The 115,343-nt window shown below is 51.7% G+C and carries 90 protein-coding genes and 1 pseudogene (2 of these 91 cut by a window edge); 30 read left to right on the forward strand and 61 right to left on the reverse strand.

Annotated features, from left to right (window positions below):
* The 3 genes from R50912_RS23035 to R50912_RS23045 all read left to right on the forward strand — a co-directional run.
* On the forward strand, positions 1-792 hold the end of the coding sequence (locus R50912_RS23035; RefSeq protein ID WP_042238175.1) for an alpha-galactosidase. The gene continues 1,509 nt to the left of window position 1, outside the view; the window shows 792 of its 2,301 coding nt (coding positions 1,510-2,301); its start codon lies beyond the left edge, outside the window; it ends in the stop codon at positions 790-792.
* A 333-nt stretch (positions 793-1,125) separates the two neighbouring features.
* Positions 1,126-1,743, forward strand: a complete 618-nt coding sequence (locus R50912_RS23040; RefSeq protein ID WP_042238177.1) for a TetR/AcrR family transcriptional regulator — start codon at positions 1,126-1,128, stop codon at positions 1,741-1,743.
* A 33-nt stretch (positions 1,744-1,776) separates the two neighbouring features.
* The gene (locus R50912_RS23045; RefSeq protein ID WP_042238179.1) at positions 1,777-4,143 is read left to right on the forward strand and encodes an MMPL family transporter; all 2,367 of its coding nucleotides are present in this window, start codon (positions 1,777-1,779) and stop codon (positions 4,141-4,143) included.
* A gap of 206 nt (positions 4,144-4,349) precedes the next feature.
* Here R50912_RS23045 and R50912_RS23050 read toward each other — a convergent pair whose 3' ends face one another.
* From R50912_RS23050 to R50912_RS23060, 4 genes are all read right to left on the reverse strand, one after another.
* On the reverse strand, positions 4,350-4,559 hold the full coding sequence (locus R50912_RS23050) for a hypothetical protein (RefSeq protein WP_042238181.1): 210 nt from the start codon (positions 4,557-4,559) through the stop codon (positions 4,350-4,352).
* A gap of 260 nt (positions 4,560-4,819) precedes the next feature.
* Positions 4,820-4,957, reverse strand: coding sequence for a hypothetical protein (locus R50912_RS35230; RefSeq protein WP_156123271.1), 138 nt, complete (start codon positions 4,955-4,957; stop codon positions 4,820-4,822).
* A 48-nt stretch (positions 4,958-5,005) separates the two neighbouring features.
* Positions 5,006-6,448, reverse strand: coding sequence for a cardiolipin synthase (cls, locus tag R50912_RS23055; protein WP_042238183.1), 1,443 nt, complete (start codon positions 6,446-6,448; stop codon positions 5,006-5,008).
* A gap of 35 nt (positions 6,449-6,483) precedes the next feature.
* A complete protein-coding gene (locus R50912_RS23060; RefSeq protein ID WP_042238185.1) occupies positions 6,484-6,882 on the reverse strand; it encodes a winged helix-turn-helix transcriptional regulator in 399 nt (132 codons plus the stop codon).
* Positions 6,883-7,084: 202 nt separating this feature from the next.
* Here R50912_RS23060 and R50912_RS23065 point away from each other — a divergent pair, with 202 nt between their 5' ends.
* On the forward strand, positions 7,085-7,681 hold the full coding sequence (locus tag R50912_RS23065) for an NAD(P)H oxidoreductase (RefSeq protein ID WP_042238187.1): 597 nt from the start codon (positions 7,085-7,087) through the stop codon (positions 7,679-7,681).
* Positions 7,682-7,786: 105 nt separating this feature from the next.
* Here the strand turns inward: R50912_RS23065 and R50912_RS23070 are convergent, their stop codons facing one another.
* The 15 genes from R50912_RS23070 to R50912_RS23140 form a co-directional block, all read right to left on the reverse strand.
* On the reverse strand, positions 7,787-8,182 hold the full coding sequence (locus tag R50912_RS23070; protein ID WP_042238189.1) for a hypothetical protein: 396 nt from the start codon (positions 8,180-8,182) through the stop codon (positions 7,787-7,789).
* A 487-nt stretch (positions 8,183-8,669) separates the two neighbouring features.
* Positions 8,670-10,169 carry a family 20 glycosylhydrolase gene (locus R50912_RS23075; RefSeq protein WP_042238190.1) on the reverse strand — a complete coding sequence of 500 codons (1,500 nt, stop codon included), beginning with the start codon at positions 10,167-10,169 and terminating at the stop codon, positions 8,670-8,672.
* A gap of 55 nt (positions 10,170-10,224) precedes the next feature.
* Complete coding sequence (locus R50912_RS23080) at positions 10,225-12,996, reverse strand: alpha-mannosidase (protein WP_042238193.1); 2,772 nt, start codon at positions 12,994-12,996, stop codon at positions 10,225-10,227.
* Positions 12,997-13,002: 6 nt separating this feature from the next.
* The gene (locus R50912_RS23085; RefSeq protein ID WP_042238195.1) at positions 13,003-14,001 is read right to left on the reverse strand and encodes a glycoside hydrolase family 130 protein; all 999 of its coding nucleotides are present in this window, start codon (positions 13,999-14,001) and stop codon (positions 13,003-13,005) included.
* Between the two features lie 86 nt (positions 14,002-14,087).
* Positions 14,088-15,407, reverse strand: a complete 1,320-nt coding sequence (locus R50912_RS23090) for a glycoside hydrolase family 125 protein (protein WP_042238197.1) — start codon at positions 15,405-15,407, stop codon at positions 14,088-14,090.
* Between the two features lie 234 nt (positions 15,408-15,641).
* A complete protein-coding gene (locus R50912_RS23095; RefSeq protein ID WP_042238199.1) occupies positions 15,642-18,884 on the reverse strand; it encodes an alpha-mannosidase in 3,243 nt (1,080 codons plus the stop codon).
* A 2-nt stretch (positions 18,885-18,886) separates the two neighbouring features.
* Positions 18,887-21,181, reverse strand: a complete 2,295-nt coding sequence (locus tag R50912_RS23100) for a glycoside hydrolase family 3 N-terminal domain-containing protein (RefSeq protein WP_042243041.1) — start codon at positions 21,179-21,181, stop codon at positions 18,887-18,889.
* Between the two features lie 43 nt (positions 21,182-21,224).
* The gene (locus R50912_RS23105) at positions 21,225-22,142 is read right to left on the reverse strand and encodes a carbohydrate ABC transporter permease (RefSeq protein WP_042238202.1); all 918 of its coding nucleotides are present in this window, start codon (positions 22,140-22,142) and stop codon (positions 21,225-21,227) included.
* 29 nt (positions 22,143-22,171) lie between these two features.
* Positions 22,172-23,098 (reverse strand): ABC transporter permease, encoded by a 927-nt coding sequence (locus tag R50912_RS23110; RefSeq protein ID WP_042238204.1) that lies wholly within the window; start codon positions 23,096-23,098, stop codon positions 22,172-22,174.
* Positions 23,099-23,189: 91 nt separating this feature from the next.
* Positions 23,190-24,695: an ABC transporter substrate-binding protein gene (locus tag R50912_RS23115; protein ID WP_042238205.1), complete on the reverse strand. Its 1,506-nt coding sequence runs from the start codon at positions 24,693-24,695 to the stop codon at positions 23,190-23,192.
* Between the two features lie 195 nt (positions 24,696-24,890).
* Positions 24,891-26,408, reverse strand: a complete 1,518-nt coding sequence (locus R50912_RS23120; protein ID WP_042238207.1) for a response regulator transcription factor — start codon at positions 26,406-26,408, stop codon at positions 24,891-24,893.
* Positions 26,401-28,227 carry a sensor histidine kinase gene (locus tag R50912_RS23125; protein ID WP_042238210.1) on the reverse strand — a complete coding sequence of 609 codons (1,827 nt, stop codon included), beginning with the start codon at positions 28,225-28,227 and terminating at the stop codon, positions 26,401-26,403. The genes R50912_RS23120 and R50912_RS23125 overlap by 8 nt, the downstream gene beginning before the upstream one ends.
* Positions 28,228-28,364: 137 nt before the next feature.
* Entirely contained in the window at positions 28,365-33,404 is a 5,040-nt protein-coding gene (locus R50912_RS33885) for an endo-beta-N-acetylglucosaminidase (protein WP_063840079.1), read from the reverse strand.
* Positions 33,405-33,758: 354 nt separating this feature from the next.
* A complete protein-coding gene (locus tag R50912_RS23135; RefSeq protein ID WP_042238211.1) occupies positions 33,759-34,760 on the reverse strand; it encodes a glycoside hydrolase family 43 protein in 1,002 nt (333 codons plus the stop codon).
* Entirely contained in the window at positions 34,757-36,277 is a 1,521-nt protein-coding gene (locus R50912_RS23140; protein WP_042238213.1) for a glycoside hydrolase family 43 protein, read from the reverse strand. The genes R50912_RS23135 and R50912_RS23140 overlap by 4 nt, the downstream gene beginning before the upstream one ends.
* A gap of 332 nt (positions 36,278-36,609) precedes the next feature.
* Here R50912_RS23140 and R50912_RS23145 point away from each other — a divergent pair, with 332 nt between their 5' ends.
* The 4 genes from R50912_RS23145 (at position 36,610) to R50912_RS23160 (ending at position 40,240) form a co-directional block, all read left to right on the forward strand.
* Positions 36,610-37,548 (forward strand): ATP-binding cassette domain-containing protein, encoded by a 939-nt coding sequence (locus tag R50912_RS23145; RefSeq protein ID WP_042238214.1) that lies wholly within the window; start codon positions 36,610-36,612, stop codon positions 37,546-37,548.
* Positions 37,526-38,281 (forward strand): ABC transporter permease, encoded by a 756-nt coding sequence (locus tag R50912_RS23150; RefSeq protein WP_042238215.1) that lies wholly within the window; start codon positions 37,526-37,528, stop codon positions 38,279-38,281. The genes R50912_RS23145 and R50912_RS23150 overlap by 23 nt, the downstream gene beginning before the upstream one ends.
* Before the next feature lie 190 nt (positions 38,282-38,471).
* The gene (locus tag R50912_RS23155; protein WP_042238216.1) at positions 38,472-39,170 is read left to right on the forward strand and encodes a response regulator transcription factor; all 699 of its coding nucleotides are present in this window, start codon (positions 38,472-38,474) and stop codon (positions 39,168-39,170) included.
* A gap of 2 nt (positions 39,171-39,172) precedes the next feature.
* Entirely contained in the window at positions 39,173-40,240 is a 1,068-nt protein-coding gene (locus R50912_RS23160) for a sensor histidine kinase (RefSeq protein ID WP_042238217.1), read from the forward strand.
* A 2-nt stretch (positions 40,241-40,242) separates the two neighbouring features.
* On the opposite strand, the gene treR is transcribed toward R50912_RS23160, so the two are convergent.
* The 5 genes from treR to R50912_RS23190 form a co-directional block, all read right to left on the reverse strand.
* Positions 40,243-40,962, reverse strand: coding sequence for a trehalose operon repressor (gene treR / locus R50912_RS23165; RefSeq protein WP_042238218.1), 720 nt, complete (start codon positions 40,960-40,962; stop codon positions 40,243-40,245).
* 72 nt (positions 40,963-41,034) lie between these two features.
* Positions 41,035-43,023, reverse strand: a complete 1,989-nt coding sequence (treP, locus tag R50912_RS23170; protein WP_042238220.1) for a PTS system trehalose-specific EIIBC component — start codon at positions 43,021-43,023, stop codon at positions 41,035-41,037.
* An 11-nt stretch (positions 43,024-43,034) separates the two neighbouring features.
* Positions 43,035-44,747 (reverse strand): alpha,alpha-phosphotrehalase, encoded by a 1,713-nt coding sequence (treC, locus tag R50912_RS23175; RefSeq protein WP_442950491.1) that lies wholly within the window; start codon positions 44,745-44,747, stop codon positions 43,035-43,037.
* 985 nt (positions 44,748-45,732) lie between these two features.
* Positions 45,733-46,836, reverse strand: a complete 1,104-nt coding sequence (locus tag R50912_RS23185) for a Gfo/Idh/MocA family protein (protein ID WP_197072961.1) — start codon at positions 46,834-46,836, stop codon at positions 45,733-45,735.
* 23 nt (positions 46,837-46,859) lie between these two features.
* Positions 46,860-47,519, reverse strand: coding sequence for a ThuA domain-containing protein (locus tag R50912_RS23190; RefSeq protein WP_042238223.1), 660 nt, complete (start codon positions 47,517-47,519; stop codon positions 46,860-46,862).
* 176 nt (positions 47,520-47,695) lie between these two features.
* Here R50912_RS23190 and R50912_RS23195 point away from each other — a divergent pair, with 176 nt between their 5' ends.
* The 3 genes from R50912_RS23195 (at position 47,696) to R50912_RS23205 (ending at position 50,973) form a co-directional block, all read left to right on the forward strand.
* Positions 47,696-48,529, forward strand: coding sequence for a helix-turn-helix transcriptional regulator (locus tag R50912_RS23195; protein WP_042238224.1), 834 nt, complete (start codon positions 47,696-47,698; stop codon positions 48,527-48,529).
* A gap of 123 nt (positions 48,530-48,652) precedes the next feature.
* A complete protein-coding gene (locus R50912_RS23200) occupies positions 48,653-49,684 on the forward strand; it encodes an ROK family protein (protein ID WP_042238225.1) in 1,032 nt (343 codons plus the stop codon).
* A gap of 89 nt (positions 49,685-49,773) precedes the next feature.
* Entirely contained in the window at positions 49,774-50,973 is a 1,200-nt protein-coding gene (locus tag R50912_RS23205; RefSeq protein WP_042243046.1) for an MFS transporter, read from the forward strand.
* 69 nt (positions 50,974-51,042) lie between these two features.
* Here the strand turns inward: R50912_RS23205 and R50912_RS23210 are convergent, their stop codons facing one another.
* Positions 51,043-51,726 carry a GDSL-type esterase/lipase family protein gene (locus tag R50912_RS23210; RefSeq protein WP_042238227.1) on the reverse strand — a complete coding sequence of 228 codons (684 nt, stop codon included), beginning with the start codon at positions 51,724-51,726 and terminating at the stop codon, positions 51,043-51,045.
* A gap of 265 nt (positions 51,727-51,991) precedes the next feature.
* Here R50912_RS23210 and R50912_RS23215 point away from each other — a divergent pair, with 265 nt between their 5' ends.
* Positions 51,992-52,633, forward strand: coding sequence for a pectate lyase (locus R50912_RS23215; RefSeq protein ID WP_197073130.1), 642 nt, complete (start codon positions 51,992-51,994; stop codon positions 52,631-52,633).
* A 102-nt stretch (positions 52,634-52,735) separates the two neighbouring features.
* Positions 52,736-53,407 carry an SOS response-associated peptidase gene (locus R50912_RS23220; protein ID WP_042238230.1) on the forward strand — a complete coding sequence of 224 codons (672 nt, stop codon included), beginning with the start codon at positions 52,736-52,738 and terminating at the stop codon, positions 53,405-53,407.
* Between the two features lie 235 nt (positions 53,408-53,642).
* On the opposite strand, the gene R50912_RS23225 is transcribed toward R50912_RS23220, so the two are convergent.
* Together R50912_RS23225 and R50912_RS36490 are read right to left on the reverse strand one after the other, a co-directional pair.
* Complete coding sequence (locus tag R50912_RS23225; RefSeq protein ID WP_042238232.1) at positions 53,643-54,419, reverse strand: NAD-dependent epimerase/dehydratase family protein; 777 nt, start codon at positions 54,417-54,419, stop codon at positions 53,643-53,645.
* A 43-nt stretch (positions 54,420-54,462) separates the two neighbouring features.
* Positions 54,463-54,600: a DUF6442 family protein gene (locus tag R50912_RS36490; RefSeq protein WP_442950528.1), complete on the reverse strand. Its 138-nt coding sequence runs from the start codon at positions 54,598-54,600 to the stop codon at positions 54,463-54,465.
* Positions 54,601-54,863: 263 nt separating this feature from the next.
* On the opposite strand from R50912_RS36490, the gene R50912_RS34475 reads away from it, so the two are divergent.
* Positions 54,864-60,407 (forward strand): CBM35 domain-containing protein, encoded by a 5,544-nt coding sequence (locus R50912_RS34475; protein ID WP_156123275.1) that lies wholly within the window; start codon positions 54,864-54,866, stop codon positions 60,405-60,407.
* 310 nt (positions 60,408-60,717) lie between these two features.
* Here the strand turns inward: R50912_RS34475 and R50912_RS23235 are convergent, their stop codons facing one another.
* The 8 genes from R50912_RS23235 to R50912_RS23270 all read right to left on the reverse strand — a co-directional run bounded on the left by R50912_RS23235 (position 60,718) and on the right by R50912_RS23270 (position 69,733).
* Positions 60,718-61,650 (reverse strand): IS3 family transposase, encoded by a 933-nt coding sequence (locus R50912_RS23235; RefSeq protein WP_081956614.1) that lies wholly within the window; start codon positions 61,648-61,650, stop codon positions 60,718-60,720.
* 5 nt (positions 61,651-61,655) lie between these two features.
* Positions 61,656-61,970: a helix-turn-helix domain-containing protein gene (locus R50912_RS23240; protein ID WP_052415919.1), complete on the reverse strand. Its 315-nt coding sequence runs from the start codon at positions 61,968-61,970 to the stop codon at positions 61,656-61,658.
* A gap of 453 nt (positions 61,971-62,423) precedes the next feature.
* Complete coding sequence (locus R50912_RS23245) at positions 62,424-63,635, reverse strand: DUF4432 family protein (RefSeq protein ID WP_081956615.1); 1,212 nt, start codon at positions 63,633-63,635, stop codon at positions 62,424-62,426.
* Positions 63,632-64,336, reverse strand: a complete 705-nt coding sequence (gene pgmB / locus R50912_RS23250; protein ID WP_052416644.1) for a beta-phosphoglucomutase — start codon at positions 64,334-64,336, stop codon at positions 63,632-63,634. The genes R50912_RS23245 and pgmB overlap by 4 nt, the downstream gene beginning before the upstream one ends.
* Complete coding sequence (locus R50912_RS23255) at positions 64,314-66,572, reverse strand: glycoside hydrolase family 65 protein (protein ID WP_197072963.1); 2,259 nt, start codon at positions 66,570-66,572, stop codon at positions 64,314-64,316. The genes pgmB and R50912_RS23255 overlap by 23 nt, the downstream gene beginning before the upstream one ends.
* A gap of 52 nt (positions 66,573-66,624) precedes the next feature.
* Complete coding sequence (locus R50912_RS23260; RefSeq protein WP_039308352.1) at positions 66,625-67,449, reverse strand: carbohydrate ABC transporter permease; 825 nt, start codon at positions 67,447-67,449, stop codon at positions 66,625-66,627.
* Positions 67,450-67,469: 20 nt separating this feature from the next.
* Positions 67,470-68,345: a carbohydrate ABC transporter permease gene (locus R50912_RS23265; protein WP_042238237.1), complete on the reverse strand. Its 876-nt coding sequence runs from the start codon at positions 68,343-68,345 to the stop codon at positions 67,470-67,472.
* Positions 68,346-68,383: 38 nt separating this feature from the next.
* On the reverse strand, positions 68,384-69,733 hold the full coding sequence (locus tag R50912_RS23270) for an ABC transporter substrate-binding protein (RefSeq protein WP_197072964.1): 1,350 nt from the start codon (positions 69,731-69,733) through the stop codon (positions 68,384-68,386).
* A gap of 315 nt (positions 69,734-70,048) precedes the next feature.
* On the opposite strand from R50912_RS23270, the gene R50912_RS23275 reads away from it, so the two are divergent.
* Positions 70,049-71,881 (forward strand): sensor histidine kinase, encoded by a 1,833-nt coding sequence (locus R50912_RS23275; RefSeq protein ID WP_081956616.1) that lies wholly within the window; start codon positions 70,049-70,051, stop codon positions 71,879-71,881.
* Complete coding sequence (locus tag R50912_RS23280) at positions 71,874-73,496, forward strand: response regulator (RefSeq protein ID WP_042238238.1); 1,623 nt, start codon at positions 71,874-71,876, stop codon at positions 73,494-73,496. The genes R50912_RS23275 and R50912_RS23280 overlap by 8 nt, the downstream gene beginning before the upstream one ends.
* A gap of 25 nt (positions 73,497-73,521) precedes the next feature.
* Here R50912_RS23280 and R50912_RS23285 read toward each other — a convergent pair whose 3' ends face one another.
* The gene (locus tag R50912_RS23285; protein ID WP_156123277.1) at positions 73,522-74,010 is read right to left on the reverse strand and encodes a hypothetical protein; all 489 of its coding nucleotides are present in this window, start codon (positions 74,008-74,010) and stop codon (positions 73,522-73,524) included.
* Between the two features lie 394 nt (positions 74,011-74,404).
* Here R50912_RS23285 and R50912_RS23290 point away from each other — a divergent pair, with 394 nt between their 5' ends.
* From R50912_RS23290 to R50912_RS23300, 3 genes are read left to right on the forward strand one after another with little or no spacing between them, the layout of a single operon-like run.
* Positions 74,405-75,139, forward strand: coding sequence for an amino acid ABC transporter substrate-binding protein (locus tag R50912_RS23290; RefSeq protein ID WP_371916279.1), 735 nt, complete (start codon positions 74,405-74,407; stop codon positions 75,137-75,139).
* Between the two features lie 29 nt (positions 75,140-75,168).
* Entirely contained in the window at positions 75,169-75,828 is a 660-nt protein-coding gene (locus R50912_RS23295; protein WP_042238245.1) for an amino acid ABC transporter permease, read from the forward strand.
* Positions 75,829-75,843: 15 nt separating this feature from the next.
* Positions 75,844-76,587, forward strand: a complete 744-nt coding sequence (locus tag R50912_RS23300; protein WP_042238247.1) for an amino acid ABC transporter ATP-binding protein — start codon at positions 75,844-75,846, stop codon at positions 76,585-76,587.
* Between the two features lie 667 nt (positions 76,588-77,254).
* Here the strand turns inward: R50912_RS23300 and R50912_RS23305 are convergent.
* The 3 genes from R50912_RS23305 to R50912_RS23315 all read right to left on the reverse strand — a co-directional run bounded on the left by R50912_RS23305 (position 77,255) and on the right by R50912_RS23315 (position 80,243).
* Positions 77,255-78,187 (reverse strand): IS3 family transposase, encoded by a 933-nt coding sequence (locus R50912_RS23305; RefSeq protein ID WP_081956348.1) that lies wholly within the window; start codon positions 78,185-78,187, stop codon positions 77,255-77,257.
* A 5-nt stretch (positions 78,188-78,192) separates the two neighbouring features.
* A complete protein-coding gene (locus R50912_RS23310) occupies positions 78,193-78,507 on the reverse strand; it encodes a helix-turn-helix domain-containing protein (protein WP_052415919.1) in 315 nt (104 codons plus the stop codon).
* 629 nt (positions 78,508-79,136) lie between these two features.
* Entirely contained in the window at positions 79,137-80,243 is a 1,107-nt protein-coding gene (locus R50912_RS23315) for an AI-2E family transporter (protein WP_042238249.1), read from the reverse strand.
* A 177-nt stretch (positions 80,244-80,420) separates the two neighbouring features.
* Between R50912_RS23315 and R50912_RS23320 the strand changes: the two genes are divergently transcribed.
* The gene (locus R50912_RS23320; protein ID WP_042238251.1) at positions 80,421-81,092 is read left to right on the forward strand and encodes a response regulator transcription factor; all 672 of its coding nucleotides are present in this window, start codon (positions 80,421-80,423) and stop codon (positions 81,090-81,092) included.
* Positions 81,089-82,159, forward strand: a complete 1,071-nt coding sequence (locus R50912_RS23325; RefSeq protein ID WP_197072965.1) for a sensor histidine kinase — start codon at positions 81,089-81,091, stop codon at positions 82,157-82,159. Before R50912_RS23320 ends, R50912_RS23325 begins: the two co-directional genes overlap by 4 nt.
* Positions 82,160-82,232: 73 nt before the next feature.
* On the opposite strand, the gene R50912_RS23330 is transcribed toward R50912_RS23325, so the two are convergent.
* Entirely contained in the window at positions 82,233-83,297 is a 1,065-nt protein-coding gene (locus R50912_RS23330; protein ID WP_042238254.1) for a suppressor of fused domain protein, read from the reverse strand.
* Positions 83,298-83,785: 488 nt separating this feature from the next.
* On the opposite strand from R50912_RS23330, the gene R50912_RS23335 reads away from it, so the two are divergent.
* A complete protein-coding gene (locus tag R50912_RS23335; RefSeq protein WP_042238256.1) occupies positions 83,786-85,543 on the forward strand; it encodes an ABC transporter ATP-binding protein in 1,758 nt (585 codons plus the stop codon).
* A complete protein-coding gene (locus R50912_RS23340; protein WP_197072966.1) occupies positions 85,543-87,309 on the forward strand; it encodes an ABC transporter ATP-binding protein in 1,767 nt (588 codons plus the stop codon). Before R50912_RS23335 ends, R50912_RS23340 begins: the two co-directional genes overlap by 1 nt.
* Positions 87,310-87,451: 142 nt before the next feature.
* Here R50912_RS23340 and R50912_RS23345 read toward each other — a convergent pair whose 3' ends face one another.
* The 4 genes and pseudogenes from R50912_RS23345 to R50912_RS36015 form a co-directional block, all read right to left on the reverse strand.
* The gene (locus R50912_RS23345) at positions 87,452-88,015 is read right to left on the reverse strand and encodes a 5' nucleotidase, NT5C type (protein ID WP_042238258.1); all 564 of its coding nucleotides are present in this window, start codon (positions 88,013-88,015) and stop codon (positions 87,452-87,454) included.
* A 209-nt stretch (positions 88,016-88,224) separates the two neighbouring features.
* The gene (locus R50912_RS35235; RefSeq protein WP_144026097.1) at positions 88,225-88,371 is read right to left on the reverse strand and encodes a lmo0937 family membrane protein; all 147 of its coding nucleotides are present in this window, start codon (positions 88,369-88,371) and stop codon (positions 88,225-88,227) included.
* A gap of 165 nt (positions 88,372-88,536) precedes the next feature.
* Positions 88,537-88,983 (reverse strand): annotated as a pseudogene (locus R50912_RS23350) (carbohydrate ABC transporter permease); the annotation flags it as partial.
* Positions 88,884-89,246, reverse strand: a complete 363-nt coding sequence (locus tag R50912_RS36015) for a carbohydrate ABC transporter permease (protein WP_231637939.1) — start codon at positions 89,244-89,246, stop codon at positions 88,884-88,886. The pseudogene R50912_RS23350 and the gene R50912_RS36015, both read right to left, overlap by 100 nt.
* A gap of 46 nt (positions 89,247-89,292) precedes the next feature.
* Between R50912_RS36015 and R50912_RS23360 the strand changes: the two genes are divergently transcribed.
* The 7 genes from R50912_RS23360 to R50912_RS23385 all read left to right on the forward strand — a co-directional run bounded on the left by R50912_RS23360 (position 89,293) and on the right by R50912_RS23385 (position 95,578).
* On the forward strand, positions 89,293-89,688 hold the full coding sequence (locus R50912_RS23360; protein ID WP_197072967.1) for a cache domain-containing protein: 396 nt from the start codon (positions 89,293-89,295) through the stop codon (positions 89,686-89,688).
* Positions 89,689-89,720: 32 nt separating this feature from the next.
* Positions 89,721-90,158: a PDC sensor domain-containing protein gene (locus R50912_RS23365; protein ID WP_042238261.1), complete on the forward strand. Its 438-nt coding sequence runs from the start codon at positions 89,721-89,723 to the stop codon at positions 90,156-90,158.
* Positions 90,155-90,325: a hypothetical protein gene (locus tag R50912_RS35240; protein ID WP_156123281.1), complete on the forward strand. Its 171-nt coding sequence runs from the start codon at positions 90,155-90,157 to the stop codon at positions 90,323-90,325. The genes R50912_RS23365 and R50912_RS35240 overlap by 4 nt, the downstream gene beginning before the upstream one ends.
* A 1-nt stretch (position 90,326) precedes the next feature.
* Positions 90,327-90,836 (forward strand): response regulator, encoded by a 510-nt coding sequence (locus R50912_RS23370; RefSeq protein WP_042238263.1) that lies wholly within the window; start codon positions 90,327-90,329, stop codon positions 90,834-90,836.
* A gap of 188 nt (positions 90,837-91,024) precedes the next feature.
* Positions 91,025-92,911 (forward strand): PAS domain-containing hybrid sensor histidine kinase/response regulator, encoded by a 1,887-nt coding sequence (locus tag R50912_RS23375; protein WP_042238265.1) that lies wholly within the window; start codon positions 91,025-91,027, stop codon positions 92,909-92,911.
* A gap of 134 nt (positions 92,912-93,045) precedes the next feature.
* Positions 93,046-94,707: a ribonuclease J gene (locus R50912_RS23380; RefSeq protein ID WP_231637698.1), complete on the forward strand. Its 1,662-nt coding sequence runs from the start codon at positions 93,046-93,048 to the stop codon at positions 94,705-94,707.
* A 241-nt stretch (positions 94,708-94,948) separates the two neighbouring features.
* Positions 94,949-95,578 carry a LysE family transporter gene (locus R50912_RS23385; RefSeq protein WP_042243072.1) on the forward strand — a complete coding sequence of 210 codons (630 nt, stop codon included), beginning with the start codon at positions 94,949-94,951 and terminating at the stop codon, positions 95,576-95,578.
* 515 nt (positions 95,579-96,093) lie between these two features.
* Here R50912_RS23385 and R50912_RS23390 read toward each other — a convergent pair.
* The 17 genes from R50912_RS23390 to R50912_RS23470 form a co-directional block, all read right to left on the reverse strand.
* On the reverse strand, positions 96,094-96,843 hold the full coding sequence (locus R50912_RS23390; RefSeq protein ID WP_042238269.1) for a class I SAM-dependent methyltransferase: 750 nt from the start codon (positions 96,841-96,843) through the stop codon (positions 96,094-96,096).
* Between the two features lie 7 nt (positions 96,844-96,850).
* The gene (locus tag R50912_RS23395) at positions 96,851-97,603 is read right to left on the reverse strand and encodes a class I SAM-dependent methyltransferase (RefSeq protein WP_042238272.1); all 753 of its coding nucleotides are present in this window, start codon (positions 97,601-97,603) and stop codon (positions 96,851-96,853) included.
* Entirely contained in the window at positions 97,603-99,273 is a 1,671-nt protein-coding gene (locus R50912_RS23400) for a nickel ABC transporter substrate-binding protein (RefSeq protein WP_042238274.1), read from the reverse strand. Before R50912_RS23400 ends, R50912_RS23395 begins: the two co-directional genes overlap by 1 nt.
* Positions 99,274-99,291: 18 nt before the next feature.
* Positions 99,292-100,122, reverse strand: a complete 831-nt coding sequence (locus R50912_RS23405; RefSeq protein ID WP_231637914.1) for an ATP-binding cassette domain-containing protein — start codon at positions 100,120-100,122, stop codon at positions 99,292-99,294.
* A gap of 57 nt (positions 100,123-100,179) precedes the next feature.
* Entirely contained in the window at positions 100,180-100,965 is a 786-nt protein-coding gene (locus R50912_RS23410) for an ABC transporter ATP-binding protein (RefSeq protein WP_052416645.1), read from the reverse strand.
* Positions 100,962-101,813, reverse strand: coding sequence for a nickel transporter permease (nikC, locus tag R50912_RS23415; RefSeq protein ID WP_042238278.1), 852 nt, complete (start codon positions 101,811-101,813; stop codon positions 100,962-100,964). The genes R50912_RS23410 and nikC overlap by 4 nt, the downstream gene beginning before the upstream one ends.
* Positions 101,814-101,830: 17 nt before the next feature.
* Positions 101,831-102,769 carry a nickel ABC transporter permease gene (nikB, locus tag R50912_RS23420; protein WP_231637699.1) on the reverse strand — a complete coding sequence of 313 codons (939 nt, stop codon included), beginning with the start codon at positions 102,767-102,769 and terminating at the stop codon, positions 101,831-101,833.
* Between the two features lie 240 nt (positions 102,770-103,009).
* Positions 103,010-105,541 carry a hypothetical protein gene (locus R50912_RS23425; protein ID WP_042238279.1) on the reverse strand — a complete coding sequence of 844 codons (2,532 nt, stop codon included), beginning with the start codon at positions 105,539-105,541 and terminating at the stop codon, positions 103,010-103,012.
* Between the two features lie 24 nt (positions 105,542-105,565).
* Positions 105,566-106,654, reverse strand: a complete 1,089-nt coding sequence (locus R50912_RS23430; RefSeq protein WP_042238280.1) for a sensor histidine kinase — start codon at positions 106,652-106,654, stop codon at positions 105,566-105,568.
* Positions 106,647-107,345 (reverse strand): response regulator transcription factor, encoded by a 699-nt coding sequence (locus R50912_RS23435; protein ID WP_042238281.1) that lies wholly within the window; start codon positions 107,343-107,345, stop codon positions 106,647-106,649. Before R50912_RS23435 ends, R50912_RS23430 begins: the two co-directional genes overlap by 8 nt.
* A 24-nt stretch (positions 107,346-107,369) precedes the next feature.
* Positions 107,370-108,689 (reverse strand): ABC transporter substrate-binding protein, encoded by a 1,320-nt coding sequence (locus R50912_RS23440; protein ID WP_156123283.1) that lies wholly within the window; start codon positions 108,687-108,689, stop codon positions 107,370-107,372.
* A 50-nt stretch (positions 108,690-108,739) separates the two neighbouring features.
* Entirely contained in the window at positions 108,740-109,900 is a 1,161-nt protein-coding gene (locus tag R50912_RS23445) for an efflux RND transporter periplasmic adaptor subunit (protein WP_042238283.1), read from the reverse strand.
* Between the two features lie 47 nt (positions 109,901-109,947).
* A complete protein-coding gene (locus R50912_RS23450; RefSeq protein WP_042243084.1) occupies positions 109,948-110,781 on the reverse strand; it encodes a carbohydrate ABC transporter permease in 834 nt (277 codons plus the stop codon).
* 55 nt (positions 110,782-110,836) lie between these two features.
* Positions 110,837-111,703: a carbohydrate ABC transporter permease gene (locus R50912_RS23455; RefSeq protein WP_042238285.1), complete on the reverse strand. Its 867-nt coding sequence runs from the start codon at positions 111,701-111,703 to the stop codon at positions 110,837-110,839.
* A 241-nt stretch (positions 111,704-111,944) separates the two neighbouring features.
* Positions 111,945-113,615: a sensor histidine kinase gene (locus R50912_RS23460; RefSeq protein WP_052416646.1), complete on the reverse strand. Its 1,671-nt coding sequence runs from the start codon at positions 113,613-113,615 to the stop codon at positions 111,945-111,947.
* 149 nt (positions 113,616-113,764) lie between these two features.
* Positions 113,765-114,646, reverse strand: coding sequence for a carbohydrate ABC transporter permease (locus R50912_RS23465; protein ID WP_042238289.1), 882 nt, complete (start codon positions 114,644-114,646; stop codon positions 113,765-113,767).
* A gap of 15 nt (positions 114,647-114,661) precedes the next feature.
* On the reverse strand, positions 114,662-115,343 hold the 3' portion of the coding sequence (locus R50912_RS23470) for an ABC transporter permease (RefSeq protein ID WP_042238291.1). The gene runs 209 nt beyond the window's last position; 682 of the gene's 891 nt are visible here — the last part of the coding sequence; its start codon lies off the right edge, out of view; the stop codon is at positions 114,662-114,664.

Here is a 115,343-nt window from a genome sequence, read left to right on the forward strand (position 1 = left end):
CGCTATATGCTCGGTCTGTATCATTTGCTGGAGCGCCTGACCTCCCGCTTCCCTCACATTCTGTTCGAGAGCTGCTCCGGCGGCGGCGGCCGGTTCGATCCGGGAATCCTGTTCTATATGCCGCAAACCTGGACCAGTGACAACACCGATGCGATTGAACGCCTGGCTATTCAATATGGTACAAGTATGGTCTATCCGGCCAGCAGCATGGGAGCTCACGTGTCAGCGGTACCGAACCATCAGGTGGACCGCATCACTTCCCTTGCCACCCGCGGGGATGTAGCGATGAGCGGCAACTTCGGCTATGAGATGGATCTTACCAAGTTCACGGAAGCCGAGAAGGATCTGGCTGCCCGGCAGATTGCCCAGTACAAGGAGATCCGCACGCTAGTGCAGCAGGGTGATATGTACCGTCTGCTGAGTCCGTTTGAGGGCAGCGGTGATACCGCCTGGATGTTCGTCAGTGAAGATAAGACAGAAGCTTTCGTAGCCTATTTCCGGGTGCTTGCCATACCTAACGCACCGATCTCCCGCCTTACGCTCAAAGGACTCCATCCGGAGCTGGATTATGTCATTGAGACGGGTGCAAAAGGCAGTATCGCGCATGTCCACGGCGGCGCAGAAGCCTCTGCACCTGCAGAAGGCGACAGCTCCGCTCCATTCCAGACCGCCTTCGACGGCACACCGCTCGGCGGCGACCGTCTGATGCAAATAGGTCTTGTGGTCTCCGACCTGCGCGGGGATTACGCCAGCTGCACCTATCGATTAAGAGCGGTACAGCGCCAATCCTAAACTTTGAAAAGGCTTCAGTCTCCCCGGGGACTGAAGCCTTTTGGTTATATGGGTCGGCGAGGCTCCCGCAATATCTCATCCATCAACTGAAATTGTTGTACGAAATGCAGCATTTCTGCTCCCTCAGTAGTAACTAACCAGGTGAGGGAAAGCGATTTTTTTGTAAAATTTTAAATATTCACTATTCAGACACTAATTGCTCATTGTGCAATCTTTCTCTTTGGGCAATAATATAGACTATAGATGATATCAATAGCCAAGTGGAAATGGCATGGCTGCCTTCCATAGGGGCAGCACCGTTTCAGCGGGAAAGATAAGGAGGAAGCATAGAACTTGAATCCCAAACTGACACTGCGGGACAAAAAAAAAGAAGCCACCGCCTACGCTTTAGCTATTGCCGCCTTCGAGCTTGCGGTTGAGCAAGGCATGGACGGCTTCATCGTTGATGACATTGTCCATAAAGCTGGTTATTCCCGGCGGACCTTTGCGAATTACTTCTCCTGTAAAGAGGAGGCAGTGGCGGCCTATTTCATCAGCAGCGCTGCCCATGAGCATGACAACCAGCTGTTCGACATTCTGCCTCAGGATGCTACACCTCTGGAAGCCATGTACAATCTGCTCAAGCTGCAGTTCACCTCCGAGTTTCTGCATAAGCTGCGGCAGTTCGTATCCCTGGCGAATCAGTACCCTTCACTGGAGCCTTACATCCTGAGCGTATTCCGCCGCCTGCAGATCGCAGCCGAGGAAGTGCTGGAGCTGTTCTCCCGGGGCCGTTACGATGACGGATATACCCACCTTCTCGCCGGTGCTGTCTACGGGGCATTCGTCCCTATTCTGGACGGACGCCTCAACGTCATGCTGCCGGGCGAAACACAGGATGAGCCCTCCAGTGCCATGCCGTTTGATCAATATTTGAATTCCATGTTTGCTTACTTACGCAACGGCTTCTAATTAAATTCACAGATAAAGAGGAGAAACCATTACATGTCAACATTTCTGTACCGCCTAGGAAAGTCGGCCTATTCCAAGCCCTGGTATTTCATCGCGGCGTGGATCGTCGTGCTCGGTGTTATAGGAGCCCTGCTTGGTGTCAATGGCATCCAGTCCAGCTCCGAAATGAAAATTGAAGGCACCGAATCGCAAAAAGTGCTGGATAAGCTCACCCAGGAGCTCCCTGCTGCTGCCGGCGGCCAGGCGAGCGTCGCCTTCACCGCACCAGACGGAGAACGTTTGGATACGCCGGAGCGTGCAGCTCTGCTCCAGAAAGCTATCAATGACGTCTACAATATGGAATACGTCATCAATCCTATGGAACTGGCAGCACAGGCTGCCGCCGCCGCTCAAGCCGCTGCTGCTGATCCTTCCGCTGCTGCCGGCCAAGCCGCCGCTGCTGATCCTTCCGCCGCTGCCGATCCTTCTGCTGCCGCCGCCGCGGGCCAAGCTGCCGCTGCACAGTCCGCTCCTTACGGCCCGCTGATGGCAGACGGCGCTCCTGTTCCCGGCGTGATGCTGTCTGCGGACGGGAATATTGCGCTGTTCCAGTTCCAGTTCACCGTGCAGCAGACCTCTCTGCCGTCGGATGTACCGGATAACATCATCGATACCGTGACTGAAGTCGAACAGTCTGGCTCCGGCATCACTGCGATTCCGAGCGATTCGCTGAAGAGTATGCCGGCCATCGGCTCCACTGAAGCTGTCGGTGTTGTCGTTGCGGCCGTTGTACTGTTCATGACGCTGGGCTCGGTCGTTGCCGCCGGCTTGCCGCTGATTACCGCCCTCCTCGGTGTCGGAATCAGTGTCGGAGGCGCGTTTGCCCTCGGCAGCCTGATCCAGATGAATGACATTACACCGGTTCTTGCCGTGATGATCGGCCTGGCCGTAGGTATCGACTACTCGCTGTTTATTGTCAACCGTCAGCGTCGCCTGATTCTCGATGAGAAATTAAGCGCCGGTGAATCCGCCAGCCGGGCACTGGGTACTGCCGGCAGCGCCGTATTCTTCGCCGGTCTGACCGTCATTATTGCCCTATGCGGCATGCTCGTTATCGGCATCGGCTTCTTGTCGACCATGGCCCTTGTCGCCGCAGCCAGCGTGCTGATCAACGTTCTGCTGGCGCTGACTCTGCTGCCTGCGCTGCTGGGACTGGTCGGCGAGCGGATTGTCACCGCCAAAGCCCGCACGAAGAATACCACAGCAGGCAAAAAAGCAAAGCACAGCTTCTCTCACCGCTGGGCCAATGCTACCGTGAAATACCGCTGGGCCATCATTATTCTTGTGATACTGGTGCTTGGAACAGCAGCGATTCCGGTAACCAAGATGGAGCTGGGCATTCCGTCCGGCGCCTCGGCGAACCTGGACACTCCGGCACGCCAGAGCTATGATGTGATCTCCAAAGGGTTCGGCGAAGGCTTCAATGGACCGCTGCTGCTGGTAGCGGAGCCGAAGAACCCGTCTGACAAAATCTCAATGGAACTGCTGGGCAAGCTGACCCAGGAGCTGCAAATGCATGATAACGTAACACAGGTGTCTCCGTTGGGGGTAAATGCCACCGGTGAACTCGCCATTATCAGCCTGATCCCGAAGACAGGTCCGACCGATACAGCAACAAGAGATCTCGTGCAGGAGCTGCGCGATCCGTCTTCCAGCCTGACCTCGGGCAACAATATTAACCTGGGCGTGACCGGCTTCACCGCCATCAATATTGATATGTCCTCCAAGCTGTCTGATGCCTTCCCTGTCTACATCGGCATCATTGTTATTCTCTCGCTGATCATCCTGCTGCTGGTCTTCCGGTCGATTATTGTACCGATTAAGGCAACCATCGGTTTTGTTCTCAGTATCCTTGCCACCTTCGGTGTGACCACTGCTGTCTATCAATGGGGATGGCTGCATTCCCTGTTCGGCTTCGATACAGGAGGACCACTGCTCAGCTTCATGCCGATTCTGGTCACCGGCATTCTGTACGGTCTGGCCATGGATTATCAGGTGTTCCTGGTCAGCTCCATGCGTGAAGCTTATGTCCACGGCCGCCGCGGCAATGACAGCGTCGTTCACGGCTACGATCTCGCCAGCCGCGTTGTACTTGCCGCAGGCGTAATCATGGTTTCCGTCTTCTTCGGCTTCATCTTCGCCCCTGATGCGATGATTAAGCAGATCGGCTTCGCACTTGCCTTCGGCATCCTGATCGATGCCTTCATCATCCGCATGACGCTCGTTCCTGCTGTCATGGCCGTCTTCGGCGACAAGGCCTGGTGGCTGCCGAAATGGCTGGACCGCCTGCTGCCGAATCTCGATGTTGAAGGCGATAAGCTGATCGCCAGGCTGAATGCCGAGAGCGGACAGAACAAGTAGAAACGGCTTGACCGTCCTTTCCAGGACGGTACCGTTTCAGCGGGAAGGGCGGCATCCCCGCCGTCCGCCCCGAAATACACAGAGCCTGCGGGATTGTCCGCAGGCTCTGTTTCACTTGCTAAACGTAAGCTGACCGCGTTCTCCGCTTCAAGCCTGTGCTTGTGACGCTCAGACAGACTTACCGGCTCAGACACGATATACATACATTATTCCCTCCGGTTTCGTGCAAAATTTGGACACTGCCAGCCTTGTTCTGCCGCTTCCGTCAGCCATGCCTGCATCCCGAGCACCTGCTGCAGATAACCGTCAGCTATACGCTCTTCCCGGAGCTGTTCAACTTCCTCACGGGTCCAGGGCTCACAGAAGATTCGCTCGGCCCGGATGACATTCTGCCAACCTTCTTCACCGTACCCCATACCAAATATTCGTGAAGCACACTGACCCAGCCCCCGCTGCTCTGGCTTACGTACATAACCGCCTTACGCTCCGGCGCCTCCAGATCAGGATAACCCAATACTTCGCCATACTTGCTGGCCAGCTCTCTTAAGGGTTATGAGATCTTCGGGGAAATTAAAGATTGTCCGCAGGAAGGCCACACGAAATATTGTCTCCAGAAAAGCCTGAAGACCGGGTCCTCTCCTTCCTGAGACGGCCCGGCGCTTCACGCGATCGGATTTCAGACTATACTGAAGATGACATGCTTCCCGGCGGCCAGCGCCTTCCTGTAGAAGTCCAGTAGCCTGGCTCCATCCATCTCCATCATACGCTCCAGGGTGTCCTCATCTACCATGACATATTGGCCCAGCATCCCCATTAGCTATTCCTTCTTCTACGAAGTGCAGTTGCTTACTCTTCACTCTCTTTACAGAATCGGCGACAGCAGCCGGGAGATTCCCTCCTTCAGCTTAATCATCAGCGACCGCTCCCTGTAGCGCTCAAGCGTAAGCTCAGAGCTTAGCTTGCTGTCGCTCAGGAACATATCCTGGAGCTGTGCAGCAATCTTCCGGTCATACACAATGGCATTGACCTCGAAGTTCAATCTGAAGCTGCGCGAATCGATATTCATCGTCCCTACGGAAGCCACCTCCCCGTCTGCCACAATGGTCTTGGCATGCAGGAAGCCGTTCTCATAGAGCAGGATCGTGGCTCCATAATTAAGCAAATCCCCGGCATACGCCCAGGTCGCCCAATACACGAACGGGTGGTCAGGCTTGTCAGGAATCATGATCCGCAGATCCACACCGGAGAGCAGGGCGATTTTGCAGGCATCCATGAAGCTCGTGTCCGGAATGAAGTAGGGGGTCTGGATAAATATGCTTTGTTTGGCCGACAGAATGAGCTTGATGTACATGTTCTTCAGATGCTCAGTTTCTGAATTGGGGCCGCTTGTAATGATCTGGACCGGGCTTGTCCCGGAATGCTGCTCAGTGTAAAAGGCGAATTCCTCGTAATCCCCTCGCGTATGCTTCCCGGCCTGATGCCAGTCCAGAACAAATCTGCCTTGAATATGATTGACTGCATTCCCGGTGATCCTGAGGTGGGTGTCCCGCCAATAGCCGAATTTCTTGTCCAGCCCAAGGTATTCATCCCCTACATTGAACCCCCCGATATACGCAATTCTTCCGTCGATAATGCACAGCTTACGGTGATTTCTGTTGTTGATCCGGAAATTCAGCGGCTTCAGCACAGACGGGAAGAACACCTCAACCTCTCCTCCGGCTGCACGCAATTCCTGAAAAAAACGCCTGGAGATCCGCTTGGATCCAACCTCATCGTAGAGCAGACGTACCTTCACGCCTTCCAGTGCTTTTGCCGTTAATTCATCCCTAAGCCTCGTCCCCAGCGCATCCGGCTGAATGATGTAATACTGAATATTGATCTCTGTCCTGGCCGAGCGGATATCCTCGAATAAAGCGGCGAATTTCTGATGGCCGTCACTGTAGATGACCAGCTCATTATCACTGGACAAAAGGCCATGCGACGATCTGATGTTCATGGTGATCAGCTCTGCATATTTCTGCAGCAGCGGCGGCGCATCGTCAGCCTCCTGGTTCAGGACCGCCAGCTGCTTGTCCGCTTCCGCCTGGACATATTCCTGCTCTTCGATAAACAGATTATAGAAATTCTTCTTCTTCAGATTACGCCCGAAAAAGATATACAGGATAAATCCCAAAATAGGAATGAAGAATAGAACCATCAGCCAGGCCCAGGTATATCCCGCCTCCCTGCGTTCAATGAACAGAAAGCCCAATGCCAGAATGATATTGATCAATGTAACCACTGTCGTTATATTTGCAAATTCCATGACTTGTCCCCTTTCGTACGTCCGTGAAGTCCGGCCTAGAACTCCTCCAGCACTCTGGATTTGTCGCCATACACCTTGTCCAGATGCTCCTCACCCCAATAGCAGAGCAGATCCAGGGCAGGCTTCAGTCCCCAGCCGTAGGCCGTCAGCTCATATTCCACCCGGGGCGGGATTTCCTGATACATCTTCCGCGAGATAATCTCATCCTTCTCCAGGCCTCTTAGCTGGGTGGTGAGCATTTTTTGCGTAATACCGGGGATCAGCCGCATCAGCTCGGAGGTGCGTTTGTGTCCGGTCATAAGATGGTAGATAATCAGCGGCTTCCATTTGCCGCCCATCACTTCCAATGCCGCCTCAACGCCCACCTTATATTTCTTCGGCGCATTAGTTATCTTTTCCCCGCTCAGTTCACGATTTCCACTCTGTTCAGTCATTTCCGATTCCTCCGTTACTGCGGTTATTAATGCCGGGACAAGATTAGCCTATGTAGGGAACTTCAATGTTCCTGGGGCACTTCGAGCTTCCTATAGCACATGAAAGTGCGTACTTCCGGATTATTAGATTCCTGTCTATAATAGCATCAGCCACTGAACATGGCTACAAACCTGCAGCTTAAGAAAGGTAGTGAAGATAGAGATGAACGTATTAATTGTTGTTTCGCACCCGAGGCAGGATTCCCTGACCTTCCAGGTTGCCCGCCGCTTTGCACAAGGTCTGACCGCAGCCGGACACGGCTATGAGATATTGGATTTGCACGAAATCGGGTTTGACCCTATTTTAAGAGAAAGAGACGAACCTGACTTGTCCCTTGCGGAGCAATCCTTCTCACCTGAGGTAGAACGGGAAATGCAGCGGATGAAGGAGCATGATGCCCTGGCGTTTGTGTTTCCGGTGTGGTGGTGGCATCTGCCTGCAATGCTGAAGGGATATGTGGACCGTGTGCTCAATAACGGATTCGCTTACGGCACAAGCCAGCTTCCCCATCAGCATGCCCTGTGGCTGGCTCTGGCAGGCGTAACGCAGGAGCAGATGAAGAAGCGTAATTATGATGAAGCCATCATGCAGCTGCTTAACGTGGGCATTGCCGATTATTGCGGAATCACAGACTCCAGGGTGGAGTTCCTCTACGAGACTACGAGTTCCGACCCGTCGCATTATGGGGTGCTGCTGGAGCAGGCTTATCAGGCGGGGTTGAATTACGGTAAGGGAGAGCACAGTCAGAAGTTCTTGTGAAAAATTGTCACATAGAAAAACAACCCAATCAAGCGAATTAAGGTATCCTCAAGATTCACTCTAAAAGGATGATTCGTTGTATGGGTTATAATTAACTGCCTAAAATTAGCTGACTTTATTATGTCTCCGACGAATATATTGGACATATGCTTTAAAACAACTAAACAAAATAGTAGTTACGTTTGCTATTAGCATCCCAATATATACATCTGATGCTCTAGTTCGAAACACCCATTTTTTAACTCCTTGTCCGGTTACTCCTAATTTCATTAGATATGGTTCTAGTTCTTTTGTTGTAAGTTTATCAACGTATACTAACGGAATGTCAGTAATGTCATTTGTACCAATTTCAGGAGTGAATTCAACCCATAATTGTTTGGTCCATCTATCATATTTATAGGTGAATATCTCATCTGATTCGCGGTATTCCCACCTGAAATTCCCCATAACAATTAATATACAAAATGTAAGTATGCTAATTAACAAAATTTTATAGTTCATAGGATCACCACCTTAAAGATCAAAAAGTATATCCATGTAACACTGGATATACTTTTTGTTAATTATAATTAATCCGTTAATTCCTTTTTTATATTATCAATAAAAGCTTCCGCATCCAAACTCTTAAATTCTTGAAGAGCCTGAGCTTCTGAACCAGAATGAACACTTCCATTTATACGGTTCCATTTGGGCAAAAACAGTAGTACTTACATAAAGACAGCTAAACAAACCAATGAAAGGCTAATTATAAACCTTTTATTCTTTTTCATTTATAAACCTCGTAATTAATAAAACAAATCACCTCAATTACATTTGCCGATCATTTTTCCAAATTATAACATTCCATCGCTTTTTACAACCATTTTTTTACTATTGTTGAAAATCCAAGATGGGAATACTCTGTTTTCACCATCTCTGCCTCCCTCCATTAAAAAAGCTGCCCCGACAAGCCTTGGTGGCTTGTGGGACAGCACTTAGCTTCAAACTATTAACTTCGTTCGCTAACCTCCGCGTCACCGTGCGGCTTCTGCTTCCCCAGCCACGCTAACTCCGCCATCGCGCCAAGCGGCCCGCGGATGCCTTGCGCCACTTCGGCTTCGCTCTGCGTTTCCGGCTTATCGCTCCAGATAGAGAACGTGCAGCCGATGAATTCACGCGGATAATCTCCGGTGTATTCCTGCTTGGCTTCCCCGGTACGGGCCGAGAATAATCCCGGATGCCAGGAAGCGCGGATTTTCTCTGCCGTCGGGTACGTGTAGCCCGCATGCTCGCCCAGCACGTAATACAAATAACCGTCGTTGAAGTTAATCACCTGATGGCCTTTGGCCACAATCGCGTCCAGCGGGGCCATCATAGGGTGCCACTTCGTCCAATACGTAATTTGAATGGAGGGTTTGGGTGCCACTCTCTGGGTCTGGTCGCCGCGGTACAACCCGTCATTCCAGGCGCGGACAATCCACCCCATGGACTCCAGATGCTCAGCAACTCCGTTGAGGTAGTCAATGTAGGCATCCACGCCTGTTCCGCCGCTGATGTTCAGTACATTCCGCGCATATTCGGCGAGCTGCGGATACTTGTCGAACTCCGCAAAGTCGATGAATTCATCCCCGCCGATATGAAAATAGCGGCTGCCCGCAAACAATTCCGCATATTCGTCCATCAGGTCCAGAACGAACCTGCGGGCTGCCGGGCTCGTAATATCCAGCGCCCCCCGAGCAGCATTACCTGCCGAGTCTTTGAGCAGCCAGTCCGGATGTGTAAGCAGCGCTTGGGCCAGATGCCCCGGTGAATCCAGTGAAGGAATGATATCCACATGATATCGCTGGGCCGCAAGGATAATGGCCTTCATCTCTGTCTTGGTTAAAGCTTGATCCGACATCACCTCAGGATGGCTCTCACTCATCAGCCGGAAGCCTTCGTTCTCGGAGAAATGCAGCTGCAGCGTATTCAGCCGGAGCCGGGACATCTCCCTGACCCGGTCCATGATCCATTCTTCGGTATAGAACTTCCGCCCGATGTCAATATGCAGCGACCGCTCCGCCACCGCAGGATAATCGGTAATGGTTCCGCAGGGCACGAAACCTTCAGCCTCCAGTATCTGTAGCAACGTCCGCAGTCCATACATCACTGCACGTTCACTTGGCGCGGTAATCCTCGCATAGCTCCCGATGTCAATGACATAACCTTCCAGGCTGTCCATACCTCTGCTCTGTCCGCTGCTGTTCAGGTCAATGACAATGTCTCCTGAATCCGGTGTCTCACCTTCTCCATATACTACAGGCATGAGCCGCTCAGATTGCGTCAGACTGCCCGCATATTCCGAGAGAACAATAAAAATTGTGTCATACAGAACCTTGTTTCCATCCGAACTGGCATTGTCTGCGATCCTGACCCGGGATTGTCCCGACAGTCTCCATTGCCCCTGAGAGGCCCTGATATACTGCTGCACACCCGGGAACGGGCTTGGATCACCGGTTAGCTTCTCCATCTGCGGTTCACCTCTCCACTACAGCTTTATCTTCTGCATCTTCGTTATCCATGGATCAGCCAAGCCGGATGCCGACCGTTGTAATCTCATGTCCGCCAAGCTGAAGCTTGAGCGCGGCAGCGTCCCGGTCAGTCTCCAGCAATTCACCCTCGGCTTCCAGCACATTGGATGTATAGAAGGCGGCAACCGGCAGCGGGGTATCCAGTTCCAGTATACTGGACTCGCCGGTCATATTGAACCAGCGGAGCAGCAGGTCTCCGCTGTCTTCGTTCAGCTTCAGTGAGGAGAACGCTGCGTTGTTACCGCTCCAGCGGGCCAGCGAATACACGGCGGGAATGGTTCCGGCGTGAAGCTCCGCCTGCGAGCAGGTCCATGGAATCTGGAACTGGTAGGCCATAGCCGCCGCACCAGAGGCCACAACATCTCCATGATGCGGAATAAGCAGCATCTCGGCAGTCTGTTCACCCAGGCACTGGGCTTCCGGCGTAGGGAACCAGCCCCAGTCGCCCATCTCGCCGACACTGCGGAGCAGAGTCACGGCGATGGTATTGCGGCCGTCGCGCAGGATCTCGTATTCATGAAGTCCGAGATTGGCGGCCGTAAGTCCCGCCTGCTCCCCGGACACATCTACGAAGCACTGCTGATGCTGCGCATTGCTCGGGTTCAGCCACTCCGGCGCCGGTTCATTCGGACGCTCGGCCAGCTCGAACATCGAGTCCACACGGTGGGATGCCGCTTCAAGGTCGGTAGGGAACAGCATCCGCAGACGGTGGTCCTTCGCTGTATTGTCGATGTAGCTCTTCACTTCCAGGCCTTGGCCGCTGCGCTCCAGCCTTAATACCGTCCGCAGCTTAAGCAGCACTGTTTCCGAGGAGCGCTGCGCCTGCCGCTCCGGATAATAGACCAGCGCACGCTGCTCTTCTTCCAGCATGGCGTCAGCGGAAGCGGGAATCTCCCATTCATGGACTATCTCTACGGAGGCCCGGTATGGTGTATCTTCAATGACGCTGACCGCAGCCGTCAGCCCCCGGGTAGTCAGCGGAACTTCACCCGCAGGCTGTCTGTACATATACTCATTGCCGATGTCACCTGTGTTCTCATAGACGCCGAGATCGCGGTAGACTCTGCCGCTTGGCTTATGCTCCAGTGTGAAGGAACCGTCTGCCATCACCTCAACCCGCAGCGTGGCATTCTCCAGAATACGCCCGCCGTGGACAAGCGTCGCTGAGGCTCCGGCCACTGCCGGGTCTTGGCCGGACCGCCCGGCAGCAGCCTCCGCCAGCGGGTGAACCCAGGCATAGGTGCGGAGGCCCAGCGCAGGCACTGCCGCCGCTTCGAAGGTCAGCTGCACCTTGCGGCAGCTGTAAGGCTGCCGGAACCGGTCATCCGGCAGATCATAGCCGAACGACAGGCCCAGATCCTGAACCGTACAAGGAATCTCATTGCCTTGTTCATCGATTAGAATCCGTCCGCCCAGGTCAACCGCCTTCATCCGGCGGGCGGTCTCTTCAAGCGTGTGGCCGTCGCGCAGATACAGCCGGGCCGCGTCCAGCTCCACGCTGACTGTACCCGTGCGGCTCCAGCCGCTTGTATTGGTCACAACGAGCGGAATTGCAGCTTCACCATAGGCGGCGAAGCCCGAGGTGTCCACCGCTGCGGTGATGGCCTGCATGCTGTCCGCCACAATGCCCTCGGCGGTGTGGTAGCTCTTGTCGAACCGGGTAACCATCTCCCGGTGCACCTCATCCACACTGCAGCCGCAGATGGAATCATGCGGATGGTTCTGCATCAGCGTCTTCCACGCATAGGTAAACAGATGATGCGGATACTCCCCGCCGTGCAGCTTGGCGATAACAGCCAGAGGCTCAGCCACCTTCTCCAGCAGCGCCTGGCCCCGCTGGTTCAGCTGCTTCAGGTACACCCGGGCGGAGGCGGTATTGACCAGTGTGCCCCAGCCGTCAGTGCGCTGGCTTCTCAGCTCGCCCTTAACGGTGGAGAGGCTACGGCCGGCAAGAGAGTTCTGCACAGCCTTAATATAATCGGCAAAGTTCGAATGAACGAAGGATATCTCCGGGTGCAGCTGCTCCGCAGTCCGGATCGCTTCCGGCAGATCGGTCTGCAGCGGCTGATGATCGCAGCCGTTCATGAACAGCAGCTGATCCGTGGCCGCATACTGCTTCGCATCTGCCAGCTTGCGCTCCCAGAAGCTCTTCGCCTCCTCTAAGCCTGCCGGAATCTCATTCCCGTTAGAATACCAATTGGCGAACAGGATACCCAGCACCTGCGACCCGTCCGGTCCTTCCCAGACCAGCTCCGAGAAGGAGGATTCATAGCCGTCGCTGGAGACCGTATTGTTGAAGCCTGTCGGCTTCACCCCGCGCCCGAAGAAGGCATTGGTAATTCCCGCCTGCACCATGAGCTGCGGAATCTGTCCGGTCAGGCCGAAGGTGTCAGGGAAATAACCGATCTTGGAGACTTCCCCGTACACACCGGCATCCTTATGGCCGATCTGCAGATTGCGCACATTGGCTTCCGGACTGGTCAGGAACGCATCCTGCAGGATGTACCATGGCCCGATATAGATCCGGCCTTCACGGATATGGCGCTCCAGCCGTTCCCGGTTCTCCGGGCGGACCTGGAGGTAATCCTCGATGATAATGGTCTGTCCGTCGAAGAAGAAGCTCCGGAAATCCGGGTTCTGCTCCAGTGTGTCCAGCAGGCTGTCCACCAGCCGGATAAGCCGGAGGTGATGGCGTTCATACGGGAGGTACCATTCCCGGTCCCAGTGCGTATGCGAGATAATATGCGCTGTCTGTTGTTTTGTCATAGCTGTTTACCCCTCAATCTCCAGCGGATATTCCTCCATATAGCTAATCAGCTCATCCACAGTGGTGAAGGCCAGACCTGTAACTGTATCTGCACAGCCATAATAGATGGCAATACGTCCAGTAGCCGCATCTGTCAATGCCGCGCAAGGGAAAGTTACGTTCGGCACATCGCCTACACATTCGTACAACGTCTCCGGGCCGAGAATATAGTTGCGCGAGCGGGCCTTCACCTTCCAAGGCTGATCCAGATCCAGCAGCGCACAGCCCATGCGGTAGACGAACCCGTTACAGGTGTTAATTACGCCATGGTAGATGAGCAGCCAGCCTTTGTCGGTTTCAATCGGAATCGGACCGGGGCCAATCTTCTTGGACTGCCAGGCGGAGGCATCGCCGTTCACTGTGCCCATTACATAACGATGTTTACCCCAGAAGGTAAGGTCAGGACTTTCGCTGTAAAAGATATCGCCAAACGGCGTATGTCCAGTATCGCTTGGACGGCTGAGCATGGCATAATTCCCGCCAATCTTGCGGGGTAACAGTACGCCGTTACGGTTATACGGCAGGAAGGCATTCTCCAGCTGATGAAACGTCTTGAAATCAAACGTATATGCAAGTCCAATTGTAGGCCCGTGATAGCCGTTGCACCAGGAGATATAATAACGGTCGTCAATCTTGCATACGCGCGGATCATAGCGGTATTCCCGCTTGATGATCTCTTCATCGCCCTCGAATACGATAGGCTCATGGTTGATCTTCCAGTTCACACCGTCTTCGCTGAAGCCGGCAAAGATATCCATGCTGACCGACCTGGAATCACAGCGGAACACACCTGCGAAGCCGCCTTCAAAAGGGATAACCGCCGAATTGAACACACTGTTCGAGTTCGGGATGGCATCGCGGTTAATGATCGGGTTAGCAGAATATCTCCATACAGGCGAATGGCTGCCCGCCGGTTTTTCCTGCCAAGGGATGTTTGCTAAGGGTTCTCCAATAATTGTATTCATGATCAGGTCTCCTTTGTATATGAAAAGTGCTTTTACACAATAATTAGCATCCTGTATTCTCTATGCTTTCTGTATGCAGGCCGGACCTAGAGAATCCCTTCCTGCAGCGCCCGCCAGACCAGCTGGGAGAACAGGCTGTTCGACCAGGCGAACCACTTGCGGGTGAAGACCGACGGATCGTCGGCGAGGAAGCCTTCGTGCATATATCCGGTATCGGCGTCGGTTGCTTCAAGCATAGCGATAAGTGCAAGCCGTTCTTCCTTGTTGTCCGCCGTGATTCCCTGCATGGACAACGCCATATGCCAGATATAGCCCGGAGGGGTATGCGGGCTGCCAATTCCCTTGGCGGCTTTGCCCTCGAAGTAGAACGGATTCTCGCTGCTCAGCGCAAAACGTCTTGTATTCTGGTAGACCGGATCGTCATTCGTCACGTAGCCCAGATACGGAATGGACATGAGGCCCGGTGTTCCGGCATCATCCATCAGGCTGTAGTTGCCATAGCCGTCTGTCTCGTATGCGTAGATCGGCCCGAATTCCGGGTGGCGGTAGGTGCCGTACAGCTTGATGCCGTGGTCCACCTCCTGCTCCAGTTCCTTCAGCTCGGCCAGGAAATCCAGGTCCCGGAATACCCACTCGGCGAAATCCTGCATCTGGCGCAGTGCCACCACAGCGAACATATTCCCTGGAATGTTGTAGTGGAAATCGCAGGCATCGTCGCTGGAGCGGAAGCCGGACCAGATCATTCCGGTGTAATTCACCGGCATCCCAAGGCCGCCATTTCGGATTGAATCCTCCATAATCCCGTTGTTCCGCGTGAAGCGGTAAGGGGACTGCTCGGCGTGATGCTGCTCCCGCTTGAACAGATCGGTGATGACACGCAGCATTTTTTTGAAATCCGCGGTGAAGAAGTCGGTCTGCTTCGTCTCTTCCCAGTACGCATGGGCCAGCCGGATCACGAAGCACAGCGAGTCAATCTCGAACTTGCGCTCCCACACCCAGGGCGACATCTCCGTCACATCCCCGGCATTCCAGTGCCAGTCATTAGCCGTCTCATTGAACGCGTTGGCGTAAGGATCAATCAGCACATACTGCGTATGACGTTTGATCAGCCCGCCAATAATACGCTGCAACTCCGGGTCCTCTGCGGCAAAAGGCACATAATGAATGACCTGCTCCACGGAATCGCGCAGCCAGCAGGCCGGAATATCGCCCGTAATGACAAAGGTGGTTCCATCGTCAAGCAGCTTGGTGGTAGTCTCCAGCGTATTCGGGAAGCAGTTGCGGAACAGGCGTTGCAGCTTGGGCCGGTGGGCCAGCTTCTGTTCGGCTTCGGCCAATACGGCCTGAATGGATGACGGAAGCGGCAGCTCCGGCATCTGAATGCGGGGAAGTCTGAATTGTTCCAAGATGATAGTCTCCTTCGGCTTAATCTATAGTGTAGCTGAACTGAAGCTATTAACTTAAAGCTCGCTCGTCACTGCGGTGAATATTTGGACTTTCGGCCGCTGTTGTCCCCAGATTTCTTGATTTAACCTGCTTTTCGCAGTTGAAATCCGGCGACAAAGGCGGTCGCTATCGCTCCTACAGTTCCAAAATCCCCCTCCGTTCCTTCTAGCTTTTGTTATCTTCAATTATTCAGCTTATTTAGAATGAATAACTTTCAGGGTCTTGATTTCAAAAGGTTGGAAGTCTAGCGTCAGCTCTCCAGCCTCACCCGGCAGCAGCTCTGTCTCTTCTTCCAGTGCGTTGGACAGATAGATCGCCGAATGCGGCAGCGGCCAGCCGAGCTTGACGGTCTCGCGTCCGCCAGCGGATTCATACAGCCGCAGAATACTGCCGCTTCCGTCTTCCGCAAGCTTGACCGTATCCAGCACAACCTGCTTCCCTTCATAGGGAAGGAAGGTGCCGACCGGCGGGCGCTGGCCCGTACTTGAATCACAGGCGACCGCATAGGAATTGTGATTCAACTCAGCGGCTTTGCGGAGGGTATGCGCCCCGCGCCAGTCACCGGTATGCGGATACAGTGAATACGTGAATTCATGTGTGCCCTGATCCGCCGAATGATCCGGCCAGCGCGGCGCGCGCAGCAGCGACAGACGGATCGTGCTGCCCTGCGTGTCATAGCCGTATTTGCAGTCGTTCAGCAGACTTACGCCGTAATCATACTCCGACACATCGGCATAGCGGTGCCCGCAGACTTCATATTGCGCCTGCTCCCAGCTTGTGTTGCGGTGCGTTGACCGTTCCAGCGCGCCGAACGGAATCTCATAGGTCGCCTTGCTGGTCACTACATCTACCGGGAAGCCGACCTTGAGCAGCTTATGGGCTTCATGCCACTCCACCTTCGTCTTGAAGTCGATCCGCCGGTCACTGTGATACAGGATCAGCTCCTGCACTATTTCGGATTGACCGATGCTCCAGCGGAAGTACAGCACATCGCTGACGGAGCCTGAGGACAACAGCTTCTTCTCCAGCAGTACTGCTTCTCCGGCAGGCTGCTCTTCATAACGGCTGTCTATATCCCAGGCATCCCATAGGATAGGGCGGTCATGGAAGAAATGCAGCCGGTTCAGGCGCTCTCCGGACTTGACAATCTCACGCCCGGCTTCCTTGTCGTACAGGCTGATGATCTCGCCCAGAGCATTGAACCGGAGACGGTAATAACCGGTCTCCCATTCCAGATCGAACGATGCTGCGGCTGCCGATATTGGCTCATCTCCGCTGTTTCCGCTGTTTCCGCTGTTTCCGCTGTTTCCGCTGTTTCCACCGTTACCGTGAACTCCGCTGTTTTCACTGTTACCGCGAACTCCACCGTTCCCCGCCGGTTCCGTCTGCTCCTCTGGTCTCAGCCACACCGTAACATACCCGAAGGCCGGAACCGCCGGCACCCGGACACGGAGAACGGCTTGCTCTCCAGCAGTAACCTGCTCTGATTCCAGCCGTATTCCGCTCTTGTCATATACGGCTGAAGCGGTATGCTCCACACCGGTCTGCTCCAGCTCTACCACCATATCCCGGGTCCAGCCCAGACCATTCAGAATGACATAAGGCTGTCCCTCTCCACGGGTATCAATATCCGTTACGGCAGCCTCCATGACCGACTTCAGGCTGCCCCCTCCAAGGGCGAAGATGCTCTGGTACTCCTTATCCGAGGTCTGATAGACCTCGGGGATCGACGAGCCGGGAATAATATCATGGAACTGGTTGAGCAGAATCAGCTTCCAGCCTTCATGCAAGGCATGAAAGATCTCTTCCCGCCGCTGCGGCTGCAGATGATGTCCGGCCAGCGTCTGCCATAATTCCGCCTCCCTATACAGAATCTCGGCCTTGCGGTTATTGCGCTTGTTCCGGGCATGTGTGGTATAGGTTCCCCGGTGCAGCTCCAGATAGAGGTCGCCCTGCCAGACCGGCAGCTCAGGCTTCGCTTGCTCAATGCCTGCGAAGAAATCAGCCGCCGTGCTGTAGCCGGAGGCTGGCTGGCCCACCATCAGCTCGGAGCGTGAGAGATATTCGAGCATCTCCCGGGTCACTCCGCCGCCTCCGTCGCCGTGTCCATAGAGCAGCATTTGTTCGCTGTGCACGGCTTTTTCACGGTAAGATTGCCAGTGCTCATGAATATCCTTCGGCAGCGTACTCTCATTCACTCCGTGGTTCATATAAGACAGAAGTTCGGTTCCGTCGATGCCTACCCAGTGGAACAAATCATAAGGGAACAGATTCGTATCATTCCAGCCCAGCTTGGTCGTCATGAAATAACGGACCTTGCCGTGCTTCAGGATCTGCGGCAGGGAAGCGCAATACCCGAAGGTATCCGGCAGCCATTCAATCTCGGACTGCCGTCCGAACTCCTCCTGGTAGAACCGCTGCCCGTACAGCATCTGCCGCATCAGGGATTCGCCGCTTGGAATATTCAGATCCGGCTCCACCCACATACCGCCAACCAGCTCCCAGCGCCCTTCAAGAATCCGCGCCTTCACCTTCCCGTACAATTCAGGATCATTGTCTTTCAGATAAGCGAATAGCTGCGGCTGGCTCTGGGCATAACGGTAATCGGGATATTCCTCCATCAAGGCATGAACCGTCGAGAAGGTCCGACTGGTCTTCCGCACCGTTTCCCTCGTGGGCCATAACCAGGCAATATCAATATGTGACTGCCCGATCATATGAATGAAGCCCTCGCTGTTACCGCCGATGGCCCGCACACTTGCGGTCAGCGCCTGCTCAATGTCTCTGATCCTGCCGCTGCTGCCCCCATCTTCAGGTCGTCCCAAAGACACATACGCATCCATCGCCTGGTGTAGCGCTTCAAGGATACGGACACGCCGGAAGTCCTGCTCCGGCAGCAGCAGCGCCGAATCCCGGATGACGGTCACTGTATACATCAGCGACTGTACCGGCTGGTTAACCCTGACGAGCGCAGCAGTGATGGACCGGATTGGCGCCTGAATAACCGCCTGCTTGTTCAGCGGATCATCCGGCTCGGGAACCGGATCGTAGAGCTCGATCTCAAGCTCCGGGCTTCTTCCGTCGGAGGCAGGGTCAAGTGAAACGAAGGTATGATTGCGGTCAAGCCCCTGGCGGGAAGCTCCGCCTACACGCAGCAGCCCTTCTCCGCCGGAGTGGAAGATGATCCCTGTATCCGCACCGGTCCAGTCCGCCGGAATATCAAGCGTGGTGCGGAAGAAATAAGTCGTTCCTTGCACACTGGGAAACAATCCGAAGGATTCGCTGCCCGCATAAGGCTGTAATTCGTCATAATGCCCCGGCTGGCGGTAGGTTGTGGAGAAGACCTTCCAGTCTTCAATCGCCCGGTATTCCAGCCATTGCGCTTGCGAACATTCGCGGATAAATCTATCTATTCGTTCCGTATTCAATCGTTCCATATCTAACCCTCCATCACCGCAAGATCTGTACCCAGCGTATCGGTCACATTCCGGCCGACTCCGATCCGGAAGATCCCCGGCTCAACCACCAGCTTGTACTCCGGTCCGATATAGCTCAGGTGCTCTGCACTCAGCTTGAACGTAACGGTCTGCTTCTCACCCGGCTCCAGAACAATCTTGCGGAAGCCCTTGAGTTCCTTGGCCGGCCGGGTGACCTTGCTGACCCGGTCAGATATATAGAGCTGCACGACCTCTGCACCGCTGCGGGTGCCTGTGTTCTCTACTTCAACCGTAACCTCAGCCGTCCCGTCCGCCTGGATTTCAGCAGGCTCTACCTTCAGTCCGCTATAGCTGAATTCGGTATAGCTGAGTCCGAAGCCGAAGGGATACAGCGGCTGCGAATCTCTTTCAAGATAACGTGCGCCGCGTGAACGTTTGCCCAGATAATATACGGGTAGTTGTCCTACATCCGCAGGAAGGGAGAGCGTTAATCTGCCGGACGGATTCACATCGCCGAACAGGATGTCCGCAATGGCATGACCGCCCTCCTGCCCGGGATACCAGGCTTCCAGAATGGCATCCGCCTGTTCGTCAATCCAAGGTTCAGCAATAGGACGGCCGTTGATATACACGACAACTACCGGCTTGCCGAGCGTCTTCAGCTCCTTCAGCAGCTCCAGCTGAACGCCGGACAGATGTAGCGACATCCGGTCAATGCCTTCACCGCAGTCCATATCGCTAAGGCCATTCTCCGTTACCTTCGAGGCTCCGGTCCGCAGATCAATGCTGCCCTCGCCGAAGTCTCTGGCGCTCGACCCGCCCAGCGCCAGCACAATCGTATCCGCTTCGGCTGCCGCCTGGCGCGCCAGCTCGAAGCCCTCGGTGGAGCTGTCTTTGATCCGGCAGCCCGGCGCATAACGTACCCGTTCCGGTTCAGCGGCGAGCTTGGCCCGTATTCCGGCCAGTACCGTTGCTACCCGGTCACGCGGCTGCGGCGAGGTGTAATCCCCAAGCTGATTGTAGCCGATATCTGCGTTGGGGCCGATCACGGCAACCGTGCCTTTGTTTTTCGATAATGGAAGGATACCGTTATTCTTCAGCAGTACAATTCCTTCTGCCGCAATGCTCCGTGCCAGCTCCGCATGTTCCGGATTGCCGATCACCTGCTCTGCCCGGCCCGGATCGGCAAACGGCTGTTCAAACAGGCCCAGCCGGAACTTCAGCTCCAGCACACGTGCAGCCGCTTGATCCACCAGCTTCTCATCCAGCCGCCCGGAACGGAGCGCCTCCAGCAGATATCCTCCGAACATGACGCCGGACATCTCCATATCAATCCCGGCGGTGAGCGCCTGCACTGCCGCATCTTCTCCGCCGTCCGCTGTATCATGGCCCGAGGCCAGCATATCAATAGCGCCGCAATCGGTAATGACCATGCCCTTGAAGCCCCATTCGCCGCGCAGGATATCCTCTAGCAGCTCCTGATTGGTTGTGCAAGGCACTCCGTCAATCTCGTTATAAGCCGGCATGATGGATACCGCACCGGCTTCCACCGCTTTGCGGAACGGGTACATATCGACCTCCAGCAGCTCCCGTTTGCCGATATGCGCCGGACCGGCATTCCTGCCGCCTTCCGAGCTGCCGTAAGCGACAAAATGCTTCAGTGTCGCCCCCACACTGGACCCGCTGTCAAGCCGGTCGCCCTGCAGTCCTTCCACAGAAGCTACAGCGAATTCACCGATGAGATACGGATCTTCGCCGAAGCACTCCTCGGTTCGGCCCCAGCGCGGATCACGCACCACATCAAGCACAGGGGAATACGTTACCGCTCCCCCCTGTGCCCGGGTCTCCAGCGCTACCGCGCGGGACATCTCCCGGTAGAGGTCTACATTCCATGTGCTGCCGATCAGCAGGGGAACCGGAAATACTGTCGCCCCGATCGCCATATGCCCATGCGAGCATTCCTCGCCGATCAGCAGGGGGATACCCAGCCTGGAATGCTCCAGCACATAACGCTGGATGGTATTCACCGCTTCGGCTCCGGCCCGCGCTCCAAGTCCGCTCTCCAGGGTGACCCCTGTCCAGGGATCTGCCCGCAATGTGCCGTATAATGCACCGATGCCGCCTTCGCGGATCTGGCGTTTGAAGTCTTCTGTAAGTTCTATCGTTCCTTCTGTATGATCATAGGTCTGCCACCCGAACAGCTGAACGAGCTGGCCTACCTTCTCTTCCGGCGTCATCAGCCCAAGCAGATGTTCAGTCCGTTCCTTGACGGGCTTCGCAGAGTCTTTATATAACATTACGGCTCCCACACCCTTTCTCCTGTTGTACTCCTCTAGACCCCTACTCTTTAACCGCACCCACGGTAAGACCCTGGATGAAGTAACGCTGGAAGAACGGATACGCAAAAATAATCGGCCCGGTAGCCAGTACCACCATCGCCATACGCGAGGTATCCTGCGGCATATTGCGGAGTGCCTCCAGGCTGAGCGAGCTGTTCTGCGAGTTCTGCATAATGAACTGCATACTGGTCTCAATCCGCATCAGCATCGACTGCAGCGGCACCAGATTCGGATTATCAATATAGAGCAGGGCATTGAACCAGTCATTCCAGTACCCCAGGGTGCTGAACAGCCCGATTGTAGCGAGGCCCGGCAAGGACAGCGGCAGCACGATTCCCAGGAAGGTGCGGAACTCTCCGGCGCCGTCGATTTTGGCCGACTCAATCAGGGCATCCGGCACGCTGGTGATGTAGAAGGTACGCAGGATCATAATGTAAAAAGCATTGACGGCCAGCGGCAGCACCAGTGCCCAGATGGTGTCCTTCAAACCGAGCATCTGTGTCACTACAATATAGGTAGGAACCAGCCCTCCGTTAAACAGCATGGTGAAAAACGCGAAAAACGCGAAGAAATTGCGGTATTTGAAGCTTTTACGTGAAATGGCATAGGCATAAAGTGAAATAATGATCAGGCTGACAAGCGTGCCAATGACGGTTACGGCAATGGTCACCCCATAGGAACGGAGCAGCGTGTCCCCAGAGCCGAATACATATTTGTAGGCTTCCAGACTCCATTTGGCCGGGATTAATTGATAGCCGTCCCGCGCAAGCGCCCCTTCGTCCGTGAACGAGATGAGTACGACGAACAGGAACGGGAAGATACACAGGATGGCAAAGCCCCCGGCGATACAATTGAAGATAATATTCCACACCGGCGACAGCTTGTGGAAATCGCGCGATTTCACTGGATTAGCAGACATTTGGATGACCTCACTTTCCTTCTTTTTCCCTAGAATAATGCACTGTCCTTATCGAATTTACGCACGATGTAATTAGAGGTAATGACCAGCACGAACCCTACAACGGATTGATATAAGCCCGCAGCCGTACTCATTCCGATCTCGCCGGTAGTCTTGAGTCCACGGTACACATACGTATCAATTACGTTGGTCACGCTGTAGAGCGTCCCCGAATCTCTCGGCACCTGATAGAACAGTCCGAAGTCGGCATAAAATATCTTCCCTATAGCAAGCAAGGTCATAATGGTGATGATCGGCTTCAGCATCGGCAGCGTAATCCCGCGGATCTGCTGGAATTTGCTGGCCCCGTCGATCATGGCCGCTTCGTAGAGGGACTTGTCTATACCCATAATTGCGGCGAGATAGACCACGCTGTTATAGCCGACGGCTTTCCATAGAAACACGAATATAATAATGAACGGCCAGTATTTCGATTCAGAGTACCAGGAGATATTGCTGCCGAACATGGCGTTGAGCAGCCCCCGCTCCGAGCTAAGGAAGCTGAATGCGAAGTATCCCACAACGACCCAGGACAGAAAGTATGGCAGGAACATGCCTGTTTGATAGAACTTGGCAAGCTTCTTGTTGGCAATCTCGGACAGCACCACCGCCATCACCACCGACAGGATCAGGCCAAGGATGATGAAGGCTAAATTATACAAAAGAGTATTACGTGTGATCAGATAGGCATCATTGGTGCTGAACAGAAACTTGAAATTATCCCAGCCGACCCATTTGCTATTGATGATGCTGGCCCAGAAGCCATCCCGGCTGAAGCGGTACTCCTTAAAGGCAATGACCGTACCCACCATCGGCAGGTAGGAGAAGAATAAAAACCACAGCGTGCCCGGCAGAACCATAAACAGCAGCACTTTATTTCTCAACACATCTTTGGCGGACTTTCCTATTTTCCCCATACTCCTAGTTCCTCCTATACCGGAAAATTCTTCCGTTGATACAAAAAGACCGGGCAAAGTCTAATCACCCGCCCGATCCTTGAATAGAATGCTACTTATTGTTCGCTGCTTTCCAGGCGTCGATCTGTGATTGGGCTTCGGCAATGATTTTATCCAGACCGGCGGCTTTTAGTTTCTCATTGGCCTTGGTCAGGTATTCTTCCGAATCTACAGATCCGGTCATCAGCGGTGCCCAGAATTCTTCCTTCACGTTCTGAACGGCGGCGATTTCATTCGTCACCTTGGAAGTATCGAAGTTGAAGCCGAGCAGCGGTGCATTGATACCGGCATCATTGAACTTCTTGAATTCTTCCCATTTGTTCTCAGGGTCGCCTTCATTCAGATAGTTGATCATAATGTTACCCAGGGAGAACGTCGGCATATCGTAGTTCTTCGCATCCGGGAGGTTCTTGATCATGTTGTCGCTGATTTTCTCGTAATGTACGCCTTCGATGCCTGAGTCAATCATGTTGCGCAGCTTAGGGTCTGTATTCAGCAGGTTCAGGAATTCCATGGCTTTCTCAGGATACTCGGAGTTGGCGGAGATCGCCTGCATGGAGCCCATGACGGACCAGTTGTAGATATAAGGCTGACTGGCTGGTGTTGACACAACCGGATACCCGTAGCTTACTGACCACAGATTGTCGGCCATCGGCTGGGTAGATGCGCGGTCAGTGAACCATTTGCCGGCTTTGTACAAGTCATCCACCGATGATGTAGTGGCTACTTCAGGAGAGATGTAACCCGCCTGATAGAATTTGCGGACCGTCTTAAGCGCTTCCTTGATCTCAGGAGTTTCAAGGATGTTGACCACTTTGTAGTCCTTGGTGTCCATATATACTGCCATCGGCATCTTCTCGATCACATAGTCAAATGGCATAATCGGCATGAAGTCTTTGACCATAGCGTACGGGGTCACTCCAGGCTCGTTTTCCTTGATGGTTTTGAGCAGCGGCTCCAGATCGGCCATCGTTTTCACGCTGGTCAGATCAAGCTTGTATTTGTCCAGCAGCTCTTTATTGAAGCGGAAGACTTCTTGAGCCGGAAGCTCTTTATTGGCCGGAATGGCATAGTTATGGCCGTCAACCTTGGAGCCTTCCATGAATGCCGGATCAATCGTATCTACAATGCCCTTGCCCTGGTTCTTCAGCAGATCATCGAGCTGCAGGAAGGCGCCCTTACGTGCATTCTGCACATAATCGAAGGCCCAGGAAGAGGTGAACAGGATATCCATAGGCTCGCCCGAAGCAGCCATGACCTGCATTTTTTGCGTATAGTCCCCGAAGTCGAGCATTTTGATATCGAGTGTTGCGTTGATTTTTTCAAGCGTGTATTTATTGACTTCTGCAAGCACCTTATCCATATCCTTCTGCGGCGGCCCGATAGTGTACCAGATCAGCTCTACAGGCTTCTCCGTAGACTCCGTAGCTTTGTTGCCTCCTGAAGCCGTTTCCCCGCCTGCATTGTTCTTAGTGTTCCCCCCACATGCGCTAAGCGCAAGTGAAACGGTTAAAAGCGTTGTCAACAACAAGGAGAAGTGTTTCTTTTTCTTACTCATTTGCCGTACCCCCTTTTAATTAGCCGTCCGGAAATTCAGGCCTGCCGGGCATTCCCGGCTGCAGGTTTCCATGAGCTATACCTTTACTTTATAAGATGAAAGCATTTTCAAATAGAAGAGAAACTATATATATTCAGGTATGAAATAAAGAAATTAAACCCCAAACATAACATATATCTATCAATAAGGAGCTGCTTAGAGCAGCCCCTTGAATTCTGTCGGTGAGATGCCAACGTATTTCTTAAATTGTTTATAAAAATAGCCCATTTCCCAGTAGCCGACACTTCGTGCGATCTCATGTACCTTGTTGTTTGTCGAGCGGAGCTGCTCCTTTGCTTTCTCAATCCGGTAACGGTTCATATATTCCGCAAACGATTCACCGGTCATTTTGTGAAATAGCTGGCCCAGGTACACCGGGTGAATATTGAACATGAAGCCCAGCTTCTTCAGTGACAGATCCTCACTGTAGGATTTCTCTATGTAATTCAGCACCTGGTTCACAACTGGACTCTTCAGCTCACGGTCCAGCAGCTCGATGATGCTTCCGGCCGTCTGCATGACTGCGGCGGACAGCCCGGGCAGCGAATTCGTCCTGTGGATCGCGGTCAGCCCCTGTGCAATAAGCTCCCGTTCCATTTCACTGCGGATTTCCTTAATCAGCATGCGGAAATACAGAATCCATTCCAGGGAAATCTCCCGGAGCAGCTCGGGTGTTAGGGACTCCATAGCTTTCCCGGAGAAATACAATTCAATTCTCTCTGTCAATGCTGGAAGATTCTTGCCCATAATCAGCTTGGAATATTCGCTCCAGTCCTCCGGCAAAACCGCCCCCAGATCCTCCTTCCGGTCCTTCAGCTGCTCATAATAAATGAGGCTCCGTGCCGGATGGATCTCCATGAATTCCTGGGTCTGCTTCGCCTGCTCATAGCTGAAGGGTGCAGCATCCACTCCCTCCACAGCCGAGCCTACGGCCGCCCGCACACCTTGGCCTGTAGCGCATAGGCCGGTGATCTCCTGGAGCATGACTGCCATCTGCTCCGCTCCCTTGGAGGCTTCTTCATAATTATGTATGAGCACCAGATCATTGTCGGAATCCCAGAACATGAAGAATGAGGTCTGTGCGCCGACCAGCTCCTCCACGTTCTTCCTGAAGGCTTCCGTAGCCGGTTCTGCCTGCACCAGGGCAACTTGAACATAACGCCCGCCGAGCGGCAGGCCGATCAGATTCAGCCGTTCGGACCGCTCTTCAGGATCAATCTGCCCCCGCATCCAGCGCAGCAGCACATTATCCTTCAGCACAGAGTTCGTATATTCCCACCACTGCGTACCCAGCCTGGAGACATCAAGCTTCTCCACAATCGTTTCCAGCGTGCTCCGGAATTCCTCCAGATTGATCGGCTTGAGCAGATAATTCTCAATCCCCAGTGACAGGCCTTCTTTGACATATATGAATTCATCATATCCGCTCAGCACAACCACCTTCAGCTCCGGACGGAATTCCCGGACCGCACGGATCAGCTCTAGGCCGGTCATCACGGGCATTGAAATGTCGGTAATGAGAATATCGGCAGGCACCTCCCGCAGCTGCTCCAGCGCCTCCTGCCCGTTCTCGGCTTGTCCCACAATCGCAAGGCCCAGCTGCTCCCAGTCCAATATATCCTGCAGGCCGCTAAGAATGAACGGCTCATCATCAACAATAAACACCTTATACATGATCTGTCTCCTCCTTGACGGGATATGGAAAAGTTATAGTGACCTCGGTTCCGGCTCCTGCTTCACTGGCCAGCTCAACCCCGTACGGCTTGCCGTACATCAGCCTTAACCGCTCATGAATGCTCCGCAGCCCGAATGACTCTGATCCGGACAATTCACGGTTATCCTCCAGGCCCAGCCGGAGCTGGTTCAGCTTCTCCCCGGCAATCCCCAGGCCGTTGTCCGAGACAACAACCCTTATATTGTTGTGATCATCCGGATGGACCCTGATGCTGATCACATTACCGGTTTGTCCGGTGCGCATGCCGTGCAGAATATAGTTTTCAATCACGGGCTGAAGGGACATTTTGAGTACAGGAATAGGCTCCAGCTCTTTACTGCATTCAATGGTATAGGAGAACCGGTCCTTGTAACGGATCCGGAACAACTCCAGATACATACGGCAGGCTTCGAGTTCATCCTTGAACGTATATTTCGCCTTCGGACGAACATACGATTTGAACAGCACAGACAGGCTGTAGATCATCTCGCCCACATCCTTCGCCCCGCTTGAAATCGCCCGCATCCGTATAACCTCCAGCGTATTGTAGAGAAAATGCGGATTCACCCTTGCCTCCAACGTAGCGATTTCCGTATGCTTCTGCTTGATTTCAGCTTTGTACACCTGATCAATGTACTGGTTCAGTTCATCCAGCATGCTGTTGAAGCTCTTGGCAATCTGGCCCAGTTCATCCTCACGGTTGTCTATAATCCGGGTGTTCAAATCCCCGTTTTTCACTTTCCGGGTGAAGCGGATAATACGGTGCGTCCGTTTGGCAAAATTCGAAATAAACATCGCCGGCAGCAGCACGGCGAACAGGATACAGACGAGGGCAATCGTAACAATAGTATTGCGTGCGCTGCTATAGGTTTCGGCAAGCTCCTTCTTGGAGATCAGACTGACCACCGTGTAGCCGGCCTGGCTCTGGGTCAGGCTGGTGACCACCATTCCGTCCATAGAGATTTCCTCCCCGGAGTTCGCCCCCTGCAGCTTCATATATTTCCGGCCGTACCCTTGACCCGAAGTGTCAAAGATGACTTCATTCTGGGCGGAGAGCACAAGAATCTCGCCTTTGAAATCCTGCTTATAGTTATGCATGGACTGCCAGATGGATTCGGAGTCGAAGTAGACCAGCATCTGGCCGATATTGAGCAGCGACGACTTATTGTTAATGGGAATCTTCACCGAGAACATAGGGGCTCTCGGCATGCCGATGCTCTTCAGCACCCATATATTCGGCACGGAAACCAGGCTCTCTTCATCCAGAACCATCGAATCCGGGACAAAGGAATGGGCCGCATTGGTGGATACCCGGTCAAATTGCCTGCGGTTGTCGTAATAGTACATCACCTGCTGATTGGCGCTGTACAGCATCAGGCTGCGGATATCCGGATCATCGTCGATCTTGTTCTGGAAATACTGTACGGCGTTAGAGGTCGTCTGATCCCCGAGCAGGTAGCGGTCCAGCCTGTGCTCGACATATTCGCCGAAGGGGTGCTCCAGCAGAAAGGTGGTATTGCTCGCCAGGCTGCCGTCCCGGTACACATCACGGATCATATCCTGGACGGACTGGTATTTGTTCTCCACATAGTTGCTGATACTCTCCATCGTCTTGCGCTGGATATCCATCTGCCGCTGCACCGCAGAATCCGAGATCAGCATCAGCACCAGATACGAGAAGGCAATAATCGTTGCAATGAAGATACAGGAGACAATAAGAGTGAAGCGCATAAACATATTATCTTTAAAATACTTGCGGTACAGGGAATTACTCCGCATAGTCCACCTCCTTAAAGTATGTCAGCTTACGCTTATCATTATGATACACAAGAAGCGCTCCCCCCTAAATGCTGTTCAGGGGGTGAGCGCCTTGTTTATGGCTTGAGCCGGCGGTATTTCCTTACCGCCCGCCAGGCTTAATTCAAATAATTCAGCAGCATCTGCGCAGCTTCTGCCCGGGTGGCGGGAGCTTTGGGTGCAAAAGTTCCATCAGCCCGCCCTTTCACGAGGCCAAGCGCAGCGGCTTCAGCCACCTGATCCGCTGCCCAGCCGGAGATGTCTCCAGCATCCTTAATAGACAGGCTGCCCGCTGCGGCCGGGATTGAACCCTGCTGCAGCCGGTAAGCGCGCATCAGAATGACGGTCATCTCTTCCCGGCTGATTGCTGCAGCCGGCTGGAAGGACTCCGGCGTACGGCCGGTAATCAGACCGGCCTGGACCATGCCAGAGAGTGCCTGCTGATACCAGGCGCCTGCCGGAACATCAGCGAAGGAAGTGGTGCCGTTACCGCTTAGCTGCAGCGTACCGGCCATCAGCTGCACGAATTCAGCCCGGGTAATATTCCGGCCCGGCTGATAAGCCTGCTCCGATATCCCCTTGATCAGATGCTTCGCAGACAGCTCACGCAGGGCTTCAAAGGCCCAGTGCGTAACCGGAACATCGTTGAACTGCTTCGTATACTCCAGCAGTGCGTACCTGCCGCTGCCGTCAAGAAGTCCCGTAAATCCACCGTCTTCAGCCGCTCCGCCCAGATAGGCGAGTGCGCCGTCACCTCCTACACGGTACAGGCCAAGCAGCTTCGGATGAAGTCCTTCACCGGCTGGCCAGCTTATCCTAACAGGAGAAGCGTAACTGCCGGGACGCTTAACGGTTCCATCTGCAAGGGACAGGCTCAGATCATAGTCCAGGAGTTGTCCCTTAAGCGATACACCGGCTTCCGTCTTCAGCGAAGCTTGTGCAAGTGCCTTGAATTCTGCTTGCAGCACGATCTTTGCACCGTTGCCCTGGGCAGCAGGCACGGCTTCGGCCAGCTGCTTCAGCAGGTCTGGTGTCAGCATCAGCCCGATTCTGTCTCCTTGCACACGCAGGGAATTCGTTCCCAGCAGCTCACCGGCGTTAACCGGAAGCTCAACTCTAACCGCTTGCTGTATCTGCACGGTAACTACACCGTTCACGGCCGGACTGCCCAACTGTGCGGCTGATATCACTGCAGCTGCAGTCGCAGGCGCCGGTGTTACAGCCGGTACAGGTGTTGCTGTTGGCAGAGCAGCCACCGGAGGATAGGTTGCCGTCAACGGGGGATTCGTCGGCGTCACCGGCTGACGGTTTACAGTCAGAGTAATAACCTCTGTATCCGCCGCGTCCACATAAGGGCGGCCGCCAACGATGCGGGTATTCTCTACACGCGCCTTATAAACGCCCGTATCAGAAAGTTGTGCCTTGGCAAGGGTCAGGCTGCTGCCAAGAGCACCCTCTATAACCAGATCATCTTTGAACCAGCTGTAGCCCATTTCACCATAAACGGAATCGGCAACAACTGTAAAGGTCACATCGTTACCTTCCATTACCGACTGGCTTGTCGCCGTAAATGAAGCAATCGCTGGAGCTTCATGCTGCGGATAGACCTTCAGTGCCAGCGGTGAGCCAACGATACGCGCCGGGTCTGTGGCCTCTTTGCCGGTCAGCACAACACGATAATTCGTTCCATCCTCTTCAAATAATGGATTGAACCGGTATACCGCACCGGTAACGCCCGGAACCGTCTGCCATTCCTCATCGGCAGCACGCTTTCTTTCCCACTCAATCGAGGCAATATCTCCTGATGTATCGACGGCAAGCGCGATCGGCTCCCCGCCAACAGTCTCAAGTACCGATGGCAAGTCCATCACAAAGGCCGGGGTCATCCATTGGATTTCCGCCGGAAGCACCTGCAGGTTATATTCCTTCTCTGCGGTCAAGCCTCCTTCGCCGGTCACAATGACCTTATAGCGGTAACCGCTCATATCTTCTGTCAGATCTGTAAGTGTCAGCGTGTCGCCAGCGGCAATAACTTCACCGTATCCTTCTCCCTGATCGACATACCAGGCATAGACTAATGTGCCGGAACCTTTACCAACAGCGCGAAGCACCCCATCCTGTCCTGCCCGGAACGAGCCTTCACTGACCACCTGTACATCCGGCGGCAGCGCGGTCCATTTCGCCTGAAGCGTAAGCGGACCATTCACCGTGTCAGAGGCAAAGTGCCATCTCACATTACCGTTATACCAGCCTTCCAGCACATAACCTTCTCTCGCCACATTCGGTGCAGTCACAAGCGCACCGTTCATAACCTGAACAACCTTCGCATTCGGCTGGCCGCCGTTACTGTTAAGGGTTACATTGTACCGCTTATCCAGCTGCAGCGGCTGGGATTTGTTTCCGCTGTAATCCTCCATCACCACTGTTACTGCTTTGGTCGACGTAAAGCTAAGACTCGCCTTCGTGGTGCGGCCGCGGATAATCATCGGCTTTTGCGCTGCTGCCCCTGAGAAATAGGTTACCGCAAAAGATTTAGGAACTCCGTCTTCATAGACGTACATGTACCTCCAGTCCCGTGTGTTCGGCATTGGCAGGCTCAGTGTATTTCCATTCCAGGACCATGCTTCGGCATAAGGCTCCGACAGCTTGTCAATGAACGTACCATTATAGGTTACAATGTCGGAGTTGCCTGCCTGGATGGTTACAGTGTACTCGTCCCCATTAATTGGCATATCGCTGAACAATGCCGAGGTTGTCCCTTGCGGCAGGATCAATTGTCTGGAGACAGGTTCTGCGGTTGTAATCCAGTTTACCGATTTCACCGTCACCTTAACGTTCCCGGCAGCGTCTGAACCGGACCACTTGACCAGGAGATCGCCGTTCTCGCTTGATTCGGCTTCAATACCCGATACCGCCGAGTCCAAATTAAAGGACACTGTAGCCGCTTCCCCTTCTACTCCGTCCGCTCCTACAGGAATGACTTTAATTATACCGGATTTGGCTGGCAGCTGTTTGATGTAGAACGTTTCGTCATATTTGCCGCCCATAAAGATGTCGTTCACATATACATTGTATTGCTTCACCTTGGAATAATCGCTGTTTAGATCCCACTTCAAAATCATTTCATTCGTATTCGGCAAGGCCTGCGCAACCACCAGATGGGTTGGCGCGGCCGGCTTCACGGCTGAACCGTCCGAGATGCGGATTTGACCGATGTTTACCTGATAATCGGCGATTGTGCTTGCCCCCGGTGTAAACACCAGGCCAAAGGCCGCAATTTCTTTACCTGCGTAAGCCCCCAGATCTACCTCTGCCGTTACCCAGCCCATGGTTTGTTTACCGCTGATCTCCACAGGAACCTTGACTACCTTGGACGGATTGTCCTTGAAGATCAGGCCTGCACTCAAGACAGAAGCATCGTCGGCTGAAGTCTTATTATAAGCAATCGACAGTTGGGACGTTGCCTGTACAGACAGGTTGCTCTTGTACAAACGGAGAAAATTCTCCTTGTCCAGCGCCCCGTTCACAACCAGTGAACTGCCTCCGTTGAAGCCGCCGATCTGCTTATAGCTCATACGTGAATTGTCTGTCATTGTATATTCCGGACCGTAGTCATAATCAACCGTCAAGCGGTTGCCCAGGGTATCCTGCCACCACTGCCACGTTACAGGAATATCCTGAAGGCTCATGTTGGACCATTCTTCCTGATTTGACTTCTCCCCGTTAACATAATAGGAGATACCATGTCCGGTATTGAAATTCGTATAGAAGTTGGAATTCTGTACCACTGAGCGTTCCGCAATGACCGAAGAAATTCCCGGCCAGTAGCGGTTATCCGCATAGACATCCGCCACCGTATTCGCGGGCGAAACAGTTGTATTGCCGGGATTCACATTCGGACCTGACCACCAGAGCTGCTCCCGCAGATTGGCCATCCACTGGTAATCATTGTCTGTACGCCTCGAGACAGGCCACGCTTGTCCCATATCCTCGTCAAGACCGGCATGGACGAAATCGGCTCCGAGCGTAGCGATGCTTAAACGCGGAGCTCCGCCTGCTGTCAACTTGTCTTTCAGAGCTGTTCCCTGTACGCTCTTGAAACGGTCACGGCCTGCTTCAAGTCCTGCAAAGCCAATATCATACAGATTGTAATTTGTCCCTTCATCCTCATTCATTCCAGTCAAATAGCCTATCGCTGTATTAATATGGGTACTATTCACTCCGTAATCGAAGAAAAAGGAGTTTGAAACCGGCTCTTTTGCCGTTTTATCATACAGCATCGAAATATTGTTATTACTAAAGGTCCTTGTAAAGGTATTGGAACCGTTGTTCGTAGTTAAAGAATCGTACCACTGGACGTATAACCCGCCTTTTTGCAGCACCTTCATGAAAGCAATGTAATCGGGAATATCGGCTGGAGCAACGTTCGGATTCAGCTCTTCCTGATTAAGGAAATAGCCGTCGAAGCCGAAGTAATTGGCCATTTCAATCATTTTCCTGGCCACCGGGAAGTCACCGTTCTCATCCTTCACAATCATTTGTTTGTACGTTTGCTGTCCGCGGTCATTGTTGGAGAAAAACACACCGGCCAGCGACATGACCCCATTCTTGTGCGCGGCATCCGTATAGGTTGGATTGGGAATATTCAGCATGCCGAACTCAAACCACTTCTGCTGCCAGTCGGACTGGGCCAGATCATCGTAATATTCCGGCGGTGTATATGCCGTTGCCGTACCATGCCAATACGAATAATAATCAACATACTGCCAGAAATTGAAGTGATATTGGGCAAACTTGTTGGTATAAGGAGCATTTTCAATGAAAGCATTTCCATAATCGCCTGCGACATTCATCATTTTGACATCCGGACTCAGCTTTGGATTAGCCTGTGTAGCCGTGAAAGATGCAATCCGCTTCTGTAAAGGCACGCGGGAACGAAGCAGTTCCGCATCCGGATCGGTCTCAGGACTCCAACCCGCAATTTGATTGCTGGTGTAGCCATGTACACTCGGCTGGTTAGCTCCATGCGCGCTGCCCCCTTTGAACGGCCAGGTATCTCCGGCCAGGACAGTCTGCGGCAGCAAGCCTGCAAGTAGCGCCGCACTTATTACGGTTGAAGTCAGCCTGCGAAGTTTTCGTGTTTGGGTATGAGATATCATGGTCCACTCTCCTCATGTAATGGGGATGTTCTTGGATTCTGCTTGCTCAAACGGCGCAATATTGGAAACGCATTCATAAAAACCCTGCTGTACCCCCCTTCTATTCTCTGTCCAAATTTAATATATAGCAGGAACTACCAGTCCAAGTAGAAGCGAAATTAAAGATACACTGGTCAAATTAAAGGAAAGTCTGCAACGGCCCATAACCAAATAGAGCACATCTCCAATAGTCCTGAGGCATGCTCTGATAAATTGTTCACTCTACATACAGCAAAAAAGCAGCCTCCGCGGGGAAGCTGCCGTTTGTTCTGCTGTCATACAGGCTGCTGTACTGCATGCTGCTGGGCTTGCGGATTACTCCGCTGATTCAGTAGAGGCCGGGTATGGATCAATCTTCTGAATTGTTCCGTCTTCATTATACTTAAGCTCGGTATATTTCACGCTGCGCTTATGGTTCACACCGCCCGATAACGAGCTGTCGTGATAGAACAGATACCACTTGTCCTCGAATTGAACGATGGAGTGATGAGTGGTCCAGCCAATGACCGGGGAGAGAATTTCTCCCTTAAAGGTAAATGGACCCTGTGGATTCCGGCTGACGGCATATACCAGCGTGTGCTGAGTTCCAGTCGAGTAAGAGAGATAGTAATAATCATTGTATTTGTGAACCCACGGTCCTTCGAAATATCTCCGCTGCTCGTCACCGGCAAGAATCGGGTTCCCCTCTTCATCTACAATTGAGATCTCAGAAGGCTGCTCCTGAAAAGACAGCATATCCTCACTCAGCAGCGCCACACGCGGCCCAATCGCCGGCGCATCCAGCGCAGGCCCTTCCGCATCCGCCACGAATGTGCCTGTCTGCCATTTCTCCAGCTGCCCTCCCCAAAGACCGCCGAAATAGATATAAGCCCGGTTATCGTCATCCACCAATACAGCCGGATCAATACTATAGCTGCCGGCGATGTAATCGGGCTGCGGCTCAAACGGGCCTGCCGGTGAAGCAGAGGTTGCCACACCCAACCGGAATATTCCGTCGTGATCACGAGCCGGGAAGAACAGATAATAGGTATTATTCTTATAGGCTGCGTCCGGAGCCCAGAGCTGCTTCGAGGCCCAGGGGATCTGATCCAGATGGAGCGCCTGGCCGTGATCCACTACCGGTGACTCAAAATTATCCAGTGACAGAATATGATAGTCTTCCATCGCATACTGGTCCCCGTTATCATTATCCGGTCCATCGTGATCCAGGTCATGGGAAGGATAAATATAGATTTTTCCTTCATAGACATGGGCGGACGGGTCCGCAGTATAGATGTGGGTAACGAGCGCTTCATTAGGTTTCGGCAAATGTGTCATAAGACATCTCCTTTTGTATTTGTGTAATAGAATTCGGCAAAATAACCTGGAGCCGCAGCATCCGCACCCTCTCCCGAGGCGTGAAGTCCCAGGCAGACACCGGTGAATCCGCCGTTCACCTCAGGTGACAGGACAGATACATGTACCTTCTGCTCTGCGTCATGCCAGGAGAGGCCATCCTCAGAATACGAGCAGGTATAGACCTCACCGTCCGAACGGAGGCGGAGCCGAATCTCTCCCGAGCTCCCAACCGGGTAATGATATATCTGCTTCTGATCCCCGTCCTTGACGGTAAGCTCCATAACCCGTCTGCCACTCCGGCCCGAGAGTCCCCAGAAGAGATAGCCCCGGTTGTTCAGGCGGGCGGCCAGTCCGGCATATTCCCCATCCTTCGCCGGATCAAATTCCAGACTTACGCCCATCTCCATCCGGTGATGCTTCTGGCGGATACAGGCCAACACTGCCGGCGCCTCGTCATCCAGCGTATAGGCATTCCCCAGGATAGCGAGTTTACCTTCATGCTCCGTCCAGGAATACCGTTCCTCCTCATAGCTGCGCAGAAAAGCCCATTCCGGGCCGAAGCTGCCGCTCAGCTCCAAACGCTGAACAATGTCATCCGGACTGGAATTTTCAGCGGAGACAACGGTTCCTTCATTGTTGTCAATCACCGGCCAGCCTTCTTCGGTCCAGGTCACCGGAGCCAGGAAGGTCTCTCTGCCCAGCGGAGAGTATTTGCCGTCCACCGGACGCATGCCCAGAAAGACGGCCCACCACTTCCCGGACGTATCCTCTACCAGATCCGCATGGCCCAGGCATTGAACCGGATGCTCCTTCAGCCCGCGGTGGGTCAGTATAGGTTCAGGCTTATCCTCAAACGGCCCGTAAGGGTTGCTGCTGCGGGCAATGATCTCCCGGTGATCCCGGGCGGTGCCGCCCGATGCCGTCATCAGGTAGTAGACGCCCTTGATTTTATACAGATGCGGCCCTTCTACCCATGGACCCTCATCCCCACGCCAGATCTCCACAGGCTCAGACAGCACTTCACCGGACTCCGGATGAATCTCGTACTGGATAATATGGGATTCATAGCCGGCTCCATTCTGCACAGTCACGTAAGCGCGCCCATCCTCATCGAAGAACAGGGACGGATCGATCCCCCCATAATGCAGCAGGACCGGCTCCGACCAGGGACCTTCCGGTTTGTCCGCGGTCACGAAGAAATTACCGATCCCCCTCACATCCGTAGTAATCATATAATAACGGCCCGCATGATGGCGTATCGTAGCGGCATATATACCGCTAGAGCTACGGCATGTCCGCAGGTTCACCTGGGAATTCCGGGTCAATACATGTCCTATGGGCGTCCAGTGGATCAGATCCTTGCTATGGAAGATAGGGACGCCGGGAAAATACTCAAAAGAGCTGTTAATCAGATAGAAATCATCATTTACACGGACTACACTCGGATCTGGATAGTAGCCGGAGATCACGGGGTTCCTGACATTTGTTGAGTACATAATAGCCTCCCTGAAATGGTGCGCAAGCGTTTACAAATCCTCAGTACCATTCTACAAGCCGAAATTATTTTATCCCATACGCAGAATAAAGGACTTCCCCCGAAAATTATGAGAATTGCCATCCTATTGAAATTGTAATTCAAACTGGGGACCACTGCTCGCCATTTTATTTGAAGGATTGGTCATTTTTTGCTGAATGTTTATCAAATGTTAATGAAATCTTTATGGACTGTTCAGATTAGCTGCGGTGAACGTTTATAACGCGCCGCTAGAATGAGAGAAAGCCGGCAGATAATTTAAGTACGTAGAAATCAAATGAGGTGGGAGAACGCATGAGCGAATATGTGCTTCAGGCACGCCAATTATCCAAGCATTACAAGCATCACCCTGCACTGGACCGTGTCGACCTGTCGATACGCCGGGGCAGCATCTATGGATTCATAGGCCAGAACGGTGCCGGGAAATCAACCCTTATGCGGATAGCGGCGGGACTTTCCAGGCCAACCTCAGGTCAAATCGAATTATTCGGATATAAGGAAGGCGCACAGCTTGTACAGGCGAGAAAAAGGATGGGCACGACTATTGAGACACCCGCCCTTTTCCCTCATCTATCAGCCGCAGAGAACCTGGAGGTATTCCGGCTGCAAAAGGGAATCCGCGACAAGGCGCAGATCCGCCAAACCTTATCACTGGTAGGACTGGAGCAGGCCGGCAGCAAAATCGCTGCCAACTTCTCCTTGGGTATGAAGCAGCGGCTGGGACTAGCGGTTTCACTGCTCGGCCACCCTGAGCTGCTTATTCTTGACGAGCCTACCAATGGACTCGATCCTGTGGGAGTTGTTGAATTAAGGGAACTATTGCTTCATTTAAACAGGGACAAGGGCATTAGTATTCTGATATCCAGCCATATTCTGAGCGAGCTTCATTTGCTGGCAACGGATTACGGGATTATTCATAACGGGCGAATGCTGGAGCAGTTGTCTGTAAGCGAGCTTCAGGCCAAGTGCAGGCAATACCTGCACATTAAGGTAGACTCACCAGAGAAGGCCATAGGAATTATACAAGAAGAATGGCAGACAACGGAATATGAAGTAGATGCTGACGGTATCATCCGCTTGTATGAACCGTTCGGCCCTCCCGGCGCACTCTCGGCTAAGCTGTTTGCAGCAGGTCTGGAAGTCCAGCAGCTCATGCCGAAGGGCGAAATGCTGGAACGGTATTATACCAAGCTGATTGGAGGGGCGGCAAATGGCAAATCTGTTACGGTCTGAGCTGTACAAATTATACAAAGAGCCCTCGTTCCGGATTCTCTGTTTCACTTTTATCTTCGTGGCGGTCATCTTATCCGGAGTTATCCATTATATGGGCTCAGATCAGAAGGTTTTCAGCGGGATATCCGGGCTAGGCCAAGGTGTACAAGTGAATGTGATTGTGCTTAAAATCTCATTAGCCGTAGTAGGAGGCTTCTTTCTCTCAGGTGAGCATGGCCTTGGGATTATGAAAATCTCGGTTGCTTCAGGGTACAGCCGCAGACAGATTTATACTGCCAAGCTGACGGCCTACTCTATCGGAATCATCATTTTATCTTTAATCGTCCCTGTCATATGTGTGATAGCCGGCAGTTTGCTGAATGGCTTCGGCAGCCTCCCGGAAATTCCTGCCGCCCTATATTTATTTCGTACACTTGCCTTCACGATACTGTATGCAGCTGCCTTTGCCTCCATGGTTGCCGTGTTCGCTGTCACAACAACAATAAGCGGCATAACGATTGGCGCGGTGCTGCTGGTAATGCTTTTCTTCGACACCCTCTCAGAGTGGCTGAGCGGCAAATGGGCTGTGTACAGAGAATTTTATGAGCATTCCGTATTTAAGCTTAGTATGGATATCGCCACCCCAACGCCGACAACGTATGAGCTTACTCTCTTAATCCTGATTCCCGTTGCGACTATTCTCGTATTTGCCTGGCTTGGGATCATGAGCTTCCGGAACATGGAAATCAAATAATCAATACATTAAATCCTAGGAGACCTGACTATGAAAAAACGCATTCTCTATCTGTTGATCATTGTTGCTGGCGCAGTTTTAATCTTATTATCCATGATCGGTTTTGAAACGTCCTGATTTACGGAAATATCCAAATCATATATGATGGTCACTAGAACAACAATCCTATGAAAACGGGTGTGTCCTTACTATGGCAAGTGAACGGATTATGATTGTCGAAGATGAGCTGGAGATCGCCGAGCTGATCAAGGATTATTTGGAGATCGAGCGGTATGAGGTGATCATCTGTCCTGACGGTGAAGAAGCGCTCCGGGCTTTCGGACAGTTTCATCCGCAGCTGGTAGTCCTTGATATTATGCTGCCGCTGCTTGATGGAATGGAGGTATGCCGCAGAATACGTACGGAGTCCGATGTTCCCATCATTATGCTCAGCGCAAAAAAACGGGATTCCGATAAAATTCTGGGCCTAGGTCTGGGAGCGGATGATTATGTGGTGAAGCCTTTCAGTCCAGGTGAGATTGTAGCCAGAGTTAAAGCTCAGCTGAGGCGTTTCAACGGGTTAACCCTACCTTCAAAGCAACAAAGCACAGTCGTATATCCCGGCCTGGAGCTTGATCTCAAAGCCTATGAGGTCCGGGTACGCAAGGAGACCGTTCATTTCTCAGCGCGGGAATTCGAGGTGCTCCGCTTTCTTGCGATCCATCCCAATCAGGTGTTTACCCGTGAACAGATCTTCGGAAGTGCCTGGGGAATACACGAATACGGAGATCTGAATACGGTAACAGTGCATGTCAAAAAGATACGGGAAAAAATCGAAATAGATCCGGCCAATCCCCGGTACATTCTTACTGTTCGAGGTATAGGCTATAAATTTTACGGGGGGACATAAATATGAAGAAACCGGGCCTCCGCTTTCAAATGGTTACTTCGATGTTTATCATTATCCTGCTTCCGCTGCTTCTCTTTTCTATATTTATCGGTACCAGTTACAGTAATAACGCACCTGCAGATAAAGCTTACACTGGAATGATCCCTGTGGTCATCCTGGTGTCTCTCCCGCTGATCTGCTGTACAATTTGGATGACCCGAACGATAACCCGCAAAATTCTACTGCCTCTCCGGGAGCTTACGCTCGCGGCTGAACAGATTGTGCAGGGCAACATGGATTGCCCGATCACTTACCGGGCCAACGACGAAATGGGCCAGTTCAGCACTGTGTTCGAGCTAATGAGAACCCGTCTGCTGGAATCCAAGGTGAACCAGGACGCTTATGAACAAGCACGCAATGAACTCATAGCGAGCATCTCCCATGATCTCCGAACCCCTCTTTCCTCCATCAGGGGATATGTGGAAGGTCTGCAGGATGGCGTCGCACAGGATAGAGTCAAATTCGAGCGTTATTTATCGATCATCCGGGACAAGACAGACAAGCTAAACGATCTGATTGAGGATTTGTTCCGCTTCTCGGAGCTGGAGTCGGGGCAGCTGCAAATGAACTACGAAGAGATCGAATGCGATCTTCTGCTGGAGTCCATCGTGCGGCCGCTGGAATATGAATTTGCTGAGGGCAGGGCCAGATTAAGTGTGGTCCGTCCCTTTCCGTCTGGAAGGGTGCGGGCAGACGCGGTCCGCCTCACACAGGTATTTAACAACTTAGTCGGCAATGCCACCAAATATGCAGGTGAAGAGGCACATATAACCATAGCCGCTTCCCGTACCGGGAAGCGGCTGAATGTGAGTGTGAGTGATAACGGTACAGAAATCGCACCCGAGCACTTGCCCCATCTCTTTGAGCGGTTCTACCGCGGGGATAAATCACGCTCCAGCCAATGGGGGGGAGCCGGCCTGGGGCTTGCCATCTGCAAATACATTATTGAAGCACATGGCGGGGACATCGGAGTTCACACCCTGCCGGGTGCCGGCAATGTTTTTTTCTTTTCGTTGCCGCTTACCTCATAGTATTACCGCCGCACCCGTCTGGCAAAATCCACGAACTGAAACTTATCCAGCCGGTGTCTGGATTCGGTATATTGGAACAGCACCGTATTCTCCAGATACACATAGTTCCGCACTACGACAATATGCGTATATTTCTTCAGATCAAGCAGGCGGTGATCCTCCTCCGTCGCAGGCTCAACGGATATCAGCTTCTTCGCATAACTGATTTTCAGCCCCAGCTCCACTTCCAGATATTCATAGATCGAGCCTGCCGCGATCTCTGCGCTTAAGAACGGCACAATATCTGCCCGGAAATAATCCTTGTCCAGAATGATCCGTTCTTCTTCTATCTCTCTGGCGCGGATCACCTTCCATACCGGAGTATCCTCCGGAACCTGCAGCTGTCTGGCAAGCGCAGAGCCGGCCTGCTCCATCACCGTTTCCTCTACCAGTGTCCGTGAGGGAGCACCGAGTGTACCTGCCATTTCCTTGAACGAGATCAGACCGGTAACGGGAAAATCCATCCGGGTCATATCCAGCACAAACGAGCCCCTGCCCTTGATTTTGTGAATATAGCCCTCACGGAACAGCAGATTCAGCGCTTTGCGCACCGTTTCCCGCGAAGTGCAGTACGCCTCGGCCAGCTCACTTTCAGAAGGCAGCTTGGTCCCCGGCAGCAGCTGGCCGGAATGGATCTGGTTACTGTATTCATTGTAGATTTGCAAATATATATTTTCTCTCATTATAGATCACCGCCCTATATTGTATCACGCCATGGCTCTGGACGCATGGATTCAATTCGGGGGCGGGTCCGGTCAACCCTTAAGATGAATAGTCAGAATACTGGTCTGCTTCGCCGCCGCTGGTCCTATCTTCTCCTCAATCTTCTCCACCATCTCCTGCCCCGCAGGAATGATGATAGGGGTAATCACCGGGTAACCGGCTGCACGGATAGCATCCATATCGAATTCCAGCAGAAGCTCGCCGGCCTTCACCTTATCGCCAATATTCTTAAGCTGGGTGAACCCGCTGCCCTTGAGCGACACCGTATTAATCCCTACGTGGATAAGTACCTGCACGCCGCTGGCATGCTCCAGTATAAGCGCATGTTTGCTCTTGATTACATGGGCGACTGTCGCATCAAACGGTGCATATACTTTCCCTTCGGAGGGTTCAATCGCAACCCCCTGACCCATCTGCCCCTCGGCAAAAGCAGGATCGGGTACCTGCGCAAGCGGTACTGCCGTCCCGTTGAGCGGTGCAGCCAGCTCTAATATGTTCACCGGCTCCTGTGAGCCTTGAACGGACCGGCGGCGGCTGAGTTCATCTTTTCCAGCCGGGGGGCTGAGCGTTGTTGGTGCGGTTGCAGCTGCTGCTGCCCCTGAACTCTTCTCGGCACGGCCGACGACGGAACGGCCATATAGCACAGTAGCCACAAACGGTACGATCAGCACAATCGCCATACCCACGAAGAATACACCCCACTGGTTCGGGAAGATGGACAGGAAGCCGGGAACCCCGCCAACGCCAATGGAAGAGGCGCGGACCTGGTTAATCGTGAGCAGAACCCCACCCAGTGCAGAGCCGATCATCCCGAAGATGAACGGATAGCGGTAGCGGATATTGACCCCGAAGATCGCAGGTTCCGTAACTCCGAGGAAGGCAGAGATCGATGACGTCACCGCAAGTCCCTTGGTCTTCTGTTCTTTGATGACGAACATCATCGCCAGTGCCGCAGCCCCCTGTGCAATGTTGGAGAGAGCGAGCATCGGCCAGAGGAATGTGCCGCCTTCACTGCCGATAAGCTGAACGTCAACGGCCAGGAAGGTATGATGCATCCCCGTGATGACCAGCAGCGCATAGAATCCGCCATAGATTAAGCCGCCTAGAATCGCGAAATGATCGAACACGTAGACCAGTCCGGAAGTGATCGCATTGGCTATGCCGAAGGTAACCGGTCCAATGATTGTGAACGCCAGAAAACCTGTAATCAGCAGAGTCACTGGCGCAACAACCAGCAGCTTCATCGAGTCATGTACCCTCTTGTTCAGGAACTTCTCAATGCCGGCCAGAATATAGGCCGAGACCAGCACCGGCAATACCTGACCCTGATAACCGATTTTCTCCAGATGCCAGCCGAACAAATTCCAGGTCGGAACTGTTCCTTCCGTGGAAGCACTGGCATAACCGTAGGCACTTAATAAATCCGGATGAACGAGAATGAGTCCGAGCACAATCCCGAGCAGCGGACTGCCGCCGAACCGGGTCACTGCCGCCCAGCCGATCAGGGCCGGCAAGAACGTGAAGGCCGTACTGGCAATCGTATTGATTATCGCCGCAATATCTTTCCACTGCGGATAGACATCTACCAGCGACTGGCTGAAGAAGATACCCGGGCCGGTCAGTATATTATTGATCCCGAGCAGCAAACCTGCGGTCACGATGGCCGGAAGGATCGGAATAAAAATATCGGCGAGCGTCTTGATCGCCCGCTGCAGAGGATTCTGCTTACGGGCCGCTGCCGATTTCACCTCATCCTTAGAAGAACGGGCACCGCCGGTCAGCTGAATCATTTCGTCATACACTTTATCAACGGTTCCCGGACCGATGACGATCTGGAACTGGCCTTGGCTGGAAAATTGTCCTTTGACAAGGTCATTGGCGTCCAGTGCTGCTGAATCGACCTTGCTCTCGTCATAGAGCGAGAATCTTAGCCTGGTTACGCAATGCGTCGCGACCTCAATATTCTCCTTGCCCCCAACCGCCCGTACAATATCCTCTACATTCTTGCGGTCAATAGCCATATCATCACTCCTTAAGTATTAGATGTTGTTAACCACATATAGGAAGCATATGGACTGAGCTGAAGCTCTTGTGTTAATGCAGGGGCATCGGCTGTATTACCGATTAGAGGCTTGTCCGTGCCAGCTTGGCTTAAGTCTGCCCAATACTTGTCCTCGAACCGGAAGCTAATTTCCTTACTGCTGAAGTTCGAGACCACCACAAGTGTCTCCCCGGTCCCTGTCCGGGCATAAGCGAACACCTCGGGATGACCTTCATCCAATCTGCGGAATACGCCTCGGGTGAATACAGCATGCTCTTTGCGCAGCGCAATCAGCTTGCGGTAATGATGGAGGATCGAATCCGGCCGCTCCAGCTCCTTCTGTACATTAATGTCCCGGTACCGCTCGTCGACCTTCAGCCATGGTGTACCGCTGGTGAATCCGGCATTTGGGCTGTCATCCCACTGCATCGGCGTACGTGAATTGTCGCGCGAACGTTCCTGCAGGATGCTGAGGGCCACTTCCGGGCTCTTGCCCTGTTCCTGCAGAATGCGGTACATGTTCAGGGACTCAATATCGCGGAATTCTTCGATGCCCTTCCACTTCGGATTCGGCATGCCGATCTCCTCGCCCTGATAGACATAAGGCGTTCCTTGAAGACCATGCAGCGTTGTAGCCAGGAGTTTCGCGCTAGCTTCACGGTAAACATCATCATCTGTGAATCTGGAGAGAGCCCGCGGCTGATCATGATTGTTGAAGAATAGAGCATTCCAGCCACCGCCCTGCTGCATCCCGGTCTGCCACTCACTGAACAGTCGTTTCAATGCCTCGAAATCATAGGGCATCAGCTCCCACTTCCGGCCGTCCGGATAATCCACCTTCAGATGGTGGAAATTGAAGGTCATGGAGAACTCCCGCTCTGCAGGGTTCGAGTAGCGTATACAATGCGCAAGGGTAGTGGAGGACATCTCCCCGACCGTCACCAGCTCAAACGGGCCGAACACCTCATCATACATGTCTTTGATATATTCATGAACGCGCGGTCCGTCTGTATAGAACTTCCGTCCATCCCCCGGCGGCACACTTCCGTCATCATTAGGGAACTGCTGGTCCTTGGAGATTAGATTAATAACGTCCATCCGGAAGCCGTCCACACCCTTGCGTGCCCAGAACAGCAGCATATCGTTAACCGCTCTGCGGACCTCTGCATTCTCCCAATTCAGATCGGCCTGAGTCTTGTCGAACAAGGTAAGATAATATTGTCCTGAAGCTTCATCGAACTGCCAGGCAGGCCCCCCGAACTTCGATTGCCAGTTATTCGGCAGGCCGCCGCCTGGTGCCGGGTCTTTCCAGATATAATAATTACGATACGGGTTGTCCTTGCCTGAAATCGAATGTTTGAACCATTCATGCTCCGTCGAGGTATGATTGACCACGATATCGGTCATCAGCTTCATGCCGCGCCGGTGCAGCTCCTCTATCAGCTCATCGAAATCCTCCATCGTGCCATAATCAGGGTTAATATTCTCATAATCCGCAACATCGTAACCGTTATCATATTGGGGCGAGACATAGACCGGCTGCAGCCAGACGATATCAATCCCAAGCTCCTGCAAATAATCCAATTTCTCAGTAAGGCCTCTTATATCGCCTGTTCCATTGCCTGTCGTGTCCTTGAAGCTCTTCGGATACACCTGATACACTGTGGACCGGCGCCACCATTCTGAATACCGGGACTGGGTCAAATTAAGCACCTCCAAAAGAATTGCTGTCTTTCAATCATTAAACTTGTATATACAAGCTCAAACACTCCACACAGTTTAAACCTGTATATACAGGTTGTCAATAGGGGTAATCCTCCAATAGCTTGTGTAGGACAAATGTTTGCGTAGCACGGGTAAGCGAAGTACGGATGTAAGCGAAGTACAGCTGTTTGTGCAGTATTGGTGTTTGCGCAGTACAGATAAATGATATTAAGACAGGCGATAATGTGTATCGGGGGGGGGGTGCAGCAGCAACGCCATGATTGCGGTAACTGCGTTAACAGAAGCGTAGCGGTAACTGCGTTAACAGAAGCGTAGCGGTAACTGCGGTAACTGCATTAATAGCGGTGTTAGTTACTGTAATAGTAGCTTTAGCCACTGATTGACCGCATTGCGCTGGAAAGTCCCTCGTTATGCATAAATAACAGTAATATTTGGTTAAATCAAGGGTGCGTGAGCAATCTGCAGCGGGGAATTGGACATTTATCGCAGTAATGGCCCGTTTTGATAGGTTTGTCTCTAGCCCAGTATTAATTAAGTGGAAAATGTACAATTAAATTTCAATAACCAAACTGATTATTAACAATAAGTGGATAAAGGGCATCTAATTCACTCCATTCTCTGCGGAAGGTATATTCGGCAGAATTAGTTGTTGTTTTTCCACTTATTATCCTCTTTTTAGTATTGGATGAGATATTAAATGTTCTTTTTCCACTTATTTCGATTGGCCAGCATCGGGTCGGCGCGCGGGATCGCTCGGGATGAGCTGCGGGGCGGATTAGTCAGATTGCTGGCGCGGAGAGGTACGGAGCAGATTAATCGGATTGCTGGAGCGACGAGGTACGGGGCGGATTGGCCAGACTGCTGGCGCGGCGGCGGCGAGCGGGGTAGATGAACCACGCACAAAAACAGCGGCCTATCCCTGGTAACCCGGGAACAGACCGCTGCTTTCAAACCCGTATATTAACTACTCCAAATACCCCTTAACCAAACCCAGCGGCAGCAGCTTCGGCTGCTCGCAGCTGGTGGACAGCTCCGCGTAACGCTTAGTGTCCGAGCTGGTATGGAACGCATGCATGATCTCTAGGACATGATTCGCCAGCTCGCCGTTAGCGCGCGGGGTGTCTCCTGTCCCGATGCAGCGGGCCATATCCGCTACGCCAATGCCGCGGCTGTTCCCGGCATAATTGTAGATCAGCGGAATCTCCTGGAATTCCGTGCTGTGCGCCGGACGCAGCAAGACCGGACCGCCGAAGGTGTTCGGATCAGGCACGATCAAGGTGCCTAGTGATCCGTAGATTTCGATCCGTGGCAGCGTACTGTGCCAGACATCGAAGCTCGTAATCATCGTAGCCACGGCACCGCTGGCGAATTCGATGGTTCCGGCCACATGTGTAGGGACTTCAACGTCAACTACCTTGCCGAACTTCTTCTCACTGGTGATCGTCCGCGATGCGAATGAGGTTTTGGTGATCCCGCATACCGTCTTCGCCGGGCCAAGCAAGGATACCAGCGCCGTAAGATAATACGGCCCCATATCAAACATCGGGCCACCGCCCGCCTGATAGTAGAACTCAGGGTCCGGATGCCAGCTCTCGTGACCATGACAGAGCATGAAGGCGGTTGCAGCAACCGGCTCTCCGATATAGCCGTCCGCTATCAGCTTGGCGCAGGTTTGCAGGCCGCCTCCGAGGAAGGTGTCCGGTGCGCAGCCGACGAACAGATTCTTTTCTTTTGCCAGCTTAACAAGCTCGGTTCCATTCTCTAGCGTCAGTGATAGCGGCTTCTCCACGTACACATGCTTTCCGGCCAGCAGAGCCTGCTTACAGACATCGAAGTGGAAATTAGGCGTCGTCAGATTCACGACAATCTCTATCTCTTCCGAAGCCAGCAATTCCTCTGTCGTCCATACATGAGGAACTCCATATTTCTCCGCTGCCTGCGCGGCCCGCTCAGGGTCCAGATCAGCACAGGCGTAGACCTCTGTATTCACAAAGGTTCCGGTCAAATTCTCAAAATAAATGCCGCTGATATTCCCGCAGCCGACGATGCCTACCTTCACTTTACGCACAATGAGTCCCACCTTATCCCGGTTTATTTTGCTGCCCAGATGAAGCCTTTACGCATCAGTTCCTTGGCTTCAGGAATATCGAAGATATCCGCATGATGTCCAAGCGAATTATAGAATACCTTGCCCTGGCCCCAGCGTTTCGTATAAACCACAGGCATAGTGATCACACCGTTCGCCGAATGGTCGCCTTCACTCAGCACAAATGTAGTTGTCGCCAGTACATCAACCGCCGGATCCACATGCAGGTAATACTGCTCGGACTTCACCTTGAAATCAGGGATGCCTTCCACAATCGGGCTGGAGCCGGATCTTACGATATTCACTTCATAATCCACTCCGTCGTTGAAGGGATGAGCCACCCACTGTGACCCGGTCAAAAATTGCCATTCTGTATTGTTACGGAAGGAGTCGCACATCCCGCCGTGACAACCGGCAATGCCTACCCCGGAAGCCACTGCTGCAAGCACCGATGCCACCTGTTCACCCGCAATTTCACCCATTGTCCATACCGGCACAATCAGGCTCAATTCCTTAAGCGCCTCGGCGTTGTTGAAGCTGTCCAGCGTATCCGACACCTCTACCTCGAACCCTTCAGCCTCCAGAATACCGGCAAAAATAGCTGCAACCTCATTCGGTTCATGACCATCCCATCCGCCTTTTACAATCAATGCCTTCTTCGCCATATCAAGTTCTCCTTTTTATCCTGAAATCAAATTTGGTTTTGGAATGAATAGCACGTCTATACCCTGAAGAAATTGTAATCCAAACCGGTGGCGGATGCTCGCCAATTTGCTTGTATGAATGGTCATTTTTTGCTATGTTTAAATCTAAATAGCGGAAGATCAGAACAGGAGATATCATGAGAGCTTTTCACGAGAACAGAACGTATGGAACAGCTTTTCCCTTCACTGCATTTGTGTGTCAAAATATAGATTTCCTGGCCCACTGGCATAATGATCTGGAGATCATCTATGTACTGGAAGGCTCAATCCGGATGGGGATCAACTCGGAGACACGGGTACTGCATGCAGGCGATCTGGCCGTATGCAGCAGCGGAGATATTCACTACTATGACAGCAAGGACAACACATCGAAGCTTATTCTTGTCATCTTTAACCCGGCGCTGATCGGCTTCCCTGCAGGCTGGCCCCTGAATCTGCAGCTCACCTCCCCTTTCCGGGAGAACCGGCCGTCTACACCGGAGGATGAGGTCATTAACCGGCGTCTGTCCGCGATTATGCAGGAGCTGCTGCAGGAGCATCTTCTGAAGCCTCCGCATCACGAGCAGCTGATGACCGGCCTTTTGCACGAGCTGTGCGCATTGATTCTGCGGCATATGCCGCTGGGAGTAGTCAATCCTCATAAGGATAAACGGCGCATTACGAATATGAAGATCATGCAGGAGGTTCTGGAATATCTTGACGTCAATTACATGCATCCCATCACCCTGGCCGACGCAGCCAATCACGCCAACATGAGCCTGTTCTATTTCTCCCGCTTCTTCAAAAGCATCTCGGGCATGAGCTACGTCGCCTATCTCAATAGTATCAGGGTCAACCAGGCCGAGCGGCTGCTGCTGAATACCGGCAAAAGCATACTCGATATCGCGCTGGAATGCGGTTTCTCCAACATCCGCACCTTCAACCGTGTATTTAAACAGGTCAAGCAGCGGACACCGAGTGAACTGCGTTGATCATGAGTGAATGCTGCGGTTCTGCTAATCATCGCTTGCTTATTTACCGGGAAGTCACTACAATACACTTATTACAACTCTTTTAATAATAGAATTATAATCATCCGGGAGGAAGGTTACGATATGGTAAATCCGTCTCATAACACACAGCTGGTCAAGAAAATAAACGTGGAACTGGTTAAAAATATACTCCGCACATCCGGCACAGGCACCAAAGCATCCATCGCCGGGCAGACCCGGCTGAGTGTAGCCACCTGCGGCACCATTCTCAATGAACTGGTTCAGACCGGGGAGATTCTGGAGCTTGGGTGGGAGGAATCCAGCGGAGGCAGACCGGCACGGAAATATCAGTTCAACGCCAATTATTCCCTTATGATCTGTATGATCGTGCGTTCGGAGGGCGGGATTCAATCCATTAGCTATGCGCTGGCGAATCTGAATGGTGAGATCCTGGAGCAAACGGATAAGGTACATGAGCAAATTACCGTAGACACCCTCACGGACTGGCTGGATCAGATTATTGAGGTTCACCCGAATGTTCAGGCGGTCGGCATCGGCATTCCCGGTGTAGTCCAGCAGGACCGGATTGGGATCTGTGATGTTCCGGCGCTCGCAGATCAGCCTCTTGGCATTCTGCTGAAGGAGCGCTATGAAGAGGTTGAGATTATTATCGAGAACGATATGAATCTGACGGTTTACGGCTTGTATCAGCGGCTGTTTCCGGATGAGGAGAGACATTTTGCCGTGCTGACCTTCCCCAAGAACCATTTCCCGGGGGCCGGCTTTATGGTGAATGGACGATTGCTTAACGGGAACAGCTTTTTCAGCGGAGAAGTGTCTTACCTGCCTTATGGCATTCCGAGGGAGCAACAGCTGCAGCTCCTGCAGAAGGGCGGAGATCCCGGCAAGCTGGCTATACATGCACTGGTATCCATTATCAGCATCATTAACCCTGCTGCGATCGTTGTCACCGGTGACAATATATCCCCAGAGATGCTGGAGGATCTGCGCAGCGGGTGCCGGGAGATTATTCCGACCGAGCATATGCCTGAGCTGATCATCCAGAATGACACCCGCCGGGAATACATGGCAGGACTGATTACAACAACCATGGAAAGCCTGACCTACCGGTTCCAGCTGGTGGAACGGAAGTAAGCCAAACATTATTTTATCATCATTCAGGAGGCATCCCTTTGAAGGCTCAAGCACGCAATTCTACAGGCAAGCGCAACACGATCTATATCATGCAGCTCGTAACGATCTTTCTGGGCTTTGTCGTCTTCGGGATCTCGGAGAATATTAAAGGACCTGCAATCCCGCGGATTCAGCTCGCTTTCAATCTGGATGAAGGACAGCTGGGTACACTGCTCTCGCTGAATGCGCTGGGCTACCTGATCGCCTGTTCGTTCACTGCTATTCTCGTCCGCAAATGGGGCATCAAGGCGGTCAGCATTATTTCATTCGGTTCTATGGTTCTCTCCGGAGTACTGATTTTCCTGTCGCATACCTACCCTTTATTCGCTTCCTCCTACTTCCTGATGTACATCGGCAACGGGATGCTGGAGATTGGCCTGGCGATTCTGGGGGCACGTATTTTTGTAAAAAACACGGGGATGATGATGAATTTATCCCACTTCTTCTATGGACTGAGTTCGACTGTAGCGCCGCTACTGGCCACCGGGGTTATGTCACTAAGTGTGTTTGGACATATGCTGGACTGGCGCGGAATGTATCTGGTGATGCTGTCGCTCTGCCTGTTGCCGATTGTGTCGGCGCTGCGCAGTACGTTTCCCGGAGATGATCTGCCGCACGAGGACCGTACCTCCTTCAAGACCTTAATGCGCGATCCTGCGCTCTGGATGATGGTGATGATCCTGTCCTTCGGGGTTGTCTCCGAGCTCGCCGTGGGCGGCTGGCTGGTTAATTTTCTGGAAAAAGCCTACGCCTGGGATACCGTCAAGGCCTCCGGCATGCTGTCCGCCTTCTTCCTGCTATTCTCGCTGGGAAGACTCGTAATCGGACCGCTGACCGACCGGATCGGCTTCGTGCTCTCGCTGATTATCTTCTCAATGTTCTCGGCAGGCTGTACCTTTGTAGCGCTGGCCGGCGGGGAAAGCCTGGCTTTTCTGTTCGCCTTGTCCGGGGCAGGGATCGCGATCATCTACCCTACCGTCATGGCCTTTATTGCCCGCCGCTATCCTAACGGGAGTGACACCGCCATTACTTTTGTAGTGACGCTAATGGGTCTCGGCAGTGTTATCGGGAACTATATTATCGGCTGGGTGATTGAACTCGTTAAGACGGTCTATGGCCGTTCAAGCGAGCTTGGTCTGCTGCGCGGCCTGCAGGCGGGCTATGGCTTCATCGGGTTATGTGCTGCGGTCTGCTCCGTGTCGGGAATTGTGCTGTATGTGTATTTGAAGCGGAGAGGGGAACTGATCTGAGGGCAGTTGTATAACTAAGCAGCGGCTCTCCTGCTCCGGAGGACCGCTGCTCTGCATTGTGTCAGGCGCTTATAGATATTCTTTTAGATTATTAAGTACCACCATGTACCCATTCGCATACATATGAATCCCGTCCATCGTGTACTCTTCCTTCAGATTCCCTTCCTCATCCGTCAACCCTTCATTCACATTAATGAACGTATATCCATGCTGCGCTGCTAATTTCTCCACTTCGGCATTGGCTTCGAGTAACGCGGCATTTGTTCTGGTGCTGAACATTCCTGCCTTCATCTCTTGATCCACTCCGCTGAAATCAGCCTTAGCATTCACCGGATAGTACGCCATGACATACACCTTGCATGCCGGCAGCCTTGCTCCGATCTGCGTCAGAATCTCATTATAGTTCGCAAGCAGATGCCCGACTTGATATTCGCCGTCTGCTGAGCTGATGTCATTGGTGCCAATATTAATGAACAGCTTAGAAGGCTCCAACTCAACAATACATTCCTCCAGGGAATGTAACAGCTCACTGGTTACATACCCTGCAATTCCGCGGTTGTAAATAATCGTCTGCTTCTCCAGCGTCTGCTGTAATTCATTCACCGGAAAGTACTCCATCAGTGAGGAGCCAGCCATTACGGTCTGTCCTTTCTTGGCATATGTATTCAGAATCTTAACCTTTTTGACTTTCTCTTCTTTCTCTTTTCTCATATTATTGTTCATAATCTCGTGGATAAGGTCTTCCTGCGTCAATGTAATCTCCTCCATTCTACTATTGTTATACACTATAACTGAGCTTACAGCTCCCTCCAAATTGTGTCGGAAATATGGTAATTGATCTCAGTAAAACTAATTTGTTCTATGCACACGTGTTCCGAATATCCTATATATCGGGTGCGGGCAGAGGTGCACATCTGGTCAGGACACCTGCAAGATACCGGTTCACCGGATCTATACTCTACAGTTGAAGGGCGGAATATTATTGAAAAAGGTTGTGGGCTTACTCCTGTCGGTTGTTATGTTGTCTTCGTTCTATGTTGCCAGTCCGGCCAAGGTATCCGCTGCAACGCCAATTGTTGTCAGTACAACGATTGTAGTTCCAGCAGGAGAGACCTTTAACGGCAATGGCCAGACTTATATCGCCAATGCCAGTACACTTGGAGATGGCAGCCAGGCAGAGAACCAGAAGCCAATCTTCCGGCTGGAGAAGAATGCTACACTCAAAAATGTAATTATCGGTGCTCCCGGCGCAGACGGGGTGCACTGTTATGGAAACGCTACAATCTCTAATGTGACCTGGCAGGATGTGGGCGAGGATGCATTGACACTGAAAGCCTCCGGTACAGTCAATATTACTGGTGGAGGTGCATATAAAGCTTACGATAAAGTGTTCCAGGCAAACGCTGCGGGCACAATCAACATTAAGAACTTCAGAGCCGACGACATCGGCAAGCTGGCCCGCCAGAACGGTGGAACCTCCTACGCCGTGAACTTCACACTGGACAGCTCTGACATCTCGAATGTCAAGGATTCCATCTTCCGTACAGACAGCAGCAACAGCGCCGCAAAAATCACCAACACCCGCTATCACAATGTACCCACCCTGTTTAAGGGCTTCGCCTCAGGTAAAACCAGCCAGTCGGGCAACACCCAATATTAAGGTGAAGTAAGCTGGCATAAGTACAACCGAATAATCAATCCAACACTTACCTCCTCTATCCATAGAAGCCAAGCGCTATAATTGGATGAGGAGGTTGATTATATGTGTGGACGCTTTACCATTACAGTCACCCTGGAAGAACTAATTACGCATTACTTAATCGATGACAGCAAATTAGCTACGCTGAAACCCAATTATAATGTAGCTCCTATGCATAATGTTCCGGCGGTAATTGCCAGTGACGCGGGAACACGCTTGGGGGAACTGCGTTGGGGGCTGGTACCGTTTTGGGCCAAAGATGAGAAGATCGGCAGTAAGATGATCAATGCACGCGCGGAGACGGTATCCGAAAAACCTGCCTTTAAACGGCTGCTTAAATCTAAGCGCTGTATCATTCCTGCTGATGGATTTTATGAGTGGAAAAAGGACGGGACCAGCAAGCAGCCATATCGGATCCTCATGAGTGATGGCAGCCTCTTCTCCTTCGCCGGATTGTATGACACTTGGGAAGATCCAGAAGGAAAGAAACTAAGCACCTGCACTATCATCACCACTACTCCGAACAGTTTGATGGAGGGTATTCATGACCGAATGCCGGTTATATTGAGACCTGAAGATGAAGCTGATTGGCTGGGGAGAGACAATGACGATGTCGCGTCCTTATTAAAACTGCTGAAGCCTTACGATGCAGCGAAAATGCGGGCTTATAAAGTCCCTTCGGCTGTTGGAAATGTACGGAATAACTCTAAGGATCTGCTTGAGGATATTGGATGAAAAGCAAACCCGTCGGATCATACCTGACGGGTTTGTTTACGTTTTGTAACGAAAAGAAACCATTGAAGATTTAGATCCTTTATTTAAAAGCAAGAACCTTTACTCGGGATGGGTTTCAGCTTTTTATTTATATACATCGGTATTTATATGGCTTGCACAAAAAAAGCACACGAAAGATAATCTTCGCATGCCTTCTTTATATACAGGTAACAGAAATTGCGGGTTGCGCTGCTTCCTACTCCTGCTGCCCGCCCTGATATTCGGTTTCATCCTTGCGTATTTCCCGGCCCTCCGCCTTCGCCTGTTCGAGTAGCTCCGCCGCATCATCCTGAGGCTTGTATCCGATCAGCTCCTCCAGGTAACCGATGGTATAATAGTTGTCACTATTCGCCGAGGTCCCGTACAGATTCAAATATTGCAGTTCCTCATCCGCCTGGATACAGCAGTTGACCAGCTGCAGCAAATCACGCTCCGAGATCCAGATATGCCCTGCCCGCTCCGAATGGGGCCGGTCATCCCCGGGGAAGTTGCCAATCCGGATATTCAGTGAAGAAATCTTGCCTTGATCCGAGTACAGACGGCCGAGCAGCTCGATATAACATTTGCTTAATCCATAGAAGCTGTCCGGCCGGTAAGGGTCTGAAGGTCCCGTTGTCTCATCCGACTTATAATAGCCGGTCGCATGATTGGAGCTGGCGAATATAATGCGCCGTACCCCATTCTGCACAGCTGCCTCAAATAACTTATATGCACCCGCTACATTCCCCTGAAGCACTTTACCGAGGAAATCGTCTTCATCCTTAATCCAGGCAAAGTGGAGCACCGTATCGACATCCTTAGTAAGCTCCGCCAGCCGTGCTTCATCATTAATGTCCAGTTGAACGATTCCTTGCTCTTCATCCGCTTCTATATCCGCTCCGGTAACCTCGTATCTGCTGTCCTCGTTCAGCCCTTTGAAGAGTGCATTGCCGATTCTTCCAGCCGCTCCGGTCAGTAAAAGTTTGCGTTTCATTCATCCCATGCCCCTGGGGAAAAGATTACAAACAGCTTGAATTTTACAGTACTAATGCAGTATTCGTCACTTGATGATTATCGTATAAATTATAAACAGCCAGGATGCTAAAAATAATCAGCATACCCAGGACTCCAAATTTCCTGCCTCTATTAAGAACAAATTTTACAATAAAGACCAGTCAAAATAACATAAGAAAGCCAAAAATATAGCAAGAAAACCGTGTTCCGGTCCCCGCCCCCTCTCCGGCTCAGCCAATCCCTCAAAATATCGCAAAACATGATGCGGAAAAACAGTTCCGCTCTTATTTTATAATGGATGCGAAGCGCTGCAATTAATGGTAAGCGGTTTCAAGAAAAGCGGGGTTCATATCTTTGCGGAGGAGGGCAAGTGAACATATTTATTGTCAAAATGATCAGAAATTGCTTAGAAAAGGAGATTCATATGAGGAAAAAAAGCTTAAAGCTGCTCCCCCTGGTGTTGATACTTTCATTACTGCTGTCAGGCATCTCTTACGCGGATGTAACATCTAATTACGTTAACCCGCTGATGGGCGGTGCTGATCCTACCGTGGCTAGGGCTGCTGACGGTTATTACTATTCTGCATCTTCAGGCGATAATAACATCACCTTGAAGAGGCATGAAACCATTCTCGGCGTATCTACGGCCAAAAGCAAAGTGGTCTGGAAGAAACCCGATAACTTCGGCTATGTGTGGGGTCCTTATATCTACCGGCTGGACGGCAAGTGGTATCTGTATTTCTCTTCCGGCCCGGAGAACAGCTTCGGATATGGGCATCCAAGCTCCTATGTTCTGGAGAACGCATCACCCGATCCTTTTGAAGGAACCTGGGAGCTGAAGGGCGAATCCGCCAATGAAGACAGCAACGGGCAGGTTACGGTCAAGCAGGGGCTGCTGAACACGCAGGGATATGGTTTGGCCTGCGGCGTAGTCTCCATTAAAGGGGAACCCTACTTCACCTATACCAAATACTATTATTTCAAGGACCCGCAGAATCCGGATAATACGAAATTCGATGAGAGTCCGACGATTGTCAAAATGAAGAACCCGTGGACCCTGGAGGGGCCGGAAGGCACGGTGGCCAAACCGGAATATGATTGGGAAAAGAAAAACGATAATATCAACGAAGGCGCTGCGGTAGTCGAAAGAAACGGTAAAATCTATTTTGCCTACTCGGCCAGCAGCTTCATGAATGATAACTATGCGGTAGGCGTATCCGTTGCGGATGCATCCTCGGATGTGATGAATGCGGATTCATGGGTCAAATATCCTGAGCCTGCGATGAAAAGATCGGACGAGAACAGCTCGTATGGCCCCGGCTCTCCCCTGTTCCTGAAGTCCGAAGACGACAGCGAGGATTGGATTCTGTATCACGGGATACCGACCCACGGGCAAGGCGGCGGGAACAGAGGAATCAGAGCGCAGCGGATCCATTGGGATGATAATGATTTCATCAATCTTGGCATTCCTTCCAATCCCGGCACAGTCCTGAACAGACCTTCCGGAGAAGAGAGAAGCGAAATCTATGAAGCCGAGGAGGCAAAGCTGTCGGGAGTAGCAAGAATTTCCGGAGCAACCGCTTATGCTTCGGGCGGCGTATACGAAAAATACAATAACAGCAGCGCTAATGACTATATAGAATTTACAGTTAACACTACCGCTGGCGGGACCTACTCGCTGGATTTCCGATACAACAATAATACGGCGAATCCGGTTACTATGAAATTAGGCGTTAACGGGGGAGCAACCCGCGATCTGTCCTTCCCTTCGAATGCCGGATTTGAGGCGAATTTCGATCTGAAATCCGTTTATAACCTTCCGCTTAACGCCGGAAGCAACACAATCCGCCTGTCCGGCAAGAGTGCTTTGGCTCTGGATGCCATGATTATCAAGCGCAGCACCTTGTATGAAGCAGAAAATGCCATACTGTCCGGAAATGCAAAGGCTGATGCAGATCATCCGGGTTACAGCGGAACGGGATTTGCCGGAGGGCTCTGGACCTCTAGCTCTGCAGTTACCTTCAAGGTAAATGCCGCTGCTGCCGGCAGCTATTCGGTTAAGCTGGGCTACAGCCTGGGATTCAACGATGACCGGACGCTGACTATGTATGTGAACGGGCAAAAGCTTAAGCAGGTCGATTTCTTCAGCCTAAAAAGCTGGGACCGCTGGGCCGACCGCTATGACAATGTTTTCCTTCAAGAAGGGGAAAATACGATCACATATAAATATGACGAAGGCGACACCGGCAACGTCAATCTGGACTTTATAACCGTAACGGAAGCAACTACCTGGCATTATGGAGCTGAAGATGCCAAGCTGGCTGGCGGGAACGATGCTGCAGTTGTTTACGCCAAAGACGGAAATCTGGGAACCGGTTATGTTACCGGGCTGTCCAAAGCGGGTTCGTCCGTAGAGTTCGCGGTAAATGTTGAGAATGCGGCATCCTATGATGTGAAGCTGAGATATGCCAAAGAAGCTGCAGGTTCAACCTATAGCCTGTATTTGAACGGCACGAAGATTAAGAATATTACCCTCCCTTCTACCGGCGGACTTACGGCCTGGAAGGAGCAGCTTGACACGTTAAGCCTGAAGGCGGGTAAAAACACGATTACTTATAAGAATGAAACAGGAAACTCCGGCATGCTAAATATGGACAGTATTCATCTTAACAAGCGTACTCCGTGGAGGTACCAGGCCGAAGATGCCACCCGGCAAGGAAGCCTCAAGGTAGTCAGGGATCATTTATGGTATGAGGGCAACGGGTTCGTAGGCGGATTTGAGCAGACCGGGGACACGCTGAAGTTTGAAGTAAATGTCCCTAATACGGCTGATTATACATCGACTTTGCGGTATTCCGGTGTACAAAGCTCGAATATCACCATGTCGATGGTGGTTAACGGACAGAGAATCAAGCAAGTGTCCTTAACTCCGACAGCGAATTGGGATGTCTGGGCTAACAGTACGGAGTCCTTAAATCTCATAGCCGGTAAGAATACGATTGAATTCATCCGCGAACAAGGAGATACCGGCAGATTCAATGTCGACAGTCTCACGATTGATAAGACGAGCGGCGGATTCATGAGCTCGATTGCGGGGAAGATCATCCCGGAGAAAATGGTCAAAATCCAGCCCAAGCACAGTGGAAAAGCATTAGATGTGGACAGAGTGTCCAGCGATCCATTAGCGGTGATTAACCAGTGGTCGAATGGCGACGGCAACAATCAGCTGTGGAGATTCCTGGATCTCGGTACAGGCTATTATCAGATCCAATCGGTCCAAAGCGGCCACGTGCTCGATATTCTTCCCGGTTCAGCAATCCAGCAGCTGTGTCAGAATACGAAAGCTTCCGGAACGATACCGGATACACAGCAGTGGAAGCTGGAGAAAGACGGAGATTACTACAAGATCGTTAACAAAAGCAATAATAAGGTAATCACTGTAGAAGGAGCGTCAAAGAGTGACGGTGCAGCAGTGAGAGTAGCGGATGATCAGGCAAAGGATAACCAGCGGATGAAAATTGAAGTCCGCAACCTCAGCAATAGTGAAATTAGTGCTCTGACCGAGCTGAACGGGCGCTATGATATTACTTTTGACGCAAATGGCGGAAGTCCGGCACAGACAGTCGTTCAGGCTGCATACGGCGAACAGTTAACTGCTCCGGCCGTAATGAATAAAGGCTATGTGCTGGAGGGCTGGTACAACGATTCAGAAAAATGGAATTTTGCCAATCAGACCGTGCCGGGTGTAATGACGCTGACGGCGAAATGGACCCAAAAGGCGCCGGAGGTACAGATTGTCAGTGAGGGCTTGATGCGGGCGGGGCAGGACGGTATGCTCCGCGCCGCTGGTAAAGGTGAAGGAACACTCTCCTTCACCTGGTACCTCGACAAGGGCGATGGCTATGGTTATGGCGAGCCGGTCGGTTCGGGTGATAGCCTGACGCTGGCGGCGTTGACGGAAGCAATGAGCGGCTACCGCTATAAGGCGGTTGTGGCAGACGATAGCGGCTTAACCGGCGAGCAGGAATATATATTGCAAGTGCTCCCGGCTGCAGTAGAGTGGATTACCCCTGCCTTCGCGGTAGATTTACCTTCTGCGATGGACGCCGTTGAGGGCGAACCCTTGACGCTGCTTGTTGATGCAACAGGTGACGTGGAGTCTATCGGCTGGGAAATGAAGCGGCCAGACAGCGTCGATTGGCTGCCGCTAACGAGTGTTACCGGTGCAGTATACCGTTTCACACCGGGAATGGAAGAGAACGGGACAGCTTACCGAGTTGTGCTGACCGGCAAATCGGAGGTGCATCCGGAACGTATCACCGGAACAGAGCTGGTGCTCAAGGTCTATCCGGCACATGAAATTCCGGTGATCCAGTCGTTCACGGCAAGTGTAAATCCGGTAAAGGAAGGGGATTCCGTTACCTTTAACGTTGTAGCCCATTCTGTGTATGGAGAGCTGAGCTACCGCTGGCTGAAGGACGACCTTGTCCTGAACGGTGCCGCCAGCAGCAGTCTGACACTGGATAAGGCCGCTATATCTGATGCGGGGGCATACAAGGTTGAGGTTATGAACACCCGTATGATCGGGGAGTATGCTTATGTGGATGCGGTCCCTACAGAGACGATTGAGCTGACTGTCAGCCGTCAGCCGGTAACGCCAACAGATCCTCCGGTGACACCAACGGACCCGCCGGTGACAACCAGTCCGCCGTCATCTACGGCGAAGCCTGCGGCAACACCACAGCCTACCGCAACGCCGGGTCCTTCGGCTGCAGTCATTACTGCCGCTCAGTTGAGCAGTCCAGCGGTGAACGGTGTAGTTACTGTCCAGGTAGGGCAAGCGGCGGCGGTTGAGCTTCCGGTGAATGCCGGGACGCTGCTGGGAACCCATTCCCTCCGTGTACAGGGAGACGGAATAGAGCTTGTGCTGGCGCCGGAGCTGCTGAAGCAGCTGGCCAAAGCCGTGCCTGCTGCTGGGAGCAGCGGCGCTAAGATTGTGCTGAAGGTGCAGCCTAAGATATTAGAAGCTGCGAAGCTGAAGACAGAAGCTGGCGTAGCGCTGAAAGGCAAGCTGATGGATTATGACCTGAGTCTGGTAAGCGCAGACGGGACAGCGCTCCATCTGGAGGATTATCCGGTTCCGGTAAGCGTCAGCTGGCCAGCGGATGGGCTTGATTCGAGGCTGCTTGGCCTGTACCGTGTGAGCAGTGACGGTACACTCACTTATCTGGGCGGGGCAGCCGAAGCGGGCGGGCTGAAGGGACTTCTTGACGGCAGCGGTACGTACGCGCTGCTGGAGTATTCCAAGCAATTCAGTGATGTTCCGCTTACACACTGGGCCTTCGAAGCCTTGCATGAGCTGTCTGCGAAACATCTGATCCGGGGAGTGACGGAGCAGGCTTACCAGCCTGGACGGAACATTACCCGGGCTGAATTCGTGCAGTTGATGTCCGGTGCGCTGCAACTGGGCGGCGGCAACAGCGGTGGCGGTGGCAGCGGAAACGTTGGCAGCAACAGCGGGAACGATAGTAGCGGTGCCAGCGGGAACGATAGTAGCGGTGCCAGCGGGAACATCAGCGGGAACGGCGCCAGCAGTGGCAGCATCGCATTCGCTGATGTTCCGCAAGATGCCTGGTACAGGGATGCTCTTTCCGGCATGGTGCAGGCAGGGCTGATTGCCGGACGGAGTCCGGTGTCCTTCCAGCCGAATGCAGAGATCAGCCGTGAAGAGATGACCGTCATTCTGATGCGGGCTTACAAGCTCCAGCATGGTGCAGGTGCAATCCCGGCCGCTGTAGACATCACTTCTATGAAGGATGCAGCGGAGATCTCCGGCTGGGCAGCAGAACAGGTAGCCTCAGCCGCTTCACTGGGCTTCGTGAACGGACGGGCGGACGGGACCTTTGCTCCAAAGGCTGCTGCCACCCGTGCAGAAGCTGCACAGCTTCTGCTGAATTATTTGAAGTAAGGAAATGAGAGGCGGATATTACCGGTTCTGCTGCAAGGCATAAACAAGGCGCTTCCCTGGAACATTGTCCGGGGAAGCGCCTTTTGTTTACCCTGTAATTATTCACCTGTAGCTTATTCGGGCTGTACAGCGACCTTCCATTTGGCCCGTTTACCCTCGTTTAAGCACATTGTGTTCGGTTTTTCGCTTACATTTGGTCTAGTTACCTTCGCTGTAGCACATTGTATTCGGTTTTTCGCTTACATTTCGGTGCGACCCCCTTATCCCGGAGTCCTCCGTATAAAATCGGTACTTGTCGTAGCCTTGCTCTTTATTTCGCTTTTTCTCTCGGCCAGAAGAAGCAGGACTGGTCTTCTAGGGTCAGCACCCACTCCGCAAAGGTAGCTGGCGGCATGTTGCGAAGACTCGTATGCATTCTGCGGTTATTGTAAAAGTCCATGTACCGGTCCACGGCTTCATAGGCCTCTTCGAACGTGTCGAAGGCCTCTTTGCGGAACAAATCCCGATCGATATTGCTGTGGAACGATTCAATAAAAGCATTTAAATCCGGCGTTCGAGGCGGAATGCGTTCATGGGTCATCTCCCAGCTTTCACACATGTCGCCAAACAGATGGCTGATGAACTGGGGGCCGTTGTCGGTGCGGATCACCGGGCGCGCGCTGCCAGGGGCGCAGTGTTGCTCCATGGCGCGTCCCAGCGTCTGGCAGGCGTGCTTGGCCTCACACGACGATCCTCGGTGATACCCGACGATAACCCGGGTAAACACATCGATAATGCTCAGGACGAAGAAATGCCGGTCCCGGCCCGCCACATACCCGTATTTAATGTCCATCTGCCAGAGCTGGCCCGCTCCGGTAATGACTCGGTTCTCCGGCAGCTTCCGGGGATGCTTAAAGCGCTTCTGACGCTGGGGCTGCAGGATCTCCAGCGCCTGACACAGCCGGTAGCTTTTCTTGTGGTTGAGCCTCAGCCCGTGCTGGTTCCACAAGCACTTGGCCAGCAGTTTGTACCCGTACACGTGCTCTTCTCCAGCGACCAGTTCCAGGAGCATTTCCTGGATCTGCTCGTCGCTAATCTTCTCTCCCGACTCGGTCAGGGAGTAGCCGGGTAGGGGTCTTCCACGCCCCTGGGGGACGGCCTGTGCCTCCTGCTTCTTGCGTTTCTTACGGTCGTAGTACGTAGACTCTGCTAGCCCCACGAGACGGAGCACCAAGGCTGCGGTATTCCCCTGCTTAATGAACATATCGGCTACCTCGATTTTTTCGGATAAGCAGGGGTTGGCTTTTTTAGCAGTTCACGCAGAATCTCAATCTCTAACTCCTTTTCACCGAGCATCTTGACGGCCTTCTCATATTTCTGCTCGACGTCCAGCAGGCGCTTCCGTTCCTCCACCTGGTCCTGGGGATACGGATGATCTTGCTCCCCATGGGCTTCCCGGTAATCCCTCACCCACTGATTCACCGTTGATGGAGTCACCCCATACTTTCGGGCAACCACCGCCGCCTTAATGCCAGACAACACCTCTTGCGCTGCCTTCTCTCTTGTTCCTGTTAAGTGTCCCATTCCGTTCATCCTCCTCCTGTATCTAGTCTACATTTTTGTGGGGGAGGACTCCAACTTCTTTAGGGGGCTGTGGAGATTTGGCCCTGATACCTTCGCTGTAGCACATTGTGTTCGGTTTTTCGCATACAGTTGGCCCTGATACCTTCGCTATAACACATTGTGTTCAGTTTTTCACTTACATTTGGTCTAGTTACCTTCGCTGTAGCACATTGTATTCGGTTTTTCGCTTACATTTGGCCCGGTTACCTTCGTGGAAGCACATTGTATTCGGTTTTTCGCATACATTTGGCCTGACATACCTCGCAGCAGCTGGCAAAGCAAGCAACCTTTGATCAGAAGCCCAACCCGGCAGAAACCAAAAGAAAATAACCAGCCGCCGGTAGATTTCCGGCGGCTGGTTATTTGTAGTTTCATTTGAATGTGGATGGTGTCCGCGCTACTGGCATACATCAATTAATTTGCTGCGCTACGGATCATGTGCGTAAGGGTTGTGATTTCCTGCGGATCACGTGTTGCCCCTATGATGATCCAGCCGGTGCTCTGGCCGTGGGGGCCGATATAGACCACTTCACCATCGATCGTTTTTTGCTCCAGTGAATTGGGTCTGGTCTTGCAAGGCTCCAGCGCATACATCCGGTCACTGACCGCCCGCTTGGCGATTAGTGACCGGGGATAACATTGCAGCGAACGAATGACATAGGCTGCCGTATCCTGCCCGGCGTTCACCAGCATCTCGGCTGTCAGCTGCTCACCGCCCCCGTCTGCGCAATAGTCGCGGACCTGCGGCAGATCCGCAAGCCCCTCTACCGGCTCAGGAACGTATTGATAACAGCGGATCGGGTCCAGCCTCGTTTCGGCATCGTAGATGATTAACGGGTCCACCTCAGGCGGGGCAGAGTCGCGGAGCAGCATTTTTGCGGTGGAGACCGGCAGGACATAACTCCCCCCACCCGACATATAAGCTCCTGCCAGCTGAATATGATACCCGTCATCCACTGGCTGGGCGACATCCGTTAAATTCAGCACCGTATCCTCCCGGAACAGCGTAGCTGCCCCGTAACGGATTACGATCCGGACTGTTTTGGCATATACAGGCAGCGGCCCGTATCCTCTCACCGGAACATTACCTTCCAGGCAGATCTGCTGCTCATCCCAGGTCAGCCTCACCGATCCCGGCTGCGCGGAGGAGTAAGACCCCGTCCCGTGGACGGTTCTTACCTCATCCGGAGTGCCGAAGATTTCTGGCCCAATGGCAGCTACCGCTGCATAGAAGCCTGAATCCCAGCCCGAATGCTCATTGTCGGATAGATCTACATGATCCGGATGGAGCAGATACCGTTCGTCACGCTCCCAGCTGATTTTCTCCGCTTCCAGCCAGATTTCCCCAATGTCCATCCCCCGCTCCAGTATCACCGTAAAGACCAGCCGGCCATTGGATATAGTCAACAGGTGTATGTGCGAGCCGAAGGAGTCTGTAACAAGCGTCAGGGTGACAAAGCCTCCTCCAGGCAGCACCTGGCGAGTGCCCGGCTGCAGCTGCTCCAGCGTCAATTCGCTTACTCGCTGATTGCTATTTAGCTCATTGCCGTTCTGCTCATTGCTTACTCGCCCATTACTTATACTCTCATCGCTTTTCCGCTCGTTGTCTACTTGCTCACCGTTCATTCATCCACCTCCCCCCTTCCGCTGTCACCGTTTAAGTCAATGTGGCTAAGCAGAAACACGGGTTCGAGCTGTTCGAAGCTGGCGATGGTTAGATGAGCACGGGCAAGCAGTGCCCCGTCTCCGATGCCAACCACGCGCATGCCCGCCCGGATCGCCCCTTCTACACCGGCGGCCGCATCTTCAAACACAAAACAAGCGGCCGGCGCTACTCCAAGCAGCCTGGCTGCTTGCAGGAACACCTCCGGGTCTGGCTTCGCCCTGCCGATGGTGTTCCCGTCCGCCACTGCGTCAAACAGCGGTCTGATGTTCACCTTCTCCAGAATCAGCGGAGCATTTTTGCTGGCCGAGGCAATCGCTGTTCTGACTCCGTGTGAGCGCAACAGCCCAAGAAAGCTGCTTACACCGGGTAATACATCGTCCGGAGTAAGTGTCTCCAGTAGCTCCTTGTACCACTCATTTTTGCGGGAGGCCAGCTCCTCCTTACGTTCCGCTGTCAGATCTGTTATTCCGCCGGACCGCAGCAGAAGTTCAAGCGATTCCATACGGCTAACGCCCTTCAGCTGCTCATTGGTGCTCTCGCTGAAATCGAAGCCGAGCTCACCGGCAAGACGCTTCCAGGCCTGATAGTGAAATTTCGCGGTATCGACAATGACACCGTCCAGATCAAAGATAGCTGCCTCAAAGGGTTGTGCCCGCAACATAGCCCCTCCCTTCCAGCTTGTGCACTGCATGAGCATCCGGATGAATCGTGATCCGGTAGCGCTCCCCCTGCCAGGCAAGCTGGAAGCTCAGCTTCGTCCAGCCCTTAGGCAGCCGCGGCTCCAGCTTAATGTCCTTGCTCCACATCGCACTCTTCAGTCCGGCTAACCCGTATACGATCAGCTGCCACAAGCCGCCGCAATTCGCGATATGTATTCCCTCGGCAGCACCCTTCTTCTCCAGCGAAAGGTCGATATCCATCACCCGCTGCAGGAAATTTGCCGCCGCTTTCGGCTGATTCAGCCAGGAGGCCACAATGCCGTGAACTGCCACGGACAAGGAGGAATCATGGGTTGTAATCGGCTCATAATAGTCATAGGCCGCTTTCAGCTGCTCCCGGGAGAATTCATGCGGGAACAGCAGCATCAGTTCCAGCACATCCGCCTGCTTAAGCGCCTTGGACCGGTAATTGCGCTCCTGGGAGATGAAATGGCCGAAGGGTCTGGATCTGTCGGTCCAGATGCTATCGAAATCTAAATCCGCGTAAGAAGCAAAATCGTCAGACTGCGGAACAATATCCGTTCTGCTGTCATAGGGCAGCCGCAGCTTCTCCGCCGTGTGCCGGAACAGCTCCCGTTCCTCCGGAAGAATGTTCAGGCGCTCTGCCGCAGCCGCATAGCTGTCCGGTTTGCTGCCTTGCAGGCTGTCCAGGCAGGCAATCGTCTGCTCCAGACTGAACTTGACCATGCGGTTGGTGAAGGCATTGTTGCGGGTAAAGGGCAGATATTCGTCCGGTCCCATCACGCCGAGCAGCTCGCCCACTCCTTCCCGGTTCCAGTCTACCCGGTCACACCAGTACCGTGCCGTCTCCACCAGAATATCAATGCCGTAGTGCTCCAGGAAATCTTCATCGCCTGTTGCCCGCACATAATGGTAGAGAGCATACACTATATCCGCTGTTATATGAATTTCATGGTCGGCGTACTGCCAGTTGGCACATTGTTCATCCCCGCTTAACGAGGACTCCCAGGCATATCTTGCTCCCCGGTAGCCATAATTCTGCGCATTGCGTCTGGCTCCGTCCAGCGTATTGTAGCGGAACAGAAGCAGATTGCGGGCCGCCTGCGGGTTGGTATGCAGGTAGAAGGGCAGCAGGTTGATCTCCGTGTCCCAGAAATACCTGCCGAAATAGGCCTCACCGGCATACCCCTTAGCACAAATCGCCACCCGGGCATCCTCCGGTGCATTGGCACGAAGCAGATGATAGAGTGAAGCCCGGACATTTAATTGCGCCAGATCATCTCCCTTGATGAGGATATCGGCCCCCTGCCACTTGCTCTTCCAGCAAGCTGCATGCCGTTCATATAGCTGGTCCCAGCCTATCTCACGTGCACGGCTAAGCTGCGCAAGCGCTCTGCTGCCTGCTTCGCCTTCCTCCATATCCCGGTCCGTGGTCACCGCCGTCAGCTTGCTGACAGTCAGCCGGTCCCCGGTCTGCACAGCGAATTCACCCCGGAGCGCAGCCGTCACCTGGCTATTCTCCTCCTGCCAGATCACCGCTTCAGAGGCTTCCAGCGCAGAGTGCATAAAGATCCGGTTCCCCTGTTCCGTCAGCGTTTTAAGCGACAGGCTGCCCCCAACTTCCGCCGTGGGAACTACACTATCAAAATGATTCATCCCATTGGTGCGTACATCTCCCCGGAGAGAAGCAGCAGCCTCCAGCCTGCCTTCGCCTGCCAGCACCTCAACCTGTATGCGCTGGATACACAGATGGGTATCCGCCATACTGATGTAGCGCTCGAAGGTGCACTGTAGCTGCATGCCCTCTGCTGTCTCCCAGATCAATGTACGATGAAGGCTTCCATCGCGCAGATCCAGCCAGCGTCTGTAGCCGCTGATCCGGGAGCGGTCCATATCCAGGCTCTCGCCTGCAGAGCGCAATTCAAGCCCCAGCATATAAGGAAGATTAACAATCTCCTCCTTCAGCAGCGGATGCCGGGCGACAATGCCCGGGATGAATGTCCCCTGCTTGGACTTCGGATGCCGCGGCTTCTCCAGCGTGACGTTATCCGGAAAACGCAGATATTCCTCATCCTGAGGGGCATCGCTGCATCCCTCTTCAAAGCTTCCACGGGCATGCATATAGCCGTTCCCCTGGGTGAACAGCCCCTCATAATGCTTATGCAGTCCGGCCTCATACCCGTTTTCTTTCAGGCACCACAGGTGTTCCTCATTCATCTGCAACCCCTCAATTCTCCGGTATCTTTCCATGGCGTTCCCGTCAACTCCGTCATCCCTTGACCGCTCCCGCAGCAAGTCCGGATACTACCTGCTCCTGCAGCAGGATATAGACTACAATACTCGGAATGATGACGACCATCGTAGCGGCAAACATGACGCCGTAATCACTGGCAAACTGGCTTTTGAAATAATAGAGCGCCAGCGGCAGGGTCCGGCTCTGATTGCCTGTCGTCAGAATGATCGCGAATTGAAATTCATTCCAGCAGAGCAGGAACTGCATGACTCCCGCCGTGCCGAAGCCCGGCTTCGAGATCGGCAGTATAATCCGGAAGAAGGTCTGAATGAAGCTGGCACCATCCAGGTAAGCTGATTCCTCCATCTCCTTGGGTATCGTAAGGAAGTAGCTGGATAGAATGTAGAGCGAGACCGGCAACCCAAAGCCGGTATAGACAATAATAAGTCCGATCAGCTTGTCATATAGCCCGAGCGCGTTAACTGTTAAGTACAGCGGCTGCAGCATCGCAGCGCCGGGAATCAGCAGCGAGAGGGAGAAGGCTCCCATCAGCAGCTTTTTACCGCGGAATTGAAAGCGCGCCAGTACATAAGCTGCCATTCCGAGCAGAAGCAGATTGAGCAGTGTTCCAAAAATCCCTACAATTACACTGTTGATGTAGAACCGGGAAATCGGCGCGATCTGGAAGGCCTTCGTGTAATTGGAGAAGCGGAAGCTGCTTGGCCAGCCGAGGGAATTGCTCAGAATCTCGGCATTCGTCTTAAACGATGCCAGCAGCACCCACAGGAACGGACCCAGCGACAACAGGACAATCAGGATTACAAATCCATACTTAAGTACACCCAAACTTTTTTTCAACATTCTCACCCCATCCGCTCCATTCAGTTTTGGGAGCTGCCTATTCTGAACAGATTTCGGCATAGCAGGACAAAGATCAAGCCAAAGCCGATTAGGAAAACGCCCACTGAGTTGGAATAACCGAAGTTATTGTCCATGAGAGCGGTTTTGTAAATGTAAATGGGTAAATTCATCGTTTGATTGCCGGGTCCGCCGCCTGTTGTCATTAGAATAATATCCATCTTCTGCAGCATGCTTGTTCCCGACAGAATCACGCAGGTCCCGATAATGTTGCGCAGCATAGGAATGATGATGTACAGGTTGATCTTGAAATTGCTGGCCCCGTCGATACGTGCCGATTCGAACAGACTTTCCGGAATGGCCGCAATCTCGGCCAGAATAAGAATCGTGACAACTGCCGCATAAGGCAGCCAGGTCATCGTGACGGATAGAAAAGCCGTGGCATAATCCATGAACCAGTTCTGGGAGTAATCCGCATTGCCGAATAAACGGACGATACTGTTCACCGCACCGAATTCAGGATTGAGCATGCACAGGAACAGCATACCTACGGCTGCACCCGAGATAATATTAGGAAACATGTACACCGTGCGGGCAAACTTCCAGTAGAATTCCTTCATACTGAGAATAACCGCGAACAGGGTGCCGATGGCCACGTGGACCGTAGATTGCAGCACGACCCAGATCCCCGTATTCAGAGCGCTTTGGCGAAAATCGGCATCGTCCGTAAACAGCTTGATATAGTTAGCGAGACCGGTAAACACCGGGCTGCGTCCGGCCGACCATTCCGTAAAGGATGTGCCGAACAAAATGACAAGTGAGACGGCATAGACAATAATAAACAATGCTACAGTCGGCAACAGGAAAAGCGTGATATACCCTCTATTTTTCCTAACCATCCATATGGTCCTCCCCAATCCTCAGCTTACATTACTCTTTATTTATTCTTAGCAGCAATCTCAGTCAGTTCCTTGGCAATCTCTTCAGCCGTTGCCCGGCCCGCTGCCAGCTTCGGATACAGGTTCTTCCAGGCATCTGTTACGTTCGGATAGACGATGGAGTCCAGGGTCCGGTAATGCAGCTGTGACTTTTGAGCGACTGTGATCGATTCGACCATGATCGGATATTTCTCTTTCAGTGCATCTGATGGCTGAACTTCACTCGATACCGGCATAACATTGCCGTATTCAAGAGCGAGGGTCTGACCTTCAAGCCCTGTTTTGAACTTGATGAATTTCTCCGCAGCATCGCGGGTTTCCGGCGTTTTGGCTCCGATCATATAGCCAACCTCATAAGTGGAAATCAGGCTGTTATTCGGATACGCGGCGACACCCACTTTTGCATCGAAACCTTCACTGGATTTGGTCGGATCGCTGAAGTCTCCAATCATCCAGGGACCGTTGGCAATCATCGCAGCCTTGCCCTGGCTGAACGCGTTCGCTGCATTGGCATACCCCGCCCCAAGCGCATCCTTCGTCGTATACTTCTCCAGCAGCTCCTTCATCATATTAAGCGCCTGAATCATTTCGGGCGTATTGAAGTCGGTAGGGTGCAGGGTGTTCATGAACGTCTTGCCGTTCTCCCCGTTCGTACCGATCATCGCGGCAAGAATCAGGTTGGATGTCCAGGCATTCTCCCCGGTCATCAGTGCGAGGGGAACGAAGCCTGCAGCCTTCAGCTTCTCGTTGTTGCTCATGAATTCATCCCAAGTCTCCGCCGGCTTAATGCCTGCCTTCTCAAACATTTCTTTATTGTAAAAGTAGCCGATATTCTGCTTCTGATCGCTGATCGACCAGATCTTCCCGTCCCGGGTATTGGAAGCAAGTGCATCTTCTCCGATAGCTGCCTTCCATTCCGCATCCTTGTCTAAATAATCATTGAAAGGGGTTGCAAGATTCCCTTTGATCAGGACATCATTAATTCCGTCCTTGCCCATTACGACATCCGGCACATCCCCGGAGGCTGCCAGAATCTTAATCTTATCCACGTATGCGGCATCACTTGGAATCTCTTCAACCACAACCTCCACTTCATTGCCATATTTGGCATTGAACTGCTTGATCTGCTCTTCCTCCATCTTGGCTGATGCATGCGTGCCGACCCGGAACGTAAGATAAGAAATTTTGACCGGCGCTTTAGCCGCAGGTGCTGCTGCATTTCCTGAGCCTGCCGTTGCGGCCGCTCCATTATTCTCTGCTGAATTCCCTGATCCGCATGCCGTAATGGACATGGTCAGCATCAGCATGCCTGCTAAGGTACAGCCCGCTTTGTACAAAGACTTTTGCACAATAAATCCCCCTTTAGAATGATGGCTTAAGCCAGGGTATCCCCCTGCAGCCAATTACAGTTGTTTACAGCTCTCATTGTAGACCAAAGAAAAAAAGGATAGAATTCGTTTTTCTGCATGATCTTTTATAATATCTTGAGCAAATGTGATTTGGCAGCGAGGTTGGTGTAAGGGTTTTCAGATTTCTTTAACTCTGTATCGTTATCTTTACCATCTGGCCGGAAACGGCACGATTTCACCCGGCTCTGCTATTCGCTGTCAAGAAATGAATATATAATGGCTGTACTACAGACTCATCAGCAAGGAGCAACCAACATGTCCAATCAGCATATCCTGAAGCGGATCAGCCTTCGTCCCCTACTCGGACGTTTCTCCCTAATTCCGGTACGAAATAAAATGGTCATTATTATCTTCCTGCTAATTCTGCTTCCGATGACGTTCGCCGGCTGCTACTTCTATTGGAGCATCTCCCAGATTCTAACGAGGAATGCCAATGATAATCTGTCCCTGCTGATCCGCCAGACCAACGACAATATCGAGAAGTCCTTTCAGATTATTGATAATACCTCCCTGCATTTCCTCTCTACTAAAATGTTAAGAAGCTGGTTAATCGACGATATGTCGCTAAGCGATGACTTCTACAAGAAATTCGTCAATAAAAGTGAAATGGAAGAGGATTTGAAGTACAGCCTTATGTTCAACAATGCTTGGAATATCAGCCTGCTGTCAACGGCCTATGTATTTTTTGATAACGACAACTATGTATCCGTTCTGAAGTCCCCGCCAAACATTGAGCAGATTAACCGGAATAATCTCGCAGTCTATCAGTCGGTTAACGGCAGAATGGTCCGCGGCAAAGAAATATTGACACCAAGTCCCGGCGATCCCACGCTCTATTTCACCCGGGTGATGTCCAATATTAATCTTCCCGAGCAACGCCTGGTGCTGATCTTCGGCACGAATGAAGCTGATTTAGCGGAGAAATATTCCGGACTGCTCGAATACCCGGGCGCCATGGCCTACATCATTGATAACCAGGGAGTCATCTATTCTAGTGCGGGTAAGCAGGAATTAGGTTCAACTGCTCCTCCCGATGTGCTTGCGCTGAGGGATCATACGGAAGTAAGTGAGGTCAAGCTTAATCAAGAGACTTATCTAGCCGCTTCCCGCAGCATCGGTACGACCGGGCTCACCTTCATTGCCGGTATTCCGAGGAAGCAGGTACTCGCCAAATTATCCGGCAGCATGCACAATTATATTTGGTTTATCGCGCTGATCGCGTTCGTCTCGCTTGCAGCAGGTGTGTTGCTATCGCTTCGCTTCACCCGGATTATCCGCGATCTGCTGCGGAGTATCCGTAAGGTCAAGAAAGGGGATTACAACACCAGAATGCCCGCTTTCAAGGATGCAGAGCTCAACCAGCTCAGTTCCACCTTCAACAACATGACTGACGAGATCAACTATCTGATCAAGGAAGTCTATGAGAAGCATCTGCTGGTCAAAGAGTCAGAGTTCAAATTTCTGCAGGCTCAGATGAATCCTCACTTTCTGTTCAATACGCTGATTACCATCGGCTACAAGGCAAAACTGTCCAAAGATGAGACCGTTTACAAGATGGTAACGTCCCTTACCGAGCTGCTGCAGGCAAGCATCTATTCGAGCAGTCTGGCCAAAATCCCGATCCGGCAGGAGCTGGATTTCATCCGATTCTATCTGTATCTGCAGAAGGAAAGGTTCGAGGACAAAATGGAATACACGATCCAGATCGAGGATGAGGCCATACTGGATCTGCTGCTACCCAAGCTGAGTGTCGAACCGCTGGTCGAGAATGCTGTCGTGCACGGGGTGGAGCGGAAGCTCGGCAAAGGAAACATCAACATCCGCATATACCGCGAGAACGATTCGGTCTATTTCGAGATCACCGATAATGGCAACGGGTTTGAGCATATGCCCAAGAATTGGAGTCATTTCGAGAGCGACACGATGCGCAAGCAGGGCCACAACAATATCGGCCTGATCAACACGCATAAACGGGTTAAGTTGCTCTACGGCGAGCCTTATGGAATTGAGGTCGAGAGCGAGCCTGGGGCAGGCGCGAGAGTCACTCTACATATACCGGAAGATCAGGGGGAACTAACACATGTATAAGGTTATGATTGTAGACGATGAGCCTGTGATCAAAAAAGGGCTGCAGTGCTTCATCGATTGGAGTATTCTTGAGTGCGAGGTTGTTTGTGAGGCGTCGAACGGCCTGGAGGCGGTCGAGCTGCTGGGCTATTACGATGTCGATATCGTTGTTACGGATATTCGCATGCCGGGAATGGATGGCCTTGCCTTATCGGATTATCTGCACCAGCACTTTCCGCAGACGAAGGTTATTATTCTTACGGCCTTCGCAGACTTCTCCTATGCCCAAACGGCTATTCAATATGAAGTTGTAGACTTTGTAGTCAAGACCAATCCCACAGAGCAGATTCCCCGGGCGATTGAGAAAGCCACGCTGCTGCTGGAAAAAGAACGGGAGCAGAAGCAGAAGGTCCGGCAGCTGGAGAGTAAAATCAACGATAATCTGTCCGAAATCAGCGAAAAATTCCTACGGGAAGCCGTCTATGGCCTGATTAGCGATGAAGCCGGTCTATTCAGCCGCTCAAGCGAGCTGGGGCTGCAGCTGGAGGACTATTTCGCTATCTATATGGAGGTAAAAGATATACCTGGACCCCATGGCTCTGCCGTGAACCCGGCGAATGACCATTACCGCTTCCTGGCCTCCATCCGCCAATTCCTTGCCCTGGCCTTCGGGGAGCATCCCTCTTATATTATGGCCATGGAGAAAAACACCCTGCTGGCGCTTGTCTCCATGACCGGCGGCAATACCGCGGTCTCCACCCAGGCCCTGCTCACGATCAGCAATGAAATTCTCGCCATGGCGGAGAACTTCAGGCAGTATCATGTCAATATCGGCATCAGCCTGCTGCACCGGGATATATCGACGCTGTCAACGGCCTATTTTGAAGCGAGAGAGGCGCTGCAGGGCAGCTTTTATAATGATAATTATGTGGCTGTATATATCCCTCATGCGAACCAAGCCCTTACGCCTGCAGCCCCTCCCCATCATGCCGCCGAGCAGATTGCCGGACATCTGCAGCAGGGAGACAGCGAGTCGGCCATCCGGCAGTTGGACCAGCTGCTGGAGAACTACAGAAGCATTAAAGAGCCGATTGAGAATGTGAAGGTAGCCTGTCTGCTGATCAGCTCCTATTGCTTCCGCTTGCTGAGCACAAGCCAGCCCTTCGCACCGGAGATGGAGGAGAGCCAATCCGCCGTGTATAAGCAGATTCAGGAGAGCAAAAGCATCCAGCTGCTGGCAGATATCCTGGGGCGCCTGATTCTGAGCTGCTCCAGGGCAGTGGCAATGAGTGACAGACAGCCTAATTACATCGTAATTGAATGCCAGAAATATATCAGAGAGCACTACAATCAGAATCTGAGCCTGCAGATTATTGCCGACCATATCCATATCAACAGCAGCTACCTCAGCCGCCTGTATAAGAAGGTCACCGGTGAGTCCATCATCGATGTGATCAACAAGTACCGGATTGACATGGCCAAGAAGCTGCTCCGGAATCCGGCGAGTAAAGTATTCGAAGTCGCGGAAGCCGTTGGCATTGAGACACCCGCCTATTTCACTCATGTGTTCTCCAAATACACAGGGATGAGCCCCAAGGAATATAAGCTGAATTATTCACAGAGCGAATTGGGATAAACGGAAGAAGTACACCAGACGTTGATCATATCGTCCGCTCCGGAGCCTTGAAGGCCGAACATAATCCTTCGCTCCGGTAGTACGCAATGGCTCCGTTCAATTCTTCCAGATCGCATTCAATCTCTGCCTTAGTCATTTCCCGCACGATTTCTTGTGCCTTCTCCACGGCATTTGCCTTGATGTAACAGTGCAGGCACTCCAGGTACAGCCGGGGCTCTTTCTGTGAAGCCTGCTGCAGATAAGCCCCCCACTCATACCAGCCGTCATCATTAAGATCCGCAAAATTCTCAATTGGAGCATAGGAGGTGAAAGAGGGATAGGTATCCGCCAGCATGAAGCCTACCCGTTCCGCTACGGCCCGCTTTTTCCGCAGCTCCGGCAAATCTATCTTCTCCAGCACATACCCCTCAGGCAGCGATAGTTCGATTGGCGTGAACGTCTCACAGGTTACAATGTACCGGTGTCTTGTATACTCCCGTATGTATTTGTTGGGATGAACCTCTGGTATCTTCAATCTCCACTCTTCATTATCCGGTGTGACCTGATCCCAGAACCCCAGTGATTCTGTGAGCGCCTGGTTAAAGGCATCGTTGCCCGTTATTCAATTCTATCACCTATGACATTCCTCCTTATTTCAGGCCGCCTGTGTACCTGTTACAGGATTTTTATTCGATTACGAATTGAGATAAAATGGAAAAAATAAATAAAATAAGAGTCTGCGGAGCGGCATGCTTTGATTTATTTTCGACACAATTGTGTTCCCCTACTCTATCGACAGTAACTCACATGATATGTTATTATGATAAACTGATAACGTATTAACGAACTAAAGCACAGGCTGCTGCGTGTAATCTACTAGGGGGAATAGAGAGATGAAGAGACAAGGGATATTGGGTTTATTGGTAATTATGGCGATTGCTATAATAGCCGGCTGCTCCAGTTCTGGAGGCAATGACGGTAAGCTGGTGATCGGTATAGATGATAAGTTTGCCCCGATGGGCTTCCGGGATGATAACAATGAAATTGTCGGGTTCGATATTGACTATGCGAAAGCGGCTGCTGAGAAAATGGGCAAAGAGGTTACCTTCCTGCCGATTGACTGGTCTGCCAAGGAATCTGAGCTGAATAGCGGACGCATTGATATGATCTGGAACGGCTACACCATCACGGACGAGCGCAAGGATAAAGTGTTATTCACCAAACCTTATCTGGAGAATAGCCAGGTTGTAGTCGTGCTTGCGGATTCAGCGCTGTCTACGCTTAAGGATCTGGCCGGCAAAGAGGTCGGACTGCAAAGCCTCTCCTCTGCTGCCGATGCCCTGGATGCTAATCCGATTAAGGCGGAGCTTAAAGGTGTCTCCGAATTCACCGATAATGTGCTTGCCCTGACAGACCTGAAGTCGGGACGTCTGGATGGAGTAGTCATTGATGAAGTGGTGGCCAGATACTACATATCCAAGGAGCCGGAGACTTACAAGCTGATGGATGAATCGCTGGCCCCAGAGCAATATGGTATCGGGATTAAGAAGGGCAATGAGGACCTGCTGACGGAGCTGCAGAAGGCATTGGATGCGCTGAGCAGTGACGGAACGGCGGCCGAGATTTCCACGAAATGGTTCGGAGAGAACAAAGTACTTAACTAGATGGTTTCCTTTAGGAGTCGGGTGAAGACATGAATATTGACTATATTATTAAAATTTCCGGACCGATGCTGGAGGGGGCACGGACAACGGTATTGCTGTTCCTGATCGTGATCGTATTGTCCATTCCGCTCGGGATGGTGGTTACCCTGATGGCCAAAAGCTCCGTCAAGCCGCTGGCCTGGATCGCACATACTTATATTTATGTGATGCGCGGCACTCCGCTGCTCTTGCAGCTGTTGTTCTTCTGCTTCGGCCTGCCGCAGATCCCCGTGATTGGGCAATATCTGGTCATGGACCGTTTCGTTGCGGCCAGCACTGGATTTATTCTGAATTATGGTGCCTATTTCGCTGAGATCTTCCGCGGGGGAATGCTCTCGATTGATAAAGGCCAGCATGAGGCGGCCAAGGTACTCGGGCTTAGCAAATGGCAGACCCTGCGCAAGGTGATACTGGCCCAAATGTTCCGGGTGGCGCTGCCTGCGGTAGCCAATGAATCCATTACCCTGGTTAAAGATACTGCCTTGCTGTATGCCGTAGCGGTACCTGAGCTGCTCAATTTCGCCAAAACGGCGGTAAACCGTGATTTCACGGTCACCCCTTTTGTCGTAGCGGGCGTAATTTATTTGCTGATGACACTGGTGCTTACGCTATTCTTCAAGACACTGGAGAAACGTTTCAAATTTGAGTAGAAGGGCTGTTTCGCTATGAGTAGTATGATTGAAGTATCGCAATTGCAGAAATCCTTCGGCAGCCTCGATGTGCTGAAACAGATTACCTTTGACGTTAACCCCGGAGAAGTCGTTGCGGTGATTGGACCTTCCGGTTCCGGCAAAAGCACCATGCTGCGCAGTCTTGTGCATCTGGAAGAGGTTACCGGCGGAAGTATCCTGATCTGCGGCCGGGCGCTCGTGGACAAAGGCAAATATGCCAGCGGTGCGGAGATTAGGGAAATCACCTCAACCATGGGGATGGTATTTCAGCACTTTAATCTGTTTCCGCATCTCACCGTAAGGGGAAACCTGGAGCTTGCCCCAAGAACGCTGAAGCGGGAGAGTATTCAGGATATCACGGCCAAAAGCGAGGCGCTGCTCTCCAAAGTAGGTCTTGCCGATAAAGCAGACGTCTACCCCTCCATGCTGTCAGGCGGGCAGAAGCAGCGGGTTGCCATCGCCCGGGCGATGATGCTCAGTCCGGACATTCTCCTGTTCGACGAGCCGACCTCGGCGCTCGATCCCGAGCTCACCGGCGAGGTGCTGCGGGTCATCCGCCAGCTTGCGGACGAGCACATGACGATGATTATCGTCACGCATGAGATGAATTTTGCCCGCGATGTGGCCGACCGCGTCTTCTTCATGGATAACGGCGAAATCGCCGAATCCGGCACACCGGAGCAGATCTTCGGCAACCCGCAGCTGGAGCGGACCCGGACATTTCTGAACCGGGAGTAACGGGAGTGGATTCAGGAAAGGGACTGCCCACTAGCCATACAATGGCTACTTGGGGCGGTCCCTTTTTTCTTATCGTTTGCCTTCGCAGTGGCATATTGTATTCGGTTTTTCGCATACATCTGGGTCGTTTGCCTTCGCAGTGGCATATTGTATTCGGTTTTTCTGTGAAAATACGTCTGGCACTGCGATAAACGCACGGCCTACGCGGCGCACCCAGTCCAATTGTGTTCGGTTTTTCGATTACATTTGGCCTACGCGGCGCACCCAGTCCAATTGTGTTCGGTTTTTCGATTACATTCGGCTTAAGCGGCGTACCCAGTCCAATTGTGTTCGGTTTTTCGATTACATTCGGCTTAAGCGGCGTACCCAGTCCAATTGTGTTCGGTTTTTCGATTACATTCGGCTTAAGCGGCGTACCCAGTCCAATTGTGTTCGGTTTTTCGATTACATTCGGCTTAAGCGGCGTACCCAGTCCAATTGTGTTCGGTTTTTCGATTACATTTGGCCTACGCGGTGCACCCAGTCCAATTGTGTTCGGTTTTTCGATTACATTTGGCCTACGTGGCACGTCCAGTCCAATTGTGTTCGGTTTTTCGATTACATTCGGTGCGACCCCCTTATCCCGGAGTCCTCCGTATAAAATCGGTACTTGTCGTAGCCTTGCTCTTTATTTCGCTTTTTCTCTCGGCCAGAAGAAGCAGGACTGGTCTTCTAGGGTCAGCACCCACTCCGCAAAGGTAGCTGGCGGCATGTTGCGAAGACTCGTATGCATTCTGCGGTTATTGTAAAAGTCCATGTACCGGTCCACGGCTTCATAGGCCTCTTCGAACGTGTCGAAGGCCTCTTTGCGGAACAAATCCCGATCGATATTGCTGTGGAACGATTCAATAAAAGCATTTAAATCCGGCGTTCGAGGCGGAATGCGTTCATGGGTCATCTCCCAGCTTTCACACATGTCGCCAAACAGATGGCTGATGAACTGGGGGCCGTTGTCGGTGCGGATCACCGGACGTGCGCTGTCAGGGGCGCAGTGTTGCTCCATGGCGCGTCCCAGCGTCTGGCAGGCGTGCTTGGCCTCACACGACGATCCTCGGTGATACCCGACGATAACCCGGGTAAACACATCGATAATGCTCAGGACGAAGAAATGCCGGTCCCGGCCCGCCACATACCCGTATTTAATGTCCATCTGCCAGAGCTGGCCCGCTCCGGTAATGACTCGGTTCTCCGGCAGCTTCCGGGGATGCTTAAAGCGCTTCTGACGCTGGGGCTGCAGGATCTCCAGCGCCTGACACAGCCGGTAGCTTTTCTTGTGGTTGAGCCTCAGCCCGTGCTGGTTCCACAAGCACTTGGCCAGCAGTTTGTACCCGTACACGTGCTCTTCTCCAGCGACCAGTTCCAGGAGCATTTCCTGGATCTGCTCGTCGCTAATCTTCTCTCCCGACTCGGTCAGGGAGTAGCCGGGTAGGGGTCTTCCACGCCCCTGGGGGACGGCCTGTGCCTCCTGCTTCTTGCGTTTCTTACGGTCGTAGTACGTAGACTCTGCTAGCCCCACGAGACGGAGCACCAAGGCTGCGGTATTCCCCTGCTTAATGAACATATCGGCTACCTCGATTTTTTCGGATAAGCAGGGGTTGGCTTTTTTAGCAGTTCACGCAGAATCTCAATCTCTAACTCCTTTTCACCGAGCATCTTGACGGCCTTCTCATATTTCTGCTCGACGTCCAGCAGGCGCTTCCGTTCCTCCACCTGGTCCTGGGGATACGGATGATCTTGCTCCCCATGGGCTTCCCGGTAATCCCTCACCCACTGATTCACCGTTGATGGAGTCACCCCATACTTTCGGGCAACCACCGCCGCCTTAATGCCAGACAACACCTCTTGCGCTGCCTTCTCTCTTGTTCCTGTTAAGTGTCCCATTCCGTTCATCCTCCTCCTGTATCTAGTCTACATTTTTGTGGGGGAGGACTCCAACTTCTTTAGGGGGCTGTGGAGCATTCGGCCTACGCTACCCACCCGGTCTAATTGTGTTCGGTTTTCCGTTAAAATTTGTTAAATAGATGAACAGACGACGTTCTGTTTTTTAGCCACGCTGCTCATTTTCATGCTGGAGTTGTGCCTTGAAAGACATGTTTGTTTTCGCATACATCTGGGTCGTTTCACTCCGCAGTGGCACATTGTATTCGGTTTTCCGCATACATCTGGGTCGTTTCACTCCGCAGTGGCACATTGTATTCGGTTTTTCGCATACATTTTGCTCGTTTACCTCCGCATATTTCCCACTTCCGGCCGATTCAGAGTCAGATTTGGCTTGTATATTTGGACCCGGAGAGACAGCATTTCGCCCCTATTTTTCATTTATTCCCTCGGGACAAATCAGAGGGGTTTACACCTTAAATTGGTGCTATGAGCCACTTTCGATGGATTCAGAGGGAGCCCTCTATTTTCACCATTTGGGCCATTCATTTCCGGCTCGGTTAATAAGCATCATCAAATCCAAAAGGACCGGAAAGCCTAATGACGGCCTCCCGGTCCTTCCCGTATTCCATTTAATCCCCCGCTTCCGCAGGGACTTCCGCTTCCTTATCCCAGCGCTGCCGGACAAACAGCTGATAGAGCTTGACCGTTATAATCTTCAGCATCATGTAGACGGGAATAATCAGCAGAATGCCGATAATTCCGCCGAAATCGCCGCCCGCCAGGACCAGAATGATCGTGGTCAGCGGATGGATATCCATGCTTTTCCCGAAGATATAAGGCGCCACCAGGTTATCCTGAATCTGCTGCGCCACCAGCACAACTACAATCGACCAGATGGCCGTGGACGGCGACTCGATCAGACCGAAGATGAAGATCGGCACCGTGGACAGAATCGCCCCGATAAATGGAATGAAGTTCATCAGCACAGCCACCAGTGTCAGCAGCAGCGCATACGGCAGCCTAATCAGCAGAAAACCGAAATACATCAGCACGCCCAGCGCCAGATTGACCAGCACCCTGCCGACGATGAAGCTGCTCATCACCCCGTCGATTTCAGCAACAACGGACGCACCTTCCTCATGATAACGTTTTGGAAAGAAGCTCACGAGCTTGTCGCCGAACTTCCCGCCTTCCTTGAGCATGTAGAACAGCAGGATCGGAAAGGTAAAGAGTACAATGGCGAAATTGGAGACGAAGGAGAATAGCCCCGACACATAGACCGTCAATAGCGAAAAGCCTTTATTCAAATAATCCATCAGCTGGCTGGCCGGATTCATATCCGCAGGAATCAGCTTCGACAACAAATCGCTGTCCTCCAGCTTCGTCAGCTGCTCTCCCACGGCATTGAATACGCCAGGCATATTATTAGCCAGATTCACCAGCTGATTCTGCAGCGACGGCCAGACGCCTACCGTGAATCCCAGCAGCAGCACCGCGATAACCAGATAGACCAGCAAGATAGCAACTGTCCTGTTCAGCCTGCGGGAGGCCAGGTAATCAATCAAGGGACGCAGCAGATAATAGAAGAAGACGGCCAGCATTAACGGCACAATGACAACACTGAACAGCGAGATAATAGGTGTGAAAATAAAGTCCACCAGTGAGCTTACATAGATAATTCCCAGCACCAGCAGCACTGCAATACAAATGCGGATAAACAAATTCAGTTTGGCCATGAGTGACTCCCGTTTTCATATTTGAACCGGCGGTTCTTTTCCCTATAATATAGTGCGTCATTCTTAATTCAGACTAAATCGAGTCTAAAGAAAAGCTAAAGATTTTGTCTTTAGCCTTTTTTTACATTAGAATGATGGGGAAACGCGGTCAAATCCGACAACCTTTGGAGTGAAACCATGATAAAGATCCTTGTTGTAGAAGACGATAAGCATGTACGCAAGCTGATGAACGCTGTGCTGAAACGGGAAGGTTATGACGTGGTAACGGCTGAGAATGGAAGAGAAGCACTGGAGGTTCTTGAAGTCCAGCATATCGATCTGATTATTCTGGATATTATGATGCCGGAGATGGACGGGTATGAATTTGCCGAAGAGCTCAAGGAAGCGGACAATCGAATTCCCATCCTAATGGCCACAGCCAAACAGCTACCTGAGGATAAGAAAAAAGGCTTCCGGCTCGGAACCGATGATTATATGACCAAGCCTGTGGATACAGAAGAAATGCTGCTGAGAATCCAGGCCCTTCTCCGCCGCTCGCAGATTGCGAGTGCCCGTAAGCTGGTGATCGGCAGGGTTCATCTGGACTATGACACATTAACCGTGACCCGGGACGAGGACAAGCAGACGCTTCCGCAGAAGGAATTCTATCTGCTCTATAAGCTTTTATCCTATCCGGAGCGCATCTTCACCCGCATCCAGCTGATGGACGAGATTTGGGGGATGGACAGCGAAAGCACGGATACTACGGTGAATGTGCATATCAACCGCCTGCGCAAACGTTTTGAAGCCTATCCGGAGTTCGAGCTGGTCTCTGTCCGCGGCCTCGGATATAAGGCGGTGAGAACATGAACATGATCAAGAGGCTGACGGGTAAAATCGGCCTGTCGCTCTACTTCTCGCTTGCTGTATTTATCATCTTCCTCATTACCGTGCTGATTACCGGTGTATTGGTCTATCTGTTGACGGTCTTCGGTGTGCTCAATGAACGTATCATTCAGGATTTCAAAGTCCTTACCTTTATCACATTGATTGCCTGCATCATGATCGGCACCGTCACCTCGGGTCTGGCCAGCCGGAGGATGCTGAAATCCATCCGTACCTTCATCGATGCCACCAACCAGCTGGCAGGAGGAGATTTCACCACCCGGCTGCGGCTCAATAATCCGCCAGAATTCAAGATTCTCTCCGCTAATTTCAACCGGATGGCGGATGAGCTGGGCGGCATTGAGATTCTGCGCACGGATTTCATCAACAATTTCTCGCATGAGTTCCGCACCCCGATTGTGTCGATCAAAGGGTTCGCCGAAATCCTCAAGGATGATGAGCTGAGCAAGGAAGAACGGAATGAATATCTGGATATTGTCATTGAGGAATCCACCCGTCTGGCCGCCCTCGCCTCCAACGTCCTGAGCCTGTCCAAAGTGGAGGCTCAGACGATATTAACGGGCCGCGAGCCCTTCAACGTTGGCGAACAGATCCGCCAATGTGTCTTACTTCTGCATCCCAAAATGGAGAAAAAGCATATATCCATCACAGCCAACGTACAGGACTATGAGGTGCCGGGAAATAAAGAGATGCTGAATCAGGTCTGGCTGAATCTGCTAGACAATGCCATTAAGTTCACTCCGGAGCATGGCGAAATTGAAGTTTCGATGAGGCAGGCCGAAGACATGATTGAAATCAGCTTCCGGGATAACGGTGCCGGGATCAGTGCGGCTGCACTTCCCAGGGTGTTCGACAAGTTCTATCAGCAGGATACTTCCCACTCCACCGCCGGTAATGGGCTGGGGCTTACCATTGTCCGTAAAATCACTGAGCTGCACGGCGGAACCGTCACCTGTGATAGTGTTCCGCTGCAAGGAACCACCTTTACCCTGCTGCTCCCTGCCTCAAAGAAGCTGCCGTCCACCAAATAAAACATCCCCACAAAGTGGGGCCTTATCTTCGATGATTACTCAACAAAGGGCGGTCCACATGACCGCCCCCCTATTAGCCGATGGTATCCACTACCTTGCCCTCCTGGTCTTTGATATACGTCTTTCTCACCCGTATCATCAGTTCTTTGGCAGTGGACAGCTTGAACTCGCTTTCCTTAGGCTTAAGCTTCGATTCCAGCTCCAGAACAGCAGCTTCACTTAGGCTGATGCGGATGTTCCCGCCGTCTTCCTTGCAGCCAGTCTCTTGTGCCGGTTCCAGCACAACCTGCAGCTTAGGGCTGGTGAGCGTCAGCTTCCTGCCCTTCAGCAGACGGCCGCGCAGCAGCCTGGCTACCGTCGCTGCCTGCTGTGCCCCCATAGCCAGGACGGCCGGTGCTTTGCTGAGCAGACGATTTCTGCCAGGCTCGAAGTCCAATTGATCCACATACAGGATGCCTGTCTGGGACCCGTCACGTTCAATCCCCTGCCGCACTGCATCCTCTATTACCGGAAGCCGCAGCAGTGAATCCCGTCCAAGATCGGTGATAAATGCAGGTAGTACTTCTTGGCTGGCCTGCAGGAATGCGTTGGTATTCCAAGACATCATGGCTTCAAGTTCATCGGCGGTAATCCCCACCATTTGCAGAAACTCTACCCGTCCATTCGGGGTATCCATAGCCGGAAGCTCCGGATCACCGGTAAAAGCCAGAGCGGTCAGCCTCGTGTCTGCACCCAGACAGATAGGACCGTTCGCATCCAGGTAATGCCCGGAAGCAAAAATATTACCGCTGCTGAACACATATCTGGCCATATTCTGCAGCAGATTCATCGCCCAGGCCGGAGGCTCCTCTTCTCCGGCAGTACGTGCCAGCCGGAAGGTCAGCTCAAATCCGTAGCCGCTGTATTCCGGGTCCTCTGATTCCTTGTCATATAGCTCAGAGAATCCGAAGGTTACAAAGTGCCAATGGGGATAAGGCAGCTCTGCCTTATAGGCACTGATTCCGTTCAGCGGGTCCTTTCCCCCCAGCATGTAAGGCAACAAGGCAGCATAATGCTTCGGCTCCTGTTGTCCATACAAACCCGACATCTGTTCCTCAATGGCATCCCAACCGGTTGCTTCCACTTCTTCTTCGCTCATTATGTTCCCTCCGGATTCAAATTTATGTATAACTGGCCCATTCAAGCCCTTAATCTCCCGTTCATTACCCGGAATTTCTTGATCATAACCAGCTATGACCAGTACAAGATTTATCTGCCTCCAGGTGATTGCTCTGATTAACCCACCCTCTTATTCATGTTACACTAAATGTACGAGACTTAAGGGGGCTACCAGAAGATGAATGTAGAATCGCTGCAACAATTTCGAATTATGGCCGATTTAAATGAGGGAATTGTTGTATTTTGTACAGGATTTTGATGACTCTTACCAGACCAGAGGCTATCCCAAGCTGAACGGCCACCTCATGGCTGCTTGCGGGTTGGCCTCTTTGTCATAGCAAGTCTCATGGCTGCTCTCGGGACGGTCTCTTTTTCATAGTATTTTCAGCTTGTTTCAGCAAAAGTTAATTTTCAGTTTATCATTCTCCGGTACGATCATAGCAACAAACATGCAAAGGAGTCATTCTTATGTTGAAATTACTGAAGAACCTGGAGCCCAAAGAATGGTTCTTATTCGGCATCAGCCTCATGTTCATTATCGCGCAGGTCTGGCTGGATCTGGAGCTGCCTGACTACATGAGTGATATTACCCGGCTGATCCAGACCCCGGGCAGCCAAATGAGTGAGATCCTGACCGCCGGAGCCTGGATGCTGCTCTGTGCACTCGGCAGTCTGGCCACCTCGATTGTCGTGGCAGGGATTGCCGCCAGAATCGCGGCCGACCTGTCAGCCAGATTACGCGCTAATTTGTTTGATAAGGTGCAGTCTTTCTCAATGGAGGAGATCAGCAACTTCTCCACCGCCAGCCTGATTACCCGGTCCACGAATGATATCACCCAGGTGCAGATGCTGATTGTCATCGGCTTGCAATTGCTGGTCAAAGCACCCATCCTTGCCGTATGGGCGATCCTCAAGATTACGGGAAAAAGCTGGCAGTGGACGCTGGCGACCGGCGCCTCTGTTGGGCTGCTGGTGCTGATTGTCGCCGTCTGCATCACTCTCGTTCTTCCTAAATTCAAGAAACTGCAGCAGTTAACCGACAATCTGAACCGTGTCTCCAGAGAGAATCTGAACGGTCTGCGGGTCATCCGGGCTTACAATGCCGAGAAATACCAGGAAGGGAAATTTGCCTCCGCCAACAACGAGCTAACCCGCACCAATTTGTTTGCCAACAATGTAATGACAACGCTGATGCCGAGTATTTCCCTGATTATGAGCGGACTCAGCCTCTCCATCTATTGGATTGGTGCTGTAATTATTCAAGCGGCTGACGGCACCGCCAAGATGGGCTTGTTCTCAGATATGATTGTCTTCTCATCGTACGCGATACAGGTGGTTATGGCCTTCATGATGCTGATCATGATCTTCATTCTGCTGCCCCGCGCCCAGGTATCGGCCAAACGTATTAATGAGGTGCTGGAAACCGTGCCTAGCCTGAAGAACGGATCAGTTACTCATTTCCCTGTGAAGCGTGTGGATGAGCTTGAATTCAGAGGGGTTAGCTTCAAATATCCGGACGCAGAGGATTATGTGCTGGAGAACATCAGCTTCACGGCGAAGCAGGGGGAGACGGTTGCTTTTATCGGCTCAACAGGCTGCGGCAAGAGTACGCTTGTTAATCTCATTCCCCGTTTCTATGATGCTACCGAAGGCGAAGTGCTCGTGAATGGCATCAATGTCAAAGAATACGACCAGCAGGCGCTGCGGAATAAAATGGGCTATGTCTCCCAGAAGGCGGTACTGTTCGGCGGAACGGTAACTTCGAATATTGCTTTTGGCGAGAATGGTGCCGGTCAGGTGCTCAGCTCCGATATTGTAGATGCGGTTTACACGTCCCAATCCTCTGAATTTGTGGAAAAGCTGGAGGGCAGCTACGATGCCCACATCGCCCAAGGGGGCTCCAATCTGTCCGGCGGACAGAAGCAGCGGCTCTCGATTGCCAGAGCAATTGCCCGGCGCCCGGAAATTCTGATCTTCGATGATTCGTTCTCGGCGCTTGACTATAAGACGGACCGCAAGCTGCGCAGCGAGTTGAAGAAGGTTGCTTCTGCATCCACGATGCTGATCGTTGCCCAGCGCATTGGTACGATTAAAGACGCCGACAAAATCATCGTACTGGAAGCCGGACAAATTGCCGGAATGGGCACGCATGACGAATTAATGCACACCTGCAGCGTCTATCAGGAAATTGCTTACTCACAGCTGACCAAGGAGGAGCTTGCCTAATGAAGATGAAAACCAAGACCAAAGGACAGAATACCTGGAGCAAGCTGCTCCGTTACTGCCGGAAATACGTTCCGGTGATCATCATTGCGCTGATCTGCGCGGCGGCGGGAACCGTGCTCACCCTGCTCGGTCCGGATATGCTCTCCGAGATTACGGACAAAATCACTGCCGGTCTCGCAGGCGGGATCGATATGGACGGCATTGCTGCCATCGGCATCACCCTCGTCGTGATTTACGCCATCAGTGCGGTATTATCGCTCTCCCAGGGCCTGATCATGTCGAATATTACCCAGAAGGTCTCCAAGAAATTAAGAACCGATCTGGCTCATAAGATGAACCGGCTTCCAATCTCCTACTATAATAAGTCAGCCACAGGGGATATCCTCTCCCGGGTAACGAATGATGTGGATACCATCGGCCAGGCGATGAATCAGAGCATAGGTACAGTGGTAACCGCCATAGCCATGTTCATCGGTTCAATCCTCATGATGCTCCGGACCAATGTAATTATGACCCTTACCGCTATCGTGGCAACAATCATCGGCTTCGGCCTGATGGCGGTTATTATGAAGAAATCGCAGAAGTATTTTGCCAGCCAGCAGGAATTCTTGGGCAAAATCAACGGTCATGTTGAGGAAGTCTATACCGGACATAATGTTGTAAAAGCCTATAACGGTGAAGCGCAGATGCGCAGCACCTTCCAGGAACTGAATCAGGGGCTGAAGAACAGCGCCTTCAAAGCGCAATTCCTCTCCGGACTGATGCCGCCGCTAATGGGCTTTATCGGTAATCTTGGTTTCGTTGCCGTCTGTGTCGTTGGTGCTGTACTGGCCTTAGATGGAACTATTTCCTTCGGGGTTATCGTCGCCTTCATTATGTATGTACGTTACTTCACCCAGCCGTTATCCCAGATCGCCCAGGCCGCGCAGAACCTGCAATCGGCATCGGCCGCAGGCGGACGTGTGTTTGAATTCCTCGAAGAAGCAGAATTGGAAGACGAGAGCCGCAAAGAGAACACACTGGCAACTGCGGCAGGTAAAGTAAGCTTTGACCAGGTGAAATTCGCTTATGAGAATTCCGGGAACCTGGTGATCAAGAACTTCTCGGCCGATGTGAAGCCAGGGCAAAAGGTGGCCATTGTCGGACCGACCGGCGCAGGCAAAACCACGCTCGTCAATCTGCTCATCCGCTTCAACGAGCTGACCGGCGGAGAAATCTACATCGATGACACACCGATCAGTAGTCTGACGAGGGAGAACATCCACGATTTGTTCTGCATGGTGCTGCAGGAAACCTGGCTGTTTGAAGGCACAATCAGGGAGAACCTGATCTACAATCAGCAGAATATCACGGACGAGAAGCTCGTAGAAGCCTGCAAGGCTGTTGGGCTGCACCGCTTCATTCAGAGCCTTAGCGACGGATATGATACCGTCCTGAACGATAAGGTCAACCTGTCCGCCGGACAAAAGCAGCAGCTGACCATTGCCCGTGCGATGCTGAAGGATGCGCCGATGCTCATTCTTGACGAAGCTACAAGCTCCGTGGATACCCGGACTGAGCTGCTGATCCAGCAGGCGATGGATCAGCTGATGGAGGGCAGAACTTCCTTCGTCATCGCCCACCGGCTGTCCACAATCAAGAATGCCGATGTGATTCTCGTCCTGAAGGACGGCGATATCCTGGAAAGCGGCAGTCATACAGAATTGCTGGCGAAGAACGGATTCTACGCGGAGCTGTACAACAGCCAGTTTGAGCAGGCTTCCTAATCGTACGAACAAAGGCAGGCCCAGATGAATACCCGAGGTTAGCAGAATTACACTCAAGGTCATCCTAAATTTAAAAAGGGCTATCCCAAGCAGCCATTCTTGGCTTTCTGGGTTAGCCCCTTATAGCAGATGCAGTCAACGGCTATTGCCGTGCCTGCAAAATTTCATCCACCCGCTCCTTCGCCCCCTGCCAGGAGGTCATCAGCGGAAAGGCATATTCCTCCCGGGCCCGCAGGTTCCAGGGATGCGGGATACAGAGCACCTTCCTCCCTGCCTGTACAGCGGGCAGCAAATTATGCGGACCGTCATCAATCAGCAGATCGAAGCCGATCAGATGCTTGCGCTTGCAGGTGAAGAAGTTCTCGGCCGGGATATACGGCATGTGCTTTTGCATCCAGTTCCATTTCTCAAGCACTGTTTTGGGAACAGCGGCTGTAACAATAATGACATCATAAGCGTTGTGAAGCTTCTCCATCTCTTCGACCACATATTCATCGAACAGCTCCAGCTCTTCGTACAGGCCGGGTCTGCCGAAGAAAAGGTCCATCGTGCTGTCCGGATGGCGAAGGTGGTCTGTATTCCAGTCCATCATATCCTCGTAGCGGAGCGGATGCGTAGGAAACTCAATGTTGTTGTGGTATATCGCACGTTTGACGAGATGACAGATGGTATCATCCATATCGACGGCGATGATCGGTTTATTCATTGATTCTCCTCCAGGTTGCATAGTGATTACATTATAGGCATCCGGAGGGAACGTGTCCAGACTTGCCGGAAGCAGGACTAATCCTTAAAGTCTCCCCTGCGGGAGAATTCAAGGATTACGCACGAAAGCACGCGTCCCTATGAGGGTGCCGCGTGCTTGTGTGTTAACTGTTTAATTAAGTATTTGAACCCGCTCTTGTTTATGTCCTGTTAACTCCGGGATCGTCCCCGGAACAGGTTAATCACAAACAGTACCGCAGCGACAAATAGCAGAAGGTGAATCAGATTGCCCATAACATCAAAGATAAAGCCGAACAGCCATACTACGACAACAAGTCCGATTAATCCCCACAGCATAAGCTTACCGCCTTTCTCCTCGAGGGGTGTTTCTCTCTTTTTACCCTTCTGGAAGGAGGTTCAAACGGCTGTTCAGCAGACTGGAGGCCGTGATCCTGTGCCCAACCGGCAGCTGCCGTTCCGGCTGGTACAATGCCCATGGCTTCGGAGCTTACTAGAATAGCGGGCCGGCTGCACAAGCGGCAGGGCGATCCGGCTAAAGATCGTCCAGTGGCCGGCAGCATCAATACGGGCGGATTCAATAATCTCATCATGAATGCCGAGGAAAAACTGTCTCAGCAAAAAGGTTCCCAGCACACCTGAAGCGGCAAGCAGCACATGCCCGATATGACTGTCAAACAGTCCAAGCCAGCGGTACATAATAAATTGCGGAACGAGAATGGCTTGGGTTGGAATCATAAAGGTGGCTAAGACAACCAGGAACAGCATATCCCGTCCCTTAAAAATAACCTTCGAGAATCCATAGGCTGCCATGGCGGAAATAATCAATGACAGCGCTGTCGACATCAACGTTACCTTCGTACTATTCCAGTAATAAAGTGAGAACGGTACGGCTCCAGCCCATACCTGCCTGTAATTCTCCACCATATTCCATTTCGTTGGAAGCCATTGTTGGGATGGTACAGTACTCTCCATAATAGGGCTATAGCAACAAAGCTCGAAATGAAGGGCATGAAATAAATCACTTTGAAAAAGGTTTTGAAATACGTTGCTTTGTTAATTAATGCTGCCAGCACCAACGCCAGAAACATCGCTACTGGGACCACGGCAATCATAATAAGGTTGTTAATCAGCGAACGGTGAAAGGATTCATCCTGCACCAGCCTGGTGTAGTTGTCCAGGCCGACAAAATGAAACCCTTCCAGCCCGGACACAAAATCCCCATCCGAGAAGCTAATCACACCGGATAAGAGAATCGGAATGATCACCAGGGTTATGGTCAGAATTATCCGGGAGCACTCTCTGGAAAAAGCCACGCAATCCTTAACGATTGTGCAGTCACAGATTGATGTGATCTTCGAAGAGATGGTCTCGGTCTCGAATTTTGTCCACTTTGATCCGGAGATCAAGACCCTGCTTGAGGATGCCAAGACCAATCCGGTCGCCGCAAGAACCTTGACCAGCCGGCTGGAGCAGGTGGCTGGCGATACCCTCGACTTACGCATCACGCTTCTGGACAAGGAAGGACATGCCTATTCTGATTATTCCTTCTACGACTATGATCCGCGTCAATTTATTGGACAAGGCTGGTTCCCAACCCTGGAGAAGCTCTCCCCGTATGACACTTTATTCATGGGGCAGAAGCTAATTATCTGAACTCCCTTGAGCCTGAGAAGCCGTTTGTATTCATGAGAGCCCGGGCATTAAGAGAAGGGATTGCCGCTCCGCCCTATGCATACCTTATTGTCAGCCGCAGTGAAGCCTCCATTCGTGAGCGGTTTGCTTCATTAGAGGAAGATGTTTATCTGCTGAATGATAAGGATACGATTCTGTCCAACCGGAACCAGGCCCTGATAGGATCTGATTTCAATACCCTTTTGCCGATCGATGAGCTGGCGTTCCCGGATATCGTAGAATTTAAGAACGAGAACCAGCTTCTCCTCTCGCTGCCGCTTAAATATGCCAAATGGAGGTTAGTCAGCGTAGCCCCCTATGAACAGCTGACGGAAAGATTGAATGGGATCAACCGGACCGGCCTGATCTTTCAAACCGTATTTGCGGTCAGTTTTTTGTTCGCGTTAACGTATTTACTGCGAAGATTTACCAAGCCTGTACTTGTCATGTGAATAAAGACTTGCTGCTGGAGACCGTTCCGCGGTTTATTCTCCAGCCGATTATTGAGAATGCTTATAAGCACGGATTCGTACAAGGCGGGGGCAATATTGAGAGCCTTCACGGACACCGTACAATCGTACAATTAGTACTGCCTGTGAAGCGGATTGGAGTGGATTAACGTGTTATACAAAGTAGTATTAGCCGATGATCACTATCCCGTACTGGAATATCTGAGCGCCAGTATTCCCTGGGATACCTTAGGCCTGGAGCTGTCAGCTTCTTGCTCTGACGGCAAACAAGCCTGGGAAGCCTGCCAGCTGCATCAGCCTGATATTCTGCTCACAGATATCGGCATGCCGGCGATGGACGGACTGGAATTAATCCGGAAGGCCCGGGAAGTAAATCCCCAGCTCCAGGCGATTATCCTGTCCTGCCACGGGGAATTCGAATATGCCCAACAGGCAGTGAAATTGAATGTTGCCGAATATATATTGAAAGAAAGCCTGCAAATTGATCAGGTCATTTCAGTATTGACTGAGGCGGTTTCCCGGCTGGAGATCAGAATGATCTCCCAGAATAATTACCTCCAGATGCAGAAGCTGGTCTCGCAGAACCACTCTGCAATCCGGACGAGATTTATCCGTATGTTCCTCGAGCAGCCAGTCTGGGATGAGGCTGAATGGGTATGACTCCGGTAGAATACCGGAAATTGATCTAAGCCCCTCTTTTTGGCAAAGCCAACCATTGTGATTCAATAAGAAACCAAAGGGGTAAATTTAATCCGAAGTTATATCCATTAAATTTTAAGTATCGAAAAGACCTTCAAAGCGGAAGGTCTATTTTTCACGACAATAAAAACTTACTTAAGGAGGACGCCATGCATCGAGTAAACCTGAATCAGGAACGGTTCAACCAGCAGGTCATAGATAATGCCTCCTTTGGAATCGCACTGGTTGGATCAGAAGGTGTGATATTGACTGTTAACCCCGCCATGGAACGGATCTTTGGCTATTCCAAGGCTGAGTTTGACGGAATGAAGCTGCAAGAACTTTTCAATCCCGATGATGAATTCGGAAATATACATGATCTTAGGGAGCTCTTGGGTGACCGAACGGATATACAGCTTGAAACGCGGTTTCTTTCAAAAAAAAGGGATCAGATGTGGGGAATGCTCACTCTCAAGTTTTTCAGCGAGGCGGATCATCCATCGTATTACATTTGTCAAATCGTTGACATCACTAAGCAAAAGGAATCCGAGCAGCGCCTTCAGGAGTCCGTAGAGCGGTACACATCGCTAAAAAAATACAACCATGACTCCGTCATTTCCTTTGGCCTGGACGGCCGGATTATTAACGCCAACCGTATGGCTGAAAAAATAACCGGCTACTCCATCGAGTCTGATCTGATCGGAATGGAACTGGCCCTTCTGATTGGACAGGAGAGTGTCCAGAACATTCTGGACAGATCTCTATATGATGAATCGGTTGATCAGCATATCAATACGCTTTATACCAAAAATGGAGAAGTCATAGAAGTGCTTACCAGTATTGCACCGATTTACGTGAATAATCAAAATATCGGATTCTACCTTATATGCAAAGACATTTCCGAGCAGAGACAGCTGCTGCTTGCCAAGGAAGCCGCCGAATCCACAAACAGGGCAAAAAGCGAGTTTCTGGCTATGATGAGCCATGAAATCCGCACTCCGATGAACGGGGTTGTAGGCATGACGGATATCCTGCTCGATACCACGGAGCTTACCGGAGAGCAGCAGAGCTATGTGGAAATTATCCGTAAAAGCGGAGAAACCCTGCTCAATATTATCAATGACATCCTTGATTTGTCCAAAATCGAGGCAGGCCGTACTGAACTGCAGGAGCATACATTTGATCTGCGCAAATGCATCAAGGACAGCTTTGCTGTCATTTCCATAAGTGCTGCCCAAAAGAACCTGGAACTCTCCAGCACCATAAATCATGATGTTCCCGACCATATATACGGCGACAGCGAACGGTTAAAGCAGGTACTTCTGAACCTGCTCGGCAATGCTGTTAAATTCACGCAGAGCGGCAGTATATCGGTAAAAGTGAAGCTTGTCCGGGAAACTCCGTTCATGTTGGCCTTCACGGTGACAGATACAGGCATTGGAATTAATCCCTCCCGGCTTAACGAGATCTTTGAGCCCTTCGCGCAGATTGACAGTTTTATGTCACGCCAACATGAAGGCACCGGCCTCGGACTTGCTATCAGCCGCAGAATTATCGGTATGATGGGCGGCGAGATCTATGCAGAGAGTGACGGCAAAAGAGGCTCCTCCTTCACCTTCACGATCAAGCCCAAGAAAGCTGAAGACAGTTACAGCCAAGAGACTCCCTTGAACAAACTTCCTGCCACACGCGAGGTGAGCATCCTCCTTGCGGAAGACAATTATATTAACCAGCTGGTGATGACCAAGACACTTGAAAAAATAGGTCACAGGATTACTACCGTAACAAACGGGATAGATGCAGTCGAAGCAGCATGTAAACAGCCGTTTGATCTCATATTAATGGATCTGCATATGCCGATTATGAACGGCTTCGAGGCGGTAAAGAGGATCAGAGAGGAGCTTAAGGAGAAGAGTCCGCCTATCATCGCGGTTACAGCCAATGCGCTGAAGGGGGACCGGGAAAAGTGCCTGGCTGCAGGGATGGACGAGTATGTCAGTAAGCCTGTAAAGCGTGAAGTCATTCTGAAGCTTATAAACCAGTTTGTGCAAAAATAGGATATGGATGCGCAGACCTTCACAGAATATACCGGAGGTCTGCTAATGCGTCTAGTATATGAATAGATATCTGGATAATATCCTGCACACCCAAACATAATAAAGATGATTTATATATGGAAGGGGTGCTCACAATGTCAAAAGAACGGCTACGGATTGCTGCATTAGGCGGTGTACACGAGATAGGCAAAAATATGTATTTCCTGCAATATGGGGATGATATCGTGGCTATTGATTGCGGGTCCAAATTTCCTGACGAGAGCCTGCTTGGGATCGACTTAATTATTCCGGATGTAGCTTTTTTATTAGAAAATATCGATAAGGTACGGGCCCTGGTTGTAACTCACGGACATGAGGATCATATCGGAGGTATCCCTTACCTGCTGAAGCAATTAAATATTCCTCTCTACGCCTCCCGCCTGACCCTGGGATTAATCGAGAATAAGCTCAAAGAACACGGGCTTCTACGTCAAGCCAGCCTGAATTGCATCAATTCGGACTCCATCCTCACGTTCGGCCAAATCACCACTAGCTTCTTTAATACCAATCACAGTATTCCGGACTGCCTGGGTATTGTCTTTGATACCCCCGAAGGAACTGTTGTCCACACGGGCGATTTCAAATTCGATATGACCCCGGTGAACAAACAATATCCGGATATACATAAAATGGCGGACATTGGAAAAAAAGGTGTCCGGTTTCTGCTCTCGGAGAGCACGAATGCTGAACGTCCCGGATTTACTCCATCCGAGCAGCTGGTGGGCGCCCATTTGGAAGAGGCCTTCAAGAAAGCAGAGCGCAGAATCTTTGTCTCCACCTTCGCCTCCAATGTACACAGGCTGCAGCAAATCGTTGATGCCGCTATCCTCACGGGGCGGAAGCTTGCCTTGCTTGGACGGAGTATGGTGAACGTTGTTGCTGTGTCTAGGGAGCTGGGTTACTTGACCATTCCTGAGGGAATGCTGGTCGAACCTGCGGAGGCTGCCAAGCTGCCGCTGCATGAAATAGCTGTCCTGTGTACGGGAAGTCAAGGCGAGCCTATGGCGGCATTATCCCGCTTGGCGAATTCAAGCAACCGGCAGATGGAAATCGGTGCCGGAGATACCGTGCTCCTTGCAGCCAATCCGATTCCGGGCAATGAACGCAATGTATCCAGGATTGTAGACAATCTGTATCTCCTCGGCGCACGGGTGATTTATGGATCGCGCAGCGAGCTTCACGTGTCCGGCCACGGCAGCCAGGAGGAATTAAAGCTGATGCTGACCTTAATGAAGCCGGAGTACTTCATTCCGATTCATGGGGAATACCGGATGCTGCATCACCACCGCTTATTGGCCGAAGCTGTCGGGGTACAGGGAGATCATATCTTCCTGCTCAAAAATGGCGAGCTGGTGGAGTCGGCAGAAGGAGTTGTCCGCCAATCAGGAAGGGTGACTGCCGGGCAGATTTTTGTGGATGGCCTTGGAATTGGCGACATTGGCAATGTAGTCTTGCGGGACCGGCGCCAATTATCTGCTGACGGGGTACTGATCACGGTTATTACTCTTAGTCAATCGGATGGGCGGCTGTTGAACGAGCCGGATACGATTTCGCGGGGATTCATTTATGTCCGCAATTCAGACAATCTGATGGATGAGATCAATCAGTTGGTCAAGGCAACTCTTCAGAAGATGAGCGAGGCTGACTTAGGTCAGTGGAATATTATTAAGCAGACCCTAAAGGTCACATTAAGCAAATTTCTTTATGAGAAGACGAAACGCCGTCCCATGATTCTCCCTATCATTATTGAAGTGTAAACGGAATTTCAAAGGGGTAATATTTCTGTAATTTTTGCAGATTATCGGGAATGCTAACCCTGTTTCCATTTCAAAGATAAAGGAGCTTACTTATAACTTCTTGTTACCCCTCTCAATGGATTGGATTCTCCAAAACTGATTTTACAAATTTAAGGCCTGCGGATTCCGCAGGCCTTTCATTTTGGTTGTCCTACAAACTACTTTATCAGAATAAACTAACGGTATAACGGGGGTGGACAATATTAACATTTTTGTAGGTTATATCTTTCTGGGTTTATCCCTTTCGGCGCCCATCGGTCCCATTAACGCAGCACAGCTGGACAAGGGTCTCCGCGGAGGATTTCTGCACGCCTGGGCGGTTGGCCTTGGTGCAGTCAGCGCAGATATTATTTACATGCTGCTCGTCTATTTCGGCATGATTCATTTGCTGGATGCTCCGTTTGTCAAGGCTTTTCTGTGGCTGTTCGGATTCTTTGTCCTTGTCTACACAGGGGTGGAGAGCATCAAGAGTTCGGGTGAAGTTTCGGTAGCAGAACTGAGAGGAAGTGAAGCCTCCCTGTTCAAATCCTTTCTATCCGGGTTTCTGATGTCACTGTTCAATCCCCTCTCTATTCTGTTCTGGCTAGGCATTTACGGATCAATATTGGCCGAAGCGGCAAGCCAGTACCCGATGCACCAGCTGCTGCTGTACAGCGGAGCCATCGTGCTGGGGATACTGCTCTGGGATGTCACCATGGCAGCGGCCTCCAGCATTTTCCGCAAATTCCTGACCGTCCGGGTGCTAAAAGCAATCTCTGTATGCTCCGGTCTGTCACTGGTCGGATTTGGTTTCTATTTTGGTGTACAGGCTGTTCAGCTGCTCTTTCTCTAGAGCATTCAGCATCCGCGAAGTGAGCGGACTTCCCGGAATGCGTTTCTGGACTTTTATCACATTTTTCAACAATCAAAATTTGTTCATTTTTTGTTCAGTTAAGACGTTTACACTGTTTCAATACTCTCACACGTATATGCAGATGAGAAAAGATTATCCCAATTAAGTATACGGAGCAAGGAGAGATTATTATTGAAGCCTCTACTGTTGGTGACCGGGTTAAGGTCAGTATTACGGATACAGGAGTAGGAAGGGATGATGAAACCACGGCCCGAATATTCAATCCGAATGAACAGGGGCAACAAACTGTTGAAGGTGGAATAGTCCCTTCATCACAGCAGCAGATGCACTTGATACCAGAAGATGCTTCATCCAATTGAACAATACTACCTCCAGGCTGTTGGAAGAGATCACGCGGGGGGCAGTGGCTGAGTCTAACATTCGAGAAAGGTTTTTTGGGTATTCAAAAAGGCACCCTGAGGTGCCTTTCATATCGGTGTTTGAAGAGTGCTTTGTCATTTCTCAGCACAGATCATGAACATCGGCGTTGACCGGTTCAGGACCTGCTGTTTCTCGTCCAGTACTTTGGCGTTCAGATTCTCTTCAGCATAGATAACGGAGTACCCTTCTTCCTTGAGAGTCAGTATATCCCATTCTGGACGCCACTCTCTGGTCAGGGGCAAAACAAGGCTCAGACGGTCAGTTTCCTCTATATCCTTATGATGCGGAAGCTCACCGAAACCCTTATCCACATAGGCTTGCTGATCCTCTGCGTGCTTCCGCTTCATCTCTTCGTCCCAAAGATGACGATTCCAGTTGGCATCAAAGACCAGCAGCCGTCCTCCCGGCTTAAGGACTCTTCTCCACTCTTTGTAGGCTGACTGCGGATGGGTGAGGCTCCAGGTGACATTGCGGCACACGATCAGATCGAAGCTCTCCGCAGCAAAGTCAAGCCTGTGCGAATCCATCTTGCGGAAAGTAACCGTCACACCCTCCCGGCTGGTGTGGGCCCGCGCTTCTTCCAGCATATTGTCGGTGCAATCAATCGCAGTAACCAGATGCCCGGCACTTGAGAGAATCACCGAGAAGAAGCCGGGGCCACAGCCTATATCAAGAACATGCAATCTTTCCTTCTGTGGTGCATGGGCGAGGATAAGCTTCAGCCAGGCTTCCCGCTGGAATCCGTTAAGCTCCTTTTGAATACCTTCACTATACAGCCCCGCTTCGCCTTCCCAATACATTTCCACCTCTTGTTGTATACTCATCTATCATTCACTCCTTCTTGGCAAGTATCATGAACCGGTTTACATTCTGATAGCCGTATTTCAAATAATTCAGCGGCATCGCACGGGCAGGGATAAAGTTCCGCTGAACATCAATACTGCGGAACTCGGCCAGTCTTAGTGCGGCCTCATCAGCTTCAGGCCGCAGTACATTAACAAAGGGCAGCCCGCTTAACAGCTCCTTATCTTGACTGCTCCGCTGGCGGATTCTTTGTTCTGTAAGCAGGATCAGTGTCCAGGATAAGGCATACCAAAGTCTGCGGAATACAGTCTTGCTCTCTTTATATAAATAGTTGCCGTCAAAAATAATCAAGGTCCCGCCCGGTTTCAGCACCCGGTACCATTCGGCATAAGCCCGCTGCGGATCAGGCAGCGTCCATACCACATCCCTGCAGACCACTGCATCGAAGCTATCTTCTAGCTCCATATCCAAGCCGGCAGCATCACCGACATAAGCCGGAACCTGGTATCCGTAACTTTTGAAATTCCGTGAAGCTCTTTCAATCATTCCCGGAGAAGCATCCAAGGCTGTAGGCAGATGACCCATCTGTGATAAGAGGATGGAGAAAAATCCGGGGCCTGTTCCTACATCCAGCACCTTTTGCCCGGGTTTTGTCCCCAGCCCTTTCATAAGCAGCTGCTTCCAGAGGCTGATGGTTTTTGGGCTGCGGAATTGCGTCTGTATGACTTTGTCATAACTCTCCGAGCTTGAAGTCCAGTATTTCGAGATCTCTTTCAGCATCATTCTTCACCTATGTCCAGCTGGTTCCAGAAGATTGGCGTAAAGGTGGTGTACCCCGGCCGGAATCCGGTTACTCTATTATTTACTGCCAATATATCATCAGGGAAATATATAGCTGCAAACATAGCCTCCTGATACATTTTGGAGAAAATAGAGTCATATGCGCTCTGACGTTCCTGAAGGCCGGTTGCTTCTACTGCGGTGTCAATTTGTGATTCCAATGCAGCATCAGACCATACCACTGCAGGGGCTTCAGCTGTTGCATGGAACAGGGACAACAGGAACGCATGCGGATTATAGGCATCATCATAAGTCCGGTACATGATCAGATCATAGGCTTTGCTTGTCCACAACGCATCGTAGTAGGCATTCGGCTCAAGCACCTGAAGATTGACGGCAATGCCAATCTCCCTTAGCTCAGACTGAATCAGCTCACTGATGGATTTCCATTCCGGATATTCAGCCTGCTGGAGCACGAAGTTAAGCTCTAGCGGTAATCCGTCCTTCTCGGCAATCCCGTCTCCGTCCGTATCCGTGTAGCCGGCAGATGCCAGCAGCTGCTCCGCTTCCTGCGGATCGAAGCCGTACCAGGTATTATTGGACTCCGTTACATAAGGGACCGTCAGCGGGAACAAGCCTTGGGCTTCACTGCCGATGCCGTCCATGAGATCTTCGACTATGCTTTTTTTATTGATTGCCAGATTGATCGCTTTGCGCACATTCAGATCCTGAAGAGCAGGCGTATTATAATTAAAGATCATGAAATGAGAGTTAGTTCCTGGTGCTTTTTGCAGACTTAATGAGGGAGCTGCTTCGATTACCGGCACACTTTCCACCGGGATTTTACCCAATTGGCCTCCAGCAATGTCAACATCCCCGCTTTGCAGTGCCAGTACTCTGGACTGCGGGTCAGGGACGACCTTCAGGATAATTTTGGAGAGCTTCGGCATTTCTCCCCAATAATTCGGATTCCGGACAAGTACGGCTTCCTGATCTGTTGTGTAGCTCTCTGCCATCCAGGCGCCAGTTCCGATCGCTTTGATAAATGTACCCGTAATATCCCCGGCAGGCTCCACAGCAGAAGGGCTGATCATCCGTACCGGTCTGGCAAAGGATAACTCCGTTAAGAACGGATAATAGGCTTTGTTGAATGTCATTGTAATCGTATGTTCGTCCACAACGTCAAGGGACTCCATTGCCGTAGCCACATTTAATGAATTGGCCGGATCCTTGATCCAGCGTTCGAAGGAGAATTTAACCGCAGCGGCATTAAACGCCGTACCGTCAGAGAACTTGACGTCCTTTCGGAGCTGGAACGTATATACTTTTCCGTCTTCAGAAATATCCCAAGACTCCGCAAGCGCTGGCAGAATTTCGCCCCTTTCACCATACTCCACTAATCCGTCATAGATCATCGCGTGCACATTCATCGAACCGTCATAGGCCCCGGCATCCAAGCGGTCTATACCGGGATCAGAGGATATGGCAACAGTGACAACCTTCTCCTGGATAGCAAGATCTTGTGCGGCCTCGTTATTCGCAGGCTGATTGGCATCAGCTGTAGACGGGCTGTTACTGTTGCTACACCCGGATATCACCATAATTATTACAAGAAGCAGGAAGAATAATGATTTGGATAATAGGCTTGTTGTCTTAGGATTCTTTCTCATTCATGGTACACCCTTTCTTTACTTAACATCAAAGTCATGGCTGGTATGCCACTCTGTCCCCGGTCTCTTCTTCCTTAAGCGTGGGTCCTGCACAGGTACCGAAGAGAGCAATACTCTTGTATACGGGTGGTCTGCTTGACGCAACATTTGTGCGCCTGATTGCTTCTCCACAATTGCTCCTTGATGCATCACAGCCACACTGTCACAAAACCGGTTTACAACGGACAAGTCATGCGTAATGAATACATAGGATAATCCCAGCTCGCGCTTCAACGCCAGCAGCAGATCCATCATTTGCTTCCGTAAGGTGACATCAAGACTCGAGAACGGCTCATCACAGATGATCAGCTCCGGCCGCAGCGCGATCGCCCGCGCAATTCCAACCCTCTGCTGCTGCCCGCCGCTGAGTTCATGCGGATAACGGTGAATATGCTGCCGTTCAAGTCCCACCAGCTCAAGGGTGTCTGCTACCGTGACCCTGCGGGCTCCGGCCTTACACTCTCCGTAATTCCGAAGAGGCTCCCCGATAATCTGCTCCACTGTAAACAATGGATTAAATGAAGCCAGACTGTTCTGAAATACCATCTGCATCTTCCTGCGGATCATGCGCATTCCGCTGAAGCTCCAATCCGTATAATCCTCATTCTTGTATAGAACTCTTCCGGAGGACGGTTTCTCCAGTCCCAGCAGGAGTCTGGCCAAAGTGCTCTTACCGCAGCCGCTTTCCCCTACTAGTCCAAGGGTCTCACCGCTCTCTAGACTGATTGACAAGTTGTTGACGGCATGGACATTCCTGGCATTACGTGTGAACCACCCCCTTTCCGTGCCGTATTTTTTATTCAAATTCACCGCCTCCAACAGCCTCAAGTTCACCACATCCAATTCATTAATGTAATATTATCGTTGTTATCTGCAATCCATTAAGTATTTAGTATAGGGATTCACCGGATTTGAGAAAATGTCAAACACATTGCCCGATTCAACAATCTTCCCGGACTTCATCACATACACATAATCCGCAAGCTCTGCAACCACGCCGAGATCATGCGTAATTAATAGAATGCCGACCTCGTTCATACATCTGATTCTGTCCAGTTCTTCAAGAATCTGGGCTTGAATGGTTACATCCAGGGCCGTTGTAGGCTCATCGGCAATAAGCAAGTGTGCACCGGTAACCAGTGCGATGGCGATCATTACCCTTTGACACATCCCCCCGCTAATTTGAAAAGGATACTGATTGAAAAGCTGCTCCGGATCGCCAATACCCGCCTGCTGCATCTGCCTCATGGCAAGCCGCTTCGCCTCTTTTCCCGATACCCGCTTATGCAGTTTAATCGTCTCCATGATCTGCCTGCCGATGGTAAGCACCGGATTCAGTGCATTCATAGGATCTTGAAAGATAGCAGCCATCCCGGTTCCCCGGAGCTTCCTTAGCTGACGGCTGGAGCACTCCCGAAGATTGTTGCCCTTAAGCCAGATTTCCCCGCTCTCAACGATGCCCGGAGGATCTACTAAGCCTAGGATGGACATTGCCGTAACACTTTTACCGCTCCCGCTCTCGCCTACCAGCGCGACAATCTGCCGGGATCTCACCTCGATACTGACATCATCTACCGCCGCAAGGGTATGACTCCCTGTGTGGAAGCAGGTGCGTAGATGACTGACCTTCAGCAGCGCAGTCTCTGCACTCATGTTCTGGACCCCCGCTTCCCTGCAGAATTGATATTATGCTCTGAGCTCTGCAAGCCTTCTCCCAACAGATTAAAGCCCAGAACCGCCAGCATGATCATCACACCCGGGAAGAGCATCAGCCGCGGCTCTGTCTGAATATAGGCACGGCTGTCGTTCAGCATAACTCCCCATTCCGGTGCAGGCGGCTGAGTTCCCAAACCCAGAAAGGACAAACCTGCAATGGAGAGCATAATCGTACCCACTTCCATAGAAGCAAGAACCAGAATAGGCCGGGCAGCGTTCAGCAGAATATGCCTGAGTATAATTTGTGAATGAGAAGTGCCTGACGCTTTGGCGGCGGTAATATATTCACTTTCCTTGATTTGAAGCACCATGCTGCGTATCACTCTGGCATACCCGGTCCACCAGACTGCAGCGAATGCGATTAACAGATTCTTCATACTGGGACCCAGCATGGCAGTAATGGCAAGGGATAGAATTAAGCTGGGAAAGGCAAGCAATATATCTATGATACGCATAATCAAATGATCGATCCGGCCGCCGGCGTAGCCTGCCAGGAGCCCGACAGGGATGCTAATTGCAAAAACAACGATCAACACCATGAACGAATAATACAGGGACGTTCGGGTCCCATAGATTAACCGGGATAACACACAGCGTCCCAGATGATCGGTACCGAGCGGGTATTGCCAGGAAGGCATACCCAATTTATGTTCCATATGTATCTGCAGCGGATCAGAGGGAGACAGCCACGGGGCAAAGAGCCCGGCACATATGAACACAAGTACGATACCCGCTCCTACCTTTGCTCCGTTATTCTTAAATAAGGGAATACGAAATATGATCATCCGCTCCTTCTACAGCGTCACCGCAGCCTGATTCGCGGATCCAGCAGGAGATGTAACAAATCTACTGTCAGGTTAATCAGGACAACGACAACAGCCATCCATAATACGTAACCCTGAATGACAATATAGTCTTTGGCAAAAATCGCCTCGATGGCATACTTGCCCATTCCCGGCCAGGAAAAAATAGTTTCAACAATAACAGAACCGCCCAATAATCCCGCTATATTAACCCCAAGGAGGGTAAGACTCGGAAGAAGCGCATTACGCAGTGCATGCCGAAGGATGATTCTCCATTCCTGGAGTCCCTTAGCCCTGGCTGCTGTGATGTAACGCTTGCCCATAACGTCCAGGAGACTAGAACGGATCAAGCGGATGTAGACGCCTGCCATTCCAAACCCCAATGTAAATGCAGGCAGAATGACACTGGCTGCCCCATCCATTCCCATCACAGGAAACAGCTTAAACTTCACCGCACCATAATAAATCAGGAGCAGACTAAGCCAATATCCCGGCATGGAGACACTGAGCAGTGCACAACCTCTTCCCAGCCGGTCAAACATTCTACCGGGATAAAGTGCAGATCCCACTCCAAGAGGCAGGGCAATAAGAATAGCAGACAATACAGAACAGCTACTTAGCAGTACCGTAGCCGGAAATCTGCTTATCAGCTCTGTGAACACTGGACGGCTGCTGCTGTAAGATATACCTAAATCGAGATGGAGCACCCGGTTCAACCACTGAAAATATTGCATATGTATAGGCCCATCCAGACCCAGAGCATGTCTGGTTGCCTCAATAGCTTCATGTGTAGGCTTAATGCCGTCAGCACGCAGCATGATCTCCGCCGGATCCCCGGGTGTTAAGTGCATCAGCGCAAAGGTAATGGCAGAGATGCCCAGCAGCACGGGAATGAGCTGCAATACGCGTTGTAAGAGATATTGTTTAATGGCGTTCAACTCCAAAGCCTTAATCGTAATATTTACGATTATATCATAAATGTTTTAAATTAATAGTCTTAAAATTATTTAATTCAATTCGCATATGATAAATTGTGTATATCTTCTAATAAAAAACAGCGGCAGACCAAGACTTAATAAATAAAGTCTTAGACTGCCGCTGTTGTCATCTATGCTATTGATTCAGTTCCAGATACTCCATCTTTCTATACCCGACATCCCTTATTTTCGAACGATTCATCAGTTAACGGGGAAAGAGGGTTCCGGAACCACCTCTGTCCTCCGGGGAGCAGTCCGCTCATAAGTAACAGGATAGCTCTGGCTTCCCAGCAGAATCCGCTTCCCTTGGAACTCATCATAGATATTCACCCGCACCGTTCCGCCGGTAAGGGTCTTATACGCTTTGTTGTTCAGCGAGAAGGACAAGCTGCCTAAGGCTCCGGCCGGTTCTTCGCCCAGAGAGAGAAGCTTCTCCGAGGGCTGTCCGAACGGATCGATCAGCTGGACCACAAGCTTATGTTCGTTCGCTGCAGTAACATACTGCTCACTGCGGGTTACGCGGTAGTTCATCTGTGCCTCTATGGACTCCCGGTCTTCGGGCATCGTGGCTGTAGCCTGGGTCACGGACAGGGAGTACGGGAACAGCTCCAGCTTCTGAAGGGACGGCTGCGGTGCGGGATTCGCCGGGTTAAGCTCAAGGCCCACGGTATGAATGTAGGCGGTCGGCGCTCCCCCGGGTGCGGTCAGCTTGCCTCCAGAGATTCCTTCCCCGAGATAGAGGGTTAGCTCCGAAGCATTGATCTCCGGCGGAAGCTTGCTCCAGACAGTCACGAGACTTTTCTCCTTGGCATTCAAGGCCGCGGCGGACTGCGAGATTACCGCTTCGAAATACTGATGATCCGGGGTCCGGTAATAGCCCACCAATTGCGCGGGCTGGGTTCTCCGTAATTCCTCGTTTGTCATCACCAGCTCGGTATAGACCAGCTTGGAATCCGCGCCGGGATATATCCGTGTCTGTCTCTCCAGAACCTCTGCTTTCTTCCCGGTCAGCTCAAACTGGAACGGCTCTCCGGCCGCAACGGTTCTTAAGGTATTACCCAACTGGCTGGTGAAAAGTGTAAGGAAATTCGCCTTGGCCTCTCCCGAAGCATACTGGAGGATAATCTTCAGCTTCGTGAGATTATAGGAATAAGGAAGGTTCCCTGCGATATACAGCACCGCTGTTTCCTGCGGAGCCAACTGGCTCTTTGAACCGTCGATCACCATCTGCGAAGTGCCGCTGATATCCATATCTCCCGCCTTTAGAAGAGCTGTAAGCGCCGGGAGTTGTACACTCGCCACACCTGTGTTCCGGAGGCTGACCTTGGTCACTATCTGATCCTGGTCCGACCACGGCAGGCGTTCTACCGATTCGAGCTTCACTACGAAGCTACCCAGACTATTCTGCACAGGATATTCAGTCGCCAGCAGGTGATCCGGCTGCAAGGAATACGGAATCTGAAAATAGGCCGCCGGGAAGGCGATCCGGTTCGCTTCAGCCGGCTCAGTCATCTGTAGCTGGAGAACGCCCTGATTCAGCTTCAGAGGCAACTCTGCGCTGAGTTCTACCGTCTGCTCTTCCAGTGGCTTAAGCGTCAGACCCGTAAGCGCTTCATTACTCACAGGATAGCTATATCCCTCGGAAGCGATTAGGCTGAACGGGTAATCCGGCAGGGTCACCGCCTGGTTGCCTGTGTTCCGCACACGGAACTTCAGGCTCCATTTTGCCAAATTGTCCTCTGCATACACCGCCGCGCTTGCCAGTCCGGTCTCAATCGTATGGTTACCCACCTTGAGCTTGGCGACTGCGTTAACGGGTACGGTGAAGTTAGGCAATTCCGCTGCGGGCAGCTTATATTGAGCAACTGGAAGTTTCACTTGCAGCGTGCTGTCTTCCTGGACAAATTGCAGGGACATATTATCCAGCTTCGTATAGGAAGGGAGGTCTGCCAGATAGTACAGGGTTCTTTTCTCCTTGGGCTGAATCGGGTAATCAGCATGGTCAGCGTTCAGCTCAAACCTGGAACCGCCCGAGGATACCAGATATCCCTTGAGGCCTGTATCCTTAAGAACCTTGGCACCCAAATTGGACAAGGTCATCCCAACCCTGGCGTACACTTTTCCGTTCGTTTTAACAATCTGCAGGCTTTCCGCCTTGCTGATAACCGGCATCTCTCCCAGGACCAGCTTCTTGCTCTGGCCTCTGGCGATTACCGTGGAGTAGGAGCCCGGAATTGTAAACATCCCGAGCTTCTTCTGGTAATTCGCCTGACTGAAGTCCCAGCCGAATAGGGAGATGCGGACTCCGTTTATTTTGGCAGCCTGACCCGCATTGACGTAATACGTCACCGGCTGGCTGCTATTCGCCGGAATGGACTTGATTGCAGCACTGCTTGTCACCGGTTTGCCCTGAATAACAGCGCCGCCTGAAGTGGTGACCTTGGAGAAATAATCGATTAAGCTTACGTTGCTGCTGCTCCCGTTGTGGTAATTCAAGGTGTACGTAAGAATATTCCCGCTCTCCTGGGGCTGAAGAGATGCGTCCAGCAGCTTCACACTCACGCCACTCTTCAATGAGACCGCCCCCAGTCCCTCCAGCGTGGACACGGCGGCTGAAGCCGCGGTTCCCGCTGAAGGTCCGGCCGCTGCCGTATAGGCTCCGAAGGCGATGGATTGGCTAAGAACCGCCAGGCTTAGCATGGCGACAGCATATTTTCTCGTGGAATGATACATGATTCTCTCCTCCCTTAACTTCGCTTAAGCTTGCGGCAGCCGCATCTCGAACCTTGTCCATATTTCATTACTCTCTACAGACAAACTCCCCTCATGCTGCTCTACGATATTGCGTGCAATGAACAGACCGAGACCGGTGCCGCCCTCCTGATGTGTCCGCGCCCGGTCCCCCGAATAATACATCTCGAAGATATGCGGCTGCTCTTCCGGCGGAATGGGATTTCCATAATTGATCACCTCAACCACTACTACGCCTGAATCGAGACGGCCTTTAATATCCACATACACACCTTCTTGTCCATAACGGGCGGCATTGGTCAGCAGATTCCCTAGTACACGTACCAGCAGATCCCCATCTCCATAGACGCTTAAGCCCGGAGTAACATTCAGCCGGGAGGTCAGGCCATTCCGCTCGAATACCGGGTACAGCTCCTCGTTCAATTGTCTCAGCAGCTCGCTGAGATCCAGGTGTGTCTTCACCATAGGCAGCGTGCCATAGTTCATCCTGGTGATCTCGAACAGCCCGTCAATCAGCTTCTCCAGCCGCTGGGACTTGGTGAAGGCAATGGTAGCGAAATGTCTGATCGTCTCAATAGGCAATTGCTTATCCTTAAGAATCAGATCCAGATACCCGAGCACGGAGGTGAGCGGTGTACGCAGATCATGCGCCAAATTGACGACAAGCTGGTCCTTGCTGCTCTCGGCGAAATCGCCCCTCTTGACCGCCTCCTGCAGTTTAGCCCCTGCCACATTCAGATCCTCGGCGATTGCGCTGAACTCATCCCTGGAGGCGATCTGCACCTGATTCTGAAATTCTCCGTTAGCCAGATGATGAATGCCCTTGGATATCTCGTCAAGATAGCGGATGTACGGCTGGGTGAACTTGAAGAAGAATATCAGCATCAAGGGGATAAACAGCATCAGGAACACATTGAAATCTCCGATCCTGAAGATCATCCGGCGTAATTCTGCCTCCGGGTCCTCCCACCGGACCCCGGCGTAATAGAGCTGGAGCAGCTTAAACAGTCCATAGATCATACTGCCTGACAAGAGCATGCTTACACCCAGTAACTGGACCAATCTGGCTCTGAAGCCCCGGAGTCTCTTAGGCATTGAATGTGTACCCGACACCCCAGATGGTTTTGATGAACCGGTCCTTATTCTGATCCTCTCCCAGCTTCCTGCGCAGGGTGCGGATATGTACCATCACGGTATTGCCGCTTTCATAGTACGCTTCGCCCCATACCCGCTGAAATATGCTCTCTGCACTAAACACCTGCTTGGAGTGGCTCGCCAGCAAATAGAGGATGTCGAATTCCTTGGGTGTGAGGTCAATCTCTTCTCCATACAGCGTAACGGTGTGCCGGTCAGGGGAGATGATGAGCCCGCCCAGCTCCAGAACTGAAGTCAGATGGGCCGCCGGAGGCTGGCTGAACTGCAGGGAACGCCGCAATTGAGAATTGACACGGGCCAACAGCTCCATAGGATTGAAGGGCTTAATCATATAATCGTCAGCTCCCATCACTAGACCGGTAATCTTATCGAAATCAGAGGTCTTGGCACTCAAAAAAATAATCGGCAGATTATGCTTCACCCGCACCTGGCGGGTGACCTCGTACCCGTCCAGCTCCGGCATCATAATATCCAGGATCGCCAGGTCGATGGACTGTGATTGAATTGCCTGCACCGCCGCTTGGCCATCAGATACTTTGATACAGTGATACCCTTCCTTCTGCAAATGCAGGGCCACCAGGTCGGCAATATCTTTCTCGTCCTCTGCGATCAGAATAGTGACTCTCTTCATACCGGAACCCTCCTAGGCCTAGATCTATTCGTTCAGGTATGTGGTCGCCTTATTCTGAATCAGCTTCGCCACTTCCTCCGCTGTTTTCTGTCCGCTGAAGAAGGCGCCCATCTCTTCTCCGAGAATGGAGAGAATCTTGAAATCCAGCATGGCGAAGTTATCCGCAGTATTCATCAGCTCTTGAAACTCCTTGAACTGCCCTTCAGGCACACTTACAGGCATGCCGCTTGGGAGCTTATACGTTCCGCTCTTCACCTGCTGCTGAAGCTCACTGAGCTGCTTGTCATTCACCGATTGGAGCAGGGAGAAGCCTTCTCTGCTCTGGAGGGACTGCGCTTCCTCAGAGAGCAGGAACTCTATGAACTTCCAGGCATGATCTGCAACCGGCGATTTGGCCTGTATCGCAAATGTGGAGGTCGGAATAATCCGCATGGCGCCGGAGCTTCCGCTATGTGGCTTATGCAGCAGCTTTGGATTGGCAAAATAAGTATACGGAACATTGACGAAATCGGCCGGGGTTTGCAGAACGGCGGAATAGAACAATTGATTCCCGGCTTCCGCCGGCTTCGAGGTCATCACTTTATCGTCATACATCTCTTTAATTTGCCTCATCATAAATATGAATGCAGGGGAATCAAACTTGGCTGTCCGCGCAGCAGAATCTACAAACTGGTTATAGCCGTCCACCACCATCTCCTGAAGAAGGACCTCCGGCGGATTCTCCGAGATCGCATAGCGATGACCGGAGCCTGCCTTCTCCTCGGCTTCAATCATTGATTTGACAATCGCATTGAATTCCTGCCAAGTCCAGCTCTTATCGTCTACGTTCGTGTGCTTGAGCGCTTCCCCATCTCCAATGAACGCTCTCAGATTGTACCCCGAAGGAATGATATAGGTGCCGCCATTCAGCTTCAGGGCATTCAATACATTCATTGCAAGATTATCCTGCTTCAGGGTTTGCGACTGCTTCAAGTAATCCTCCATATTAAGAAATAGCTGCTTGTTCACATATTCACTGACAGGCAGGCTGCCGGTTTCATAAATGTCGGCTCCTTTTCCCGAGAGCAGGGCCGTAGCGGTGCTTTTCAAATATTTCTCATAATCCGGCCCTTCCATAGTCTCGCCGATCCCCTTGTAAGCCTGAATCTGCAAATCAATCTCAGGATAGACCTTTTCAAACTTCTGCTCTACAGCACGGTAGAATTCAGTGTCCAGCTCAACGGATAACGTAACGACCGTCTTCCCGCCTGTGCTCGAAGCTTCCCCGCTGCTCCCAGGGCTGCATGCAGTCATTAGGGTGGTAAAAGCAAGGCTCATGCCCAGCCAACTCTTCTTCATCTTCATTTATCAATACCTCCTAAGATTCTTCGTATTGTATGTCGTACAACTGCTGCTTACTGGAGACGTACGCGATTCCCGTCCTGTAAGGGCTCACTGCTCTCCAGAATAATCATTTCATCTTCATACAGGCTATCCGTTTGGATGACGCTGTCTATACCATTGGTGGTACTGGACCGGATCTGAACTTCGCGGGCAACAAACACATTGCCTAATGCCCCCCTCTGCTCCTCGATTTTGTACACATAGCTGCGCTCCCCTGTCTGGTGGATAGCCTTACTCGGGACCACCAGCCCCTCTTGAAGAGACGGCTTGTTCAGCTTGATCTGAACCTGCTCACCCCCCTTAAGCGAATCATCCTCCAGCACCATAAAAACATTCTTTTGAGGGATTTCCTCCGTCTTGCCGTTCTCCTCAGCAGGTGAGCTGCCGATACGCGCCTGAACATCCTTGATCTCCGTAACCTTCCCCTGTTCGGAGCGGACCTGTGGCCCCTCCGAACTCTGAACCTCCACCTCTAGCTTCTCTCCTAAGGAGACCCCGAGACTGGATAACAGCTCCGCATCCGCCGTAAAATCAAATTGATACCCCTTGCTGCTATTGGAGATGACCAGATCCGGCTCCCCCGCAGACAGCATCTCCGGAATGGCATTCACCGTGGTTACAATCCCGTCGAATGGAGCCTTCAGTTGCTGCTCACTGGTTAACTTTTCTCTCAGATCAGCAATTTTACGCGTCTGCATGGCCTGATCAATCTTGCCCGCCTCAATCTCTCGTCTGGCCCTGCGAATCTGAAGCTCATCCCCCTCCAGGTACGTCTGAATGAACTGATCCTGCAGAGTTTGCTGTTCGATCTTCTGCTTGTCCAGGAGCGTGATTTCATCCTGCAGCTCTGATTCAGCAGTCTGGCTGTCATAGAGAATCAGCTTCTGCCCCTTCTTGACCTTGTCCCCCTCCTTCACAAGAATCTGCCGGACCTTCCATCCGCTGGAATTCAGAAGCTGCGCTTCGCTCACAGGCCGCAGCATCCCGCTGCCCTCCAGCGTGAATTCAAGGCTACGGCTCTCCGGTTTGACCGTCGTCACTTTGGGCAAGGTCAAGGACTGCAGCGTATTGCTGAAAAAGGTGAAGAAGAGCAGCACGCCCAAGAGCAGAAGGAAGGCCTTTCTGATTATTTTTTTGCGCCTGCGGTCTGCCGGCACCCCTGTAATCTCCATATCCCGTCTTTCTCCTCCTTCCTTAAAAGTTCCCTCACACGCGGGCATTACCCCTTAATCCCAGACAATTGGACACCTTCAATGAAATACGTCTCCGCATACAGAAAGAGAAGGACCATCGGAGCCATATAGATGGCAGAAGCGGCAAAGGCAAGCCCCTTCTCGCTGCTGACATTGGACAGATAGACCGAGAGGGGCTGCCTTAACGGGTCGTCCAGGAAGATCAGCGGCTGCTCCACCATATTCCAGTAATCGACGAATAACAGAATCGTGAGTGCGGCCAGGCCCGGCTGAACCATTGGAATAATAATGGTATAGAAAATCCGTAAATGTCCGGCGCCATCCATCTTGGCCGCTTCGATATAGGCATACGGAATGTCCAGCATGAACTGCCTGAGCATGAATACACCGAAGGCCGCAAAAATACCGGGCAGGATAATGGCAACTGAGCTATTCAGCAGCCCCAGCCGTTCCGCCATGATGTAATTGGGCACAAGAGTCACCTGAAAGGGCATGAGCATCGTCAGGACATAGATAAGAAACATGAATTCCCGACCCCGGAATCTCAGCTTGGAGAACGCATAGGCAGCAAGCGCAGCTATAAGCGTCTGTCCGGCAATGATGGGCACCACCAGGAATACCGAATTCCAGAACAACGACAGGTACAACGGGCTGTCCATCAACACCTTGCCGTATTGCTCCAGGGATACCTGATCCGGCAGCCATTTCAAATTTGCAAAGAGATCATTTCTCCCCTCCATAACCTTGTTCATTTGTCCGACAGGACCGTAATTGATCCCTATTTCACGGGTACTCATGAATGAATTAATGAGGGTCACCCCAATCGGGAACAACATTACGAGAGCAATCGCCCCCATCATGACGGTTAACGCTAGCTTGTGTATGACTTTACCAACTGGCAAGACCTCTCCACCTCTATTCCATATATCGCCGGTAGCGGCGTTCCATGGCGAACAACCCGAGTACGATGATAAGAATGCCGCCAACCATTAAGGTGGACGCAGCCGTCATCTTCGGGAGGTCGAGCGACAGGAACATATTGTTCATAAAGTGCTGCAGCATATAGATGCTGTCATGCGGATAGGGTCCGGCAATCAGATATGTCTCCCGAAATACCTTGAAGGAATTAATGATCGACATAATGACGACAAAAAACATCGTGGAGGTTAAATAGACCAGCGTAATGCTCCGGAACTGCCTTAGTCGGCCAGCCCCTTCAATCTGGGCGGTTTCGTAGTAATCCTTCGGGATCTGCTGCAGTCCGGCCAAGAACAGGATCACGTTATACCCGATGTTTTTCCATATATACATCGTTATGATTACATTCCGCGCTGCCTCTGTCTTCATCCAATCCACCCGCGCCAGACCGAAGCCGCTCAGCCAGGCATTCAGCGCCCCGTTCCAGTCAAACAGGATCTGCCAGACCAGGATAATGGAGGCGACAGGAACGACAAGAGGGAGTACATAGGCAGTTCTCAGCCATTTTTGACCATACAAGCTTCTATTGAGCAGCAGCGCCAACCCAAGCGACAGTACAATCAGCAGCGGAACACTCACCAGGCTGAAGTAGAAAGTACCCGAGGCTGCCTTGCGAAAGGAATCGCCCGCAATCAGCTCCCGGTAATTCTGCAGTCCCACATACTGCCCGCCCACCGTGCGGTCCATGAAGGAGTAGAACACGCCCATCCCAAACGGAATCAGGTAGAACAGTGCAAACCCTGCCACACTGGGTGCCAGAAATAACCATGCAATCGATGAATCCTTACGGGCCCAATTCTTCAAGCTACTCCCTCCCTGTCCTCAAGAATAGGAAAAACTGTTTAAGAAGAAGTCGGGTAAAGATTAAAACTTTCTTAAATTCTCTGATATTCCCAAAGCAAACTACCGCAGCCCGCCACATAGCAAAAAAGCCGCAAACGGATGCCTCATCCATTCGCAGCTATTTGTGCACAAATTCTTTGGCGGTAGATGCCTTTCCGCAAAACGAATCAGGAATTCTCAAATGACATACTTTGCCTATTCTTTACTTTTCCCTCCTGGGGATTCTCACCTCAACTGTTGTACCCTGGCCGATTTCACTTTTGATCGTAATCCCGTAGGTTTCGCCAAAATAAATACGGATTCTCTCCTGGGCGTTGAACAGTCCGTACGATTTGGATTGCCTGTTTAATACCGTATCCATGGTTTCCCGGGTCATTCCCGGACCGTTGTCTTCAATGCCGAATACAATGGTGTCTTCCTCAAAGCAAGCCCGCAGGCTTATCCTGCCGCGTCCTTCCCGTTTGTTATCTACACCGTGTTCAATCGCATTCTCCACAATAGGCTGCATAATCAGCTTAATCATTTGACAGCCCAGAACTTCCGGATCCACCTCGTACACCACATCAAAGCTGTGGTCATGCATAATCAGCTGCAGATCAATATAAGATTTCGTATTTTCCAGTTCATCATGAACGCTGATTACATCTTGCCCTCTGTTCAGGGTCGTCCGGTAAAATTTGGAGAGGGTCGTGGTGATTTTACTGATGTCATAGGCTTTGATAGCTATAGCTTTCCAGTTGATCAGCGACAGGGAGTTATAGAGAAAATGAGGATTAATCTGGGCCTGCAGCGCTTTCAGCTCCGCGTCCTTCTGCACAACCTTGCTGCGGTAGACTTCATTGAACAGCTCATTCAGGCTTTGCAGCATATCCTTGAAACGCGACGTCAGCTCACCGATTTCGTCATTCGAATCCACAATAATGTCTACATGCAGATCCCCGCGGGTCACCCTTTTCATCGTGCGGTTCAAGCGGTAGATCCTTCGCACAAAAGCATTCGATAACAGCCAGACCGCCGGCACCAGAATCAGCAGGCATATCCCGACCGTGAGTATGGTGGCGCGGAGAATTGTCTTGGCGTCGACGCCGATCGAGTCCTTGGGCATATAAAAGACAAGCTTCCAGCCCGTTGCGCTAAGCTCTTGGGAGATCACGATGAAATCATTCGCTCTGCCTTCCGCCGCCTGGGCCGATTCAAAGGGCGGCAGCCCATTCTGATAAGCAAAAACAGGCTCCTCCGCTCCATTCTCCACCAGAACGCCGTAATCACCGGAGACTACATTGGTCAGGCCCGCAAAAATATCCTGGCTGTCAAATCTTAAATAAATCAGGTTGTCATACTGCGTTCCCGAACCACCCACCATTCTCCGCACGGCGGACAACGCCGGACCTTCCTTGATCCATTGTGTCTGCCCGCTTGCCATCGCTGCTTCAAACCAAGGCTCCCCGGATACGTTGCCGATTGGCAGAATCGTATTTTTCCGTTCCGTAATATTATTTCCTGTATAAACCGTCAGCTGCCTGATTTCTTCGTTCAGAAACATAAGCGTATTGAACAACGGCTCCACGATGGTATTCAGATCATTGTACATATAATAATAATTATCGGAGTAATCATTGTTGAAGACGGACACCACACTGGAGTTAAAAGTGAACGAGTCCAGCGCGGCACTTAGCTTGCCGAACTTATAATCCAGATTGGCGGCGATTTCCGACACATTGTCGGTTAAGGTCAGCCGGGCCTGCTGAACAAGCAGATTCCTGGATTGATCATACGAATACCAGCCAAGCACACTGAGCGGAACAATGATAACGAGTAAATAAGAGACAAACAGCTTATGCTTAATTCTTAGATCCCTGATGAACCGGCCCAAGCGCTCCAGATCTACCCCTCCTGTCTTAAGCTCTTTTCCTTATAAAGTAGCATTGCCCCCGTCAAATAACAATCCACAGGCCGAAACAACAAAGGGGTGTCCCCTGCCATTTCCGGCTTAAGGGACACCCGTTTACATGCAATTTCCGCTTACTCTTTGACGGCACCAAGTACGATTCCGCTGACGAAATACCGCTGCAGAAACGGATAAATGAGCATAATCGGTATCATCGAGACCATGACCTTGGCGGCATTCAGCAGTTGGCTGGACATATTGGACAGACGCTTGATCTCTTCCGGATCGGTGGTGTTCATGATCGAATTCATGCTGATGATCAATTGCTGGATATAGGTTTGCAGCGGCCAATTCTCCTTGTGGTTCATCAGGATCATCCCGTCAAAGAATGAATTCCAGTGTCCGACGACCGAGAACAGGGTGACTGTTGCAAGTGAGGGAAGGGAAATGGGGATAAAAATCGTCACCAGCGTTCTCCATGCCCCTGCCCCGTCCATTCCGGCAGCCTCCTCCAGCTCCTTCGGAACGCCCTTGAAGAAATTCATCAGTAAGATCACATTAAATACAGGAACCGCGGTAGGCAGCACAAGCGCCCAGATGGAATCGAGCAGCCCGTACGTATTGATCGTCATATACCATGGGATCAGCCCGCCGTTGAACAGCATACAGAAGATTACGAACCACATATAGATATTTCTGCCGGGAAAATGTTTGTTCGATTTGGATAACGGATAGGCCATCAGCACCGTAACCAGCAGGTTGATGACCCCGCCCAGCAGCACTCTTTGTACGGATACACCAAACGATATAAAAAAGTTCCGGTCCCTGATTACGGATTCATAGGCGGCCAGATTGAAATCAACCGGCCAGAAGAAGACCTCCCCCGACATGGCCGCCACTTTGCCGCTGAACGAAATAGCCAAGGTGTTCAGTACCGGGGCCAATGAAAGAAAAGCAATCACGGTTAGAATACAATAAATCACAATATCAACAGTCCGGCTGGTTCCTCGGATCACAGCAAATCACCTCTGTCAGAAAATACGGTAGTTGGCAAACCGGGCGGCCAGACCATAGGACGCGGCAATCAATATAAAGCTTACTACCGATTTGAGCAGACCTACCGCTGTTGCCAGGCCGTACTGGATTTCAAGCAATCCTGAACGGTATACATAAGTATCAATGATATCTCCCGATTCATAGACAATCGGATTATATAAGTTGAGAATTTGCTCAAAGCCTGCATTAAGCACATTACCTAGGCTTAAGGTCGCCAGCAGAATAACTGTTGTCATTAAACCCGGAATCGTAATATTGGTTAACCGCTGAAATCTGTTCGCTCCATCGATGGCGGCCGCTTCGTAGAGATTGGTGTTGATTGAAGTCAGGGCAGCGATATAGATAATCGTATTGAATCCGAATTCCTTCCATACATCGCTTGACACGACAACGACGCGGAACCAATGATTGCTCTGGAGGAACATAATCGGATCGCCGCCGAACCACCCGATCATCTGATTGACAATGCCGTCCAGACTTAGCAGGTTAATCAAAACTCCTGAGAGAATGACCCAGGACATAAAATGGGGCAGGTACACAATCGTTTGGATGGTCCGTTTGAATTTCACGTTGGCCACTTCATGGAACATGAGCGCAAATACAAAGGGAACAGCCAATCCGGCAATAATTTTCAGCAAAGCAATGGTTAAGGTGTTT

This window comes from Paenibacillus sp. FSL R5-0912, assembly GCF_000758605.1.
Classification (GTDB): Bacteria; Bacillota; Bacilli; order Paenibacillales; family Paenibacillaceae; genus Paenibacillus_AQ.

What these genes read in the sequence shown, in the direction of transcription:
- R50912_RS23045 (WP_042238179.1), top strand. Translation starts at nt 1,777, where the DNA reads ATGTCAACATTTCTGTACCGCCTAGGAAAGTCGGCCTATTCCAAGCCC.
- R50912_RS23050 (WP_042238181.1), bottom strand. Translation starts at nt 4,559, where the DNA reads ATGGGGTACGGTGAAGAAGGTTGGCAGAATGTCATCCGGGCCGAGCGA.
- R50912_RS35230 (WP_156123271.1), bottom strand. Translation starts at nt 4,957, where the DNA reads ATGGGGATGCTGGGCCAATATGTCATGGTAGATGAGGACACCCTGGAG.
- cls (WP_042238183.1), bottom strand. Translation starts at nt 6,448, where the DNA reads ATGGAATTTGCAAATATAACGACAGTGGTTACATTGATCAATATCATT.
- R50912_RS23060 (WP_042238185.1), bottom strand. Translation starts at nt 6,882, where the DNA reads ATGACTGAACAGAGTGGAAATCGTGAACTGAGCGGGGAAAAGATAACT.
- R50912_RS23065 (WP_042238187.1), top strand. Translation starts at nt 7,085, where the DNA reads ATGAACGTATTAATTGTTGTTTCGCACCCGAGGCAGGATTCCCTGACC.
- R50912_RS23070 (WP_042238189.1), bottom strand. Translation starts at nt 8,182, where the DNA reads ATGAACTATAAAATTTTGTTAATTAGCATACTTACATTTTGTATATTA.
- R50912_RS23075 (WP_042238190.1), bottom strand. Translation starts at nt 10,169, where the DNA reads ATGGAGAAGCTAACCGGTGATCCAAGCCCGTTCCCGGGTGTGCAGCAG.
- R50912_RS23080 (WP_042238193.1), bottom strand. Translation starts at nt 12,996, where the DNA reads ATGACAAAACAACAGACAGCGCATATTATCTCGCATACGCACTGGGAC.
- R50912_RS23085 (WP_042238195.1), bottom strand. Translation starts at nt 14,001, where the DNA reads ATGAATACAATTATTGGAGAACCCTTAGCAAACATCCCTTGGCAGGAA.
- R50912_RS23095 (WP_042238199.1), bottom strand. Translation starts at nt 18,884, where the DNA reads ATGGAACGATTGAATACGGAACGAATAGATAGATTTATCCGCGAATGT.
- R50912_RS23100 (WP_042243041.1), bottom strand. Translation starts at nt 21,181, where the DNA reads ATGTTATATAAAGACTCTGCGAAGCCCGTCAAGGAACGGACTGAACAT.
- R50912_RS23105 (WP_042238202.1), bottom strand. Translation starts at nt 22,142, where the DNA reads ATGTCTGCTAATCCAGTGAAATCGCGCGATTTCCACAAGCTGTCGCCG.
- R50912_RS23110 (WP_042238204.1), bottom strand. Translation starts at nt 23,098, where the DNA reads ATGGGGAAAATAGGAAAGTCCGCCAAAGATGTGTTGAGAAATAAAGTG.
- R50912_RS23115 (WP_042238205.1), bottom strand. Translation starts at nt 24,695, where the DNA reads ATGAGTAAGAAAAAGAAACACTTCTCCTTGTTGTTGACAACGCTTTTA.
- R50912_RS23120 (WP_042238207.1), bottom strand. Translation starts at nt 26,408, where the DNA reads ATGTATAAGGTGTTTATTGTTGATGATGAGCCGTTCATTCTTAGCGGC.
- R50912_RS23125 (WP_042238210.1), bottom strand. Translation starts at nt 28,227, where the DNA reads ATGCGGAGTAATTCCCTGTACCGCAAGTATTTTAAAGATAATATGTTT.
- R50912_RS33885 (WP_063840079.1), bottom strand. Translation starts at nt 33,404, where the DNA reads ATGATATCTCATACCCAAACACGAAAACTTCGCAGGCTGACTTCAACC.
- R50912_RS23135 (WP_042238211.1), bottom strand. Translation starts at nt 34,760, where the DNA reads ATGACACATTTGCCGAAACCTAATGAAGCGCTCGTTACCCACATCTAT.
- R50912_RS23140 (WP_042238213.1), bottom strand. Translation starts at nt 36,277, where the DNA reads ATGTACTCAACAAATGTCAGGAACCCCGTGATCTCCGGCTACTATCCA.
- R50912_RS23145 (WP_042238214.1), top strand. Translation starts at nt 36,610, where the DNA reads ATGAGCGAATATGTGCTTCAGGCACGCCAATTATCCAAGCATTACAAG.
- R50912_RS23150 (WP_042238215.1), top strand. Translation starts at nt 37,526, where the DNA reads ATGGCAAATCTGTTACGGTCTGAGCTGTACAAATTATACAAAGAGCCC.
- R50912_RS23155 (WP_042238216.1), top strand. Translation starts at nt 38,472, where the DNA reads ATGGCAAGTGAACGGATTATGATTGTCGAAGATGAGCTGGAGATCGCC.
- R50912_RS23160 (WP_042238217.1), top strand. Translation starts at nt 39,173, where the DNA reads ATGAAGAAACCGGGCCTCCGCTTTCAAATGGTTACTTCGATGTTTATC.
- treR (WP_042238218.1), bottom strand. Translation starts at nt 40,962, where the DNA reads ATGAGAGAAAATATATATTTGCAAATCTACAATGAATACAGTAACCAG.
- treP (WP_042238220.1), bottom strand. Translation starts at nt 43,023, where the DNA reads ATGGCTATTGACCGCAAGAATGTAGAGGATATTGTACGGGCGGTTGGG.
- R50912_RS23190 (WP_042238223.1), bottom strand. Translation starts at nt 47,519, where the DNA reads ATGGCGAAGAAGGCATTGATTGTAAAAGGCGGATGGGATGGTCATGAA.
- R50912_RS23195 (WP_042238224.1), top strand. Translation starts at nt 47,696, where the DNA reads ATGAGAGCTTTTCACGAGAACAGAACGTATGGAACAGCTTTTCCCTTC.
- R50912_RS23200 (WP_042238225.1), top strand. Translation starts at nt 48,653, where the DNA reads ATGGTAAATCCGTCTCATAACACACAGCTGGTCAAGAAAATAAACGTG.
- R50912_RS23205 (WP_042243046.1), top strand. Translation starts at nt 49,774, where the DNA reads ATGCAGCTCGTAACGATCTTTCTGGGCTTTGTCGTCTTCGGGATCTCG.
- R50912_RS23215 (WP_197073130.1), top strand. Translation starts at nt 51,992, where the DNA reads ATGTTGTCTTCGTTCTATGTTGCCAGTCCGGCCAAGGTATCCGCTGCA.
- R50912_RS23220 (WP_042238230.1), top strand. Translation starts at nt 52,736, where the DNA reads ATGTGTGGACGCTTTACCATTACAGTCACCCTGGAAGAACTAATTACG.
- R50912_RS23225 (WP_042238232.1), bottom strand. Translation starts at nt 54,419, where the DNA reads ATGAAACGCAAACTTTTACTGACCGGAGCGGCTGGAAGAATCGGCAAT.
- R50912_RS34475 (WP_156123275.1), top strand. Translation starts at nt 54,864, where the DNA reads ATGAGGAAAAAAAGCTTAAAGCTGCTCCCCCTGGTGTTGATACTTTCA.
- R50912_RS23235 (WP_081956614.1), bottom strand. Translation starts at nt 61,650, where the DNA reads ATGTTCATTAAGCAGGGGAATACCGCAGCCTTGGTGCTCCGTCTCGTG.
- R50912_RS23240 (WP_052415919.1), bottom strand. Translation starts at nt 61,970, where the DNA reads ATGGGACACTTAACAGGAACAAGAGAGAAGGCAGCGCAAGAGGTGTTG.
- R50912_RS23245 (WP_081956615.1), bottom strand. Translation starts at nt 63,635, where the DNA reads ATGAACGGTGAGCAAGTAGACAACGAGCGGAAAAGCGATGAGAGTATA.
- pgmB (WP_052416644.1), bottom strand. Translation starts at nt 64,336, where the DNA reads ATGTTGCGGGCACAACCCTTTGAGGCAGCTATCTTTGATCTGGACGGT.
- R50912_RS23255 (WP_197072963.1), bottom strand. Translation starts at nt 66,572, where the DNA reads ATGAATGAGGAACACCTGTGGTGCCTGAAAGAAAACGGGTATGAGGCC.
- R50912_RS23260 (WP_039308352.1), bottom strand. Translation starts at nt 67,449, where the DNA reads ATGTTGAAAAAAAGTTTGGGTGTACTTAAGTATGGATTTGTAATCCTG.
- R50912_RS23265 (WP_042238237.1), bottom strand. Translation starts at nt 68,345, where the DNA reads ATGGTTAGGAAAAATAGAGGGTATATCACGCTTTTCCTGTTGCCGACT.
- R50912_RS23275 (WP_081956616.1), top strand. Translation starts at nt 70,049, where the DNA reads ATGTCCAATCAGCATATCCTGAAGCGGATCAGCCTTCGTCCCCTACTC.
- R50912_RS23280 (WP_042238238.1), top strand. Translation starts at nt 71,874, where the DNA reads ATGTATAAGGTTATGATTGTAGACGATGAGCCTGTGATCAAAAAAGGG.
- R50912_RS23290 (WP_371916279.1), top strand. Translation starts at nt 74,405, where the DNA reads ATGGCGATTGCTATAATAGCCGGCTGCTCCAGTTCTGGAGGCAATGAC.
- R50912_RS23295 (WP_042238245.1), top strand. Translation starts at nt 75,169, where the DNA reads ATGAATATTGACTATATTATTAAAATTTCCGGACCGATGCTGGAGGGG.
- R50912_RS23300 (WP_042238247.1), top strand. Translation starts at nt 75,844, where the DNA reads ATGAGTAGTATGATTGAAGTATCGCAATTGCAGAAATCCTTCGGCAGC.
- R50912_RS23305 (WP_081956348.1), bottom strand. Translation starts at nt 78,187, where the DNA reads ATGTTCATTAAGCAGGGGAATACCGCAGCCTTGGTGCTCCGTCTCGTG.
- R50912_RS23310 (WP_052415919.1), bottom strand. Translation starts at nt 78,507, where the DNA reads ATGGGACACTTAACAGGAACAAGAGAGAAGGCAGCGCAAGAGGTGTTG.
- R50912_RS23315 (WP_042238249.1), bottom strand. Translation starts at nt 80,243, where the DNA reads ATGGCCAAACTGAATTTGTTTATCCGCATTTGTATTGCAGTGCTGCTG.
- R50912_RS23320 (WP_042238251.1), top strand. Translation starts at nt 80,421, where the DNA reads ATGATAAAGATCCTTGTTGTAGAAGACGATAAGCATGTACGCAAGCTG.
- R50912_RS23325 (WP_197072965.1), top strand. Translation starts at nt 81,089, where the DNA reads ATGAACATGATCAAGAGGCTGACGGGTAAAATCGGCCTGTCGCTCTAC.
- R50912_RS23330 (WP_042238254.1), bottom strand. Translation starts at nt 83,297, where the DNA reads ATGAGCGAAGAAGAAGTGGAAGCAACCGGTTGGGATGCCATTGAGGAA.
- R50912_RS23335 (WP_042238256.1), top strand. Translation starts at nt 83,786, where the DNA reads ATGTTGAAATTACTGAAGAACCTGGAGCCCAAAGAATGGTTCTTATTC.
- R50912_RS23340 (WP_197072966.1), top strand. Translation starts at nt 85,543, where the DNA reads ATGAAGATGAAAACCAAGACCAAAGGACAGAATACCTGGAGCAAGCTG.
- R50912_RS23345 (WP_042238258.1), bottom strand. Translation starts at nt 88,015, where the DNA reads ATGAATAAACCGATCATCGCCGTCGATATGGATGATACCATCTGTCAT.
- R50912_RS35235 (WP_144026097.1), bottom strand. Translation starts at nt 88,371, where the DNA reads ATGCTGTGGGGATTAATCGGACTTGTTGTCGTAGTATGGCTGTTCGGC.
- R50912_RS23360 (WP_197072967.1), top strand. Translation starts at nt 89,293, where the DNA reads ATGATCACCAGGGTTATGGTCAGAATTATCCGGGAGCACTCTCTGGAA.
- R50912_RS23365 (WP_042238261.1), top strand. Translation starts at nt 89,721, where the DNA reads ATGAGAGCCCGGGCATTAAGAGAAGGGATTGCCGCTCCGCCCTATGCA.
- R50912_RS23375 (WP_042238265.1), top strand. Translation starts at nt 91,025, where the DNA reads ATGCATCGAGTAAACCTGAATCAGGAACGGTTCAACCAGCAGGTCATA.
- R50912_RS23380 (WP_231637698.1), top strand. Translation starts at nt 93,046, where the DNA reads ATGTCAAAAGAACGGCTACGGATTGCTGCATTAGGCGGTGTACACGAG.
- R50912_RS23390 (WP_042238269.1), bottom strand. Translation starts at nt 96,843, where the DNA reads ATGAGTATACAACAAGAGGTGGAAATGTATTGGGAAGGCGAAGCGGGG.
- R50912_RS23395 (WP_042238272.1), bottom strand. Translation starts at nt 97,603, where the DNA reads ATGCTGAAAGAGATCTCGAAATACTGGACTTCAAGCTCGGAGAGTTAT.
- R50912_RS23400 (WP_042238274.1), bottom strand. Translation starts at nt 99,273, where the DNA reads ATGAGAAAGAATCCTAAGACAACAAGCCTATTATCCAAATCATTATTC.
- R50912_RS23410 (WP_052416645.1), bottom strand. Translation starts at nt 100,965, where the DNA reads ATGAGTGCAGAGACTGCGCTGCTGAAGGTCAGTCATCTACGCACCTGC.
- nikC (WP_042238278.1), bottom strand. Translation starts at nt 101,813, where the DNA reads ATGATCATATTTCGTATTCCCTTATTTAAGAATAACGGAGCAAAGGTA.
- R50912_RS23425 (WP_042238279.1), bottom strand. Translation starts at nt 105,541, where the DNA reads ATGTATCATTCCACGAGAAAATATGCTGTCGCCATGCTAAGCCTGGCG.
- R50912_RS23430 (WP_042238280.1), bottom strand. Translation starts at nt 106,654, where the DNA reads ATGCCTAAGAGACTCCGGGGCTTCAGAGCCAGATTGGTCCAGTTACTG.
- R50912_RS23435 (WP_042238281.1), bottom strand. Translation starts at nt 107,345, where the DNA reads ATGAAGAGAGTCACTATTCTGATCGCAGAGGACGAGAAAGATATTGCC.
- R50912_RS23440 (WP_156123283.1), bottom strand. Translation starts at nt 108,689, where the DNA reads ATGAAGATGAAGAAGAGTTGGCTGGGCATGAGCCTTGCTTTTACCACC.
- R50912_RS23445 (WP_042238283.1), bottom strand. Translation starts at nt 109,900, where the DNA reads ATGGAGATTACAGGGGTGCCGGCAGACCGCAGGCGCAAAAAAATAATC.
- R50912_RS23450 (WP_042243084.1), bottom strand. Translation starts at nt 110,781, where the DNA reads ATGATGGGGGCGATTGCTCTCGTAATGTTGTTCCCGATTGGGGTGACC.